Genomic DNA, 103,539 nt, shown 5'->3' on the forward strand with positions numbered 1-103,539 from the left:
TTCTCACCACTCAACAGATCGTCGAACTCTGCTACCCGACTATGCGCGCGGCCAACCACCGCCTGCTCGACCTGTTCAAGTGGCGCGTCGTCGACCGCTTCCAGCCATTCGTCAGCTCCGGCACCGCGCCGATGCACTACGTGCTCGACATCGCCGGCTCGGTCGCTCTGGCCTATGAAGACGGTCTCGATCCCAAACAATTGGGTTACCGACACGAAGACGCCATCGGTATCGCGCACTCCTTGCGCTTGGCGCACGCCGTGGGTGTCAACGGGTTCTTCACCGCTCTCGTGGCGCTCAGCCAGCGTCCCGGTGCTCGCGGACGGCTGACCGCGTGGTGGTCCGAGCTGCGCTGCGGGCGACTCTTCGGCGACATGGTCCGCCCCGACGCCTACGGCCGCTGGCGCGAGGACGGCCACCAGATCGAGTTCTTCCTCGAATTCGACTTCGGCACCGAGGACCTCGGCAAGCTCGGCCGCAAGCTCCACGGCTACGAAAAGCTCGCCACCGCAACCGGAATCACCACACCCGTCCTGGTTTGGCTGCCCACCAACCGACGGGAAACCACCGCGCGCAGGGCGCTTGCTGACGCGCTGTCCGAGTTGGACCGACCCGCGCTCGTACCGGTGGCCACCAGCGCCTCGGACGTCGCGGGCGTAGCGGGCGTGGCGGGCGAGAACAACCCCGCCGTCGGCCGGTGGCTGCCGGTCTCCGGCCCGTCATCGCGACAGCCGGGCCGTCTGCGACTCGCCGAGCTCGCCCACCTCTGGCCTCACGCCGACCCGCCCGCCGCGGCGCCTTCCTCGACGTCGCTCCCGGCACAGCAGGCCCCCGCGGAACTGGCCGCGCCGGACCCTCTCCCGCCATCCCCGTCCACCAGCCGGTTCCGGAGGTGACCCCATGAAAATCGCCATTGCCGCTGTCGCGGCCATCATCGCCATCCCCATTCTCATCGGTGGTGTCGGCAAAGCCATCGTCAGTGCGCTGTTCGGCACCGGTGGTACAGAGCCGAGTCAAGCCGCGATCGCCGAGATCCCCAGCGACTACCTGTCCCTCTATCGAGCTGCGGCCTCAGTGTGTCCGGGGCTGGACTGGACGATCCTGGCCGCTATCGGCGACGCCGAGTCCAAGCACGGGCGCGGCTCCGGCGAAGGCATCAAGGACGGCGAGAACTACATGGGCGCCGGTGGTCCCATGCAGTTCCTCAAGCCCACCTTCGACGGCGTCATCGCGCGCCACACGATCCCACCCGGAGGTGCCAACCCGCCCTCGCGCTACAACGAGCACGACGCCATCTACGCGGCGGCTTTCTACCTCTGCGATTCCGGAGCACAGAAGGACATTCGCAAGGCGTTGTTCGCCTACAACCACTCCGAGGAGTACGTCAACGGCGTTCTGGCACAGGCAAAGCGCTACGGCACAGCCACTGTCGGAACCGGCGACTGCAACAAGATCCAGGCACCCACCCCTGCCTCGATCATGGCGATCAACTTCGCCTGCGGCCAACTCGGACTGCCGTATGTGTGGGGCGGCAACGGACCAGCCGGCGGTGACAGCGGCTTTGACTGCTCCGGCCTCACCAAAGCTGCCTACAACGCCGCCGGACTCAATCTGCCCCGCACAGCACAGACACAGTACAACGCCGGTCCACTCGTGCCCGCTGGCCAGCCATTGCTCCCCGGCGACCTGGTCTTCTACGGCACGCCTGGCAACGTTCACCACGTTGGTCTGTACATCGGCGCCGGGAAGATGGTGCACGCTCCGACGTTCGGTAAGCCGGTCCAGGTCAGTGGGTACCGCTGGAATGGGGACGACTATCTCGCGGCGTCGCGCCCAGCTGTCGATCGGCGGGTGTAGCTTCCGCGCACACTTGACCACTTCCGTGTGCAGATGACCACCACATGCTCACCCGATCACCTACTGCGGAAGGAAGGGCTGCGGCACGGGCCCCTGTTCGCAGGTCGCAGAGTCGCTCGGCGGATCAGTTGCTGCGTGGCGAGCGCGAACCGCAGTGATCGCGCCGGTACCGTGAGTTCAAGCAGAGCAGAGGGAGTCATGGAGCAGGAGACCGATCTGTCGTCCGAGGAGCTTGACGTACTCGGCGACTTCCGCGCCTTGCTAGAGGAAGTGGTCCGGCTTGACCACGAGTACTACGGCAGCGCGAACCTTCATCCAGACGACACTGGTTCAGAGCGGGAAGCGGCACTGCTCGAACTACTTCAGTCTCGTTTTCGTGAGTATCCGATCATCCAGCGCGCAACCGTGCAGAATCTGGGTGGTACGTCGTACAAACAGCACGACATTGTGTTCGCTGACCCAGAAGTGCCGCCGCACCGTGTTTTACGGAGAGGCCGAGCTCTGATCACCCCCCCCCCCGTAGCGTGCACGCAGCGGTCGAGGTAAAAAGCACCTTGGGCTCGAAGAACCTGGTTGCTTCCCTGGACCACCTCGCGCAGCTCAAGCGCGCTGCGCGCTGCGATGTCGACGGCACGTTCAAGGTGACCATCGGGGATCGCGAGTTCCCGTATGTACCGATCAGCGGAGGCATCTTCGCCTACCGCAGTGATCTGCGATTGAGCGTCGTCGCTGAGCGGATTCATGATTGGGCCAAGCGAAACCCTCACGAGCTGTGGCCCAACTTCGTCACGATCTTGAACCGAGGCCACCTTGGGTGGATAGATCCTTCGAGCGGCGACGTGCGTACTACGCCGCACCGTAATGACGTACCGATGTGGTATGAACCCACTGCCCCATGCGGTCCCCTCATTGGGCTTGTGCACACGCTGGAGGGACTCAGTCGTTGGTGGCGCGCACCCGGTACGCCATGGCGGCCTCTTCCAAAGCCGTTCCCGCCAACCAATGTGGGGATGAAGGTCGGCCGAGCTGTGAGGCCCGTCGGCGTGCCTGATCGGGAAGACTGCGACTGCCTGTGCGTCAACTGCCACTACTACGGGCGCATGAGCTTCGACCAGCAACGGCAGGCTTGAACTGACCCAGATTGGCCAGTAGCACGGAAGTCATCTGCAAACCGCCAATTACCGTTTGTGGACTGTTCCGCGATCGTAAACGACCAAGGTCGGACGGGGCGACCAGGCAAACTCTGGGTGCCGGTCGATTAGCGATACCAAGAACCTGGCGCAGCGAACCATTCCCTTTGTCAACTCAACACCGAGTCGCAGTTCGATTTCGCGAGTTGCCACCATGTAGTCCTCATGACCTTCGACGATCAGACGAACGCCAGCTCGTACCAATTGGTCAAGGGTGGTCATTCGTTGAGCAACAAGCCAGGTGTTCCGAGATCCCGCCCGCTTAAGGGCGCACCAAAGGTCGGCCGCGATGCGTCCGTCCGCGCGGGCATCGACGAGGCATCTGCCGACATCATCGACCAGTGAGTCAGTGTCGGCAGTAACACCCTGGATCCACAGGGAAGGAACGGGCAGCGGGGCGAACCCGAAGTATGCGCGCGGACGATACACACCGAGCTTGCCTCCATCACTGCCGTGGAGAAACTGGAGAAATGTGTCCGAGGTCAACACAGACGCATCTGCACTACGGACTGCATGGTCGACCCACGCGTTCCCGCGCTTTGTGAACAACACCGTCGGATCAACGACGAGAATCACATGCACCTCGGCTTCGCTTCACTTGCTCACTCGATTCCAAATTCAATTATCAGAGGCGTAATAATCGTCAATTGCGTCAGCGGTGTTCGCAAGGTTGACCGCTCTGTCCTTGAACTTGAAGTAGATCATGAACCCAATGACTGCACCGGTCAGCGCAATAATTAACGCGGCCACCCAAAGCAATGCTGAACCTTCCGCTCCAGCGGCAACGAGGCTCGCGGCAACAATCGAACCAGTCAGAGCACTCGCTTGAAGAGTGGCATGTATGCGACGGTTCCGTCGTGCCGCTGTCCTATAAGAGCGAATTTCGCCAGCCATGCGCCGGACGTAGTCCGGCGTGTGGTGGCCGAGCTTGCGGTCAAGAACGAGCCTCAAATTTGCCGCCGCGACCTGCTCTTCCGTCGTTTCATCTACTGGTTTGCTTTCCAGCTCGTCCAGAACGCGCCCAGGGAAGGCGTCCAATATGAGGTACTCGTCGCGCTGGGCAAGATCCGAGTGGGCCAGCTGTGTCAGCGTTCGTAACCCGGCTGCCCGCTTGGCAGGCGAGTTGTCGAGGGCGAGTTCAGCAGCCCAAGTGAAGCGGCGCCACCACTCCTCCCGGCGAGCTGCTACCTCTCGTTGCAACGTCGCACGGTCGGCACCCCGAACGGACAAGCGCACACCCAAGAACGCTCCAACCGCCGCGACCAATGCGGTCAGCGAGCTGAATGCTGCCTGTAGCCACGGATTCAGCATGCTCACTCCTCGTCTCGGCCGGCCACTGTCGTCGCGGTTGTCAAACCCGCCTTGCAGTGTCACTCAGGTGGGAGGCGTTCGTCCTCGGGGCACCGCGGCACGACTCCGTGATCATCCCGGCGTCGGCTGAGACAGCGGTCACGTGTCAGCGCTGTCGCCTTTCCCATCGAGCAGCTTGTACAGGTTGGTCCGGTCCATCCCCAGTGCGCGGGCGACTTGTGCTTTGGGGACGTTGTCATCGATTGCGGCAGTCATGAGTGCGAACCGCTCGTCGCGGGCCTTTTTGAGCTCTTCGAGCTTCGTGACTCGCTGGGCTTGTAGCGCCGCCTCCTGGTCACGAATCTTCTGGAGTTCCTCCTGGAGTCCCTCGACCTTGGCACCGCTCGCCTGAAGCAGCTCGATGTGCTCGTCCTTGTTCACTTGGCTGCCTCCTTCCGGGTCGCTATCTGGTACCGATCCTGCCGACCGGCGGCCTCTGTTGTATCAGACTGTGGACGACAACACCTCTGCTCTACACCTGCTGGGTTCGCGTCGGACAGCGCTGACGGGCTCAGGCCGACACGAACCCAGCGGCACGACCGCCATGTTTGGACGTCATGACCTGGGCTTCCAGTCACCTAGCCAGGCATGACGGCCGACTTCGGCCAGCTCGGTCTTGCGCTGTCGCCAGTCGGGCATCCATGCGTTCATGCGCTGCTGCCAACCGCGACCGTGCGGTTGACCCGGTGGCCTGGCGGCGTGGGCCTGCTCGTGCACGAGCACGTACTCGACGAGGTGCATTGGCAGGCCGAACACGGCCCAGTGCAGACCGGTGATGTGCTTGGGCGCCCCGCGGTAGACGCCCCAGCGGCGCCTGCCGAGGTCGCGCACCTCGTAGCGGAGGCCCTCGATCCGGCCGTCCCGCTCGTATTGGCGTCCCTCGCGCCTCGTCCAGCCGAGCCCGACCTGCCGGTACAGCCCGATGATGGCCCGGCGAACCTGTTCCGGCCGCTGCCTCCGTGCACACAGGATGTGATCCCCCGTCGCGGCGGGCAGTTGCTCGACGCCCGTGGGCAGGGCATCGACGAGGTGGAGCTGGTAGCGCTGCCCGAGCAGGTCGAACTCTTCGCCGTCGACGAACTCCTTGACTGGGTGGTCAGGGGCCAGGCGGGTGGCCGTCTCCACCTTCTCGATGATCCAACGGCGGTGGCTGCGGACGAACCACGCGACCTGCTCCGGGTCGGCCGTCGGTGGGATCAAGACCGCGACGGCACCGCCGGGCAGTACCTCGATGCCGACGCTGCGGCGCCGCGGTCGGATCGCCACGTCAACCTGCATTCGGCCGGGAGCTGGAGCCCAGCCAGAGCCGTTTTGAACTCGTCCGGGCCGCTCATCGTAGTCGCTCCTGATAGTTGATGTGCTGGACGGATGTCACGGCCGTGGCCGCTCCGGTGCGGAGGAGTTCGTTGACGCCCTTCGAGTTGGTGGAGTGGATTGATCCGGGCACGCCGTAGACACGCCGGCCCAGTGCGGTGGCGGCGCGGGCGGTGGCCAGCGCGAAGCTGCGTTGCCCGGCCTCGACGATCACCGTCGCCGAGGTGAGGGCGGCGAGCAGCCGGCAGCGCGCGGCGAGCCGGGCCTGGACGGCCAGCGCGCCGGTCGGGTGCTCGCTGACCAGCAGGCCGCCGCGCTCGATGACGTCGCCGTAGAGACGGGCGTGCTCCTGTGGGTATGTCTGGTCGACACCGCAGGGCAGCACGACGACGGTCCTGCCTTCGCCGGTTAGCGCTGCCCGGTGGGCCGACTCGTCCACCCCGGCGCTGCCGCCGCCCACGACGGTCACTCCGGCGCGGGCCAGGTCGTAGCCGAAGTCGGCGGCGACCGTGTTGCCGTACCCGGTCGCCCAGCGCGTGCCGGTGAGCGCTACGGCGGTGTCGGTGAGCTGCGTCAGTGATGCGTCACCGCGCACCCAGAGCGCCAGGGGCGTGCCGAGGCTGCCCATGGCGCCCAGGCGTCCCAGCGGCCAGTCCTCGTCTTCGGGAGTCAACAGCCGGGCGTCTCCGTCCTCGATTGCCCGGAGGTCGTGCTCGATCCTCGCCTGGGGCCGGGTGATCTCGGCCAGGACGGCGGGTGGGGCGGTGGCGCCGCGGATTCGGGCTGTCGCGTCGACGGGTCCATGGACCGCGACGTAGGCGTAGACGGCCGGGGCCGGGGGTTCTGTCGCGCGCAGCAGGAACAGGCGGGCGCGCAGCTCGTCGGTGATGGTCATGGTCAACTCCTTGCTTCGGAAGGTGTGCATGCCGAAGCGCCGCGCAAGGGGCATGACGTCGTTCCTGCGCGGCGCTTCGGTCCTTGTGGGATTGGCCCGTGATGTGGGCTAACTGGGTGTTCTCGACCACCAGGAGGGGCGGTGCGCCTATGACGCGGTGTTGTTGGCTCCGCGACTGATCGCCTGGCGCACGACGGCGATGGCGGCGTCTGTGCGGCGTTCCATATAGGACAGGAGCTTGTCTGTGTTGTCCGTCCAGGTGGTGTCGAAGCTGTCGAGGGCCTTGTCGACGGCCTCGGCGGGCGCGGTGACGTAGAACTCCTCCATGGCGGGGTACGCCCCGTCGGTTCGCTTGCGCAGCCACAAACGGCGGTGCGTGTCGCGGTCGCCTTGGCGGACAGGCGCTCCGGTGATCTCGGCGTTCTTGACGAGTTTCACGCCGACGAGGTCGCTGATCTCCTCCAGTGCCGCCTGAACTAGAAGCCGGTCGGCGACCAGGACTCGTTCGAGCGACCGGATGGCGGACGCAGGTGCGGAGAAGTATCGCCGGACGCGGTACACCGCCCACGGCATCGCCCTCATGCGCTGCGCGGCCAGCGTGATCACCTCGGTCGCGTGGTCGCGCTGCAACCGAGTGATTAACGACTTGCCGGGACCGAACAATCCGGATCGCGGGTTGAGCGCGAGACACGCGTACTCGTCGATGACGTGCTGGACAGCTTCGTTTGGCAGCGCGATGAAACGCGCGAGCTGCTCCGGCCAACCCGCCGTGTTGCAGCCGGCGAATGGGCACTGCCGGCAACAGCTCTTGGGCCATTCCCAGTCCACATTGAGCTCGCGCTTCAGGTAGGCGATGCAGTCCTGTCTGGTCCACCGCCACTCATGGATTGGGTATGTCGGGATGCGCCGCCCGCCCATCGAGTACGCCTTGTCCCGCTTGATCCTGGTGTACTCGTCGCGGTTGAACCCGATCGCGTGGAAGTACTGCCGGTCGCCGAACTCGTTGGCGCGCCACATATCTAGCGGTGCGCCTTTGGCTTTCTGGCTGCATTTTCTGACGCCGCCGAGCTGGGGCAGCGTCCCGGTGGCGCGGTTCTCGTCGGAGAGTTTGAACACGCCGTCGAGGTGCAGGTGTCGAGGCTGGCGGGTGTCCTGCAGGACGGTAATACCGTCCTTTTTGGTCGGTCCGTTGCGAGCGACTTCGACCAGTCGAACGTTGTGCTTGCGCAGCAGCGGAAGCATGTGCTGTTCGACGAGTTCGCCGGTGGTGCTCCATTCGTCGCCGGTCTGCGCGATCACGATCACCAGGTTGGCGAAGTCTCGTGCAACGGTGGCTGGCCGCACGTCGGGATGAGTCAGCATCCGATGGATTGCGGCCGTTGACTCGGCGCCCATGCCGTACGACCACACGTAGGGCAGTGGAACGGTTTCCTTGGCCGAGCTGAAGGTCAGTGTGGTGTCGACGTGCGGAGAGGCGTCGTGTGCGCTCCCTTCCATATCGTCCTCCGTGCTTGCTTGGTGTGTCGTGGACAGAGAGTCGGCTCCCCCAGAAGAGCGAGATGCCGCACGTTGAACGGCCGTCGCAGCCATGTCCCGCGGGGAGTCAGTTGTCGGAGAGATCCGAAGCGGCGCCGGCCTGGCGTGCAATCACGGCTCACTGGGCGCAAGGAGCACGCCGTCCCACCGCCCAGAACGGTCTGGTCTGGCCGGCGGGACGGCAAACGCGGTTCGTTCAAGGGCCCACGGGGATCGCTTCGTTTCGCCCGATGCGGCCTGGCGACGGACTGGTTTGTCAGGCGCCGGCGTACTTGCACTGGACCATCTCGCCGTCGTGTTCGCCGGTGCAGGTGACGTCGGTGAGCGCACGGCTCTTGACGGTCAGCTTGCGGCGCACGGTTGCTTCGAGTTCGTCGATTGTTGATCCTTCCAACGCTTCGTGGTGCTCGCTGGGCTCGGCGAACATCGGTTGCCCTGGGAATGCTGCGGCCCACATGCGGAGGTACAGGCCGGCGGCTTCTGACCTCAGTGGAGTACGGAGGCTTATGTCGCAGCACATGCAGCACACTTCTGCGGCGGTGCCCTGTCGTGTGTCCGCGCCATTGGCGAGGCGTTCCAGGAGCTCACGGCAGTGGGATCGGTACACGAATTCTGTCTCCATGAGCTTGTGTGTCGCCTGGAGCAGAGGGAAGCTGTGGTACAGGACGTCACGCTCCGAGGGGTGTCGCTCCATCGCCTGGCGGACTTCGTCCGCGGTCCATTCCATTCCTCGTGAGATGCCTTCGACGAGACGCTGCACATCGCGCCACAGGTCCAGCACCGTGTCGTTGTTGGTTTTTTCGGGCATGACAAGGCCCCTTTCGTTTCCATGGTTGAACGTGAGCGTCAGGTTCCGTTCCAGTGGAGGGAGATCCACGGCCGCCATTTCCGTTCGGCGTTGCCGCTTCGGGCCGCCACGCTGAGCGGAGTTTCAGGCAATGCGCGGTGCGGCGCGGCGTTCGGTCTGGCTGTCCTCGCGAAGTTCGAGCCACACGGTTTGGTTGTGGCAGCGGTACAAGGCGCGCGGATCCAGCCAATCCGTGGTGCGGCCGTCGTCCGGCTTCACGCCGACGGCGGTCGACGCGCCAGTGTCGGAATCGTCCTCGGTGAACAACGTCCCGGTGCCGAGCGTGATCTCCTCGCCTACTTCCGGCGTGCTGGGAGCCAGGCCCCGGTAGAGATCTCCGCAGTGGCCAGAGCGGCGGGTGCGCAGTACGACCGCGACCAGCCGACCGCGTCGCCCGACCGGAGCGGACTCAAACGAGACGTAGTCTTCGTCGTCCGGCCCGGCGAGCAGGAAAACGCTGCCGTACCGGTCACTCTGCCGCTCGAACCTCGCCCACCACAGTTGACCTTCTCCTAGCGTGACGGTGCCGGTAGGTCCTGGCGCGGGCCCTACTGGGCTGGTCTGTTTCGCGGCGGTGATGATGTCCGCCATGGACAGGTCGTTGCGGAACCGGTGGCCGATCTCGGCTTCCAGTTCGGCGTACTCGGCGGCCAGTTCTGGGCGCAGTTGGGCAGCGCGCACGAGGTCCTTGCGGCTCGCGAGCACGCACAGCGAGCACGACAGCCGGCTCATGCCCTGGTCATATGCCGGGTGGTATGGAACGCCCGACGAGCGGATACGCTGCCATACCTGGGTTTCTGTCCAGTCGTGGATCGGCAGCCAGGTGTCGATGGTGCGCCGGCCGCTGCTGGCGGCCTCGTCGCGGCTCAGTTGCGCCTTCTTCAGTCGTGCTCGCGATTCCTCGGCGCGTAGGCCCATACAGTTGAGCACGCGTGCCGGCCGGGCCAGGTCGCCGAGTTCGGCGACGAGTTGCGTGATCAGTTTCCTTGCTGGGCCACGCTTCTGGTCCGAGGAGCAGTAGCGGGCTGAGGAGGACGGCCAACGGCCTCGGTGGCGGACCTGGTCGAGGAGCAGACCTTGCTCGCGGTGGCGTTCTTCGTAGCGGACCCCGTAGTGCTCGGCCTGCTTGCGTGCGAGTTCGCTGGTACCGGGCCACTCGACGTGGCCCAGTGCGCAGTGCAGAACGGTGATCCGGTCGAGCACTCCGGCGGTCTCGGCCAGGGTGCAGACTTCGTCGAGCATCGCTTGGGAGTCCTTACCGCCGCTGCTGTTGACGAGAATGACGTCATAGGCGGCGAGGTTCGGTAGTTCGGTGGTTGACGCGTGCATGAGTCACCCCTTCATCAACGTGACGACGGAAAAGGGTCCTGAGTGGACCGTGAGTTGCACCGGCGCGCCTATGCGCGGAGGTGAGAGCCGGGGCCAACGGCTCGCAATGAGGGTTGTCAGCCTTCGAAGGTGACGACGCCCTGCACGCAGATCCGCATTGGGACGGTGCTGTCCTTGTCGGTGCGCAAGAGCCATGGCTCGGTGTCGTCGAGATCGACGGAGACTCGGACCTGGCGACTGGCCGGGTCGACATAGAGCGCGACATGGACACCGGCGACCGTGATCGTCGGCCGTTCGTCCTCGTTCGTCATCGGCTCGAAGGTGGCTGCGCGGTTCGCGGTATCGGCTAGGGCACGCGGATCGACGTGGCTGCTGCTGTTCATGACGTTGTCCTCAGGGTGGATGAGCGGCACGTCGCTGCCGGTCCGCGCGGACGAGCAGCGACGTGCCGTGCGGGTGGTGGACGGTTCGGCCGCGGGTATAGCCGGGGAAGGCACAGGGGCTTAGCCGGCCGTGCCCTGGTCGCGCTGCGCCGTGGTGATGTCCTGGTGGTCCGTGCTGCGGTAGGTGGTGTCTCGGTCGGTCTCGGGCGTCCAGCCCAGTGCGGCGAGCAGGGGCCGGATGCCGGCCCACCAACCGCCAGGGAACCTCCGGTACACCCACTCGTCGGCGGTGTAGCGCTCTTCGTCGTCGGTGGGCCGCGGGATCACGATGGAGATGGGTCGGGCGCTGAACATGTCGATCGTGATCACGAGGGCGCGGAAAGTGCCGCCGGGCGCGGTGCCGATCGTGTTGGCGCTGGGTGCCGCATTGATCAGAGTGGTGTGGTACCGGGTGGCGTCACCGGGGGTCCACCATGCCCAGCGCGGGCGCTCTGTGGGGACGTCGATTTCGGCGATGAGTTGCCGAGCGTCGTGAATGTCGTTGGTAGCCATGGCAGTTCGAGGTCCTTCGAATGTGTTCAGCGCAAGACCGGCGCGAAGCCCTCCCGCACAGGTTTCTGGTACAGGAGAGGGCATCGCGCCGGTCTGGGTTGGCTGGCGGTGTGGTCAGGTATGGCGGTGTCGCCGGATCGCGTGGTCGACGGCGCTGGTGATTGCGTTGCCGTTGGTCTGCGGACTCGCGTGGTGGTAGAGCGGCCAGGACCAAAAGCAGTCGCGGCCGTCGCAGTAGATGCGGACGTGTCCGTCGTCGTTTTCTTGGAGTACCAGGGGAAGTCGGTGCCGTTTGGGCTCTGACGTCCGGTGCTTGCAGTCCCGCACGGTAAGGCGGGATCCATCCTGGAAACCCACGTCGACCCCGCGCTCGGCGAGATGCTGCACGACGTGGCCAACCAGGTCTTGCGCGTTGACCTTGCCAACGGCCGAGCCGGGCCGGGCAGGGTTTTCGAGGTAGGTGTAGATCAGGTCTTCCAACGTCTCGACCAGAATCATCGGTGTAGCCCCGTTCCTGAGTGTGCTCGGTTAGCGCCAGTTGCTGTATTCGCGGTTCCACCGGGATTCGACCTTGGGCGCCAGCTCGGCGCGGAGGTCGTCCTCAGTGCGGCCGTGCTTCGCGGCGAGAGCGGCCAGGATGAGCCGTGCGTCCTCGTGGTGTTCGGCGATGCTGTCCCGGTGGTACGCGACGTTGACCCTGGCCAGGTGCCGGGCATAGGACAACGCGTCGGCGTAGTTGCGGCGCGCGGTGAACTCGGTGTCGATCTGCCCGTATTTCGTGGTGCGCAAGGGTGTTCCATCCGGCGCGGTGATCGCTTTCGCGGCCTTGGCCTTCGCGCGTTCGGCCTTCTCCGCTTCCCGCGCGAGCTGCTCCGGAGTCTTGATCCGGCTGGGCCGGTTGCGGACTTCGACCGGCGCGCTGGGGTAGCACTCGGTGCACGCGGCCTTGCCAGCCAGGTCGACGATCTCGGTCTCGTCGTGTCCAGAAAGCTGGGTGAGCCACGCGAACTGGGTGGTGGCGAAGCAGGTTCGGCACTGCGGTGTGCGGTGTACGTGGCCGCCGGTGTTGAGGACCAGCCAGGCGCGGGTCCAGCCGCCCCGGCGTTCGAACTCCGCTTCGAGCGGACGCGCTGCTGTCTCACACTCGGCGATGGTCTGGCGGGCCTGCTCGATTCGAGGCTCCAGCTCGGCCGCGTACTCGGTCATGCCGTCTTCCAGCAGGCTCCGGTGGCGCTTCCTGAGTCCGCGGAGCGTGCTTTCGGCCTTGCCGTTCTCGATGTCGAGCCGAGCGAGTTCGACGTCGATGTCGCTGGGGGTCGCGGTGGTGGGGTCGTCGATGGGCATGGGTGTTCACCTCGCAGTGGGTACGGGTTCGGGCCAGGTCGTGTCGGCCAGGCGCGGTTGGGGGAAGGTGTTGCCGGTGCGCCAGGCCCGGATGGCTGGCGCGAATTCGCTGGTCACGGCGCGGTCGAGATCGCGGATGTCGATCGTGGGTCGGCCGTTGCGGCGGGCGTCGGCCCACAGGTCGAGGACCTTGGTGAGGCTGTCGGCCAGCACGGCAGTCAGCGCGGTGGCCGGATAGTCTTCGGCGACCGCGGCCAGCAGGCCGGTCACTTCGGTCAGCGGCATGCCGGGTGTGGAGTAGCTGTCGAGCTGGCGGACCGGCAGGGTGACGAGGTGCTCGGGTCCGGACTGCGCGCCGGCCAGGGTGACGGTGCCGAGGTGGACGTCAGCGCCGAGTTGGAAGACGTAGACCCAGAACCCCTCGCGGGTGGTCGCGCGGGTGAGCGACTGACGCGGTAGCCGGCGTTCCCGTGCGAGGTCCAGTGCCTTCGCCCGGTTCGCGGGCGCGATCAGTACGTCGTCGAGGTCGGCCCGTGACAGGTCCAGCCGGTCGAAGAATTTCACGAACATCGCGGCACTCCTTTCCTTGTGGTGGCGTGGTTTCACGCGGTGAGCGAGGCCAGCGCGCGGGGTGGCAGCGCGGTGGTGGTCCAGCCGTAGAGGTCGAAGACCTGGCGGGCGTGGGTGCGGCAGTAGAGGTCGAAGGCGCCGCCCTGGCCGGCGTGGGTGGCGCGGCGGTGGCAGTAGCGGGGGCCGCGGCCGTTGCCGAACTCGGTTTGCCAGGTGCACACCCGCAGCCGGTGCACGCCGATCACCAGGCCGGGGCCGCCGTTAACGCCGATCCAGCGGCCTCCGTCGAGGTCGGTGGCGTGCCAGACGTACCGGGTCCACATCCCGCCGGACGGGGTGTAGGTGCGCCGGCCGGTCTGCCGGGTATCGGCGGGGTCGATTGTGGCCAGGTGTCCGCCGGGCCAGGTGGTCAGCGCGTCACCGTCGGTGGACACGTAGGCGACGAACGTGGTCGCGCGGGTCATCGCCACGCGTTCGCGTTCGTCAGAGCACGGGTAGCAACTCGTGGCGCCGGTGCGCGGGTCGATCACACTGCCGGTGCCAACCGTGTCCGGGGTGGCGGTGTGGCCGCAGTCGAGAACATCCGCCTTGTCGGCGGTTGAGGAGGTGGTGGTCATGGCGGCGTCGGTCCTTTCCAGCCGGAGGTGATGCAACGGAGGCGCGCAAGGTCGACTCGCCCGGTCGGTTTGGCGAGCACGCCGGACCGGATCAAGGCGAGGTCGACCGTCGCGATGGCGTTATGCGATGAGGTGATGCGGTTAGGCGAGCAGCCACCGGCGAGACGCAGGCGACTCCTGGCAGGGGTCGAGGTGGCGCGGGTCGGCGCCTTCACGGGTACGGCGGGCGACTACGAACCACCAGCGCAGCAACGCGCGGACTGCGCGGACTCGGCTTGGCGCGTTCGGCAGGAAGTAGACGAGTCCGCCACCGTCGAGGAGGTGAGCGCGGTCGCGGTAGGCGGTGGGTGCCCATCGGCCGCGTGTTCGGACGAGTCCACCTGTGACGCTGACGGGCTGGCGAATGCCGTAGTACTCGGCGGCGCGTTCGTCGATGGTGACGATGTGGACGGTGTGGCCGCCGGTGGCGTCCACGATCTGAGTCAGGGTCGCCGTGCCGTCGCGGGAGTCGCGTCCGTTGACCGGCAGCGTCACGACGGCGGTGGTGTGGGCGTTCGTGGTGTTAGTCATGGGAAGGCGTCTCCTTCGGGACGTGAGCAACGCGCCGGTGGGTGGCGGGTGTCGGCCGGCGCGCAGCCGACACCCGTCGTGGGACCTCGTGCGTGGGGGTGGATCCAGTGATCACTTGTCAGCGGTACTGACCGGTGATCTGGACGAGGTGCGCCATGTCGACGACCGGACCGGCCCAGTAGCGGACGTGGGCGGGTTCGTTGCCGATTCCCCAGACGTAGAGCCGGAAATCGGGGTCGCTCGGGCATGTCCACACGGAGGTGTTGCCGGTTCCGTTGGGCGTGCGGACTCCGAATTCGTCGCACCGGTCGATGTCGCTCGCGGACCACGGACCGGCCTGGAGGTGTGCGAACACCCGGACATACGGGGCGTCGAACGGCACGGTGTGCGCTTCCTGCCGGGCCGTGACCCACTCGGCCAGCGCCGAAGCGGACAACGATCGGGCGGAGGTGATCACGGCGCGCATGGCGTCGACGCTGGTGAGCCGGCCGTGATCGCTGCTGTCTCCGTATGCCAGGGCAGTCGGTCCGGTGAACCACAAGGTGATCCATTGCGGGCCCCGGTGCCAGCCGCGGGCGTAGCCCCGACGGTCGCCCATCTCGCTGATCGGGATGGGCGGCAACGTGCCGTCCAGGCCCCGGTCGGGGCGAGGCGTCCACTTGTGCGCGCGGAGATCGTCGTCCACGGTCGGGTACAGCATGTCCGTGGTGCGTGCGCCCGCGTAGCCGTGTGCCGACCTGCTTAGGCTCTCCGCCAAGCCGTTCATCCGGCCGGTGACGTTGCGCAGGCCATGTACCGGCATGGGTTTCGAGCTCAGAGCGTCGTCGGCCAGGTCGGCAACCTGGCACCGGAGTTCGCCCGCGCGCGCGGCCAGCTCGGCGAGGCTGGCGGCCTGCACGCGGTTGATCGCTTCGAAGGAATCGGCACGTGCGCGTTCCCGCACGAGCTCGGCGCGCAGCGCGTCGACGGTGATCGAGTGGTCGTCGGTCATGGTGGTACTCGCTTTCGTCGGTCGGTAAGGGCGAATTCCGGAGGTGATGAAACGGCGGTCAGTGTTCGGCGAGCACGCGGTCAAGTTCGTACAGGAAGTAGTCGACGTCGGTGTCCGGGCGCATGGCGTCGCTGGTCGGTGCCGAGTCAAAGTCGTCGACGTAGTCGGTGTGGTCGCATTCGCAGCAGTCCGGCGCGGTGGCCGGAAACAATTCGCTCCCGACGTTCAGGTAGGAGGTTTCGAGCGCGCGATCACGGAACGTCGATGCGGTGTAGGTGGCGATCTTGGTCACGACACGCGCGGCCGGGAATCGGGCGAATAGCTCGGCCAGCACGTCGTAGTGCGTGTGCCAGCACGCGGAAATGGTGCGGCGCCTGCCTTTCGGGCCGGTGCCCTTGCCGAACGCGGACGAGCTTCCCTTGGCGCCCAATCCGGTCGTGTCGTTCGCCCGGAGCGTGAATGTCGCGCGGGGGCCGGCGCCGTTGGTGCGGTCTTCCCCCGTGCGGACGGTGATGTTTCCGTCGTACAGAGCGTCGGACACGTCGCGCACGACGCGGTGAATATCGATGAAAGACACGCCGTACACGAACATGGTGATCTCCTTTGCTCATTCGGGAAGTGGTGTCGATTGCGTGCGCGCGGATGAGTCGAACAATCCGCAACGGGACCCCCGTTGCAACCATTGCGCGCTGTCAGAGCTGCGCGACGCCAGCTACCCAGTGGGCGCCGAACGTGCTGCTGACCGATACGGAATTTCCGGCGCGCGGACCGGAACGGGTGGTGTCAGATCCATGAATCCACGCGACGGACCGTGGTTCCGCACTTCGCAGCGACATAGTCAGCCGCATCCGCAAGCGTCGAGAATCGGTAGCGGTATGCGGACAGTGGTACGGGTGCCCATGCACCGCCGGTCGATTCAATGCGCCACCGTCCACGTGGTGCACGTTCGCAGGCGACGAACGCACACCCGTCACGCGTGAAAGCAGCCGCGCTGTCAGCGTCCTGTTCGCCGTAGGTGTCGTCACTCATGACGTAGCCGTCCTGGGCGTACTGAAAGTGGAGCTCGACGTCCGTGGCGACGTCTGTCGTGGTTGGCATGTTCTCTCCCGTGATCGTGACCAGAATTGGTTGAAAGGGGTTAGTCCCAGGCCCAGCCGGGTTGAAATTCGTCCGGTAGTTCGGCGAACGTCCATGCGCCGAAGATGCGGTAGTGCCCGGATCGCACGCGAACGTGCGCACGCGGCACGCAACCCGACGGCCTGAACGTCGTGCGCTCACCACGGCGGTAGGCGCCGCGCTCCGCCGTGACCACCACCGTGATGTGTCCCCATGACGTGTAGCCGGTCACTTTTGCCGGCACGAGTCCCGAAAAGCTGTCCAGGAAAACGAGGTCACCGGGTTTAATCACGGTGACGCGGATACCGTTGGTTTGTGTTGCGTTCATTGGTGAACCCTCGCTAATCGCGTGTAGGTGTCGGATCGGGTGGTTACCGCGTGCGGCTGTTACCAGTCGCCGAATGTGCAGACAGGCGCGCATTTACCGGTGGCATGGGGTCCGTCCGGTGCGAAATGCGCGCGGCGCGCGAGTCGGTCTTGCTGTTCGTCGCGCTCGCGGTCTTCCCTGCTGCGCATTCCTGCCCATACCACGGGTGCCGCACCGGCGAGAAGCTGATCACAGCGGGGGCAGCCGGGAGTTTTGCGCCCGAAGACGGGCCCGCCGCACGTGTGTTTCACAACGGTTTCCATGATCGCGCCTTTCACTGCGAGGCGAGCCGTTAGGCAGCCGATTGGTAGCCAGTTCCGGGGCATGTCGCCAGTTCCGGAAAGTGGTTGGCTCGGAAGTCTTGCCAGGCGTGTTCCGAATTTGCGCGCGCCCGGTTGCGGCCCTTGTCAAGGCGGTTGGGGCCGCGCTGCTGTTCGGCTTGCTGGTTCAGCCGTTGGCGGACAAGCCACGTCACGGCCTGAACCTGGTGTGCCGACACCCGGTCACCCGAGGGACCGGAGATCATTTCCGCGGCACGGTGGTACTGACTGACCACGTGGTCGTAGTGCCGACGGCTGATCGAACCGTCACGACGCTTGAACCCTTTGAGGGGTGCAGAGTCGTATTCGTCTGAACTGAGTGCGCGACCGTGCGCGACGGACAGCGCGTGCCGATCGATGACAACTCGCGGGTCATCCGGGTCTTTGTCTCCGCCGTGCTCAATCAGGTGTGCGAAGTCGCGGATCTTCGGGCCGGCGAGGATGTCTTCGTATCGTTCGCCGGACAGCAACCGGTTGGCCGCGTGTTTCTGGGCGGCAGATGCGAATATCCCGGAGCCCGGTCCGCCGATCCCTTGTCCCTCTCGGAGCACGCGAGCGGCATTGAGTACGTTCCCGATCCAACCTTGCTGGGGCGAGTAAATCGCGAGCATTCCGGCGCCGAGATGAGCGTCACCGTTGGCGATAACCATTGCCACATGGTGTGCATCGAAATACCAGCGCATGCCCTGGGCTATTTCGTCGGGTGCGGCCTGTTCCCAGTGCCACACGATGTTTTCGTGGCTCACAGGGTGAGCCTGGAAAAATGGGTGATCACTGGGGGTAAGCATGGCTATCAGATCCTTACGTTTGGTTCACGCTCACCGGCGAGTCGTCCCACAAGCGGAACCATTCCGCTACGGCGGTACGCTCGCCGGCCGCCCGTACGTATTTGTCCAGCGCGAGCAATTCGCGTCGCACCTTTCCGACGTCCAACTTCAGCAACTCGCGCGAGATCTCGTCTCGCACGCGGTCAAGGTCAACCGCACCCGATGAGGTCAGGGAATACAGAGCGGATGACATACCGCCGTGCCATTCGGACGCGACGCGTCGCGCTTGCCCATCACTGATCAATGCGACTGTTGCACTCATGGTGTCCACCCCTTTTTGGAGTTACGCGGCAACCGCAACGGACACGGATTCCATTGCGGAGAAATCGAAAATGGCGAGCTGATGGGTTTCCCGCGCGAGGGTCATTGCTTCGGACAAGTTCGCTGTCACGACGGAAACGTCAAGGTAGACACGGCCGGTGTCAGGGTCACACCAACCGCCGAGAACGCGACCGGACAGCGTGAGAGCGTCTTTTGCGCGTGCGATGTACTCGTGAAGGTCATTGCTGGTCACGCGACGGTCGAAAACGTGTTCGTGTTCCGGGTGCACGGCTACCGCGTAGCCGGTGCGAACGTCCGAACCGTCGCTAGGGTCGACAGAAAAACCGCCGTCCGGAACGGACAGAGCGTCCGCCATAGCGCTAATTCGGGCGGACCAATCAATCAGAGTCATAGTCATGTCGGCACTCCGTTTCGTGTGTGAAAAGTGGTTGACTGGCAGCGATTCAGGCCAGTTGTGAACTGGTATCAAAACGCGCAACCCTCACCGTGGTGAGATCTCCGCAAAGGGGACACATCCTGTATCCGGGCAATACGGCACTACTCACGGGGTGAGGGTTGCGAGTTTCGATAGCACATTCCCTGAATCTTTAATCTCTGTTGGGATAAGCCGTTATGTCTAGTGCGCAATGCAGGGAACCATGCCCGTACGGGTTTAGCGTGCTATGGGCAGGCGAGAGCGACGCTCTCAAGCCAGAGAAGCCCAATTTCGGCAACCGCCTAAAACAACCCCGAACGCCCACGCATTGTGACGTTTTTCGGTGCTAGACCACCATTGACTTATCTTGGGGACACACCTGTGGCAGGCATGCCATTTATGCGCGCTTCTCCGCTTTATAGCAAGAGCTTTACGTAGTGAAGCTGCAAGCGCAGTTACTACACATTCCAGACTAGAAATGCGCGTTTGGCTACGCGTCGTTCTTCACGCTGCTCTGCACGGTTTCGCTGCTGTCCGCACGGCCCAAGCCGTTGCCCGCGCTTTACGGGACTACCGTCTTCTGAACACCCGGAAGGAGGTACTCACCGAATCGGAGAACTCGCAGGGACACCGTGCCCCGGTCTTCGCCCTCTCGATCCGATGTGTTGACTTCCTGATGTGGAGTCGACATGTAGAAGTACACACCTTGAGTCCACACTTTTCAAGACGTAGAGCTCCTGTCGTTACCGTTCCGTGACCTTCTGGGGAGAAACCCGCTGGTCAGAGCTGCGCAGGGTCGCCGGCCCCGTCTGTACTGACTGCCAAAAGAAGGCAGGGAAGAGCCACAGCGACCGGCACGGCGGAGCCCGGCGACGCGACCAGCGACCGGGCAGCTCGTTTGATGCCAAAGTTTTCGGATTTCAGGCGGCAGAATTGCCCAGATCGGGAATTGCAGGAGATTCGATACTTTGAATCTCGGCCAATGCAATTCAACCGGGAAGAAATCTCAACACATGAGATTGGTTGACGGGCATTGAACTCGCACTTGTCAAGAGGTAAGCAATAATTGAAAGCAAATTGACGCACGAGTCGCATTTCGGGCGCCGTTGATCACAGGCCGAGCAACGGCCGGGAACACGACTGGGGGAAGTGTGTGGGAGGCGGCCTGGCAGCGCTCGGCCGGCGGAAAGTGGGGTACGGGGAGATGGTGACCATCGCAGTCAAGGCGACCACGGAGTCAAGAGGAACGGCAGGCGACCACCCACCCAAGTCGACTGTTCATATGCCTGCCGGCGACCGAGTCGGGCGTTGCATCGGTAGGGTCTGCGGGCCGTGTGACCAGGCGCTTCGCGACACAGAGGGGCTACTGCTCTAACAGGCATGTGGATCGGACTGTCGAGCGGTAGGTTGCCAGGACCCTACAAGTCACTCACTGAGAGTGCTGTTGATCTACCAGTCCGTCACTCGATGTGGTGACGCTCGCTCGTCCTAAGTAGAAATACGCTGCATCGGGTACCCCGTCTGGCGTAGCGTTGACAACCTTGACACTGATCACGCGAGGTACCGATGACGAGTAAAAATTGTACGCCCTCTGGCCAGAAAGGAGGCGATTCGAATCTTTGAATCTTTTGGCTCACCTGCGCTGCGGGGGCGGGGTGGAGGTGAGCCTTCACGAACGAATGTGGAGTGTGTGCATGGTAACGGGGGACGCTAGGTATCTACAGCGGTCGCGGGATATCCGCCACCTGCTAGCTGGGGACTGGATCACGCACATTATGGTGGCGTTGAGTGCGGGGCCGCTGCATTACAACGAGCTTCATGCCGCCATTCAAGATATGACCACGTATGACCCATGGACGGGGACCGAGCGTCGGATCCAGAGCCGGGCGTTGAGCCGGACCTTGCGGCGCATGGAGACCTCCGGCCTGGTCGACCGGTTCGAGGAGCAGATGTTTCCGCGGTCGGTGGTGTACTCGCTGACGCCGGCGGCGGCGGACCTGCTGACCAGGGCGCGACCGCTGATCGACTGGGCGGACGAGCACATCGAGCTGATCGAGCGCTTGCAGAAGTCGCAGTCGAAAAGCCAGGAGCCTCCGGCGCAGATGCTGGACGGCGAGCCTCCGCACGACGATTTGCCAGGCTGACGGGCTGTTTCGGCATGCCGGGCGTTCCGCTCAGCTGGCGGCGGCGTTGTCAGTCGGGAGCGGCCGGCGGGTGCTTCCTCGGCGTTGAAGGAAGTCGGCCAGGTTGAGCGTGTCTCCGCTCGGGGGTTGGCCGATTTCGTCGAGTGTGGCGGTCAGGAGTGCGAGGGTGCGTGGGATGGCGGCGTACTGGCCGAGGCGCGCCTGGGTGCGGATGATGTCGCGGTAGACGCCTTCGTTGTATCGGTCGAGCTTGCGGGTGCGTTCCAGCAGCGTGAGCATCGTTTCCGGGTCGGTGTCGCCGTGGGCGCGGATCAGGGCGCCGAGCGCGTCGAGGACGTCGCGGCGGATGGACTCGCGGAAGGGCTCGGCCCAAGGGACGAGCAGGTCTTCGGCGAGGTCGCCCTTGTAGAGCTCGATGGCGTCGTGCAGCTGCAGGAGGGCGTCGCCGCCGGTCGGGCGGGGTGCCTGCAGGGCGTGCTGGAGGTGCCAGAAGTCGACGGTGACCAGGTCAGGGTTGAGCTGGTAGCGGCCGTCGTCGTTGAGGACGACGTTGTCGAGGGCGCCGTCGGTGGCGTCGCTGAGTGCGCGACGCAGCATCGAGAGCGTGTTGTGGAAGCTGTTGTACGGCCGCGGTGGCCGGCTGTCGGGCCAAACCGCTTCGTTGAGGACTTCGCGGCGGACGCCTTGGGGATGCAGCGCGAGGTAGACGAGCACTTCGCGCTGCTTCGGTGTGAGTGTGCCACCGAGCTCGCGTTCGCCGCTGTCGTCGTAAAGGGCCAGGTAGACGCGACCGAGTACCCGCACGGCCAGCGGTCGCCGCGGCGCCAGTTGATCCTCCACCACCGGCTTCGACCGGTTCTTGGTCCGTGTTGACGAGTCGTCGGCAAGCTCCACGTCGTCGGCGGCGGTGCCGGGCTCATCGCCGCCGCCTGCGGGTGAGACCGGTACCGGGTCAGGCGGCGGTTGGACGTCCACGGGGACGGCGTGGACATCCAGCACCTGCAAGCTCGGCGTCGGCGCGACCGGCTGGTTGTTGTGCGGGTCCGGCGGACGGGTCGATTCGAGCTGCGTCATCTCCTCCACCGAGCGCTGCTCAGGCACCGGAGCCTGCACGATCCCGTGGTCGTCCTCGGCGACGTCCGCGAGCGGCCCGTCGTCATCACCGGCAGCGCGGGGTTCGAGGTCGAGGCCCGGTATGTCGGGGGGGTCTTCGGCGTCGTGGAGCAGGGTGAGCAACGCGGTGGTGTCGGCGGCGGGCAGGGTGAACAAGCGAGTGCCGATGAGTACGTCGCCGAGGCCGGGGCTGGTGGCGCTGACGGTGCCGTCGGGGCGGACACGGACGGTCGCGCCGGGCCGCCACTGACCGAGCAGGATGCCGGCCAGGCCGAGGGTGGAGCCATTGTCGAGGACGGCCTGCAAGCGGCGTTCAGCGTGCGGCGCCGGGCTGGCGAGCAGCACGAGCGAGGCCGGAGTGGGCTGGGATTCGGTCTCCTCGATGGCATGGCGGGTGCGGGTCAGCAGGGCCGCTTCCATCTCGTCGAGGGCAGCGTCGAGGGAATCGACCACCAGGACGGTGGATGGCAGATGCTCGACCTGCGCGCCGTCGAAGACCAGGTGCAGGTCCTCGGCGGGGATGATCACGCAGATGCTGCCGCCGGGCTGCTGCTCGGCGAGCAGGTGCAGCAGGAGCGCGCGGGCGGCGTCCGTGGCGCCGGGCCCGGCCAGACCAAGCCCGCGGGTGCTGGTGAGGTTCAGTGCGAGTTCGCTTCCACCTCGAACGCCGACTCGCGCTGGAACGGGTACTGGTTCGTCGTCGGGTTCGAGCGCGCCGCCCGCGGTGATGTGGATCCGCGGTGGAGCGGGCGCGAGGTCGACGAACTCCACGTCGTCGGCGCGCAGGTCGTCGTCGTGGTCGTCGTGTGCGGTGCGCAGTGCGCGGACCACGGGCGCGATCGGACGCTGCAGGTCAGCGCGGTCGCCGCTGCCGACGCGGTAGCGACGGCGCCGCCACATCCTCGCCGACACCGAGGCTGCAGTGACCAGGCCGGCCAGGCCGAGGCTGACGAACACCCCCGTCATCAGGTCCAGCCCTGGTTCGGCCTGGTCTGTGCCGTGCTGGTCGGCTTGATCAGTCGCGGCCGGAGCCTGCGTGGTCGGTGCCGGCTGCGTCGAGGGCGGCGTGGTAGGCGCCGTGCTGGTCGGAGGGGCCGATTGCTCGGGCGGGACCTGTGGCGGTTGCTGGCCCGGCGCTGGCTCGTCGACCGGGGCGGGGATGTAGGCGGTGATCTTCCAGCCGGGCCGCACCAGATTGGGGTCGGTGAGTGCGCGGCCGTCGGGCTGCTCGACGCCGCGGTTGAGTTGGAACAGCTCGGGCCACCGGCTACCGCCGCCGGGGCCGTAGACGCGTTCGGCGACCCGCCACAGGCTGTCGTAGATCCCGTCCTGCGGGAGCCGGACTTCCTCGGTGGCCTGCACCGTCCCCGGCGGGGCGGGCGCCGCTCGATCGATCACCAGGGCGGTGTGCTGCACGAGCGGGGCCTGCCGGGCCAGCGTGTGCACGGTGGGACCGGGTGTCAGGGGCGCGGTCACCGCGACCGGCGCGAAGTCGCTCGTCAAGGCCGCGGCGGCCGACGTGGGCACCGTGTACAGGGTGCGGCTGCCGAGCAGGGTCAGCACGATGGTGCCGATCAAGGCCGCAGCGAGCCCGTGAAGCGGGCCGGGCGGGCGGACCTGCGGCCAGGTGATCCCGCGCGCTGCGTCGAGGGTGCAGCGCAGGACGTCGATGGCGAAGAAGAACCAGACGATCCAGCACAATACGGCCAGCGTGTTGAGCAGGAACTGCGGGTTCATCGGGTTGAGCAGCGTCGCCTGGATCTCGTCCCAGGTCGGCACGTGTCCGGGCAGGGGCCAGCCGACGAAGTGCACCAAGGCCCAGGGCAGGCCGGCCACGAGCGCGAGCAGGACGACGGCGGCGAGCAGGCCGCGCAGGACTCGGCCGACGAACCGGAACGTGCCGGCTGGCGTCCACGAGGTGTGGCGGCTCGTGGCCGGTGCCAATTTCCTGCGTGTGTGGTGTGAATGTGCGGTCACGACGTGCTCAATTCCTTGGCAGTACCGGGTTTCGGCTCGATGTGCGCCTGCCTGGCGAGAAACGACCAAGCGAGGTCAGGTCACTTCCGCAGGAACACGCGCATCCGCGCCCGCGGGCGCGGACCGAGGTTCGGCGGGCTCCGGCACCGTCGCTGTCGGTCCGGACGTCTTTGCCGTCGCCGTCGGCGGACCTTGGCCCGTCTCGGTCTTCGCAGCGGCCGACGCGGGCGCGGACTTCTTGCGTTTGGTGCGCGTGGTCTTCCGGCCGTTGAGCCACCGGTCCAGGTCAGCAACGGGTACGTCGGTGAACTTCGCCAGTTCGTCGGTGCCGATCACGTCGTTGGACTCGGCGAGTACGTCACCGAGTTCTCGCTCGACATCACTGAGTTGCTCGGCGATGGCGGCCCGGCGTTGCGCGAGTTCGCCGACCCGCTTCGCCGCGGCGGATCGCTTCGCGGTCGTGGTGCTGTCGTTCTCTTCGACGCGATGTTCGATCTCTTCAGGTGTGGCCATCCTGGTCTCCTTCGTCGTTGGCCTGCGTTGAGGGCGGGGCGTGGTCATGGCAGGACCCCAGAGATTCCGCGCTGTGGCTGGGCTTGGCCGGTCGCGGTGACCGTGATCGAGCCGATGCCGATCAGCGGGAGCAGCTGCGTCGATTGGCTGACGGTGACGGTGACGTTGACCGTGTTGCCGGCGACGGAGACGGTGCCGGTGTGGCCTGCGGCGGCGAGGTAGTTGCGTGCGGCGGTACTGGCTTGCTGCGGTTCCAGGCGCAGGGCGCCGTTGGCGCGGTAGGCGGTCAGATCGATTTCCTGGGCGCCGGCCCGAGCGGCTTCCTGGGCCTCACCGAGAGCACGCACCTTGGCGGCCAGCGCGAGTCCGCCGTCGAGCACGAGGCCGGCGAACAGCAGGACCGCGGTCACGATGATGACGACGAACGCGGTGACCCTGCCGCTCTGGTCCTCACGAAGTCGGCGCAGTGCGAGGCGGCGAGACGGTGTTGTGGAGCTCATCCGGTGCCTCCTGCCTGCGCCACGGTGCTGCCGCGCCACACGTCTACTGGCGAGGAGAAGCTGGATTCGAACGTTCGGGAGCCTGGGACGCCGAGCATGGTCAGGTCACCCAGACCGACACTGCACGAGACGGTGACGGTGACCGTCGAGCCGGGCTTGAGCCCTTGGGTGTCGGTGGAAACCGTGAGCGACTGGCAGGTGATCCCGGCAGAAGCCAAAGCGGCGCTGGCTGTCGTCTGGGCGTTCGCGGTGGCCTGCGACGGCGTGCGGGCCAGGGTGGCTGCACGAGCGGCTTGGTGCGCGACGTCGTTGATCCGCAGTTTCGTGTCGGCGAGCCGGCCGCACAGCACCACGAACAACAGCAGCAGAATGAGCAGCGGGGTGAGTAGGGTGAGCTCGGCCGCGGCGGAGCCACGTTCATCGCGGCGCAGCATGCTGAGCCGTGCACGCACGGGGTGGACGAGCCTGCGGGGCTTGAAAGTCGCGTTCATGGCGCGGTCCCCGCAGCGGTCGGCGGGGTAAATTTCTCAATGGGCCCAACGGCTTCGGCGTGAACCGTGAGGGTCATGAACGGGATGACGCTGGTCGCCGTTCCCGTGATGGTGACCGATGCTTGGGTGTTTCCCCGCTGGGCGTTGACCGCACCTCCCTGCAGTGGGCCGCTTCCCAGTTGCGCCAGGATGCGTTGCCCTTCGGTGTTGCCTGCGGTGGCGCTGCCACCGGACACCCGCGCTGCGGAGAGCGCCTCGGATGCAGCAGCTTGGGCGATGTGGGTGGCGTGCATGTACAAAGCGAACTGGGCGATGAGCAGAATCAGCAGGAGCAGCAAGGGCGTGGCGATGACGAGTTCGACCGTTCCAGCACCCCGCTGATCGTGTCGTAGCCGACGCAGCGCGGCGCGCACGCGCGTCCTGTGTGGACGCTCGCCGGTCGTCAGCGCTCCGTTTCGAGGCATTGTCGTCACCGGCCTACAAGTTGATACCGTTGGCTTTTTGGGTGACCTTGATGACGATGATCGCGATCACTGCGATCGCGAGCGCCGCCAGCAGAGCGGTGACCACGACAGCCTCGGTCGAGTAGCCGCCCTGGTCGTGACGCAGTCGCTCCAGCTCGGCACGAACTCGGGCGATGAGGATCTGGACTTCGGTAAACATCAGCTTCTCCCCTGTGGTTCGGGGTCCGTTATGGACTGTTCTTGTGGAACTCAGAGACCTCCCAGCACCTGTGCGAGTGCGGGAAATCCAATGAAGACAAGGAATCCACCGAATAGCATCACCACGGGTAGGCTCATGCGTTCGGTGGCCGCTTGGGCATCGCCTTCGGCGTCGGTGAGTTCGCGAGTGCGCAACGCGGCGGCTTTGGCCGCGAGGCTGGCGCGCACGCGGGCGCCTTCGGTGCCGGCCAGGCTGACCGAGGCAGCCAGCTCGGACAGCTGGTGCACATCGAGTTCGGTGCCGAGTTGGCCTAGGGTGGACCAAGGCGTGTTGCGGGTGAGCTTGGCGGTCACCAATGCGCGGCGAATCTGCTGGAACGCCCAGCCTTTGCCGATACCGACCGCGTCAGAGAGTGCTCCGTCGACTCCGGCTCCGCCGGCCAGCAGTACCCGGATCAGGTTGAGGTAGGCCGACAGCGCGTGCCGGAAGGTGGAGCGTCGCCGCTCGGCTTCCTGCCGGACGCTGATGTCCGGGAGCAGGAAGCCGCCGAGGGCGAAGATGAGGCTGGCGATGGCCGGAACTTCCCACCCCAGACTGACATCGGCGACCACGAGCAGGAGCTCCATCAGGATCGGCAGCAGCAACCCGGTCAGCGCCAACGTGGCCTGCTCGGCCAGGTGGTGCTCGATGCTCTTGCCGGTGACGGCGAGGTCGTTGCGCAACTTGCGGTTGGGCAGCCCGAGTGCGGCCAGCGGCTTGATGAACGGCTTGCCCACACGCAGGGCCCAGCCGTCGGAGTCCGCGGCGAGGATCGGCGGCGGTGCCGGTGTCGCGTGCAGCCGGTCGACCAGAGTTCGAAACGGTGGCCGGGGCGGGAAGATGTAGACCACCAGCGCCCACAACCCGACGCCGAGCCCAGCGCCCCACAGCAACGCACTGATCATGACGACGCCCCCTTTCCGGTGAACAGGTCATCGACGTCGAGATCGGCGTCGTGCGGCCGGATCGTGCCCAGCTCGGTCAGGAACCTTTCTGGCTCCCGCATGCGCGCAATCCCTGCCAGCCAAGCAAAAGCTGCGACGAAGAGCACTCCGACGATCAGGAGCATGATCTGACCGAACGCGGTGTTGTACGGGGCGAGGTAGCCACGGTTGAGCAGCACCAGGCCGACAGCGAAGGACAGCGTGGTGATCACGATGACCCGCACGCTGGTCTTGGTGCGGGCGCGGCCGGCTTCGACGCGCATCCGCATCGACGCCTGCTCGCGCGCCTCGCTGGCCAGTTCCCCGAGCAGGTCCGCCAGCTGCCGGGCTTGGTGCTCGGCGGCCAGCACGAGCGCGGAGATCACCAGGTCCGCTGTTGGGTCGCGCAGCTGCTCGGCGAGGTTGCGCAGCGAGGGTGCGAGGCGTTCGCCGCGTTCCAGCCGGACGGCCAGCTCGGTGATCTCCTCGCGGATCGCGGCTGGGCAGGCCGGGGCGGTGGCGAGGATGGCCTGTTCCAGGCCAGCCGCGGCGACGAGCGTGTCGCGCAGCATCTCCGTCCACCCGGCGATCGCCTCGATGCGTTCGAGGTGGTGCTTGTGGTCGGTGTTCGAGCCGAGGATCCGCGGCAGACCCACCACGGCCACGACAGTCAGGATGGCGCCGACCACCCAGCCGGTGATCGCGCCGACGGCCAGGCCGGCGAGCACGGCCACCACCAGCCAGCCGACCTGCTTGCGGTCGTGGTGGGCGGCCAGCCAGGCGCTCAGTCGCGACGGCGTCGTGGGGCGGGCGGGCCGGCCACGCAGGCCGGCCCAGACGAGCAGGATGCCGACGGCGAGGCCCGCGCCAAGCAGTCCGAACAGGGCGGCGGTCGTGGTCATGGCGTCCACCACCCTTCGCGCCGCTCGAACAGGTCTGGGTCGTAACCGGCATCCATGAGCAGGTCCACGGTGTCGGTGCGCAGCGGCGCGCCAGGCACAGCACGCAGGTCCGGGCCGGGCCGCCACACCTCATTGCTGATGATCTGAGCGCCGTCGGCGCCGACGACTTCGCGGATGGAGGACACCACGCGTTTACTGTTTTCGCCGCGGGGCTTGTCCAGGTGCACCACGAAGTGCAACGCCGCGGCCACCAACAAGTTGGTAGCTTCCATCGGCAGCCGCTCGGGGCCTTGCACGGCGTAGGCGGCGAGCTTGGTGAACGCGCCCTGGCTGCTGGAGGAGTGCAGGGTGCCCATGCTGCCGTCGTTGCCCATGGACATCGCGTTGCACATCGGGATGACCTCGGGACCGCGGACCTCGCCCACGATGACCCGGTCCGGGCTTTGGCGCAGTGACTGCCACACCAGGTCCGACAGGGAGACCGCGCCCACGCCTTCCAGATTGGGTTCGCGGGCCTGCATCGCGACCACGTCCGGGTGTGCTTCGCCGTCCTCGCCGAGGCCGAGCTCGAAAACGTCCTCGATCGTCAGGATCCGTTCCCACGACGGGATGGCTGAGGCGAGACCACGCAGCAGGGTCGTCTTGCCGATCGCCGTGCCGCCGGTGACCAGGACGTTGCGCCGGGCACGCACCAGCGCTTTGAGGAACGACTCCAGCGCGAGATCGATGGTGCCGTTCTCACGCAGCTCCGCCAGAGTGACACTGGTGAAGCGGTGTCGCCGAATCGACACCGACGGGCGCGCGGTGACGGCCATGACTGCGGAGACCCGCTCGCCGCCGGGCAGTTGGAAGTTGACGATCGGCGAGCCGCGATCGAAGCGGCGTTCTTCCACGCCGGATCGGGTTGCCAGATCTCGGATGAGCTCGATGAGCTCCGTGTCCGAACCCACCACGGGCGGCACCCGGCGTCGGCGGCCGTCGGCGTAGCGAACGAAGACGCGGTCGTAGCCGTTGATGTTGATGTTCTCGATCTCGGTGTCGGCCAGCAGCGGTTCCAGACCGGCCAGCCCGAAGACCTCGTCGAGCACGGCCGTGATCACCCGCTGCTCGACCTCGGGTCGCACCAGGTCGTGGGCTTGCCGCATCTCCGCCTGGGCATGTGCCTCGGCGGCGTCCTGCAGGATCGCCTCGGCCATCTGACGGCGAGCCACAGTCCCCATCGGGGCACGGCCGCTGCTTTCGTCGTCCCGAATGCGTTGGCTGAGCTGCGTGGACAGCTGGTCACGCAGGTACTGCCGCAGCCGGTCCACGGCGGCGGCCTCCCCGGCGGGTCGATGTGGAAGTTCTGCCGGGCCGGGCAGGTTCGTCGGGCCAGGTTGTGGGCCGGCTCCGTTCGAGGTAGTCGTCAGGTGCGGCTCGCCGAGTCCGGGTCGGGTCATGACGTCGCGCCGTTCCGGGTTTGCGGCCCGAGGGGTTGCAGGGCCGCGCCGGAGATCTGCTCTCCGGGCACCGCCAGCCGCAGGTGCGGGGCATGGGTGCCGCCGTTGTTGGTGGCGTGCCAGTGCGCGAAGGCGTTCAGCGCGATCTTGGCGGCGGCGCGCCCGAGCGCGGACTTCGCCGGGCTGTGCCGGCCGTTGCCGTGCCCGCACAACACGGCGGCGCCCTTGTCATCGCGGGGAACGCGGCCCATCACCGGGATACCCATGACCTGGGCGACCTCAGCGGTCGGGTAGCCGTCGCCGACGAGCACGAAGCACGGCTTCGCCGACCACCGCTGGGCGGCCTGCAGTTTGAGCGCGACGTGCGCGAGTTCGTCGTCGTGTGGTCGGGCGACCAGCAGCATCGCGTCGGCGCCGCGGATGATCGGGAACGCGGGCGAGTCGGGATCCACCCGGCCGCAGTCGACGATGACCGTGGTCTCCGGCTGGTCGGCTGCCCTGCGCATCGGCGACGATGCGCCCGGAGCCAGCACCGACAACGCGGCGCGGGCTTGTTCCGCGCCGACCGGCCCGAGCACCACGCGCAGGCCACCTGGCAGGAGCTGCGTGTGCTGGGCGAGCAGGTTCGGCTCGGAGCCGCCGCGGCCCCGTGCCGCGGCGGCAAGGCTGACCAGCCCTGGTGACTCGGGCAGCCGGAAGCGGGCCATCAGGTCGCCGCCGGCTGGGTCGGCCTCGACGACAATCGGGTTCTCCTGTCCTGGCCACCTGGCGCCGAGGGCGGTGGCCAACGTGGTGACGCCGGGCGAGCCCTTGAGTGAACAGACTGCGATGAGCATCAGCGGCCACCTCCCGCGATCGCCACCAGGCTGAGTTGCCCGGCCGGAGCGGAGGCCAACGCCCGAGCGTCCGTTTCGGACAGTTGCAGAGAGACCACGGTGGTCTGCTCGGTTTCGCGCGTGGCGATTCCGGTCACCACCGCGGTCCAGGACGAGGTCTGTCCGTTCGAGGTTCCGGTCGTCGTGCCCTGGCCCGGCGTGGTGAGCACTGCAACTGTGGTGCCGGGTGCCAGGTCGGGCGGGAACTGTCCGGGCTTCAGCCCGACAGCTGCGATTGCCTTGCCCTGCAAGGGAATTTGTGGGGCACCGAGGACCGATCGGGTCACCAACGAACCGGCGGGCAGACTGAACGCGACCGGTTGTCCCACCACGGTGGACGCCGCCGATGCAGACATCACGTCCATTCCGGAATCAGACGCCATGCTGACCTGCTTGAGGTCCTGCGCGGTGAGGATTTGGCCCACCGCAACGGGACGAGCCAACGCCAGCACGCTTTCCCTGTCTCCCAACTGCATTCCGGCGAACACGCCGCCCGCGGCGCACACCACGACCAGCAGGACACCGAGCAGCAGGTAAGGCACGCTGCGCCGCCGGCCTCCGCCGCTCAGGCGTGAAGGAGCCTTGCCGTCACGGCCAGCCCACGCGTTCGCCGACGTTCGATCCTTCGCCGTCGTGTCCGTGCTAGTCGAACCTGCGGTAGTGGTCACCACCGACCTCCTTCAGGCATGACGCCATAGCGACGCGTCGATCTGGGTGGTCGACGTGCCTTCCGTAACAGGGTGTTTCGTTGTGGACACCCGCCCTCGTGGGGCGGGAGGTTTAGTTCAGCCGGTGGCGATGCCCTGGCTCTCCGCCACGCGGAACGCGGCATTGCCGGTCGTGGTCATGCTCGGGAACGTGCCGCCTTGGCCTGCACCCGACCAGGTCACGATCCAGTTCACCGTGGCGGACACGGGGAACGCCTCAGCGCGCTGCCCGGCCGAAGAGGTGCGGTAGGTGTAGCCGCAGTCCGGCGACGCGCTCTTCGGATTGCCCCCGGCGGGGAACTGAGAACCCGGACCGGTACAGGTCACCGAACCGCCGTCACCCATCGACCAGGTCACCGAGGTCGGCTTCGCGACCGCGGTCACCGAGACACCCGGCACCGCCGCGGTTGCCGACACATCGCCCCAACTGCTGGGGTCCAGCCACATCCAGGTCGGCAAGCTGACCAGCTGATCGCCTGCCGGGTTCGCCTTGATCTTCGGAGTCGGCAGCCGCAACTGATTGCGCGCCTGCGCCGCGAGTTCAGCAGGGGACGGCAGCGGCGCCGGACCGGGTTGGCCATCGGCAATCCAGACCGGCGGACGGTACAGCGCATCCGCGAATCCGGGCCCCGTGCACTTGTAGACGTACCAAGCGCCCGAGGGCGGCTGGGCCTGCGCGGGCCGTGGCTGCGCTACCGCGAACTGCGCGGTGGCTGGCGCGCTCTGCGGCCGGTACACCGCGGGCACCGCGGGCACCGCGGGGACCGCACCCGACTTCGGCGGAACGTGGAAGGCCGCCGGCTGCGCACCGCCAGGCGCCGGGCCCTGATAGCCGCTGCGCTCGTATCCGCATTGGGCCAGGTTGTTTTTCCCACCGATGATCGTGTCGCCGTTGGCGTTGGCCTGCCCGGTACCGGGATTGTTCTTCCCAGGGTTGCCCGGCTTGCTGTTTCCGTTGCCCTGGTTACCGTTTCCATTGGTGCCGCCCTTGCCCGCGCCGAGCTCGCAGCCGGGGTTGGGATACTGGCTGCAGTCGGTGAATCCCCAGCCCCCATCAGCGAATGCGGGTACCGCGGTCACCACGAGCACGGCCGCGGACAGGCCGACCACGACTCCTAAACGTTTCAACACGAGCCCACCCCCTCCACTGCGAAGCGGGTGACCCTCCACGTACCGTCCTGCTGCTTCTTGACTTCCGCGGTGATCGAGCGTCGCCCGCCCGGTGTGTCGTTGACCAACTGGCCGTTCTTGTACTTCAGCCAGCCGCTGTCGTCACCACAGTCCGAGATCATGACTGTGGTCGGGTTGTCTTCCGGATCCACTTTGGACACTTGGGGATTGGTCTTCGGCGCACCCTTGGTCACGACACCGTTGAGGTTGTCGGTATACAGGCTGCGATTGACCACCCCGAGCGCATCGCCCGTCGCGTACTTCGCGAGCTCTGGCGACTGCCAGTCCCCGGTCTCGCCGGCCTTGGCCATCTGCCGCCACATTCCCGTGTAGGCAGCCGTCGCCTGCTGACGCGCGCTGTCCGCCGGAGAAACCGGCGACGGCGAAGCGCTGCTCGGCGACGAAGAAGTTGTCGCCCCAGTCGTGCCCCCAGGCGTTGGCGACGAGTTCGAACTGCAGGCCGTCAACGTCAGCGCCGCGAGTCCGATGACAACCAGTCCCGCCCTGCGCCGGCCGTTGCGGCCGTGTACGTTGCCGTCGACCACGTGCACCCCCTCGGATCTGCGAAAATTCCTTTCGATCTACTGTGGTACACCTCACGTCTACCTGGCGCCCCCTAGGAGACCGCAATGTCCCTATGAAGGGACACAAGTGTCGGAACAGGGAAAATAGGATCAGGTTCACCCAAATGGGCCAACCTTGGCGTGTCCAAATGTCGCTCAGTAGTAGTTTCGCTACACCGGAAAGTTCTAACCAGAGGGCCGCAGGGGGTACATCGTGACCAGCAATGTCACTCTCGCGAGCCGACGAACGGCGCGAGCTCCGCAGTGACTGCGGTCAGCATCGCTGGTTGGGGCCTGGCTGGGCTCGTACTCGCCTTTGTTCTGCGTATCGCAGTGCAGCGAAGCTCGGCCCTCCCTGCGGAGAGCGAGCGGATGGCGCCACCGGTCGTCCTCGAAGTGGCCACCGGCGTCCTGTTCTCGGCACTGGCCTGGCGCATCAGCGCAGAACCTGACCTGTTCGCCTACTCCTGGCTGGCCGCTGCCGGCGTCCAACTCGCCGCGATCGACTTCAAGACCCACACCCTGCCCACCAAGCTCATCTGGCCGACCGGAATCCTCCTGGCCTCGCTCTTCGGCCTAGCCGCCGTGCTCCACCATGACGCCTACCCGCTCATCCGCTCCGCGGCCGGCATGCTCGCGCTCCTCACGTTCTACGGAGCGCTGTACTTTCTTCGTCCTGCCGGGCTCGGCGGGGGCGACCTCCGGCTCAGCGGCCTGCTGGGGCTCGCACTGGGCTGGGCCGGCTGGACGGCCGTCCTGACAGGAACCCTGCTCGGCTGGCTAACGGCGGCAATCGCACTTCTCGTCCTACGTATCGGTCGAGGATCTGAGGCGAGCCGTGACATCCCGCTCGGCCCCTTTTTGATCACCGGAACGCTCACTGCGGTGCTGGCCAGTTCGATGCGCTGAATGAAGCCGCCGACCGGTCCGCGACTGGGGGTATCGCGCCGGTCGGCGGCGGTTCCGGACGGTGTCACAAGGGGGAGGTGGACGCCGCCGGAAGAACCCAACGGTACGCCGGTGCCCGGTCTCCACAGCAGGCCGCGCGTGAAGTAGCCCGATCGGGGGAGTTGCGCCCGACCGATTGCCGATCAGCTCGCCAGCTTCATGCTGAGGAGACTGTGTCCGACCTCAATCGCGAGGCACTGTTGCCGAGCGCCGGAGTGGCGCACATTCTTACGCTGATCAGAAGGCTTCACAGGCGCCTTCGTGGCGATGCGGAAGGAACTGTTGATCTCGGCAAGTTCTGCGGACAGCGCTCGGCAGGAAGCGCACTCGTCGAGATGCGCTTCAACCTCTCGGGCCTGCCGCTTCGGCAGACCGCTTCGTGTCCACGAGCCGAGGACCTCGATCGTCGGTCCGCACTGCTTTGCTTGAGCGGCAGCCAAATGAGCTTGCAGATATCCCTGGCGGAGCGCTTCCCGTGCTCGATATGCCAACGCCGACACTCCGTTGGGTGTAAGTCCGAGGCTCGGCGCGACTTCCGCTGGCGTCTGTCCCTCGACCTCGGTCAGCCAGAGTACCTTCCGCCAACGATCGGGTAGCCCGACGAACGCCTTCTTCGCCAGTGCCCTTTCAGCGCTTGTCGTCACGGTGTCATCGAAGGGGACGCTGACGAGCGCAGGATCGACCGTTTCCGTGATGTCCTCACACAGCTCGACGCGTCGTTCCTTGCGGGTCCTGTCGTACGCGGTGTGCCGCAACGCTGTGAGGAGATATGCGCGGACTGCTGAGTCGGGGCCACCTCCCGCGCAGAGCACCTGGAGGACCCTGATGAACGCTTCCGAGACGAGTTCGTCGGCTTCTGTAACTGTCCGGGAAAGCTGGCGAGCAAGGTTGCGAGCGGAGTCGACGTGGCGTGCGTAAAGGTCACCGTAGGCCGCAATGTCGCCACGGCGTACAGCTTCGATCAATCGAGCGTCGTCACGATCACGAACGTCGCGGATCGGCGGGACAGCTTCGATGGAAGTGCTCGGGCTGGGAACTGGTGCCTTGGATGGTTGTGGTTGGGCCAGAGCGAGGAGCTCAGGTGCTCGCGTTCCGCGCCGGGGAGCGCGCGCTCGGCTGGCCCCGCAGTTGCGTCGCGGACTGTCAAGGAAGTCGGGCTGACCTCCCCGTTCGCTTCGGCCGTCGACGAGACTGGTGGCCATAACCGCACTCCAATTCCTGATCACGTTCATGAGCGCGCGGACTTTCCTCCGCGTTCAACGAGGTTTGGTTTCAGGCAAACGAATCCTCGGACTTGATCGCCGGGATCAACATGGTCTGCTCTGCCGGACGTTCCGGAGGGACCTGCTGATCCTGAGCGGCAAGCTCGTGTCTCCCCGTTCCTGGCGGCAGAGTCAAGAGCGACTCAGAGAAGGCCGGGAACAGGGCAACCATGGCACGGACGCAGCACAGTGGACAGAGGTTGTCCGGCACCGGGGGTCGCTGCTCCCAGATCTCTTCGATTGGCAGGCCACACAGGCCGTAAAACTCGTTGTCCGGCCAGACGACGTGCACGCGTCCGGCATAGTGATTCGCTGTTCCGCCCTGCTGGTTGGTTCCCCAGTACAGCAGCGGTTCAGGTGCTTGCTGTGGTTCGGCCATGGCTCACCGGACCGACCTAATCGGACAGTTTCGGCAGCGATCAATGGTCGCTCGGAGCCTGCCTTGGCCGACAAGATCTTGACGCAAGCTCGAAACGCAAACGCGCCGCATCGGCACGAAAACCACTGCTGTCACAGGAACCCCGCCCAGTCTCGTCCGTGCATGAGTTCGGCGATCATCTTGCACTCGGAGCAGACATCGGCTCCGACGCCGAGAGGTGACCGAAGCGAATGATCTGCAAGCAAAGCGCGGCAAGGTGCTGGCGCGATGCGCGCCACCTGGTTGTTGACGGTGACTCGCCTCGGCTGTCCGTCTTCGGTTTCCTGAAGGTGCAACATGTTGGCGCGCAGGATCGCTCGTGACCACCGCGGTACAGCAACCGGAAGGATGCGCAGCCTCCCGGTGTCGAAAGCGTTGCCTCGCAGGGTGATCGTCGAAAGGGCCAGCGGGGACGGGGAGAGCAAGATCGTTGGGCTCATCATCGATGTCCTTTCGTCGCTTGCTCGATGCAGGCCGAGTCGTTTTGGGAACCGGTGCGCCGATCCGGGTCGGAGCCGGATCGGTACACCGGCGTTCTAGGTTTGACCGTGGCGTCGCTGCCGTGGATCGGTCACCCTCCTGCGGAGGCCATGGCCCTCGTGGTCGCAATCACTGCCGACTGCGGCGGGAAGTCCTTCAGCGCCTTCGGAGCGCATTCCCAACACCAGAGGCCCAGGTGCTCGTCCTCCGGAGACGGCAAGACGATGTTGTCGCCTTCCGGAGCGACTGACGCTCCCAGTCGAAGGACTTCCGCATGGACCGCGTCGTCGAGCGTGTGGCCGGGGCCGGTGATGAACGTCCATCGCTGGGTCTGCGCGCGTTCGATGACCGGACCGGCGAGCATCCGGATCCGGAGGCCGGCCTGGACACGCTGGCCAAGTTCGAGAGGCATGGTGATGGCGCCGACGAGCCCACCGACGGGCATGAGGATGCGCTGCATTGAGCGGTCGACGGTCGCTGGCAATCCGTACTCGCTGCGGTAGAAGCCACAGCGTTCTTCGGAGGTCGCGCCTGAGAGTGTGACTGGAGTGCGAGTGGTCGACGTTGTCACGACGAACCACCTCCTTCGACAGAGCAGGGTGTCAGGCAGCGCGAGTCGCGCTGCGCCGCGGAGATGCGCTAGGCCGAGCCGGTTGTGGGCGCCACGTGCCGGGGGCTGCGTGGCCGGGCGACGGGTTGATTAACACCCTGGGAGGCGAGGGTGGGACCCGTCGTCAGCGGTGCCTCGGGGGACGGACTCGGCGGTACGTGCCCACGGCAACGTCGGACTCGACGCCGCTCGCCGACGTACCACCAGCCGGCACCGACTCCGGCCACGCAGCCCGCCATGAGAAGGAGCGCCACTGCGATCGCCAACCCAGACCCCCACGACGTCTCAGCAGGGGCTTGTACGGCACTGGGGGCGACCGCGGCCATCGCAGCGGCGATGTTAACTTGTGTACTCATCGCTCTGCGCTCCTTGCGGCCTGGGGCTTTGTTGTGCCTACCCTTGGACCGTAACTTGTGTACTCAGATTAACTACGCGACCGATCGGGTGAATTGCGGCTACGTTCCGCAACCAGCCACGCTGTGAAGGTGAGGGAGTCTGTGACCGAGCCGCTTCGAAAACTGCCGGCTGCCGTGATGAAGGTGGTTCTCGGCACTCAGCTTGCCCGCCTTCGGGATGCGGCCGGCGCAAAGCAGGAAGACGCTGCGGGCGTCCTCGGATGCACGCAGCAGAAGATCGCCCACATCGAGAGCGGCAGCGGCATCCGGTTGATCGAGCTGAACGCGCTGCTCGACCTCTATGCAGCCAACGACGCAGATCGGGCCTACACGCGTGACCTGCAGGCCGAGAGCAACCACCGCACGAAACGCGGCGCCTTCAGCACCCGGTTCCGGCAGTACCTTCGGCTACTGGTCGACATGGAGCCAAGCTGCAATCGGTACTTCTCCTACCAGGCGCTGGTCGTGCCGGGACTCCTGCAGACCGAGAGCTACATGCGCGAGAACGCGCGGGCCTGGCGGCCCCCGCTGTCGTCCGACGAGATCGACAAGTACGCGACTGATCGCTTGGCTCGGCAGGGCGTTCTCGACGACTTCGACCAGGAGTTCTGGTTCATCATCGACCAGGCTGCCTTGCACAGGATCAAGGATGGCCGGGTGATGAAGCCCCAGATCATGAAGCTCGTCGAGATCACCGAGCGGCCGAACGTGCATGTCCGAATCGTTCCGTTCTCTGCTGGCTTCTACATGGGCCAAGGGCATGACTACACGATCTTCGGCTTTGATACGACGCCAGCGGTTGACATCATCTACGTGGAGGAGCACGACGGTGGGGAGTACGTCGACAACGCCAAGCGAACCGCTCAGTACCTGACCTTGTGGGACCAGCAAAAGGCGGCAGCCGATGGACTGAAGCAGACACGGCAGACTCTGCTGGAAGTCGCTGAGTCGATGTGATTGACCTGCGGCGTGGGATCGGGAAGGTACAAGGACGCAGATGAGGATCCAGGACACCAACAAGCGCCACCTCGACACCAACTTCACCGAGTGGCACAAGTCGCCCTTCAGCAATCCCCCGGACAACCAGTGCGTCGAGGTGTCCTTCAGCACTGACGCAGTCGGCTTGCGGGACAGCCGGAACCCGGACGGCCACGTGCTGGTCTTTGACCATGGAGAGTGGGAGGCGTTTCTCGGCGGCGCCGCGAGCGGAAGCTTCAACCTGCCGAAGATCCCGTAGTGCGCACGGGCGGCGATCTCCTCGCCGCCCGCAAGCCAGCACCGGTGGTCTTCAGTCACTGTCTTCCCTATTTGCGCTGGTAGCGGTCCACTGTTGATCGAACCCCCGCTCGCGGCCAAGGACTACCGCCCAGGAGCCGTCCGCTGCCCGTCCGTATCCCGGCCAGCGTCGCGCCCGGCTACGTCAACTCCTACCCTCGGGTAAGGCGAGCTCACCAGGTCGACCAGAGGAGGACGCAGTGGGAACACGTCGAACGTCGACGTCGAAACACCCTCCGAACACGCGGCTGAGGTGGCAACGGCTCCAGCGCGGCTGGAGCCATCAAGAAGTCGTCGAACAGATCAAGCGGAGCATTGAGCAGGCCGGCGAAGGTGAGGCCGGTCTGAACGCTGACATGGTCGGACGATGGGAAACGGGCGGTCGCAAGCCGGACCCGCGGTACAAGAAGCACCTCGTGCTGGTCTTCGACCTTCCGGCCAGCGAGCTCGGTCTGCTCTCCTCTGAGGAGCTGGCGCTGCGTCCGGCCGATCTGGTCGTACCTGCGTCTACGACCAACGTCCTCCTGGACGAGCAACTCATCGACGTCGTGGTGAAGAAGGTGATGCTGGTGCTGGGCGGCAATGCTGAGTTCAGCCGGCCCGTGTTCTTAAAGGGCCTGCTCGGGGCGAGTCTCGCAGCGCTGTTCTCGAATGGCATCGCGATCCCCGATGGCGCCGAAGCACTGGCTGCCGAACAGCGGACGCGGTTGGACCGGCAGTCCGTCGACGCCTTCGCCGCGATCACCGCCTCCCATCGCGACCTGTACTGGACGACTGCAGCGGCCGAACTCCTGCCGTCCGTGACCGCGCACGTCCACCTCGGCACGGGCATGCTCAAGTCGACCTCGGACGCTGAAGCGCCACAGTCACGACAGCTGGCATCCGCCGTCGCCGAGTCCGCGCTCCTCGCTTCGCGGCTGTTGTTCTTCGACCTGGCTCAAGGGGATGCAGCCGAACAGTTCTTCCAGCTTGCGGACGATGCGGCGAGCACGTCGCAAGATCACGCTCTGGCCGCCGCGTTGCTGGGCCATCGCGCGTTCGTGCCAGGCTTCGCGGGGCAGATACAGCCGGCTCGCGACTACCTCTCGGCAGCGCACGCGCACGCGCGCTACGCGGCGAGCCCACTGCTGCGCTCGTGGCTGCACTGCGTCGACGCCGAGGTGTCCGCCCGCGTTGGACAGTCGAGTGCGAGCCTTACTCGTATCCGCTCTGCCGAGGATGCGCTCGTGACAGCTGGAACCGACCCCAAGTGGCTCGACTTCTTCGACGCCTCGCGGCTCGACGGCTTCGCCGGCAACGCCCTGCTGCTGGCTGGCCGAAACCGCGAGGCGGCAGGCCGGCTTCAGAGCTCGCTGGACAACCTCGCCGAAACCGCGACGAAGCAGAAGGCCGTCCTGCTGTTCGACCTCGCCGCAGCACAGGCACCCACCGATGCCGAACATGCTGCCGCCACCGTTCGACAGGCATGCGACCTGGTCAGTAAGGCCCCGTACAACATCGCACTCCAACGCGTGCCCGAAGTTCGTGCGGCTCTGAGCGCCACGCCCTACGTCGGCGAGCTGGACGAACGAGTACGAGCGTTGACCGGCCCGGCTGCTGAGGCTTGATCAGCTGTACTCGGCGTTGTGACCGGCAACGCGCGCAGGTAGTTCGGCGAGGCTCGTCAGCTGGAACAGGCAGCGCTCCTCAACCTCGGGCATGTGAAGGATGTGTCCCCACGGCCCGCGGCGAACGAGCGCAGTCGAGATGCCGGCCTGCTGGGCCGGCCGGACGTCGTTGTCCAACCGATCGCCGACGTACAGGACCGAACTCGCTGCGACCCCGGCCTCCTCGATGACCCGATCGAAGAATCCGGGCGATGGCTTCTCGACGCCCCAGCCGTCGGAAGTACCGATGACGTCGACCGGTAGTTCCAGCGCCTTAAGGATCTCCTCCGCCCGTGCAGTCTGGTTCCCTGCCAGGCCGACCCGAAGGCCAGAATCTTGGAGTTCCCGGAGGCATGGCCGCACATCGCTGTACAGGTTCTCCTCGGTGAAGGTCTCCGGCTGGCCGGCGGCGGTTCGCCGCTCGCGTTCCACCGCGAGGTCGAAGCCCGGCTTGAAGACCTGGAAGGTCTCCCGGTAGTCCTTACCTTGAGCGATCACGGCGCCGAAGACGGCGGAGAACGTGTGGCGCGGAATTCCGAGCCAATCGGCCCAGGTCCCGTACTCGCGGGTCTCGTCGACCAGTATCTCGCCCACGTCGAAGAAAACCGCTTCGATCCTTACCACGTGAAGATCCTCCCTGCCTGCATGACGGTCACCGTCATGGTGCCCGACGTAGGTGTCCCGATGCTCCGGAGGCCGGTCCGCGGACGCCCAGCGAACGGGTCGTGGACGGTACCTCGTCACGATCTTGGCGTGTTGACTATGCGTCTCGGTTCATGCACGCATCGTTATCGGGGGTGTTCACATGTCGGACACGCACTGCGCTCGGCCTCCGCGGTCCCCGCGGCTGGCAGCTGTGCGTGCCGAGCACGTCGATCGCGTTGATCCTGGTCAGCGCCCAATCAGGGTGTCGTGAATATGATCATCGAGCTCGGCCAGAAAGTCTTCGGTTCGCCATGGCCGAAGGTCACGCCGAGCCAACCGAATCCTCTGTGCGGCGACCCTGCCGCCCGTGGCCGCGGTGATGTCGACGGCCTCGTGCAGGAGCTCGACGCAGGCGGCTGGATCGCCGAGGCGCAGCCGCGCGAGCGCGAGATCGGTGCTGACGATGCCGCGTTGGACAGCGTCTCGCGACAACTGCAAGGCGGCGACCGACCGGTCGAGGCTGTCGTGTGCGTGACCTGCGTCGCCCGCGTGGAGGGCACACAGGCCGTCGAATCCGTTCAAGCGGTCAGCATTGAACCCGCCGTGCGGATCATCGACGGTCAGCTGCTCGACGGTCTTCCAGGCTCGTTCCAGGGCAGTAGCCGCGTCATTGGGTTGACCAGCGCGAGCGCAGATTTCAGCGTGCACCGCGTGGGCGCGAGCTCGAATCGCGTAACTGGCGCCACGGTGAGCGTCGACGGTCGCGGCGCGGGCGATCGTCCGCGCCGCCTCCAGGTCGTCGGTCGCATGCAAGGTCACCATGGTGTGGCTCGTCTGGACGGCGGCTCGATGGCTTCGGTCCGCGAGGTGCCCAGCCGCCCTTGTTGCATCGGCGTACAGGGCCATCGCTGCCTCGTCGTCACGGGTCTCGAAGGCCAAGCGGCCGGCGAGAGAGTACGCGGCCGTGGCGAGCAGGATCAACTCCTGCCGCGGACCGACCTGGTCAAGCTCCAGGAGCCGTCGGCAGGACTCGACGATGGGCGCGAGCTGGAGCTGGAGGCGGACGAACGGGGTCGCGCCGACTTCTCCGTTGATCTTCTTGACCGAGTCGTGGAGCCGGCTGACGACCTCGTGGTCGAGCTTCGAGGGATCACGCTGGATCGCGGCGATGGTCGACTGGGTCCCAGGCGACAGCAGCATGAGCAGGCCGTCGTTGTCGCGTCGTCCGCTGTGGCCGACCAGCTCGATGAGCTGTCGTACTCGCTGAGGCGGCGTTCCGAAGTGTCGAAGGGCGTCCAGCAGGGTGTCGAAATCGGATCCGGGGCCAATCGCCAGGTCGCCGGCTGGGGTTCGGGCGTAGAGGTGCGCCAGAAGGAACTGGTATCGGTCGCCGGGGCTGGTTCGGTAGGAGACGCTTTCCCACCGGGCGACGGTGCGCTGGATGCTGGCGACCTGCCGGTTCATCAGGGATGCGACCGCGAGCTGGCGAGCGGTGTCCCGCAGCGCTCGGGCCAGCTCAGCCCAGGACCAGCCGCGCCCCTCGCGCAGCTGGCGCAGCAGGCGCGCCCCGGACTCCCGATCGGTCGTGGTCACGGTGTTCAGTACACCATCCGGACGAGGTCACACGGGAACGACCAGCCGGGGTTTGCCCTGCTCGGCTGCATAGTTCACGGTGTACCAGGTGCCGCTGGCCTGGTCGGTGCCTCGTGGGAAGCCGATCACGAAGCCGCTCCGATCGACCATCCACCGGTTACGGGCGTGGTAGGCCGCAGTGCCCAACCGGTCAGCTCCCAACTCCACGACCTGGACGAGTCGGCTCGCGTCCTGCCATCGGCGGATCGACGCCGCCGCCGCTGCCGGTTGGTCCGCCACCGCGCAGGGCACCACGACGGTCAACGACGCTTGACTGCGGTCGGCCAGCCAGTCCAGTGCGGCCGTGTCGATGCCAGCAGCGCCTCCGAGGTAGAAGTGAGCATCCGGGGCAGCGAACGGCCGGAGGTAGTCGTCGAACAGGCCGGGAAGCTCAGACTTGACAGGGATCGAGCGGGTACCGGTGATCGTCACGTGTCGAGCCACGCTCGCCTGCTCCTCCGCGAATGTCATCGAATGTCATCTGCCCCCGTCGTGCCTGGTCACGATCTCATGAACGCACCGGCTGCGGCGAGGGTCGCCCCCCGACCTCGCCGCGGCCGGTTGCCCATCCCAAAGACGACCACGGTGATCACGATGAGCCTGCTGACCACGATGAACCGCCTGACGATCAAGAACGGCTGGTCCAACGCGGTTGACGAGCTGCTCCGCCAGTTGGTCGACGACGGCTTCGCCTTTCATCTCTGCGGCGAACGACTGGATCCGGTGGCCCTGGTCGCTTCCTATCGCTGGAGTAGCCACGTCGACTTGCTCACCATCACGGAGTCTGACCGCGTGACCGCGGCGCGAGCCGTCCGGGAGCCAGTCTTCGACGTCTTCAACCCCGGCAAGGTTGTCTGGGCCTTCGGCAACGAGGCTGAGCCAACCCTCCGGGCTTTCCTGGACTTGAAACACCCTGACCACCCGGACCACCCGAGTGCAACGACGGAGCCACCGCGGCTCATGATCGTCCCGGCTCGCCTTCGGCGCCCGATGACGTTCAGGTCTCCCGAGTCGTGGAAGGTCGATAACCGTGCACGCAGACTGGAGTCCGCACTCGCGAGCGAACTTATCGCCATGGACGCCGCTGGACTGCTGGACCACGAGGTAGGTCGCGAAGGTTCTCACGAACCGGCCGAGCACTCCGCATCTGGATCTGCCACGTGACCATCACCTTGCACGACGCGTTGACGTCCACCTCAGAACGAATGCCGGATCCTTGGGCCACCGGCCAGGTCGATCTGTACGAGAGGGAGCTGTCTCAACACTTCGGCACCACCGAAGCGATCGCCGTGGCGAGCGGTACCGCCGCCTTACACTGTGCCCTGATCGCACTTGGCGTGGGGAAGGATGACGAGGTACTCGTCTCGGCCGCCGCATCGCCAAGTTCGGTCGCTCCGATCCTCTACTTGGGTGCCGCGCCGGTCTTCGTCGACAGCGGTATCGGCGGGATCAGCCTCGACCTTCAGGACGTCGCATCCAAGATCACCGAGCGAACCCGCGCGATCATCGCCGTGCACCTCTGGGGTCGCACGGGCGACGTTGTCAGGCTCGTCGAGTTCGCGGGATCGCATGGACTCAATGTTGTCGAGGACGCGCGCGACGCAGTTGGCAGCCGTTTCGACGACCAGTACGCCGGCACCTTTGGCGATCTGGTCTGTATGTCCACAAGCGACAGACAGATCCTCTGGTCTGGTCAAGGCGGCTTTTTCCTCACTGATGACGAAAACCTGGCACACCGTTGCCGTGCAGCCCGCAGCCACTGGCAAACTCCGCCACCTGGCCATCAGCAACACGCTGAACTAGGCCACAACTACTCGCTCGCTGAACCCCTTGCTGCGATCGCCCGCTTCAACTTGGTCAGGTTCGACAAGCTGCTGAGTGACCGCGCCCGCCAAGCAGGGCTGCTGGCCGAGTTGTTGGTTGGTACGCCACGCATACGACTAACCGAGAGCGTTCGCTTCGAGGATCCGAACCACCAGTATCCGCTGTTTCGACTCGAACTACCCCGGCCTAGGGAGTTCAGCGCACGCCTTGCGGCGCTGGGTGTGCTCAATTGTGTCGGCAGCTTCCTGACGGTCGCGGCTGACAAGGTACCGCTGTTCGGACGTTATGCCGACGACGGTTGCTTGCGAGCACAAAACTACGTCGACTCAAGCCTCGCCATCATCCTCACGCAGCAAGACACGGACGACCGAATCCGTCAGATCGCCTCGGTCATCGACAGGGAGGCGCAGACGTGGGCGCCGGAATGAGTACCAACAGGGCGACAACAGGAACGACATCCCCAAGGGCGATTCTCCTTTGCGGCGGTGGCATCGACAGCTTCGTCGCGTGGCACTACCTCGGCAAGCCGCAGGCGCTTTACTTCGACCTCGGCGACCGGAACCGCGACCAGGAGTACCGAGCCCTCGACACCCTCGCGCGTCGACATAGCATCAGGTTGGCTGTGAGCCGCGAGCTCGACTTGGGGTCGTGGGAGTTGCAGGACGGCGTGATCCCCTTGCGGTACCTGCATCTCGTAGCTCTTGCGTGCCATCGCGCGGACACTGTCTGGTGTGTCGCAGTTAAGGGGAACCTCGGCACCGACAAGAACGCCGCGATGTTTGAGGGCCTCTCTGAGCTCATCTCCCTGGCAGTCGGGCGTGACGTTCGAGTCGACAGCCCATTCCGAGACATGACTAAGACCGAGGTGGTGCGCTGGTATGTCGACCAGTCGCTGCCTGTCGACGATCTCATCTGCACGCACTCCTGCATGAAGCCTAAAAACACGCTGCTCCACTGTGGACGTTGTGCGGGTTGCGTTCGTCGCTGGGTCGCGCTGGCCAATAACGGCATCGAAGCACCGTTCGCCGAAGACCCCTGGCGGTGGGGCCAGGTTCAGGAGAATGACGGCCTCCAGAACGGCCAACTCGGGAGCCTGTACGGACTCTGCGCTGAAGAGCTCCAGTTGGCACGGAGTTCAGTCGGAGTCCGAGCCTCGTCACCAGAAGGACACTTGGGATCTCGATGAGCACTCTCGACACTACGCGCCTGCTCGTCGTTGCGCACGAGGCCATGGACAAGGCAGTCGATCTCCTCATGCGCGGCCAGGCCGGCGAAGTTCAGACCAAGGGCGATCGCGATCTGGTGACGGAGGTTGAGGTGGCTATCGAACATCTCGTACGAGACCACCTCGCGGAGCACGTTCCAGATGTCGGCTTCCTCGGCGAGGAGACCGGCGCGACCGGTGACCCGAGCGTCTACTGGGTGCTCGATCCTGTTGACGGTACGGCCAATTTTGTCCACGGAGTTCCGCTCTGCGCGGTGGCTCTCGGACTCGTTCACGACGGTCAACCTGCTCTCGGTGTCATCGAAACCCCGTTCCTCGGCCACCGTTACTGGGCGACAAAAGGAAGCGGGGCATTCCGAGACGGTGATCCCATTGTCGTGTCACAGGAGACAGCCCTTGAGAACTCGCTGATCGCGCTCAGCGACTACGGGTCAGGAGAAGGCGGCGCCGCCCGGACAAGAGCGTCAGCGACGTTGGACCGAGCACTTTCCCTACGAGCGCAACGAGTTCGGCGAATTGGGTCATCGGCGGTCGAGCTGGCCTGGGTCGCTGACGGCACGCTCGATGCCAGTCTCACCCTGGGCAACCGCAGTTGGGATACAGCGGCGGGAGCGATCATCGCTCTTGAAGCCGGCGCGCTCGTTGTTGACGCGGACGGTAGCCAGCACAGCACGAGTTCTCGTTGCGCCATCGCGATGACGCCCGGCTTGCGCGATGCTCTGCTGCCGCTTCTGCATATCGTCCGCGGAACACGCTACTGGCCGATCTCCACGGCCGACGGCGATGCGCTCCCAGTCGTTGAGCCTGCACACGAACGCGTTGCCGACGCCACAGCGTTCCTCGCCACAATCGGTGTCGGCATCGGTGACGACGACACCGCAGACACGGTCGCGGAAAGGGTGTTCCCGTCGTCCCGCGATGCCCGATCGTGGCTAGAACAAGAACGGGTCTGCTGCACGAGTAGGTGACATCTGAGTTGGCTTGCCGTGATGGTGAGCTGGGAGGATGTTGCTGTGCCCAAGCCCTACCCTCAGGAGTTCCGCGACGATGTCGTGCGGGTTGCGCGTGACCGCGAGCCCGGTGTGACCGTCGAGCAGATCGCGAAGGACTTCGGGGTCCACCCGATGACGTTGTTCAAGTGGCTGCGTCAGGCCGACACCGACGAAGGCGCCAAACCGGGTGTGAGCCGCAGCGATTCGGCCGAGCTGCGTGAGGCGCGCAAGCGGATCAAGCTGCTGGAGCAGGAGAACGAGGTTCTGCGCCGGGCGACGGCGTATCTGTCGCAGGCGAACCTGCCGGGAAAAGGCTCTACCCGCTCGTGACCGAGCTGGCCGCCGACGGTGTCCCCGTCGCGGTGACGTGCCGGGTCTTGAACATCGCTCGGCAGCCCTACTACCGGTGGCGTGCCCGCCCGGTCACCGATGCCGAACTGGTCATGGCGTACCGGGCGGATGCCTTGTTCAACGCCCACCGCGACGACCCGGAGTTCGGTTACCGGTTCCTGGCCGACGAGGCCCATGCCGCCGACGAGCCGATGACCGAGCGCACCGCCTGGAAGATCTGTTCAGGTATGGGTTGGTGGAGCGTGTTCAGCAAGAACAAGCGTCGGGGCAAGGGCAGAAGGCCTGGTCCGCCGGTGCACGACGACCTGGTGCGTCGCGCTTTCAGTGCCGAGGGCCCGAACCGGTTGTGGCTGGCCGACATCACCGAACACCGCACTGGCGAGGGCAAGCTCTACCTGTGCGCAATCAAGGACGTGTGGTCGAACCGGATCGTCGGCTACTCCATCGACTCGCGAATGAAGTCTCGGCTGGCGGTCAATGCCCTGCGCAACGCTGTCGCCCGGCGCGGTGACGTGGCCGGCTGCGTGATCCACACCGACCGCGGATCGCAATTCCGGTCAAGAAAGTTCGTCCGCGCTCTTCAACAGCACCACATGATCGGGTCGATGGGCAGAGTCGGCGCCGCAGGCGACAACGCCGCCATGGAATCCTTCTTCGGCCTGCTGCAGAACAACGTCCTCGACCGTCGAATCTGGCCCACCCGCCAGCAGTTGAGAAACGCGATCGTGACCTGGATCGAACGCACCTACCACCGTCGGCGACGCCAACGATCCCTGAACCGATTGACCCCGATCGAGTACGAGACCATCATGACCTCACCGGCCAGTCAGGCCGCGTGACTGAACTGTCACCTATCGGTGCAGCAGACCCAACTTCCGGCTGCGGAGTTCCCAATTTGGGTGGCTAAGCGCTCACGGGGAACAGCGGGTGCGTTCCTGTTCGGCGCGATCCAGCGCGGACGGTACGTACAGGCGGCCGGAGGCAGAATCGCTTGGCAGGCAGGAGAAAGCTCGACAGATGACGCGGAGGCGTACCTGGTCGATGGGCAGGTGCAATGGCGCGGTGCTCCAGACGCGGTGGTGTGACAGGTGGGGCGTGTCCGCGAGGATCTCGCCGTGATCGTCGCGGCTGACAGCCCACTCGGTCGAGTGAGTCAAGCCGTCAACGACGTGGCAGCGCATCTGCCCCCGCCGGATCAGCCGTGGGTGTGTCCCTTGTGTTCGGCGCAGTCTTGGCCCTGCGCCAGGTTCGATGACGCCGCCCAGCATGTGATGACCGCCGGCCTGCGCCTTAGAGACCTAGTGCCGTTCGACTTGCACGAACGCCTATGGCCGCCGAAGAGGCCGCGAACGCCGCCGTCCTCTACCCAGAACCTTGGCGGTTGGCCCGGTCAGGAGGAGCTGGAGCGATGACAACGACGAGTCGCCGCGTAAAGACACATAGCTGAGGGGTGAGTGTTGGTGAGACCGCCCTCCACTTCGGTGGGACTCGACTCGCGGGTGTGCTTGCGGGAGCACTCGGCCCACCGCGGTCGATGAGCGCCACGCCCCGGCCCAACCTCGCCTTGACCCGCCTGGTCGAGGCATCTGGTGCGGCGAAGAAGTCGTTGGCCTTTCGGCTCAACCAGCTTGCGGAGACCGCTGGCCTGGAGACGCACTACACCCACACCAGTTGGACGAACTGGATGAAGAGGGGAACGCGGCCAGCGCAAGCGGTACGCCCGCTTATCGCCCAGGTCCTGGAAGAACGACTTGGGCGGCCGGTCAGCCTGGCAGAGATCGACCTTGATCACGACCCTGGCGTCGACTCGGGCATCGGTTTGGAGTTCCCACGCGAGCTCGGCACTGCCGTGCAAATCGCGACCAGGTTTTGGAGCCAGGTGGATCGCCGCGACATCCGCGGCCCCGGCGTGGCTGTCGCCAACTACAACACCCCGGTTCGTCGCTGGCTGGCGCTGCCCGCTGACGACAGTGCCGCCTCGCGGTCACCTGGGGCCTTCCGGCGCGTTGGGAAAGCCGATGTCGTCGAACTGCTCGAAACAGCTGAACAGGCACGGCAGTGGGATTCCCGCTACGGGGGCGGGAACTGGCGAACGTCGCAGCTCACCGTTTGCCTGAAGGAGCGGGCAGCCCCGTTGCTACACGGCTCCTACAGCGACGCCGTCGGGCGCCGACTGTTCACCGCCACGGCGCAACTCGCCCGGCTCGCCGGATGGACCGCGTTCGACAACGGCGACCACGCCAACGCCCAACGGCACTACATCCAGGCGCTGCGCCAAGCCCGCGCCGCGGGGGATGTCCAACTCGGCGGCTACGTGCTGACCTGCATGGCCCTGCAGTGCAGCCTCGGCGGATTCCACGACGACGCGATTGACATGGCCGACAGTGCGTTCCACCGCGTAGGCGGCAACGCCACGCCGCGCGTGAAAGGCTTCTTCAAGCTGATCGAATCCCGCATCTGGGCACGCAGTGGCAACGCCCGCATGGCTGACGGTGCCCTCGCCACGGCCGAACGCCTGCTCGACGCCGCGAGCTCCTACACTGGTGACGACCCGGCCTGGATCGACTTCTTCGACGAGCACCGACTGGCCTCCGACGCGATCGAGATCCACCGCGATCTCGGCCGGCCGCGCGAGGCACAGCGCTGGAACGAGTTGGCCGCCATGCCGACCGACACCTTCGCCAGGGCGTACGCCCTCCGTCAAAGCGTCCTCGGCAGCACCTACCTGCAGGGATACCAGCCCGAGCCCCTCGACAAGCGGCTGGTCGACACCCTGCTCGTGCCGCACACCCACGCGGTCCTGCGAGCCTGCCCCGACCTCATCCCCGGCGCGCACAGCGCTGGCAAGGGCGACCGGGACATGGCCACCGACGTCGACCTCGCCATCGAACGGATCCTGCGCGACGAGCTGACCCGCGCTACTCCCGGAATCGGTGTCCAAGGCGAAGAAGAAGGCGGCCCGACCAGCGGCACCCGCTGGGTCATCGACCCAGTCGACGGCACCGCCAACCTCACCCACGACATCCCGCTGACCGGCATCTCCCTTGCGCTGGTCGTCGACGAGGACCCCCTGCTCGGGGTCATCGCCCTGCCCCAGCTTGGCCGCACGTACTCGGCGGCGGACGGTCTCGGCGCCTGCCGGGACGGCCACCCAATCCGCATCGCCGGCCCGGCCCGGCTGGATGAGGCGATCGTCGCGGTCGGCGACTACGGCACCGGACCCGACGCCGCCGCACGCAACGCGGCGATGCTGGCGATCCACGCTGCCCTAGCGCCCCGAGCGCAACGCATCCGGATGCTCGGATCCGCCGCGGCCGACCTCGCGCTGCTGGCCGACTCCGCCCTCGGCGCGTCGATCACCCTCGGCAACCGCACCTGGGACATGGCTGCCGGAGCCGTCATCGCCCGCGAAGCCGGCGCCAACGTGACCGATCTCGACGGCACCGACCACACCACCGCCTCACGCTGCACCATCGCCGCCGCACCCGCCCTGATCGAAGACATTCTCGACATCGTCCAGCGCGCGAGCGCGATCAACAGCTTCACCGGCGAGGAGGTCGTGGCGTGCTGATCACGTTCGAGGGCCTGCCCGGAGCGGGCAAGAGCACCCAGAGCCGGATGCTCGCGAGGTGCCTGGAAGCCAACGGCCACCCCGTCACCGTCTTGCCCGACCTGGCCACCCTGGACACCGACCCCGTCGCGGCTACCCTCGTCGACCTGCTGTGCACCAGCGGCGACTCCTTCCTGCGCACCGGCGACGCCGTCACCGACACCATGATCACCGCCGCTGTCCGGGCTGACCTCGTCGCCACCGTCCTCGATCCGGCGCTGGCCGAGAACCCTGCCGCCGTCGTGATCGAGGACCGCGGCATCCACACGATGGCCTCCTACGCGATCGCCGCCCTGCTCCGCCAGCACCGCGCCCCGACCGACGTCGCCCTTGACTGGCTGGACGCCCTAACGGCTCTGGCCGGGCCGCGCCCCACCCGAGCGCTATGGCTGCAGGTACCCCCGCACGTCGCCGCACGCCGCGCCGACGAACGTGGCGGAGACCGCCACTCCGCACTCACCGGCGAGCAGCGCGCTCACCTCACCTGGGTCGACCACGCCTACGCACTGCTTGCCGAACGAGACCCCCAGCTCAGCGCCCTCGATGTCACCGAGCTCGACCCGGTCGACACCCACCACGCTATTCACGCCGCCTTGCGTCAGATCAGCCAGACGGGCGACATCGACCTGAGCCCGTGTGCGGGGCACCGCGAAACCGCCGAGCCCGTCTCCTACGCTGGCCCCGCCAGACTTCGTCCATCCGTGCCGAGCCGAAACCGAGAGTCCGAAACGATGACCACGTTGGCCAGCCACCGCGAGAACACCGCTCCCACCGACCTGCTCAGCGCCCTGCGCACCGCACGTGCGGCCGGAGCCGACGCACTGGCCGCCACACTCGACGAACACGGGTTGCAGGCACTCGACGGTGGTCGCAACAACGACGTCTTCGCCTGGACCACGGCCCCCACGCCGATCTGCATCAAGCTCTACAAGAAGACGGACCGGCAGCGCGTCGAGCGCGAGTGGCACGGCCTCACCCACGCCGCCGGCCTGGGCAGCGCACCAGAACCGCTGTGGCTCGACGAGGACCCCGAACAGCCGGCCCTCGGCATGACACTGCTGCCCGGCTCCCCGATCCTCGACGTTCTCGACCCGGCGTCGGCCATCAAGTCGCTGGCCAACATCACCCGCGCTCTGCAGAGCGTTCCGCTGAAAGAGCCGCTTGCCGGCCTGGAGCGCGTCGACTCCATCGGCCACTACATCGCCCGGCTCACCGATGTCTGGCCCGGCCAGCTCGCCGACGCCGCCGACAATCCCCAGACCCCGGACATGCTGGCTCTCCTGCGCCGATGGGAGAACAGCGGCGATGCCGAACTGCTCGCGCAGTCCGCTACGCGCGTCTACTCCCGCGGCGACGCGAATCTGCTCAACTGGCTCCACGATGGCGAGTCCACCTACGTCGCGGACTTCGAGTTCAGCGGCTTCTCCGACATCGCAGTCGACGCTGCCGACCACATCGAGCACATCAGCGCCCGTGTCATTCCCGACGACGTCTGGACCGGCGCCGAAGCCGACCTTGGCGTCACACCGGACAACCGGGCCCGGTTCGAGGCCGCGCGGCGCACCATCGCGCTGCGCTGGCTCGCCGTGCTGTGGAAGCAGCGGACCAAGCGGGTCGAGGAGTTCACCGCTCTGCACGAGCGGGTCCGCGCCCTCCAAGGCTGATCACCGCTGGCCGTCACCCGCCAGCGACGTCAGCACGGAAACCGCGTCGACATCGCTGGCGCCGAGCATCGGCACGACAGCGAACAGGCCAGCGGCGAGCAGCCGAGTGTCGGCGAACATCGCGAGGCCGTCGAGCTCTCCCTGCCCGACCCAACGAAACGGGTGCTCCGGCTCCCCGATCACCTCGTCAGGTTCGGTGACGAGGGCGACGTACTGGTGATCGACATGGACATGACGTTCCGGGCAGTGCGCATCCGGCGGCACCGGCTGCTCGGTGATCCACCACGGCATCGTCAGCACGGTGCGCGGAAACGCGGGTGGGACTGCCGGACCAGGGGGCCGCACCAACCGAACCCGTCGGCCAGTTTCCTCTTCGACCTCGCGAAGGGCGGCATCAACCTGCGACTCGCCCGGTTCGACGTGGCCACCGGCGATCATCCAGCGCCGCAGGCGAGGATGCTCGATCAGCCCCAGACTCCACACTCCACCAACCAGCCCGAATACGAACACGCTCGATGTGAAGTGCTTGATCACTCGATGAGTTTGCCAGCCCGGCCTGCACAGGATGGTCGATGATGCGCCAAGGGCGCCACGGACGTTTACCCCCTTGGATTCGCCGGTGATCTCTGGTCCTGGAGCGGGTTTTCCGGCGGCCTTCGCCCCGCTGAGCCCGATGTGGACACGCCCACAGTGACGTGATCAGTCATGGTTCACCGTTTGCCCCTCGGTCGACAGGCTGTTCTCCGACCTCACCGCCACGACGGGACGCGGGACATCTCGGATGGCTGTTCTCCGACGTAGCATTTCGTCGCTGAGCCCAGCGTGGCTGAAGGCCGTCGACGCGGGCTAGGGAGAATGCATCGCATGTCAGCGACCAGCCTGGACGACGTTCGGCACGCCCTGCGCATCAACGACCCAGCCGCTGTTATCGGTCTGCGGGAGTGCGCCTGGCTCGACGTCAAGAGCGGCCCATATCGGCTGGATAGCGCAACCGGGAAGGAGGAGTTGGTCAAGGACGTCGCGGCGTTCGCGAACGCCGCGACCGGCGGCCTGCTCCTGATCGGGTTCAAGACGCAGGTCGAGGACGGCGAAGAGGTCGTCTCTGAACTGGGCCCGATTCCCAGGGACAAGGTGGACCTCGACCAGCACCGCAAGCTCATCAGGACCCGCGTGATGCCGCCTCCGCGCGGCTTCACCGTCGAGTGGATCGACTGCGGCGATGCACGAGGTGTCCTGATGATCGACATCCCCGCCCAATCGCAAACACAACGCCCGTTCGTCGTACCAGGGCCGTCGGGCAACGACAAGGCGAGTGAGCGCTCGGTGGCGGTTCCGGTGCGGGAGGCCGATGGTACCCACTGGTTGCCGCAATCTGAGATCCGCCGGCTGTTGGCGCTCGGCTGGGCGGAGGCCGGCGGCCCCAGTGAGGAAGTGCTCTCTGCGCTGGTCACCGAGGCGGTCTCCGCCGCCAGTCGTGCCGCGGACGCAGCTCGACCTGCACACGAGGTCGGGGTCGGCGAGCCGGGCTGGAGACGGCCGTTTCGGGAGGCGTACGAGCGGGCGCGTCAGCTAATTCAGCTGGGTCGGCCAACGACCGAGGTCTACCGGATCAGCCCAGGTGTCGCCCAGGAGTTCGAATCGGGCGGACCGGCTGAGGGGTGGATCATTTGTGCCTTACCTGACCAGCTGCCCGTCACGATCGCAGAATCGGTATGGGACGCGCTGCACGCTGCAGGGAGCGGAGTACCGGACGGCGATGTGCTCGGCGCCCTCGGGCTTCCGTTCATCGAGCAGGACAGCATGCGGTCCGGACGGGTCGTCAACGAACTGGCCACCGTGGTCGAGCTGCGCGGAGGACGCTGGGGAACTGGCCTGCTGGTCCGCGCCGACTCCGGTCGGACCTGGACGTGGGAGCCCAGCCCCGGCTTCAGCCTCACCACGACCCGCTACGCCGGGAACTGGACCGGCGGGGGCGCGCCGCCGCTGCTACGTGTTCGGGCGATCGCAACGCTACCCTCGGTTGGGAATGGAGAACGAGAGATACCGACCGCTCGGCGGCGCGAATTCGCCATGACCTTGCCGATCAGCGAGCTGGCCGGCGCCGTGACCATCCTGTCGCAGCGGCGTGGTGCCGACTTGCGTGCCGCTCAGTGGAAGTCGGGCCCCAACCGGAACGCTCGTGATGCTGCCAGTTTCTCGACCACGATCGAGACCTCCGACCACCGCTCGGCGCTGTCTGGCGAGGTGATGGCCGCGCTGCCGAACGCGACGTCCTCGGCTGTCGTGACCTGCGCCGAGCTGCGGATATACGATCTCGCGGCTTGGGCAGACGTGCTGGGGTTGTCAGGTGAGGTAGCAGGCAGCGCCGATCTCCGGCTCTCGCTGGAGGAGTTGACCGAGTTCCTCTCCGTTGCATGGCAGACCGCGACCGAGGTCCTGCCAGCAATCATCACCCCTGATCCGCGCGGCGGCCGGTGGGCCGGCCCTCCGACCGTAGAGCTGCGGTTGAGCGCCGAGCAGAAGCACGATGTTCCGGGACCACCGCCGCTACTGACCGACCTGGTCGACTTCGCGGCATTCGGCGAGCGCGTCGATACCCAGCTCACGAGCATGGCCGTGACGATCACCGCGCCACCGCAGCTTCCACGGGAACTCCGGCGGGCGCTGACTCGCCAGGCGTTCGTGTACATGGGACAAGCGTTCGGCTTCACGGACGCATCCGAAGATCAACTGTAGAGATCGCCCAGGTTTCTCGAACGTATGTGCGACTCGGGTGTATGTTGCCGGTCATGGACCTGCAGATGCGTTCAAATATCCGGTCAGACGGCGCACTGCGCTGCCGGGTTGACGGAACTGGCACGCAGGTCGCCGTCTTGCCCGCCACGTGCAAGCTCGGCCTTCACGTCCTACGTCCGGCGGAGTGCAGGGCGATCGTGGTTGACGACGAGGTCCACGTCAGCTGTCCGGCCTGCGCTGCTACGCCAGGCGCAGACCATTGCTGGAGGCTAACCGTCAACGGCACGAGCCCGATGCGCGCCGAACTTGATGACGAGCCTTACGTTGACCTGCGCCTACCGCGCCCTCCGGCTCCGCGGTAGGCAGGTGAGCCAGTTGCTCGACAGCCCGTTCACGGCATGGGAAGGCGACGACCTCCACGGACGCAGGCCGGTGCTCACCGCAATTTGGGTCCGACTGGACGCGCTGTTCGTTCGTGCCTCGGATGCCCCTCGTCACGTCATCGAGACCGGCCTCGACCTGACTGGCGAGGTCCAAGGACGACTCCATGGTCGCTTCCCAAGCGTCGAAGGGGACTGGCTCGGCGTCGTCAACTATGAGATCCCGTTCGCAGACGGCCGACGCAGCAAGCTGCAGCTAGTCGACCAACTCGTTCCGTTCTCCGCATTACGGAAGCGTGAGTAGGCAGGGCTGTAGCCAGAAGTCGGCACTCTGGAGGTGAGTCTCGCCGTGCCGCACTAGGCCGTTTGGGCGCCCTGTCGGCGAGCTTCCCCAGGTCAGAGGTGACATCGGCGTAGGGTCCACCGGATGGAGAGCGTCGTCGGAAGCGCGTCCGAGGAGGACGGTTCACGAGGTGACCACCCCATTGCAACCGTCGCGCCGCCGACGAGCCCGGCCGAGGCTGCCCGACTCGCGGCTCAGCATGACAACCAGGTCAGTCGCCTCTTGGTGAGTGAGTTCAGAGGTCAGCATGCACCCGGTAAGTGCGCATGGGACCTCGTGGCGATGGTTGGCCTCTCCGCCGACCGCCGCAGCGCAGTCGCGTGGATCCTTGCAGAGGCGATCATGAGGTTTCGATGCGGAAAATCACGAGCGTTCCCTTGTTGGCAAGCTGCAGCCCTGTCCGGGAACGCCGTAGCCGACGACGACCGAGAACTTGTCTCATCGTTTGTCACCTCTGTCTTTGGCCAGCCCAACGCTGTCCAGTCCGGCGACACCAAGGCAAAAAAGGGAAAGGGCAACCATCTGGAGGGATTCGTCGCCGAGTGGTTGTGGCATCTCATCATGAAAGGACAGCAAGCCGCACATCGTGTGCGCCAATACCTTAGCGAACCGAGCTACTCTGTTACAGAACAAGGTGAAGACGGTTTCGTGGTGTATGCACCGCCAGGAACGAACACCTCGCTGTTCTTTAGACTGTGGGAAATAAAGAAACACAATACCGAAAATTCGGTAGTCACTGCGACCGTGCAGCGCGCCTCAGATCAGCTCAATATCAGGGGCCTGCAGTATCTGGCTAAGCTCACCAGCGCTCATCGCCAGACAGACGGTGATCTCGGGAGCCTCTTTGCTGAGCTAGGTGATCTGTGGATCAACGCAGACCCACGAGCAGGAGCAGGAGTCGGGGTTGCCACGAACACCGTAACACCTCCCGCGACGTGCTTCTCCCCGCTGGAGAGCACCTTGGATCAGTTCGCCGATGCGGGGCAACTTGAAGGACTGCTCTGCGTGATCGAAAACTTCACTGAGTTCGCCAACGAAGTCAGGAGGATGGTATGGAGCGCGCTCTGAACCTGCCGGACCTCGTCGAGGCACTTGGTGTCCACCAGACGGGCGTCCTGCCATCGCCACAAGAACTGGCGAGCCTGATCGCCGACGTCGAAATAAGGGCCTTCCGCGGAGACTTCGCCGTTGACGAGAACCTCGAACGTGCTGCGTGGTACCTCCACGCTGTTGCGTCGGCATCGGAAGCCGCCGAGTTGTATACGCCGGCACGACAACGTCGAGCTTTTGCAGTAAGCGCACACGTCTTCGACTTGACCTTGGCGGACCCCCGCCATGATGCACGCCAACGCCTGAACCTTGCCTTCGGCGCACAAGTCGGCTACCGACGCGCTGACCTCGACCCGAACGCCACGGCGGTATACCGCCGTGTCTCGGACCTCCTCGTCGACACCACACCACTAGTCGATCACGCTGACACACTGGCGGTCGAGGCCGGCGTTGCCTTCCTCGGCCTCGATACGAGGTTCCTGTTCCCCCTACTTCGCAGTTGGCGACGCCAACTCACCGAACTCGCCACAACAGTCGAGCTCGACGACCTCCAGTCGACGATGTTTGGTCCAGCGCAACAGATCGTGCGCGCTGTGTGGTCGCTGCTCCGGTTCTTAGCATTCGGCACCGGCCGCCAGCTGCCAGTAGCGCGAGCGGCACTGGTGTCCGTCCTGGACGGTACTGCGGGAACCGGAGACCTCGACGCCCGCTGGGTAGCCGCACACCTCTTGTCGATCGCCGATGGCCTTGAATCTGGCAGCCTCTACTCGATCCTTCCCCCTGGAACTCCGAACGCCGTGGCGCAGGCGTTTTGCCTTGCTGACCCGCCGGTCTTGACTCTATGGCCACCTCAAAGAGAACTGCTTGAGCGGCCAGGAATGAACCCTTTGGATCCAACCACGCGCCGGCTGCTCTTGTCAGTACCTACCAGTGCAGGGAAGACGTTGCTCGCGCAGCTGATCATCTGCACTCACATCGCGACGCAGCCGGGGGGAGTCTGCTATGTCACCCCGTTGCGCAGCCTTGGACGGGAGATGCGAAAGGCGCTGTCGGGACGGCTTCGGGTACTCAACCGCGAGTTGAGTGACGACAGCGACCTGTTCGACATCTTGTCGTTCTCGCAAGACCCCGCCGACGTCGAGGTTACGACACCCGAACGACTGATGCACCTGCTGCGTCATGACGCCGACGCTGTCATGCAACGCTTTTCCTTGTTCGTCATCGACGAAGCGCACCTACTGGCGCAACCAGGGAGGGGGTTCACGGTAGAAGGACTGCTCGCTTACCTCATGGCGGCGGACGAGAACCCGCGGATTGTGCTTCTCTCCGGCGTACTCGGAAACGCTGCCTCGCTCGCGTCCTGGCTTGACTCCGAGCGTCCAGAAGTATTGTTTACGTCTGATTGGCGGGGACCCCGCCGTCTCCATGCGCTACTCAACACTTTGCCAGTCTGGGACTCCGCGGTACGGAGTCTTCGGAAATCGGCGCAGTACCCAACGCGGGTCACTGTGCCACAGGTGGCGCAGCTACGTCTCCGTCCTGCCGAGGCGGGGCCGGTCACGACACTTACTACAAGCCCTCAACAGCCGCTGGGCGAGTTGATTCTCAAGGAAACACCGACTGGAGTCAGGAGTAAGGATGGCGGCACGCCTGGGTACAAGATCTTCGCCGCAGCAGCCTCCATACTGACACACGCGGGCAGTCTACTGATGATCGTGTCGTCGCGAACCATGGCTCGTGACGCTGCTAAATCCTTGGCAGATCACCTATCGCTGCGTGAAGCCACGCGTGAACTTGTCGAATTTCTCCGTGAGCGGCTCGGCGACCAGCACCCGCTGATTGCGTGTGCCGAACACGGCGTCGCATACCACCATGCCGGCCTGCCCGTAGACGTCCTCGACGCGATCGAGGAGGCAGTCCGAACTGAGGTCATATTGGCGATCGTTTCTACGAGCACGCTGACCGACGGGGTGAACCTGCCGGTTCGGACAGTCGTGATCGCCGAAACCCGGTTTGAAGGTCAACACCCTGGCGCTCAACTCGGAGCCGCGCGGCTCATGAACGCAATCGGGCGGGCTGGACGGGCCGGCCGTGAGTCCGAAGGCTGGATCGTGCTCGCGCTGCAGAAGCGCTCCGAACTCAAGGACTTTGATGAGCTTCGCCCCAATGACGAGGCGCTCGAAGCCCGCTCCACTCTTTTGGCAGACGAGTCGCTGGCAGCCCTTGCCGATGCCGAGGAGCTCATCGCCACCACGGCCGACGCGGTCTTCCAACTCGCGCCGGACACAGTCGCGTCCGACTTCGTCTCGTATACATGGTTTGTCCTGACGACACTGCAGCCACTGTGGACGATCTTCGACGATCCCATCCAGATGGACATCGTTCTCGACAAACTCCTGGCATTTCAGCAGATGGACCCGGCGCTTCGGCAACGCTGGCTCCGGCTGGCTGAACAGGTTCGAGCCACTTATGAACGTGCAAGCCCGGCGCAGCGACTGCGTTGGACAGCCGCCGGCACCTCGCTCGGTACCGCGGCGCGGCTAGATGCGATAGCCGGTCGCGTAGTTGGTACTGTTGCCACGCGGGAGCATGAGCTTCGCCAACAAGGCTTTGCTATCCCTGATGACGCATGGCACTGGCCACTCAACGACACTATTCTGCTGTTGTCGGAACAACAAGTACTCACGCTACTGTTGGCGCAACCAGAAGCCGACAACTGCTGGAAGTTCTGGTCGACGAGAGCCAAGGGAAACAAGAATCTAATCGATGTATCCATTGTAGATGGATTGACCGGTTGGATAGACGGCCTTGACGTTCCCGCTCTTGCCGAACGGATTCTTCCCGGTCTGGCCGTCGAGTGGCAGCTGGAACAGACTGTCGACGCCATCAGCTCAACATTCGAACACTACTTGGCTTGGACTGTCGGCGTGCTCGTCGAGCAAGTCAACGCCGGCCTTGAGGAAGCCGGCCTTGTAAGCCGCCTTCGGCCCGACACCGCTTGGTGTATCCGACACGGGGTCAACACGCCGCACGCCCTGGCGTTGCTCAACGAAGGAGTGCGTTCTCGTCGATTGGCACATGTCATCGGGAGCGAGGCGCAGCGCCAAGGTGTCGAGGTTGAAGACGTCCGGTCCTGGCTCGCGAGCCTGCATATCCGAGGCTGGCGGAGCACATTTGACGCGGTGGCACGCGAGGTGCTCGATCTCTTGCAGTTCATCCGGGCTCGCCGAAACAATGTGCTGCGATCTCTGCTTGAGACAGGACGCGCCCAAGTGACGCTTCGCAGTGAACTTGCAATTGCCTATCAGGTGCCGGAGATCGTCTATATTTCGACAACGACCGACGCGCCCTCCGAACTACAGATCGTCAGCGACTCCGGCCTAGTGGTCGCAGTTGTCGATGTCGATCTACATGCAGATGTCGATGCTGTCCTAGCGAGCGGGCTTGACATCGTCATAACCATGCAAGGCCACGACCTAAACTTCGTGGCTCCTGAAATCGTCGCGTCCGACTAGTGGGTGAGGAGGTCGATCGTTGGATCCTGAAGAACTCGGCGAAGACCAACTAGTTCCTGCTGGGCCACCGAAGACTGCCGGCCGCGGCGGCGACTGCAGGTCGACGGTCGATACGGTGTCGAAGTACACGGCATTGGGCATGGTGAATTCCTCCGCCTGCCTGTCCGGTCGGGCGGAGTTGGCACCTTCCACCGAGGGCGGCTCACGCTCGACGCTTGCCACAGTGCACGATGAGGTCATGGTGAAGACGGCGCACTTGTCGAGTCAGGCGAAATCGACCGTATTGATGCCACCTTCTGGGCCCTATGCCGTATTCACTCGCCGGTGTGGTGATGGGGCCTGAGATGGCAGCCGAGCCGACCGAGGTGGACATCGACGCCCGCGACCTGGTCAGAGATCTCGTGTCAGGTCTGCACCATCTCCGGCACGTCGACCTGAACACGGTGGGTACGGCGTTGAGTCTGGTCATACCACCCCAGTATCCGGACCCGTCGCAGGCCGGCGAGGTGGAGCCGTTGTCCAAACAGCAACGGCTCGACCGGGCATTCGACGCCATCGCACCGAGTGATTACGAGGGCGTGTGTGCTGCCTTCCTCCAGCACGGCGACCTGACGACCGAGCTGAGTCACCGAGTCGAGGATCTGCTCTGGTCACGAGAGAACTGGCCGCAGGTCACCGCCCGGACACGTCGTGAAGTCGCCGAGGCGCTGGACGCGTTTGATGCGATCTGGCTGGAGGCCGATGGGCTTCTCAATCTGGTCAAGCGGTACTGGATGCTGACCTCGCCCGAGTGGTCGTTCGAGTTCAAGGACCCGTATGAGCCGATCGTGCGGCACATGTTCCGTTTCCCCGGCGACTGGACGACTCTGGAGTTCTTCAAGGAGGTCGGTGCGCTCGACGGTGGAGATCGCCGGTTCGTGCTGTTCCTGGAGGGGTTGCTGTCCGGCTCAGTGAACCCGAGGGAGGCGCGACAGCGAGAGATGGCCGCGGCCCTCTCCCAGATCCTTGCCCGTGCGGGTCTGAAGATTATGGAGTCCGGCACGAATGACGGCTACCCGGCCTTCACGATCGTTGCCCTTGGAACCCGACCTCGTCCAGCCCAACTCATCCTCTTTGCCAGCCGACACGGCAAGCCTGCGCTGCGGCTGCGCGACGTGCTCGATCAGAGCATCGAAGTGTTGACCGGGGATGACACAGTGCTCGCCTACGACGTCCCCGTCAGCGACCACGGCCTGACCTGGCAGGACGTCGAGTTGTGGTGGTCGCACCGCAAGGGCATCTCCGCTGACCAGGCCAAACTTGATCTTTGGCGACGGCTAGTGACAGTTTGCGCCGATGCGTCACCAGCTCAGCACGCATTTCTTGTTGCGTACTACGACTACGCGAAGGGCCACGACCCGCTGTTCGCACTGTTGCCGGAGGTTTGGCTGCATTGGGACCCAGCCTCGCGGAGACAGCGAGGAGAGGACGCCTTCCTGAACCAACGCATGGACTTCCTGATGCTGTTGCCTGGGCTCAGGCGAGTCGTGCTTGAGGTCGATGGGGAACAGCACTACGCGACACCCTCGCACCAACCGAGTCCCCGCATCTACAGCGAGACCACCCGCGGCGATCGCGACCTTCGCCTGACTGGATACGAGGTCTACCGCTTCAGTGGCTACGAACTCAGCGAAGATCGCGCCACCAACACTGTCTCGGAGTTCTTCGACCGGCTCCTGCATAGGTTGTGACTTGAACGCGAACGATCAAGTCTCCAGATACTCTAAACCGGCTCATCAACGGCGATAGTTGCATCATCTCGCAGGCTGGATTCTAACAGTCCCACAGTCTTTCTTAGTAGGTCTGTCGCGCCTCCAGTTGAGCCAATCCAGCTATCTTGAACCAGCTTCACAAACGTTGTTCCGTCGATATGACGATAACGTTCGACGTAGTGTACTTTGCCGCCACTCGGACCCTTGCTTGGACTACTCAGCATAGATTTGACGATCTCCGACGGAACATAGAACCCAGACGATAGCTCGTCGTCCGCCAATCCAGTTGATCCACCGTCGAAAATAAATTTCACAAACGTAAACCCGCGACCTATTCGATATTCAAGAGGGTCAACGTCGGCGATGTCCTCCTGCATTACGCGATACGCCAGCATGCGGTCGACTTGACTGCCCAGCCTTCCGTCTGGTCGAAAAATAAGCTCCCCAGTCTTCTCCAGCTTCTGTAGGACCTTGTATTGCACTAGTACAACAGAATCGGGTGCGCGTCGCACGTAGATCAAGTCGGCGCCGGTGCGCGTTTCGGCAGGAGAAACGTTAATGTTCTTGATCAGCAGGCGGCGCTCCTTGCTTCGAAACTCCCACCACCCGGATCGGCTACGCGCGGATCTCTCCCATCCCGGAAAAACTGCGGCGTCGTCTTGAATGTAATCATTCTCAACTCCTCGAACAGTTTGATCGATTTCCTCGGCGAAACCGGTTGGCTCCGCCACGGGGACAGGTTCTGCGGAACGCCATCTTTGTCGGAAGATTCTCAAAGCGGTCGCAACAGCGTCTCTGCGTTGCAGTTCTCGTGAGCTGCGAGGTCTGCGAGTGTCGGCATCGGCCAGCAGGCTAGAACGCAGTCGACTGTAATCTGGAAGAATTTCCTTCAGTCGCTCAACTACTTTCTGGCCAGCGGCCTTCGGCAGTTCCCGAACTGGGCCGCTCGCCATCTCCAGCGTATTGCGGTGTTGTGCGCCTTGCATGCTGCTCAAGAGATCTAGCAGGGGAAATGGTGCAACAGTAATCCAGGGTCCTATGGTCATGCGCCGCGTGCCGGGAGCACCTGCCCTCGGGCCTCCGTGTACGCGCGCTAAGCCTACGACGGTCAGGCTGTCGCTGTCTGACTCCGGTTCGCGACTCTCGGCAGCCAAGCCGCGTGCGACGAGTAAGAGCACGCTCGATGAACTCCGCCGCCAGTGTTTAGCGGCGACCACTCGTTCGAGAAACGTGTGATGCATGACAGGTGCGGCGCTTGGTCGCTCCTCATCACTCTCATCGAAGTAGTCGTCCTCTTCCTCTTCGCGCTCTCGGCGGCTGCCGGGAAACGGACGATATCCGGGCTCTTCGATGCCGCCACCGAGGACGATCTCTGTTTCTTCGGCAGAGAGAAGAAGGAAGCCGACCACCTTGCAAACCTCCAAACAGACTCTGCTTACGTCATTTGCTCGAATGTTTGACGGCAACGAACTGGCGGTCCGCCGTGGGGAGTCCTCGGGGAAAATCCGTGGCGATTATCAACACGCGGCCTCAGTCCGCTCGTCATCCTTCGGATGAACGAGTTCCAGCCGGCGGTTGGCCGTGGCGTTGTTCAACTCGACGGGCACGACGACGTCCCGAGCGATCGGTTCCGGATCGCGGATGACGACGATGCCGGCGACCGATTCGGTAACCCAGCGGGGCGGTGTCCTTCCTGCGAGTAGGTCCCGGACGTAGCCGGGTGGTTGGTGACGCAGCCCGCCGAGGACGTGCGCGAGGTAAGGCACGCTGAAGTGGCCCCGGTCGGTCGGGAGGGGGCTGAACACAGCGTCCTCGATGTGGTCTGTCTCGTCAGAGAGTGCGGCGGAGTACTGCCCCAAACGGATGCCGTGGACCGGGTCCAGCATGATCTTGGCGATGCGCCGGGCACCCACTTGCGGGTTCCGCATGAAGTCGGCGATGTCCGGGTGGACCGGGGCCAGTGGCTGCAGCGTCGGCTGCGGCCTGCTGGGATCGGCGATGTCCTCCAGCGGCGAAGCCCAGTGAAACGCTTCGGCCGCCGCGTTCCGGCCAGCCGACGGCATGAGTTCCTGCGCGACGATGCTCAGCACGATTGACACCCCCGCCCGTTCGCGATCGCGGCAATTCGCGCCATCGGGGTGGGCCAGTCCGCATTCGAGACCGCGGCGGTAGGCGGGTGTGCCGCAGTACAGGACGTGCGCAGCCGGAACGTCAAACGTGCTGGACGAGGCGAGAAGCTTGTCAATCTGCGTGGGTTCGGTTTTCCTGCTTCGGTAGCCGAAGTCGATGTGCCAGCCCGGACCTTGGCGCCTGAGAACTTTGGCTTGAGTTAACAATCCGAAGCTGGTGCCGGTGGTGTCTATCCACCACCACAACCAGTCGGCGCCCACGGACTTCTCCTGGTGCTGCGTGAACGGGTAGTACCGCACATCAGGAGAGGCTTCGGTGAGCAGAAGGCCGGTGGCTGGAATCTCAGCAAACTTGCCCTCGGCCTGCAGCCTTCGACATGTAGTTGTCGACTGCAAGGCGACCTCGCTGAAACGCTCGGTACGGATCTGGCTTCCTGTCATCGCCGGTCACCCCGCTCACCACCCACTCGCCGGGACCATGCAGGCGTCCACCCACGCCCACGTCGGACCGGCGATTCTCCCATGAAGAAGTCCGGCCGATGCTCTGACGCGCGGCAGAGGCGCTCAGCTCAAGCCGCCAAGGTGACAGTGGAGCCGCGCGCGCCGTGTTCGGCATCTCCAGAGGTCTGCGCCTGAAACTCGGCACGAATGATCTTGACTAGCCGCCGTGCCGGCGCCGCGCCGATGCCCAGGCGACTACGCAGCGTATCGGCCGATATCGGCTTCTGATGAGCCATGCGATGAGCAGCGTCTTCCCGCCGGGCTTGGTCCAATAGCGCCTCCGGGGCGCGCTTGTGAGGTGCTTGTCGGCCAGGTTCCGGTGTGCCGAGCTCTCGCTGCTCGACCTGCCGAGGCGCCGAACTGTCTTCGTCTGGTCCTTCGGGAGCCAGCATGTTGGCTTGGTCGATCCTGGCGTCGACCTCGATATCGGCTGATTGCCTGGTTTCGCCGATTGCCTGCAGGAAGCCAGGACCGACTTCGGCCCAGCCGATCAAGAGGAGCGGTCCAACCGCATCAAACGCTGCCTTGCCGTACTCGCCTGCGACAACGGGGTCGGCCACGTTCAACGCCAAGGTGACCACGCTCGCGAAGATCAGCAGCCGGCGGGCCGGGCGCAGCAAGTCCGCGGAGGCCCCCTTGAGTGCCAGGTGACGAGTGCCGAGGAGGAGTCCGAGGATCGACAAGTCGACTGCAGGTGCGACGAGTGGAGCAACCCAGACGGGTACGCCGAGCCGGAGTGCGAGGTTGAGGACGTTGCCGAAGCCGAACAAGAAAGTGAGACCGACGACGACGCCCATGATCACGGTGACGGTCTGAACGACCGTGGCCGCGTCCGAACCTGACTGAGTCGACTTAGCTGCAGGCCGGCTCATCGGGTACCACCTGCTTCGACGCGCGGGCGTCCGTGGGTGTCTCGGGTGGGGATGCCGCATTCACGCAGCTTGTTCAGCACGGTGGTGTGGTTGACGCCCAGGTGGTCGCCGACTCGCGCCAGGGACCACCCGAGTTTGTAGAGGTGGATGGCGTCGTCGACCTGGTCTGGCGAGAGGCCCCGGCGACGCATGGGCACGCCTTGCCTGTGGAGGATGTTGCTGACCGTCCGCCGCTCGACGCCGAACCGGTCACCGAGTTCATACACTGTCGCGCCGGCCCGGTAGTCGGCGATCAGCTGCTCGACTTGCGCCGTGCCGAGTTGCCGGGCACGGCCAGGGCGGTCGCGCTTGATCAACGGCGGCTCGGGCGTGTCGAGGCTGGGAAGCTTCTCGCGGAGCTCTTCCAGGGCCCTGACCTGGTCTTTTGTGTTCGAGTAAGCTCCCCTAACCTCCACCGGGACCGAAGCATCGGTAGCCCCTTCACTATCTCTGACCTGCATTTTTGCCAGGTTGGGGGGCTACCGATCGGGTGTTGTCGATTTTGGTCCAACTAGAACTCGTTTTGCGACGAGCGGATGCGCGGCCAAGGTCGGCCACGATGAACGGAAGCCCGCGTGTCGCTACCCTCGGCGCGCTTTGTCCCAACGCAGTCGCACCTAGAGTTGTGCTGCTTCCTGCCGGTCGGCGGTGAGGCGGTTACGAACAGATGGTGGATGGTTGTCGTGGTCGGACAGGAACAGCCAGGCAAGCCGCGGCTCACCGTGGTCGGATCCGCCGAGCCCGCGAAGAGTCAGGGCTCGCAGGCGGTGCTCGACGGCACCGCAGCCGTTGCGATCGGCGGCATCGTCTCGGGTGGGTTCGGGGTCGAAGCGTTGAAGTCCTTCGTCACCGGCGAGACGGCGGGTCGGTGGTGGTTTGTTGTCGGCCTCGCGGTGGGTCTTGCGCTGGTAGGTATCGGACTCTTGCTGCGCGAACGGGCTCGTCGACGCGTTCGCGTCGGGATTGTCGTGACCGCGAGCGACGCTCGCCGAGGTCAAGCGCGGGCACTTCAACTCGACCAGCAAGCAGAGATGTTCTGCCGGCGCACGTGCACGGTAACGCTGAAGACGAGCATCCAACTGCCAGGCGACGGTCGATGGGACCAGGAACTGGTCAACGCCTTGGCCGACGAAACGCTCTCCGCGACCACCATGGCAGAGCGGTTGACCCCGGATGCGGCTCGGATCAACCTGGTCCCGACGATGCCACTGCACGTCGCGTTCTGGTTCGGCGCCCGCCTGGGCTACACCCACGCGCGGGAGGTCGCAGTGCACGCCATTCGGCAGGCTGACGGCGCACCGGCCTACTTCCCGGCGACGGCGTTGCGTGCCGTGGAGTCCATCGATCAACCGTTGATCGTCGATCGACCCGAAGCCATCGATGAGGGAGAGCCGACCGTGGTCGCATTGGCGCTGGACCTGCAGGGACGCGGCGATCAGTTCTTCGACCATGTCAAGACGGCGTGTCGTCAGCATGGTGTCGGCCTGCTCCTCGGGCTGCGGACGACATCGTCGAGGCTCGCTGAGAACCAGGACACCTTCACCGCGGTGGTCGAGCAGACCTGCAAAGCGTGGCGTGACGCCCCGCTGGCGGCATCCGCGAGGACCGGTCGCCACGTCATCTTCCTCAGCGGCCCAGTCGCCATTGCAGTCGCGTTGGGTGCTCGCTTGGCCTCACCGGAGCACGGTCGGTGGACCGCGTTCACCTTCGACGCCGCCACAAACACCTACGAGCCGTTCCCCGCCCTGGCTCCTACCTGACGCACCGCGCGATGCGGATCGCGTCGACACGTCGAGGGCCACGCCCCTGGACGCACGGAATTGTCGGTGGTGACGCTTACGCTGTCGAGAAGGACTCCGCTCAGCGGGACCAGCAGGTCACGGCAGCGCTGTGACCTGCTGCTTCGTAGCGGCGCGGTTGTCCGAGGCGATAAGGAGAGCCCGATGAGCCTGAACGAGGCGTTCGACGAATACCAGAAGACGGTCGATGCTGACCCGACCCAGGTCAAGGAAGCACGGGACCGCCGCGACACGTTCAAGGCGGCCCTCGGCGCCGAGGCCGACGTTGTCGAGGTGTGGGGATCGGGCTCCCTGCGCCGCAGCACGCACACTGGACCGCTGATCCACGACGTCGACCTCGTGGTCGTGTTCGACCGTGACGACCACCCCGGCTGGGGCGAGCCGGGCAACAACACCGCCGCCGACTCGCTCGATGTGCTGCACGACAAGATCACCAAGTTGCTCGGCAACAGCGGCACGGTCGAGAAGCTAGTCCGACGTGCCGACCCGCGCCGGCACGCGGTGAAGTGCTTCATCGACCTCCCGGGCGCCCCCGAGGGGTTCACCGTGGACGCCATGCCTGCGCTGGACGACAACGGCGCGCTCCTCATCCCCGAGAAAACCGACGGCGACACCTCGCTGTGGGTTCCTTCCAACCCTCAATACCTGGTGCGGGAGATCGCCCAGCGCAGCGCGGACTGGGACTACTTCCTCCGTCTGGTGCGCGTGGTCAAGAAGTGGCGCAAACGCGCCGAGGTGGAGGGCAAGGTCAAGTCGTTGGTGATGGAGGTTCTCGCCCTGCACCACCTCCCCGTCGACACCCGGCCCAACGCACTTCGCCGGTTCTTCACCGCGGCGGCGACCGCGGTCGGCAACGGGCCGGTCACTGATCCTGCCGACGTCTGCGGGGAAATCCAGCCCGATCTCGACCGTGTGGGATTGCGCGAGTCGCTGCTCAATGCCGCTGACCTCGCCGATCAAGCGTGCGACGCCGCGGCCAACGGCTACACCGATGACGCGAAGAAGCTCTGGCGGGACGTCTTCGGCAGCGACTTCCCCGCGCCGCAGGGCAAAGCCAACACCGGTCCCGTACTGATCGTTCCCGCAGTCACCAAGCGGCCGATCAAGGACGCGCCCCAAGGCTGACTACCGACATGATCGATCGACCGGAGTTCGCGGCAATTCCTTGGTGGGAGGCCGAACCCTCGCGGTTCGCCCGGGATCAACGCGAGATCGCCGACTCCTTTCCTGAGCTGGACTGGCACGGTGCCGGGGCCGGCGTGTGGAGCGGCCGGCTGTCCATGTGGCCGCTGCAGCGGCCCGAACCAGCCGGGCTGACGTTCCTCCTCGGCGGGCATGGCATGCAAATCGAGATCGCCTATCGCCAGGCGTACCCGATGGTGCCGCCGCGGATCTTTCCCGTCGATCCACGACCGGAACCCGTGGAGTGCACCCAGCACCGATGGCACGTGAACGGCGACGGCAGCTTGTGCCAGTTCCAAACCGACACCGCCTGGGATCCCCGCGACTCGGTCTGCGACCTCATCGTCAAGGCGGCGGCGTGGCGCATCGAGTACGCGCTCATGAAGGCCGGTGCGCTAGATCAAATGACCCTGCACGGAATCGTGAGCGACTCGTCCCTGGACGACTTGATCACGATCACCGGCCAGCATCTCGATAGCCCCGACGCGCACCCGAAGAGTGCCGAATCCGCGCAGAGCGTCGACGCTGGGGAGGAACGATGACAAGTACCGTCCTCCTGCTTCCGCGCAACGGACTCCGGCGCCTCATGGCCCCGAACGCTGGGACGTCGGGGGCAATCAAGTTCAAGCGCTCGTCAACCGACGATCTGATGTTGCTGAGCTACGTCAAGATCGGTGAGGTCGGCTACCAGGTCACTTTGGCTCCCAAGACGCACCGAATCAATCAGGGCGATGCCGGCGGTGACGGGCTTTGGTTCCAGGCACCGGTGGAACTGCACGGCTGGTGGTGCGAGCTCGTCCGGCGTGGCGATCAGTTCGGCGTGCCGCGCGACGAGTTCGCCAAGCGACTTCCCAAACCCCTGACCGATCCGGGTGCACTCGGCTACGTCGTCCTCACGTACGCCCCCGGCGCCGAGTTCCCACCGTACGACGTCACACCCATTCCGACGTTCGCGGCGTGGTGGGTCACGCGCGACGGCGTTTTCGGCGTCAGCGTGGCCGTGGAACCCGCAGAAGTCGGCACGGGACAACTCGCGGCCCACTGGCCGATAGATGATCTCGCCAAGACGACGGTCATGGTTGTCGGCGTCGGCAGTATCGGCGGCGCAGCCGTTACGGCGCTCGCAGGTTACGGCGTCGGTCGACTCTTGCTGGTCGACCCAGATCGACTGATGTGGCACAACCTGATCCGCCACGTACTTCCCGACCGCCATGTAGGCCATTTCAAAGTCGATGCGCTCCGCGAGCACCTCGCAGACCAGCGCAGCGACACGAGGATCGTTCCGTACCGCTACGACGTCGTCGATGACGCGCACGAAATCCGCGGCCTACTGTCCGCAACAGACATCGTCCTCTGCTGCGCCGATGGCGTTGCTCCGCGACGAACAGTCAGCCACCTCGCACGCCGCGCCGGAAAGCCCACAGTCCTAGCCTGTGTCCTCGCCGATGGCGGCGTCGGAGAGATCATCCGACTGCGCCCGTTCCCAGACCACGGCTGCCTCCTATGCCGGCGTCAGGCGCTCATCGACGACGGCACCCTCGATCCCGAACCCGCGCTCGAAGCCGGTTACGGCACGGGAACCTTGCATCAACCGATGACGGCCGTAGGCTCTGACCTCTCCCTCGTGGGCGATCTCGCCGCCAAGATCACTGCCGCAACTGCGCTGGAAACGGCCGGTCACTACGCCCATCGCCTTCCCGGCGAGCAGCTCACTATCGCCCTCCAAGCACGTCGCGGATGGACCGGTCCTTTCGACCTCGGCTACACCGGCAACGCTCGTTGGGAACCCGCCATCGCACCGCCGCGTGAGGACTGCCCTACGTGTGGCAAGCCGTGACAGACACCGTCCCCGCCGCCATTGTTGTCACCAGGGCCGCCGTCGAGGCCATCGCTCACGAGGCACGTGCCTCTGGCGACGGCACCGAAACCGGCGGGATTTTACTTGGTACGGCGGAGAGCGACAGCCTCGTCATCCGTCACGCCGGAGGCCCCGGTCGACATGCGACTCGCCGAACGACATTCTTTCAACGCGATCTCAACCACGCCCAAGCACTTGGCGATTGGGCCTTCGAAAAAGACCGAAGCGTGTGGATCGGAGAATGGCACACCCACCTCCGAGCCCCAGCCGTCCCGAGCTCCCGAGATCTTGCCACGTATCGGGGCCTGCTCGCAGACCCCGAGCTTGCCTTCGACTTCTTCGTCGCGATCATCCTCGCTGAACCAACAAACGAGTGGACGCAACCACAAATCGCAACCTGGCTCGTCACACCCACGCAAACCCAAGCGGTAATAACAAACTACGGCGGTGTAGCTAACGCCGATCCGCCTGACCGGTGAGCGATGTTCGAGGTGGTCTGCAGATCAAGCTGCAAGGGGATTGCCCTTCTTTGCGTCTCGTGGTGAGCGGCTCAGCCTTGGTGAGGTAGTCCACCACATGGCTGGCCAGCAGGTGCCACTCACCTCGTTAAGGCGGTCGGACGGTCGGGGCAGCGAGCCGAACCGCAGTGATTCCTAGCCGTGCAGCTCAGCCACCGGCCAAGGCTGGGTCTGGCCATCGAGGATGACGAGGTCGAGCCCGGTGCGGCGGAAGTAGTAGCTGGCGGCAATGCCACTCAACCCCCGAGGTCGCCCGTGTTCGCCTACGACCGTGGCGGCGCCGCGACCGGCCGCTCGCACCACCGGTCGGCCTAGGGTGCAGCGAGGGGTCGTATTTTAGGTGTAATATGGAGCCTATACGGAAGGGGTATCTGAGTATGCTTGACGGGTTGCAGCCCGGCGACCAGCTGACTCGCCGCGAAGTTCATGGGCGCTACGGCGGCCGGCAGCAAGGCGGCATCGGGCCATCGAGCAAGGCGGACGTCGTCTTGTTCTTCACTGACCCGGAGAAGGGGCAGCAGCACGGCTACTACGACGGCTGGGGTGCCGACGGCTTCTTCCACTACGTCGGCGAAGGACAACGGGGTGATCAGCAGCTCACCCAGGGCAACAAGTCCATCCTCAACCACCGCGCCGACGGCAGAACATTGGAAGGTTTCCGTAGTCGTGGCTCGCAGGTGACGTACCTTGGTGAGTTCGATCTGGACGGCTACTACTTCACCGACGCACACGAAACTGGGGATCCTGACACGCTCCGGCAGGTCGTGGTGTTCAAGCTGCGCCCGCTCAACAAGGTGCCGATCGAACTCCCTCCACTACCCGTAAGCCCGCCGTCGGATCCGCAAGTAGAGGTAGTGCCGGTCGAAGAGCAGCACACCGAGCGGGCGTTCGTGAGTCCTGACCGCGAGCCTTACGAAGTCGAGCGCCGTGAAGCAACGCTCGTCAACCGGTATCGACAGCATCTACAGCGGGACGGTCACACCGTTAGCCGCCTGCGTGTCGTCCCGCCTGGTGAAGCCCAACCGCTCTACAGCGACCTCTGGGACGAAACGACGCGTGAGCTCATCGAGGCAAAAGGAAGCGTCACACGCGACCGCCTCCGCCTCGCGGTGGGCCAACTGCTCGACTACGGCCGCTTCGCCGGCGCCGAAAACCATGCAGTGCTCGTACCGTCTCGGCCTCGCCCGGACCTCGTCGCCTATCTCCACCACGCCGGCATCACGGTCATCTTCCCCGAGAACGATCAGTGGGTCCGTCTGGCGCCGAGCCCGTCGAATCGCCCCTCCCATTAGCCACCACACATCTGCCCGGGTTCAGCCAAGGAGACCGCGTTGACCGTGAATAAGACCCACGTCGATGCTTCTTTGGCACCCGATACGGCCACGCCTCTCCCCGAACTGGAGTCGTTGGCCACCATTGCGGCAGGCGAACCGACTGCGCCGGCAACGAACTCCGTCACCGACTTTTTCGACGGTCTCCTCAGTGACTCGAACAAGACCAGCAACGCTCAAAAGCTACTGAAGTCGGGTGCCGCCGCCATCAGTCGCATAGTTCTCAGTATCGGATTGATCATCCTGCTGGGCATCGCAGCCGCGGCCGTCGCCTCCCGACTGGCTGGATTCGGAGCTCTCGCTACCGGAGCAGCGGTCGCGACAACCAGTGGCGTTGGCCTGCTCGGATGGGCTATCCGAGCAGGCTGGAAGCGCAGAGCAACGAAACGGTGCCACCGCTCCGACAGCTAGCTGTTCACTAGTTGAGCAGGCGACGCCCAAGCCTCAACGGCAAGCGCGTGGGCAGGCAGTGAGGTTTTGTGGCGATGTCTGCCGCTCGCGACCGCGCGGCAGGTAGCGATGCACGATGGCAGCCCACGCCGACGCGGCCAAGGCTGTGTCGGCGTTCTGGACTTCGCGTGTGTGCTGCTTGCTTCCTTGATCAGGAACACCATTGGGTTCGAATTCTGCGCGAACGATCTTAACGAGTCATCGAGCGGCGTGGCGTCAATCCCCAGCCGATCGCGCAGCGTGTTAGCCGATATCGACAAAATGATCACTGGGCGCCGATGTCGGTAATCCGCTGTTTGTCTCCGGTGAGGTAGTCGACGCGACGGCGTCGAACCTGACCGTTCGGCTCACGGAAGCCCACTGTGACGACGTCTTGGTGGCCGCAGCACTCGCAGGAACCCTGGATCAGCGCGCGTTTCCGGTGGTACAACGGGGCTTCCTGAATAGCGAAGGCGACCACGCCGTCTGCCTGGTCCTTCTCCGGCACCTCGAACCGCTGCTCGCTGCTGTGCTGCTCCTGCTGGGTGACGGTCATTCGGCCACGCTCACGGATCGCCGACTTCAGGCTGGTGGTCAGCTGGGCGATTACCACGTTCCGGAACATGCCGGTTGCCTCCAATTGGCGGGTGCTCTCCTCCTCGATCTCGATCTCGTGGCCGAACGTGCCGGTCTCCGCTTCGGTGACGGACTGACCCGCGTTGACGTGCACCAGCGTCTTGAAGTCCTTGTCGTCGGCCTCCGGCGTGGTGGAGACGTACTCCTCGACGAGCTTCTTGAAGACCACCGATGGACCGCGCACGAGCGTCCACGACCGGTATCGGCCGATGACCTCGGCGTGTGCCTCGGCGTTGCGCTCCAGGTCAAGCAGGTACTGCTGCCGTGCTAGCCGGATCTCTCGCAGCAGTGCTTCGTCGTCGCCCTTCACCAGGTGCCGCAGCCGCAGCTCGTTCGACTTCTGGTAGTCCCGCACATCGGACTCGCCGCTGAGGATGATGACGCGAATTCGCTCGTCGATGCTCTGAATTTCGGCGGCTAACTCGGTGCCGTCGACACCGAGCTTGCGCCGCATGCGCTGATCCAGAATTGCCACCCGCACATAGGTGGACTTGACCAGCTCGATCGTCTCGTCCTTGCGGTCGGTGTGGGCGACCCCCTGCGGCATCCGGTTTTGTAGCCACTCGGCCAGATTCTTGGCGTACACGCCGTCGTCGTCTACGACGAGGATCTCCGCGTGCATGACTACCTCCTCGGCAACACGACGCGCATGCGCACGCCGGTGTCGGTGATGTCGGCGGTTAGGTCACCCCGCTCGAATTCCGCGAGTCGCGACACGATGGACACCCCGAGGCCCGGGTGCCCATCCTTGGTCGTCCGCCGCGGCGCGAACAGGATGTCCTTGTCAACCGGGTGGTCGACAGGGTTGAACACGGTGAACTCGACAGCGTCGCCGTGGTCGGCGTAGGTGATCTCGACGGCGCCGGCGGGGATGCAGCCCTCGATCGCGTTCTCGACCAGGGGCTGCAGCATGGTGAGTAGGTAGTGGTTGGAGAACCCCTCGACCCGGTCCGGCAGTCCTACGAAGTCGATCGCCACTGGCTCGTCGGCCAGGTATGGGATCGAGCCGGCGAGGCCCCGGACCGCCTCGTCGAGGGATGGCTGCCGCGTCGGCACTGACGCGACCGTGTCGACCAGGCCCCGGAACGTCGCGAGCGCCGAGGTGCAGCTGTCCAGCATTGCCGCCATGTCGGCCAGGCGCTTCGCCCGCTCCTCGATCAGCACATCGTCCGGGAGGTTCTCTAGGTTCCGGAACGCGTAGCCCAGCCCCCGGAGCGGCGTCTGAAGGGCGTGATTCAACTCGGCGACCATACGAGAGTCGCTGACCTCGGCCGGACCGCTCGGTACGCCTGGCTCCACCCAGCGGGGGAGGTTGTGATCGCTTATGGGCTGCATGTCGGCCAGCAGTGCAACGCTGTGCTCGAACCCCCTCATGCCAGAGCTGACGTCTTCGAGCATGTAAACGCTACGCTCGAACCGCTCGACGGTCTCCCGCGCTCCGCCGAGCACATCAGCGAGTTGCATTGCTGCATCATCCGAGCGATAGCCAGCCCCGATGGCGTTCTGCGGCTTCGCAGCCGTCGAGCCACGCACAGCCCGCAACACTATCCAGGTCGCCACAACGAGGGCGACCAGGATCAACCCGGCACTGATGACAACGGCTATCACAACACCAGCATTCACTCCTGTGATCCTGCCAGCGATACTGCTGGGCCGGGTGATTCACCTCGTTCTCGTAATGCTGTTCGGCCGCCGGCCCGCTAACCAGTCCTCAGGACGTTGGGTCACCGATGCGGCGTTCGATGAGGACGATGTCCTGCCGGGGCCCGTTGAGTTGGGCGATGCGTTCGCGGATACCGTCGGTGCGGTACATCAAGCGGCAACAGGCTCGTCCCGCTCTGCGTCTTGTGGAACGCGGCTCAGCCGCTGATCCCCTTCGATCCGAGCTTGAAACTCGGAACGCACGGCCTTGACCAGCCGCCGCGCCTGAGCCGCGCCTATGCCCAGCTGAACACGAAGCGTGTCTGCCGAAATCGGCTTCTGGTGCGCAGCCCGATGCGCTGTGTCCACTTCCCGCGCCAACTCTAAGAGCCTCTCCGGCGAACGCTGCCTCGTCAACCGGGGCTCATCCCGGTGTGCTGCCTCGTCCCGCTCGGTCTTGTTGCCCGCCGGGCTGGCGTTCGGCTTCTCCTCAACGAGCACCTCCCGCTGCTCTTTTGCGACCGCACCGCGCGTGGCCGTCGAAGAGCTGCATTCACCGATCGCCTGCAGGAAGCTCGGGCCCACTTCAGCCCAGCCGATCAAGAGGAGCGGCCCGACGGCGTCGAAGGCTGCCTTTCCGTACTCATCTGCCACTACAGGGTCGGCCACGTTCAGCGCCAACGTGACCACGCTCGCGAAGATCAGGAGTCGACGAGCTGGTCGCAATACGTCCGCCGACGCGCCTGCGAGCGCGAGATGCCGAGTACCCAGCAGCAGGCCAAGGATCGACAGATCGACCGCGGGTGCGACGAGCGGCGCGACCCAGATCGGGACTCCGAGCCGGAGGGCGAGGTTGAGGACGTTGCCGAAGCCGAACATGAAGGTGAGGCCGACGACCACGCCCATGATCACGGTGACCGCCTGAACAACAGCAGCCCCGTCCGAACCTGATCGAGTCGACATAGCTGTACGCCGTGTCATCGAGCATCACCTGCTTCGACGCGCGGGCGCCCGTGGCTGTCTCGCGTGGGGATGCCGCGTTCGCGCAGCTTGTTCAGCACGGTCGTGTGGTTGACGCCCAGGTGATCGCCGACGCGCGCCAGGGACCAGCCGAGCTTGTAGAGGTGGATGGCGTCGTCGACCTGGTCAGGCGAGAGGCCGCGGCGACGCATCGGCACTCCGTGCCGATGGAGGATGTTGCTTACCGTTCGCCGTTCGATGCCGAACCGGTCGCCGAGTTCGTACACTGTCGCGCCGGACTGGTAGTCGGCGATCAGCTGCTCGGTTTGATCGGCGTCGAGTTGCCGGGCGCGGCCGGGGCGGTCCCGCTTGATCGACGGCGGCTCGGGTGTATCGAGGCTGGGAAGCTTCTCGCGGAGCTCCACCAGGGCTCTGACCTGGTCTTTTGTGTTCGAGTAAGGTCCCCTAACCTCCACGCTTTGGTGGCCCGTGCCCGCGGAGGGCGCGGGCCTTTTTGCGTGGAGCTTCCCTGTTTTGTGGGGGTGCAACCCCCACGCCCCGCCCGGCGGGCTTCGCCCCCGGACCCCCGGTTGGGTCACCTTGTCCGCGTGGGTCCCGGTCAAGGGTGCATCATTTCCTGGCTCCAGTCGGGTCGCTGTTGAGTGTGCAGGTGCCAGTAGTGCTCCGCGATGTCTTCGGGGTCGAACGCTGTGCCCGGGGCGATCGGGCCGTTCACGGTGACGGATGCGATGTGGACGCCGGCTGGTCCGTACTGCTTGTCCAGCAAGGTCACCAGTGCTCGTACTCCCGCCTTGCCGAGGGAGAGGCTCACGTACTCGGGGTTCGGGTCGGGCATTCCGCCGGTGATGAGGAACGAACCGCTGCCGCGCCGGGACATTGCCGGGGCGATGTGCGCCGCGGCCGTGATCGCTCCCAGCACGTTGACCGCCCAGGCCTGCTGGTGCGCCGCCACTGACAGCTCGCCGGGGCGGTCCGGCTGGATGATCGCCGCGTTGTACACCACGGCCTCCGGTAGGCCGAATTTTGCCGTTGCCGTGTCGAGTGCGATTCGCAGTTCTGTCTCGTCGGTGCTGTCCGCCGTCAGCGTGATCACCGGGACTCCGGTCGGAGTCAGGGCGTCGGCCAGGGTCTTCAGCTTGTCCTTGGACCGGGCCACTAGGGCAACGGGCAGCCCTTCCCGTGCGAATCTGCGGGCCACCGAGAGACCGAGGCCTGGTCCCGCTCCGATGATCACCATGCCTGGCATCGCTGGCTCCTTCGTCTTCCTCCGTCACCGATGACAAAAGGCTAAAGTCTCACATCGGTGAGAAGGTCAAGGGGGAACGAGGGGTCCACGTGCGGATCGGCGCTTTGGCCCGGAGAACCGGGGTAAACCAACGGCTGCTGCGCTACTACGAGGAACAGGGCCTGCTCCGGCCGGCGCGGCGGGCGAACGGCTACCGCGAGTACAGCGAGCCCGACATCGTCACGGTCGTGTGCATCCGCGCTCTGCTCGCCGCGGGGCTGCCCACCACCGTCATCGGGCAGATCCTGCACTGCGTGCACACCGACGGCGGACAGCTCGTGCCCGAACCTTGCCCGGACATGGTCACGCACCTCCAACGAGAACACGCGCGGATCGACGAGGCGATCGGGCAGCTCCGGGCCTCCCAGCGCGCCCTCGGCGCCCTTCTCGCGGCTGCACAAGAGCAGCACGAAAAGAGGTAGAACGCGAGTTACCCGTGAGTAACTTATTCTCGGTGTATCGAAAAGCGCATACGTGCCGGCAACGCCGCGTTCCCTTGACTGAACGGCATGAGCGAACCGGCACCCGGGATGACGATCTACGGGTGTGAACCCGACGAGGCCCTGCTGTTCCGGGAGCTGGCGCCGTGCTTCGGCGTGACGCCGACCATCACGGACGCTCCCGTGTCCGAGGCCAACGTCGGACTCGCGTCCGGCAACCGGTGCGTCAGCGTCGGTCACAAGACTCCGGTCACGAATGCGACTCTTCTTGCGCTCAGCCAGGTTGGCGTCGCGTACGTCTCCACCAGGAGCGTCGGCTACGACCACATCGATGTCGGGTACGCCGAGCGTGTCGGCATTTCCGTGGGCAACGTCGCCTATTCGCCGGACAGCGTGGCCGATTACACGCTGATGCTGATGTTGATGCTCGTGCGGGACGCCAAGTCCGTCCTCCGCCGGGCGGATGAGCACGATTACCGGTTGAACGACGTGCGCGGGAAAGAGCTGCGTGACCTGACCGTCGGAGTGGTCGGGACCGGGCGGATCGGGGCCGCGGTCGTCGATCGGTTGCGGGGCTTCGGTTCCCGCGTGGTCGGCTACGACAGCCGGCCTCGGGCCGGGATCGACTACGTCGAACTTGACGAACTGCTGCGGTCGAGCGACATCGTCACGCTCCACACGCCACTCGACGCCGGCACGTACCACCTGCTGGATCGACGGCGGCTCGAGCTGATGAAGGCCGGGGCGTTCGTCGTCAACACCGGGCGCGGGCCGCTTCTCGATACCGAGGCGCTCGTCGCGGCGCTGGAAAACGGCGGGCTGGGCGGGGCCGCGCTGGATGTCCTCGAAGGGGAAGAGGGCGTCTTCTACGCCGACTGCCGGGGTGGGCCCGTCCGGAGCGAACTGCTGGTGCGGCTGCAAAAACTGCCGAACGTGCTGATCAGTCCGCACACCGCCTACTACACCGGCCACGCGCTCGGCGACACCGTCGAAAACTCCATCGTCAACTGCCTGAACTTCGAAAGCGGGAAGCGGCATGAATAGGCTCAAGGCCGGGATCCTCTTCGGGGGCGTCTCCGAGGAACACCCCGTCTCCGTGAAGTCCGCGCAAGAGGTCGCGCGGCACCTCGACACCGGCAAGTACGAACCGTTCTGGATCGGGATCACGAAGGACGGCGCCTGGAAACTCTGCGACGGCCCGGAAGCGGGCTGGGAAGCCGGGAGAACGGTCGTCCTGTCGCCGGACCGGAGTGTGCCCGGCCTGCTGGTCCTCGACGACGGGAAGTACGAGACGATCGGACTGGACGTCGTCCTGCCCGTGCTGCACGGGAAGTTCGGCGAAGACGGCGTGGTGCAGGGCCTGCTGGAGCTCTCCGGGATTCCGTACGCGGGCTGTGACGTCCCGAGTTCCGCGCTGTGCATGGACAAATCGCTCGCTTACGTCGTCGCCGGGAACGCGGGCATCGCCACGCCGAACTTCCGGATCGTGCGGGCGGGTGAGGAAGTCGAGGGACTCACCTATCCCGTCTTCGTGAAGCCGGCCCGTTCGGGTTCGTCTTTCGGCGTCAGCAAGGTGTCCGGCCGAGAAGAGCTGGCGGCCGCGATCGAGACCGCCGCGCAGTACGACTCGAAGGTGCTGATCGAAGAGGCCGTCGACGGCAGCGAGGTCGGGTGCGCGATCTTGGGCAGCGGCCCGGAGCTGTTCGCCGGCGAGGTCGACCGGGTCGCCCTCTCCCACGGCTTCTTCCGGATCCACCAGGAAGACAACCCCGAAAGCGGCTCCGAGAACTCGACGTTCATCGTGCCCGCCGACATCCCGGCCGAAACCCGCGCACGCGTCCAGGAGACGGCGAAAGCCATCTACCGCGCGCTGGGCTGCGGGGGATTGGCCCGCGTCGACATGTTCCTCACCGGCGACGGCACGGTGGTCCTCAACGAGGTCAACACCTTGCCCGGTCTGACGTCGTACAGCCGCTACCCGAGGATGATGGCGGCCGCCGGCTTGCCGCTGCCGGATCTGATCGACCGGATCGTGGCCGGGACGGCCCGGTGAACGACGACTTCGCCTTCGTGGACGAACTGGTGCCCGGCATCCGCTGGGACGCCAAGTACGCCACCTGGGACAACTTCACCGGCAAGCCGGTGGACGGCTACCTCGCCAACCGGATAATCGGCACGAGGACCTTGTGCGCCGCCTTGGCGGAAGCCCAGGAGAAGGCCGCGTCGCTCGGCTTCGGGCTGCTGCTGTGGGACGGCTACCGCCCGCAACGCGCTGTCGACTGCTTCCTGCGCTGGGTGGACGAGCCGGAGGACGGCCGCACGAAGCTGTGGCACTACCCGAACATCGACCGGGCCACGATGTTCGCCAAGGGGTACGTGGCGGCCAAATCGGGGCACAGCCGGGGCAGCACCGTCGACCTGACCCTCTACCACCTCGTCACCGGTGAGCTCGCGTCCATGGGCGGTGGCCACGATCTGATGGATGCGATCTCGCACCACGACGCACGGGGGATTTCGCCTCTCGAAGCGGGGAACCGCCGCTACCTCCGGTCCATCATGGAGGATTGCGGGTTCGCCGCGTACGAGCGCGAATGGTGGCACTACGGCCTCAAGGACGAGCCCTACCCGGACACGTACTTCGACTTCCCCGTCGCGTAGCCGAGCGAGATGGGCAGCCGGACGGTGACGCGGAGGCCGCCCGCCGGACGCGGGGTCAGGCTGAGCGTCCCGTCGTGGGCCTGGGTGATGCTCTTGACGATGGCCAGGCCGAGGCCGACCCCCGCCTGGTCGGTGCGGATGCGCTCGGTGCCGCGCTGGAAGGGCTCGGCGAGGGTGGCGACCAAGGACTGCGGGAGGTGTTCACCGGTGTTCTCGACGGTGAGCACCACGGTCCCGGGTTCGATGCCGGTCGTCACCCACACCGCGCCCTGTTCGGGCAGGTTGTGGACGATCGCGTTGTGCACCAGGTTCGTCGTCAGCTGCAGCAGGAGCGCCGGCGAGCCGAAGGTCGGCGCGGCCTCGCCGGACGTCTCGACGGTGACCCCCCGCTTCTCGGCGAGGAGCAGGAGCGTTTCGGCGGCTTCCTCCGCGACCAGGGACAGGTCGACGCTGTCGCGGCTGAAGGCCCGCTGCTCGGCGCGGCTGAGCAGGAGCAGGGCTTCGGTGAGTTCGATCGCCCGGGTGTTGACGACGCGGAGGCGTTCGTCGAGTTCGCCGGTGGTGCGCTCGGGGTCGTTGCGGGCGACGTCGAGGAGGCTCTGCGTGATCGCCAGCGGGGTGCGCAGTTCGTGGGACGCGTTGGCGGCGAACCTCCGCTGCTCGGTGACGTGCGCCTCGAGCCGCGCGAGCATGGTGTCGAAGGCGTCGGCGAGTTCGCGGAACTCGTCCGTGCGGCCGGGCAGCCGGATGCGGTGGGACAGCGAGCCGGTCGCGGCGACGCGGGTGGCGTCGGTGATGCGGGTCAGCGGTGCGAGCATCCGGCCGGCCAGGACCCACCCGCCCAGGAACCCGAACACCAGCAGGAAGACGATCACGGCGGCCATGAACGGGACGAAGGCGCGGACCAGGACCGCGCGGTTGATCCAGAAGTTGCCCTCGGTGGTGATCCAGCCGTTCGGCAGGAAGTACAGGTAGAAGGCCAGCACGGCCACGAGCAGCAAGATGCCCGCGAGCATGACGAAGCCGGCGTAGCTGAGGGTGAGTTTGAGGCGGGCGCTCAACCCCGGTTCCCTAGGCACGGTCTTCGCCCCCGGTTTCGATGCGGTAGCCGACGCCGGGGACGGTCGCGATGATCCCGGGTTCGCCGAGTCGCTTGCGCAGCACGGAAACCGTGATGCGCACGGCGTTGGTGAACGGGTCCGCGTTCTCGTCCCACGCCCGCTCCAGCAGTTCTTCGGCGCTGATCACCCCGCCTCCGGCCGCGACGAGGACTTCGAGCACGGCGAACTGCTTCCGCGTCAGGGCCACGTACCGGCCGTCGCGGTAGACCTCGCGGCGGAACGGATCCAGGCGCAGGCCGGCGAGTTCGTGCACCGGCGGCCGGTTGTGCGCGCGCCGCCGGTCGAGGGCCCGGAGCCGGAGCACGAGCTCCCGGAGTTCGAACGGCTTCGTGAGGTAGTCGTCGGCGCCGAGGCCGAACCCGGTGGCCTTGTCGTCGAGCCGGTCGGCGGCGGTGAGCATGAGGATCGGCATCCCGCTGCCGGAAGCGACGATGTGCCGGGCCACTTCGTCACCGGACGGGCCGGGGATGTCGCGGTCCAGGACGGCGATGTCGTAGGTGTTGACGCTCAGCAGTTCCAGCGCGGTGTCCCCGTCGCCGGCGGTGTCCGCCGCGATAGCCTCCAGCCGCAGGCCGTCGCGGATGGCGTCGGCCAGGTAGGGCTCGTCCTCGACGATCAAGACACGCACCCTCCCGATGCTACGAGCGGGCGCCTATCGGGCGCATATCGGAAACCGCGTACGTGCCGGCAACACCGCGCTGCCTTGACTGAAGGCCATGACCTCCAGTCAACGCACGTCCCTCGGCCGGGGACACGGCGCCGTCCCGGCCGGCCTGCCGGTCTTCGACGACGAATCCCCGGCGGTGGCCAACCTCGATCCCGAACTGCTCGACGCCCTGCGCCGGGCCGCGGCGGATGCCGCGGCCGACGGCGTGGCGTTCGTCGTCAACGGCGGCTGGCGTTCCTGGGCGTACCAGGAACAGCTCCGGCGTCAGGGGATCGCGAAGCACGGCTCGGAAGCGGCCGCGGACCGCTGGGTGACGACCCCGGACCGATCGGCGCACGTGCGGGGACAGGCGGTCGACGTCGGCCCGCCGGCGGCCCGGAAGTGGCTGGCCGAGCACGGCGCCCGGTACGGGCTGTGCCAGGTCTACCGCAACGAACCGTGGCACTACGAACTGCGGTCCGAAGCCGTCGAACACGGCTGCCCGCCGATGTACGCCGATCCGTCGCAGGACCCGCGGATGCGGTGATCACGCGAAGTCCGCCGCGTGGTCACGCGCCCATTCCGCGAGCGTGCGGGCGGGCCGGCCGGTCAGCCGGTGCACGGTCGGCCGCACGACGTCGGGCGTCTCGACCGTGTCCGACCAGTAGTGCAGCAGCATCGAGATGATGTCGTCGCCGACGCCGTAGGAGCGCATTTCGGTGCGGAACTCGTCCGGCGTGGTCTCGGTGAAGCGCAGCTCCCGGCCGATGGCCGTGCCGATCGCGGCGAGCTGCTCGATCCTGGTCAGCGCCTGCGGGCCGGTCATCGGGTAGTGCCGGCCGGCGTGGCCCGGCTCGGTCAGCACCACCGCGGCGACGGCGGCGATGTCGGCCTCGTGGATCGGGGCCTGCGCGGACGTCGGATACGGCCCGCGGACGCCACCGGTGAACCGGATCGGCTGAGCCCAGGACAGCAGGTTGCCGGCGAAGGTGCCGGGCCGCAGGATCGTCCAGTCCGCCCCGCTGTCGCGGACGGCGTCCTCGATCGCGCCGTGGTGCACCTGGCTGGCCGACCCGTGGTCGCGCTCGTGCTCGAGGGCGGCGGCGAGCGAGGAGAGCAGCACCAGGTGCGCCACGCCGGCGGCCGCTTTGACGAAGCCGGCCACCTCCGCGGCCGGGAAGACGAAGGCGCTGTCGACGCCGTCGAACAAGCCCTCCGGCGGCGCCGCGGCCAGGTCACCCGCGACCAGCTCGACCTCCGCGGGCAGGCCGGCCGCTTCGGGGGAGCGGGTCAGCGCTCGCACGCGGTGCCCGCCGGCGAGCAGTTCGCGGACCAGGTGGCGCCCGACGGTGCCGGTGGCGCCGGTGACGAGGACGGTCTTGGTGTTGGTGGTCATGATGGCGATGGTGCAGGCTATTGCGGCAACATCCTTGCCTCGATCCGGCGCAGTGTGGAGACATGCCGAACCCGACCTCGCGCCTGCTGGCGTTGCTGACCCTGTTGCAGACCCGCCCGTCGTGGACCGGCGCGGAACTGGTCGAGCGGCTCGAAGTCAGTCCCCGGACCGTGCGCTACGACATCCGGAAGCTGCGTGACCTCGGCTATCCCGTCGAGGCGATTCCCGGGGTCGCCGGCGGCTATCGGCTGAGTGCCGGGACGTCCATGCCGCCGCTGCAGCTCGACGACGACGAAGCCGTGGCCATCGTGATCGCGCTGCGCACGGCCACCGGCACTGCTTCGCTGGGCGAGGCCGCGGGGACCGCCCTGGTGAAGCTCGAACAGGTCCTGCCGCGGCGGCTGCGGGGACGGGTCTCGGCCATGCGCCGGTACACGGAGGCCGCGCGAGCCCCGGGCGGCGTCGACCCCGACCTGCTGATCTTCCTCGCCGGCGCCTGCCGCGACCACCGCCGGATCCGGTTCGGCTACCGGACGCGGGACGACACGGAGTCCCGGCGCGAGGTGGAGCCGCACCGCGTCGTCCAGGTGGGACGGCGGTGGTACCTCGTCGCCTTCGACCCGGCCCGCGACGGCTGGCGGCAGTTCCGGCTCGACCGGATGACGGTGCGGCGCCCGGAAGGGGCGAGGTTCGTCCCGCGCGAGGCGCCTTCCGCGGCCGAAGTGGTGCACGGCCTCGACGCCGTCTTCGCCCGCCACCGTGCCGTTGTCCTGGTCCACGCACCGGCCGCGGAGATCACGGCCAGGCTGCCGTCGACCGTGCCCGTCGAGCTGGTGGACGACGAACGCTGCCGCGTGCACGCGACGGGCGAGTCACCGGGCGCGCTCGCGCTCAACCTGCTGATGCTGGACGCGGACTTCGAGCTCGAACAGTCCTCGCCCGGGCTCGACGCCGCGCTCGCCACCCTCCGGCGGCGGCTCGGCTGACCGGTTACGCCGGGGCGCGGTACCGGTGCGCCGGAGCTCGTCCAGGCGGGCTAGCGGGGAACCGCCGTCATCGGGAGGCTGTCGGGATAGGCGGCGGAGGTGAACTTCACCCGGACCGGCTTGCCCGCCACCGGTACCAGCCGCCAGCGCGCGGCCACCGTGGCGACCGTGATGACGATTTCGTTCTGGGCGAAGCGGTTCCCGATGCACTGCCGGGTGCCCGCCCCGAACGGCACGAACGCGCCCTTCGGGATCGCGGCCGCCCGGTCCGGTTCCCAGCGGTCCGGGTCGAACCGGTCCGGGTCGGCGAACGACGTGGGGTCGTGGTGGAGCGCGTGCGGGCTGACGATCACCTCGGCGCCCTCCGGCAGGCGGGTGCCGCCGAGGTCGACTTCGGTGAGGGTGCGGCGCATCAGCATCCAGAGCGGGTACTGCCGCAGCACTTCGTCGACCACCTGCCGGACGTAGGTCAGCCGGGGGAGGTCGTCGATGGTGACCGGGCGGCCGCCCAGCACCTCGTCGAGCTCGGTGTGCACCCGCGCCTCGATGTCCGGGCGCCGGCCGAGCTCGTGGAACGTCCAGGCCAGCGCCAGCGCCGTCGTCTCGATGCCGGCGGTGAGCAGGGTGAGCACCTCGTCCCGCGCCTGCTCGTCGGTCATACCGGCCAGCAGCAACGTCGAGAGCAGGTCGCCGCGGTCGGTGCCTTCACGCCGCCAGTCGCGGATCACCTCGATGACGATCCCCTGCATCCGGGCGATCGCCTCGTCGAACCGGCGGTTGCCGGGCACCGGGAGCTTCTCGACGAACTTGGGCGACAACGCGCGAATCATTCCCTGCTGGATGATCACGTAAATCGAGCGGCGGGCTTCGGCGATCGCCGCTTTTCCCAGTTCGGTGGAAAACAGTGCTTCACCGACGATCGTCACCGCGAGGCTCTGCAGGTCGTCGTCGATCTCCCGCACTTCGCCGGCTCGCCACGAGCCGCTCATCTCCGCCGCCGCGCGTCGCATGATCTCCGCGTACGCGGTCAGGCGGTCGCGGTGGAACGCCGGTTGCATCAGCCGGCGCTGCCGCAGGTGGAAGTCGCCGTTCGAAAGCACCAAGCCATTTCCGACGAACGGCCGGAACTTGTCGAACATGGCACCCTTGCGAAACTTCGGGCCCTCGTTGACCAGCACTTCGTGCGCCAATCGCGGGCTCGCGACGAAGTAGACGGGCGCCGGACCGAGATAGAGCTTCACGATCTCGCCGTGCGCGGGCAATGCGTCGGTGAATGCGAAGCGTTGCCGGAGGAGTGCCGGAGTGTGCCCGAGAAAAGGCCACCGGCCCGGTGCGACCGGGACGCCCATGCGTACTCCCCGTTGCGCCATTGTGCGGATTTCCCCAGGAGACGGCTTACGGTAGGCGCGCCCGGGCGAACGGGACAGTGCCCGATCGGGTGGTGTGGGCTCACGCGGATGGCCCAGTAGCCGGGCCGCGGGGAATCGCTAAGCTCTTTCCGGTCCGACTGAACTGAGAAGGTGTTGTTCGTGACACGATCACCGGAATGGACCCCACCGGGTAGCGAAATCCCCGGGCCGGTCCGCGCTTGCGCTGCTCAGGGGATCTCGCGAACGCGCGCCGGGGTTTTCGCGCTTTCCGCCGGATTCGATATCGTCGAAGCCGGATCGGCCGGCCGCACCGCGACGAACGCCGGAATCGGCCGCAAGATCTGATGCGAGCCTCTCCCATGCCGATCATCGAACCCCAGCCGGACCAGCCCGCCGCACCCGATGCGGACCGCGGGCGGACCCGGCTCGCCCGGAAATGGGCGTACCTGCTCAGCGGCGTGACCGTCGTGTCGCTGAGCCGGGAGGAGCTCGACGTGGAGCTCGGCGGCCTGCTCGGCCTGCTCTGCGATGCGCTGCACCGCGGTGATTCCGCGCACCGCACGCCCCCGGACCTGAGCCCGGCCGAGCGGATCGGCGCGCGGCTGGTCGCCCTCGGCTACGTCGGCGAGCCCGGGCTGCGATGCACGCTCGAGGTCCTCGGCAAGGGCCTGCCCGCGCTGCCCGAATTCCAGGCCGTGGAGGGCGCCGCCGACCGGGTCGTCGCGGCGCTGGGCGCGCTGTCCTGCGGCTTCCTGCTCGCGCACGAGCGCAGCGTCCTCGACCAGCAGGAGATCATGCACCTGTCGCTGCTCAAAGCGGTGCGGGACGCCCAATGGAACCTGAAGCAGAGCGAAGCGCGTTTCGACGAAGTGGTGACGTCGTCGGCGAGCGGGATCGCCGTCGTCGCCCTCGACGGCCGGATCGTGCGGGCCAACGCGGCGCTGGCCGAGATGCTCGGGCACCCGGTCGGCGAGCTGGCCGGCTCGGTGCTCTACGACGTCGTCCACCCCGAATCCGTCGAGGTCCTCCGCGACGCGATGATGGCGCTCCTGGACGGCGGCAAGGAGCGGATCCGGCAGTCGGAGCGGTTGCTGCGCCGGGACGGCGACGTCGTCCGCATCTCGCTCACCGCCTCGCTGCTGCGCGACGCCGATGATCGGCCCTCCCACTTCGTCGTCGTGATCGAGGACGGCACCGAGCTGATGCTGCTTCAGGGCGAGCTGAGCCGCCAGGCGCTACACGACGTCCTCACCGGGCTGCCGAACCGCCAGTACTTCGGCACCCACCTGGAGACGGTGCTGCGGCGCGCCGACCCGGCTTACGGTGTCACGTTGTTCCACGTCGACCTCGACGCGTTCGGCATGGTCTGCAACAGCCTCGGCCGCCGCGTCGGCGAGCAGCTGCTGGTGCACTTCGCGCAGCGGCTCAAGGCGGTGATGGCCCGCGAAAACGCCATGATCGCGCGGTTCCACAGCGACGAGTTCGGCATCCTGGTCGAGAACACCGAGTCGACGCCGGACATCGACACCATCGTGCGCGCGATCAACGACGAGCTCGCCGAGCCGTTCTTCGTCGACGGGCACGGGCTCGCGCTGTCGGCCAGCGCCGGCGTGGTGCACCGGCCGGCGAAGGGCATCGACCCGGTGGAACTGCTGCGCCAGGCGGACCAGACGCTGCGGCGCGCCAAGGACCGGCGGCGCGGCCAGTGGCGGATGTTCGACCGGGAGGCCGACGCCCACGCCCGGCGGACGCAGGCGCGGGCCGTCGGCATGGCCGGCGCCTGGGAACACGGCGAGATCGGGGTGCGGTACCGGCCGATGGCGCGGCTGGCGGACGGCGAAGCCGCCGGCGTCGAAGCGCGCCTGCACTGGAACCGGCCGGACGACACGGCGCTTTCGCACGAGTGCTGCGTGGAGCTCGCCGAGTCGACCGGGCTCATGCTGCCGCTCGGCGACTGGATGCTGCGCGCCTCGGCCCGTCAGGGCGAGTGGTGGCGGCAGCGCGCGGACTTCGGCCTCTCCGTGGTCGTCGGCCTCACCGGGCACCAGGTGTCGGACGACGCGCTCGGCACGCGCGTGACGCGGTTGCTGGCGGACACCCGCCTGCCGCCCGAGCAGCTGCTGCTCGGGGTCCCGGCCGGGGCGCTCCCGGTGTCCGGCGTGATGGAGAACGTCATCGCACTGACCGACCTCGGCGTGCACGTCATGCTGGACGAGTTCGGGCTGGGTCCGGACGATCTGCGGGCGATCGAGGACCTGCCGGTGGAGATCGTGCGCGTCGACCGGCGGCTGGCGGAGTGGCAGGCGTGGTCGGACTCGACGTTCCTCGGCGCCCTCGTGCCGCTGGTCCGGCAGGTCGGCGCGACGCTCGTCGTCGACGGGATCCACACCGAAGACCAGGCGAACTGGTGGCGCGCGGCCGGCGCGGAGCTGGCGACCGGCGACTACTTCGGGGTGGCCAGGCCGCCGGCCGAGCTCGCCGGGCAGTTCGCCGGCACCTGAGGCTGCCACCGGGTCAGGCCGACGGCGACGAGCACCACCGCCATGCCGCCGATGACCCGGAGCGACAGCGGCTCGCCGAGGAAGAGCGCGCCGAGCGCGACCGACACGACGGGCAGCAGGTAGCCGACCGTCGCCGCGGCGGTCGGGCCTTCGTCGGAGAGGATCCGGTAGTTCAGGTAGAAGGTGATCCCGGTCCCGAAGACGCCGAGGATCGTCACCGCGACGACGGCGGTGAGCGTCAGGTGCGGCGCCGTGCCCGCGACCGGCAGCGCGAGGGCGGTCAGCGCGGTGGCGGTCATCAGCTGCGCGGCCGACAGCGCGAGCGGAGCGCCGTCCGGCGGCAGCTTCCGTGCCATGTAAGCGAACGCGATCGCGTAGCTGAGGCCGGCGCCGAGCAGGGCGAGCGCACCCGTGCTCAGCAGCCCCGACTGCTGCCACGGCGCGAAGATCACCACGATGCCGGCGAAGCCGAGGGCCAGCCCGAGCAACCGCGCGGGGTTGAGCCGCCGTTCCGTCCCGAGCGCGACGCCGATCAGCAGCGACCACAGCGGGGTGGTGGCGTTCATGACGCCGGCGACCCCGGAGTCGACGGTGCGTTCCCCGATACCGAACAGCGCGAACGGCAGGGCGTTGCAGAAGAACGCCGCGACGATCAGCCGGGCCCAGGTCCCGCGGTCCCGGGGCAGCCGCTGCCGGGCCGCGAAGGCCATGACCAAGAGCGTCAGCGCGCCGAGGGCGCACCGGACGAGGGTGAGGTGGACGGGGCTCAGGCCGGTCAGGGCCAGCTTGATCCAGAGGAAACCCGAGCCCCACAGCAGGGCCAGCACCGCCATGCGCGCCGAGGCGCCCCGTCCACCGTTCATGTGATCAACGGTGCCGAAGAAGATCTGTCAGGACAAGCGAAGAGTTCTGGAGGAATCGTTAAGGCCTCCTTCAGTGTCTTGGCGCCAGAGCCGGTCGCCGAACAACGCCAGCGCGGCGGGCAGCAGGACACCGCGGACGATCGTCGCGTCGAGCAGGATCGCGAACGCCATGCCGAGACCGAGCATCTTGTACTCGATCGCGGCGAGGCTGAGGAAGACGCTGAACACCCCGGTCATGATCAGCGCGGCGCTCGTCACCACGCCGGAACTGCTCGCGGTGCCCTCGACGATCGCCTGCCGGGCCGGCACCCCCGGCCGCCGCCGTTCTCGGATCCGGCTGAGGATGAACACGTGGTAGTCCGTGCTCAGGCCGAACAGCAGCACGAAGAGGAACATCGGCAGCCAGCCGAGCACCCCGCCGTAGGGCGTGAAACCCAGTAGCGGCGCCAGAAAACCGCCTTGGAACACCAGGGTGAGCACGCCGTAGGCCGCGCCGGCGGACAGCAGGTTGAGCAGGATCGACACCACCGGCACCGCGACCGACCGGAACACCACGAGCAGCAGCACGAACGCGAGCAGCAGGATGAACCCGAAGGTGTACGGCGCCCGGGCGAGCACCTGCGTGGTGAAGTCGTGGGCTTCGGCGGTCCGGCCGGCCACCGCGTACCCGACTCCGCCGATCCGCCCGACCGTCTGCGGCAGCAGGGTTCCGCGCAACGTCGTGAGCGTGCGGCTCGCCGCTTCGTCGTTGCCGGTGCCACCGAGCGGGATCCGGACGACGAGCGCCTGGTCCACCGGGACGACGACGGCCGGACGCGGTACCGCCGCGGTGAGTTCCCCGATCGCCCGGCGCAGGGCGGGCGTGTCGACCGGGCCGCCGCGGGTGTTCCAGAGGACGACGTGCGCGGGCATGGTGAGGCCGGGAAACGCTTCCTGGACGCGGACGGCCGCGTCGATCACCGGGATGCTGCGCGGCAGGCTCTCGGTCGGGGCCGGGTCCTGCAGCCGCATTCCCAACGCCGGCAAGGTGAGCAGCACGAGCAAGGCGGTCGCGATGCCGCTCCACACCGCGGGCCGCCGGGTGACGACGGTCGCCACGGCGGCCCAGAACCGGGAGCGCGTCTTTCGTCGCCCCAGCCACGGGATCCGGCCGCGGTCGATGCGGGAGCCGAGCAGGGAAAGCGTCGCGGGCAGCACGGTCACCGCCGCCAGCACGGCCAGGCCGACGACGAGGATCGTGCCCATGGTCAGGCCCCGGAGGTTGTCGAGACCGGTGAACAGCAGGCCGGTCACGCACAGCACGACGGTCAGTCCGGACACGACGATGACGTGCCCCGACGTCCGGGCGGCGATCCGGATCGACTCGTCGACGCCGTGGGCGCGTTCCTCCCGGGCGCGGCGCAGGAAGAACAGCGAGTAGTCGACGCCGACCGCCATGCCGATCAGCAGCGTGATCGCGGAAGTCGCGCTGTTGACCGGGATCCAGTTGTCCACAACGGACAGGAAGCCGAAGGTGGCGAACACCGCGGTGCCCGCCAGCAGGACCGGGACCGCGGCCGCGACCAGCGAGCCGAACACGACCAGCAGGATCAGCACGGTGATCGGGAGCGAGCGGGCTTCCGACCGGCCGATGTCCTCCTTGATGCTCTGGTCGACCGCGCCGGACACGGTGAGGTCGCCGGCCTGGGCCAGCCGGACGTCCGAATGCCGGGCGGCGACCGTGTCGACGGCCGCGGTCGCCTTCGCCAGGTTGGACCGGATTTCGGTGCCGGTGCCGGTGATCCGGAACGTGACCAGTTCCGAGCGCCCGTCGGCGGCCACCTGGGCGGGATCGTCGAGCGGGGAGCGGATGTCCGCGACCGCGCCGGACGTGGTCAACGTGGTCACCAGGTCGGCCGTGGCCGCGCGGGACAGGGGCTGGACGAGGACGTTCTCCAAGAAGGGTTCGCGGGTGTGCTGGCGGTCGAGGACGGCTTGGCCGGTACCGGCGTCGCCGGCGGGGCTGGATCGCGCGTCGGTGCCGGGGACGAACGTGCCGACGGCCCAGGCCAGCGCGACGAGCGCCAGCCAGCCGAGGATCGCGGCGGCGCGGTGCCGCAGCGACCAGTTCGTGACGCGTTCGACCGCCGGCCCCCGCCGGTGAAGCCGGGTGGCTGCAGGCAGCATGAACTAAGGTCCTCTCGTGAAGGAGTGATCCGATGAGAGCTCGCCTTCGGGCGAGGTGGTTGCTTCTTCCTCCTGGGCCGTCGAGTTGCCGCTCGGCGGTCCAGGGCCTCAACTGCGTTTCGGGGGTTCCGGGTGGCGGAGCCCCCGGCCCGGGGCGGAGCCCCGGTTGTCACAGTCAGTCGACCTCCTTGAGCACGCGTTCGATGGACCGCAGGCGGTCCTGGACGTCCCGCAGCTGCCGTTCGGTTTCTTCCTGCGTCCGGACGGCCGACTCGGCCAGCGACCGGTATTCGTGCTCCCGCGCCAGTTTCGCCTTGGCTCGCCAGGTCGAGGCCAGCTGCACGATCGCGATCGAGAGCACGACCGTGATCAGGACGAAGACCCCGGTCACGCCGATGATCTCCTGCCACTGGTGCCAGTTCATGTCCGTCCCTCCTCGCCGTCCCCCTGGACGGATTCCGGTGTGGTGAGCGTCGGCACGGCGGCCGCGATCGCCTGCGGTGTCAGCACGGCGGAGAACGGCGTGACCTCGTAGAACCGCAGTGTCTTGCCGTCCTCGCCGACCTCGGAGCTGGCGGAGACCAGGCCCGCGGCTTCCAGCTTGCGCAGGTGGACCTGCAGCAGCGCGCGGCTGATCCGCAGCTCGCGGGCCAGCTTGCTGACGTAGGTGCGTTCGGCGGACAAGGCCGCGATGATCCGCAGCCGGTGCGGGTTGCCGAGGGCGCCCAGCTGCCGCAGGAGCTCGTCGCCGGTCGTCCACATGCAAACAAAAGTTAGCAGGTGGCGGCCGGACGCGCTATCGGGGTGATCCCCGAGATCACATCGGGTGTTCGAGCCAGACGTTCGGCTCGACGTAGGTCGCGGTGTCGTACGCGGTCGACGCGTACACCGGCGCGATGCCGCCCGGGATGAAGTTCTCGCCGTCCTGGAGCTTCACGCCCGTCCAGTCGTGCCAGTCCGCCAGGGAGGCCGCCAGCGTCACCGCGAACGGGCAGACCTTCACCACGCGCGCGCCCAGCCGCTCGTGGGTGCGCAGCCAGCGGTCGGCCAGGAGGCCGTCGGGACGGCGGCGGGCCGCGTACTCCGGCATCGGCACCGCCGGCTCGGCTTCCTTGCCGATCGGGCGGACCGAGACGATCAGCTTGCGCAGCCCCGTTTCCGCCGCGCGCGCCTTCAGCGCCTTCAGCATCGGTGCGGCGAGACCGGTACCCCGCAGGTGCGGGGCGATCACGACTTCCAGTGCGCACAACGCGTTCGGCGCGCGGCCGTCCATGACGTCCTGGGCCGCCCACTCGATCGCCTTGTCCCAGCCGTGGTCCGGCAGCTCGGTGCGGTCCGGGGCCGGGTAGGCCAGCGGGACCGACAGGGCGCGGGCCATCGGCGTGCCGTCGTCGTCCAGCGCGATCAGGAAGTAGCGCGCCCAGTGGCGCAGGAACCGCTCGCCGGTGATCATCCGGCCGCTCGCGCCCTGGTAGATGAACTGGCCACCGACGTCGCCGAGGCTCAGTGCGGCGTCGAGGAGGTCGGGGCGGCCGGCAAGATCGACAACGCGCATGCGCCCAGTGAAGCGAAAAGCCCGGGCCGTGGATAGCGGCAACCGGGCGACGCTCAGCGCAGGGCTTTGCGGCGGCGGGTCAGCGCGGCCGGGTCGAGGTTCGCCCGGGTACCGGCGTCGTGGCCGTCGAGGTAGCCGCTGCCGCTGAGTCTTCTAGGCGAGGCGGCGCGCAGGTCGCCGTACTCGGAGTCGAACGCGTGCTGCACCATCTGCGCGCGGTCGCGGACCACCAGCTCGGCCGACCGCTCGCCGGGCACCGCGGTGCGGACGGCTTCCTGCTCGGCGCGGGAAAGGCGTTCGTGGACCGCGCGGGCGAAGCCGTGCAGCCACGTGCGCCGGTACGCGGCCAGGGATTCGCCGGGGAAGAACCCGCCCGGCCGGACGCGGGTCAGCTGCGTGCTCGCCTGCAGCAGGAGGCTGGTGAACAGCAGCTCCACCCGGCCGAGGTCGGAGCGGAACCCGAACACCGTGACGCTCTCGACCTTCTGGCCGAGGCGGTGCAGCAGCGTCCGGCAGCGCAGCGGGTACGCGACCGAGGTGAGCAGGCTCGCCTTCTCGCGGCTGTACGGGTCCGCGATCGGGATCTTCAGCGTGCCGATCTCGTCGGTGCCGGCCCCGGACGCGGCGAGCATCGCCTGGTCGATGCCGTACCGCGCGACGAGTTCGGCGGCCTTCTGGTTGTACGCCTCGGCTTCCGCCTCGGTGACCGCCGGGTCTTCGGCCTTGGCCAGCAGCTTGCGGATGCGCTCGAGCTGCGGGTCTGACTCGGTCATGGCGAGAGGGTATTCGATCAGGTGTTCGGGCGGGTGGACCGGGTCGGCGTGTCGAGGTACGCGTCGAGCGTGACGGCCAGCGCCGCTTCGGGCGACGGCGCGAAGCTCGCGTCCGCGAGACCGCCCCACAGCCACAGCTGGGCGAGCCCGTGCAGCGCCGCCCACAGCGACGCGGCGACCAGCCGCAGGTCGGCACCGGACCGCGCGACCGGGGTCGGCACCGCCGCCACCAGCACGGCGAAGGTGTCGAACACCGCGCTCGCCGCCGCCGAGAGCGCTGGGTCGTCCGGGTCGACCAGGTCGCGGCGGAACATCAGCTCGAACATCGCCGGGTTGGTCAGCGCGAAGTCGAGGTAGCTGTGGCAGGCCGCGGTGAGCCGCTCCCGCGGGGAAGTCTCCGGCAGCGTCTCCCGGCGGGCGAGCAGGTCGGCGTACCCGCGGGTCGCGACGGCGGACAGCAGCTCCGCGCGGCCGGAGAAGTGCCGCAGCGGCGCGCCGTGCGAAACCCCGGCGGCCTTGGCGATCCCGCGCAGCGTGACCGCGCCGACGCCTTCTTCGGCGAGCAGCTCCGACGCCGTCGTGATCAGGCGTTGCCGGGTGCCCACGCCTCGTCCAAGGTCATCGGGAGCAGGTCCGGGCGCTTCGGGAAGAAGCCGTCGCCGGGCTGGCGGCCGATCAGCCGGTTACGCGTGCGCGTCACCGCGACCGGCAGGACTTCCCGGAGCAGCCAGTGCAGGTCGGCGCGCCGGCTGCCGGTCGCCGCGGTGCCGGGCAGCGGGGCGAGCCACGCGGGGTCGGGGTCGAGGCCGAGCCGGGCGAGGACGTAGGCGGCGAGCCGGCGGTGGCCGTGGGCGGACAGGTGCAGCCGGTCGGTGCCGAAGTAGCGCGAATCGGTGACGGCCTGGTCGGGCCACAGGTCGATGAGCTGGGCGCCGTAGCTGACGGCCGCCTCGCGGATGGCCTCGTTGAGCGCGACGATCCGCGGCCGCATCCGGCTGCCCAGCGGCATCCGCCGGGAGACGTCGCTGAGCGTGAACGTGACGACCACGGGCGAGATCTCGGTGCAGGCGCGGATGGCGGCGTCGACCCGGCGGGCGACGGTCCGGGCGTCCCAGCCGCGGCTCATGACGTCGTTGCCGCCGCCGAAGAGGGCGATGAGGTCGGGTGCCAGCCGGGTGGCTGCCGGGAGCTGCTCGGGCACGATCTGGTCGAGCCGGCGCCCGCGGACGGCGAGGTTGGCGTAGCGGAAGCCGGGCTCGTCCTCGGCCAGGCGGCCGGCGACGAAGTCGGCCCAGCCGCGGTAGTGGCGCTGGTCGGGGTACGGGTCGTCGAGGCCCTCGGCGCAGCTGTCGCCGACGACGACGAATCGGTGGTAACTCATCTCGATCTCCGTAACCCGTGGTTCACCTTGTAGACACTGTCTATCAAACTTCTGTAGACGGTGTCTACTTCGGTGTCGACCCCTCAATCACGCGAGTCGACCTCTCCATCACGGGTGATGTCCGCCGGATCACGTGCCCGGACGGTCGGCTCACGTGCCCGGCCGGTCGGCTCGCGTGCTTGGAGGGTCAGTTCGCGTGATTGGGGAGTCGACACGGCTACTTGCGGACCGTCTCGCCGGTGCCGAGCCAGGGGCCGAGCTTGTCGGGGTTCCGGATGGCCCAGAGGTGCGTGATCCGGTCGTCCGCGACGGCGAAGGCGTAGACGGCGGCCAGTTCGTCGCCGCGGCGCAGGACCAGGCCGGGACGGCCGTTGACCGTGCGCTCTTCGAGCGTCAGCGCCCCGAAGGCGGCCAGTTCGGCCAGGTACCGGGCGACGAGCTCGCCGCCCACGACCGGCGCGATCGTGGCGCGGACCCGGCCGCCGCCGTCCGCGGTCAAGGTCGCGCCGGGGTCGAGCAGCCCGATCAGCGCGCCGATGTCCCCGGCGGCCCAGGCCACCTTGAAGTCCCGCACCAGACCGGCCTGCCGGGCGGCCGGGGCGGCGGGCCGGCCGGCACGGATCCGGCGGCGGGCCGCGGAGGCCAGTTCCCGGCACGCGGCCGGCGTCCGGCCGGTGATTTCGGCGACCTCGGCGAAGGCGTACCCGAAGACGTCGTGCAGGACGAGGGCCACCCGCTGCGGCGGGGTCATCGCTTCGAGCGCGACGAGGAACGCCATGCTGACCGACTCGTCCAGGGTGATCCGGTCGGCCGGGCCGGGCTGGTCGGGCAGCGGCTCGGGCAGCCACTCGCCCACGTACCGCTCCCGCCGCACCCGCGCCGAGCCGAGGACGTCCAGGCAGATCCGGCCGGCCACCGTCGTCAGCCAGGCGCCGGGCGAAGAGATCGCCTCCTGCTGCGCCGGGGACAGCGCGTACCAGCGGGCGTAGGTCTCCTGGACGGCGTCCTCGGCTTCGGTCAGCGAGCCGAGCAGCCGGTAGGCGAGGTTGACCAGGTGCCGTCGTTCGGCGACGACCGGTTCCGATGGCGTTGTCATGACTCCTCCGACGACGCAGCCTGCCCGAACGTCAGGCCTGACATTCCCGCGGCCTGTTTCGTCGTACCGGTCGCAACCATCGACCGAACAGGGGACAACGATGCTCAAGATCGGGATCGTGCTGGCCAGCACCCGCCCGGGCCGCAAGGGGGACCAGGTCGCCCGCTGGGTCCGCGAGCGGGCCGCGAGCCGGGGTGACGCGGAGTTCGCCGTGATCGACCTGCGTGATCACCCGCTGCCCCACCTCGAGGAGCCGCCGGGCTTCTCGGGGCAGTACCAGGACGAGCGCACCCGGGCCTTCGCGGCCGTCGTCGCGGCGTGCGACGGGTTCGTCTTCGTCACGCCGGAGTACAACCACTCCCTGCCCGGGGTGCTCAAGAACGCCATGGACCACATCCACGTCGAGTGGAACAGCAAGGCGGCCGGGTTCGTCTCGTACGGCGGCGTCGGCGGCGCGCGTTCGGTCGAGCAGCTGCGGCTGGTCTGCGGGGCACTGCAGCTGGCCGACGTGGCCCCGCAGGTGACGCTGCCGTTGGCGACGGAGTTCGAGAACCACACCGTGTTCGCGCCGGGTGACCACCAGCTCGCCGCGCTGGAAACCCTGCTCGACCACGTCATCGCCTGGAGCACCGCCCTGGCGTCGCTGCGGGGCGGGGAGGCGGAAGCCGCGATCCGACGCCGGCTCGACGAGGTCGTCGAAGCGCTGCGGGCCAAGGATCTCGAGGCGCTGCGCGGGATCTACGCGCCGGACGTCGTGTCCTTCGACGTCGAACCGCCGCTGCAGCACGCCGGGGTCGAGGCGAAGCTGAAGAACTGGGCGAAGGTGTTCACGATCTTCGAAAAGGTTGACTACGAGCTGCGCGACCTGACGGTCACGGTGAGCGCCGGCTTGGCCGTCGGCCACGGCTTCGGCCGGGTCAGCGGCACGCTGCCGACCGGGGAGGCCGTGACCGGCATGTGGGTTCGCGCCACCTTCGTCTTCCGCCACCGCGGCGACGGCTGGGTGATCGTCCACGACCAGGCGTCCGTGCCGTTCGACATGGCGAGTGGCCGGGGAGTGGTGGACCTCGAGCCCGGAACGCGCTGAACTGTACGAACGGTCGTGCTACCTTCGGGCCCATGAACGTCGAAGGCGTGTTTGTGGGGGAACCGAGCGTCCTGGGTCACCGGCGGGACCGGCCGGTGCTGAGCGCGATCACGAAGGCGCGGGTCGCGGCGCCGGAACTAGCCCTGACCGAACTGAACCTCGACGGTGACCGGCAGGCCGACCTCACCGTGCACGGCGGGGTCGACAAAGCGGTTTACGTCTACCCCGCCGAGCACTACCCGGCCTGGGCGGCCGACGGCCTCGAAGCCGAGCCGGGTGGCTTCGGCGAGAACGTCTCGCTGACCGGCGTCACCGAGGACGACGTCCGGATCGGGGACGTCTGGGCCTGGGGTGACGCGCTGGTCCAGGTCTCGCAGCCGCGGCAGCCATGCTTCAAGCTGGCCATGAAGACCGGCCGCAAGGACGTCACCCCGCTGATGATCGACAGCGGGCGCTGCGGCTGGTACCTGCGCGTGCTGCGGCCTGGCACGGTGCCGACGTCCGGCGCGATCGAGCTGCTCGAACGAGCGGACGGCCCGACGATCACCGAGGTGTACCTGGTCTCCTTCGCCAACTACGGGCAGCTGCCGGAGGACAAGGTCGAGGCGGCGCTGGACCTCGCCGACCGCGTGCTGGCCACGCCCGCGCTCTCGGCCGCCTACCGCGACGGCGTCCAGTCCACTGTGGACCGATGGCGGGCGCGGCGTGCCGGGTGACGGCCGGATCGCGCGCGGCGACGCGACCCGGCGCCTGGTGCTGCGGCGGGCCGTCGACGTCGCTTCGGTCGACGGCCTCGCGGGGCTGTCCCTCGGCCGGCTGGCCACCGAGCTGGAGCTGAGCAAGAGCGGGGTGTTCGCGCTGTTCGGCTCCAAGGAGGAACTTCAGCTCGCCACCATCGAGGCCGCGCTGGACATCTTCCGCTCGCACGTCGTGACGCCTGCGCGGGCGGTGGCGCCCGGCCTGCCGCGGCTGCGCGCGGTGTGCGAAAAGTGGCTGGACTACTCGGAAACCCGGGTCTTCCCGGGCGGCTGCTTCTTCTTCAACGTCGGCGCGGAGTTCGACGCGCGCCCGGGCCGGGTGCACGACGCGGTGGCGGCGGCGAACGGCTCGTTCGCCGCCTTCCTGCGGGAAATCGCGGCGGAAGCGGTCGCGCTCGGCCACGTCGACGCGGATGCCGAGGTCCTGGCGTTCGAACTCCACGCGCTGGGCCGCGCGGCCAACGCCGACGCCGTCTTGAACGGCGGAACCCGGGCCTACGAACTGGCCAGGCGGGCGATTCGCGCCCGCCTGGCCGGTTGACGTCACTTCCAGTCGACCTGCGGGGAGCGGTAGAAGTCGATGCCCTGCGCCACCCAGCGCGGGGCTTGCTTCGCCAGCCGCGCGCGGTAGGCGGTCCAGTTGTGCGTCGACTTCGGGGACCAGCCGATCTCCGCGATCCCCGGCAGCCGCGGGAACGCCATGTACTCGATGTCGTCGCTGGTCCGGATCGTTTCGGTCCACAGCGGCGCTTCGACGCCCGCGACCTGGCTCTCGCCAACCCCGTTGACCAGCGTGGCGGGATCCCAGTTGTACCCATCCCGAACCTCGACCAGCGCGGCCCAGTCCTGGCCGAGCGGCGTCTGCGCGTTGTACTTCATGTCGAGGTACGCGTAGTTCGCCGGCGACATCAGGATCTTGTTGCCGCGCGCCGCGGCCGCCGCGACGTCCGGGTTGTCGCCGCCGAAGTCCCAGTACTGCGGGACCGCCGACACCGGCGGGGCCGACTTGGCGATCTCGTGCCAGCCGGTGACCTTCTTGCCGTACTTGGCGACGATCGGCTGCACCTTGTGCTCGAACGTGAGGTAGTCCGCGGGCGGCGTCGAGTGCGCCTCGTCGCCGCCGATGTGCAGGTACGGGCCGGGCGTGAGGGCCGCCAGTTCGCGCACGACGTCTTCGACGAACTTGTACGTGATCGGCGAGGAGATGCACAGCGAGCTGTAGCCGACCTCGGTGTCCGTGCGCACCGGCACGGCCTTCCCGTCGCAGTTCAGCTCGGCGTACGTCGACTGCGCCGCGTTCGTGTGGCCCGGCATGTCGATCTCCGGGATCACCGTGATGTGCCGCGAAGCCGCGTACGCGACGATGTCCCGGTACTGCGCCTGCGTGTAGTAGCCGCCCGGGTCGCCGTCGACCGCGGTCTTGCCGCCGACCGTCGCCAGCTTCGGCCAGCTCTTGATCTCGATCCGCCAGCCCTGGTCGTCGGCCAGGTGCAGGTGCAGCGTGTTGACCTTGTACTGGGCGATCTGGTCGACGTACAGCTTCACCTGGTCGGGCCGGAAGAAGTGCCGGGCGACGTCGAGCATCGCGCCGCGCTCGGCGAAGCGCGGGTAGTCGAGGATCGTGCCGCCGGCGACGGTCCACGTCCGGTGCTGCACGCGCTGGGCGTCGATCGCCGACGGCAGCAGCTGCCGCAGCGACTGCACGCCTTCGAAGAGCCCGTCCGCGGTGTTGGCCTTCACCGTGACGCCGTCGCGCGCGACCTTCAGCTCGTAACCCTCGGTGCCGATCCGCGGGTCGTGGCCCAGCTTCAGCGAGAGCGCGGGCAGGCCGGCGGCGTGCGGCACGACCGGCAGCGGGAAGCCGGTGGCCGGGCGCAGCAGCCCGCGCAGGTAGTCCGCGACCTGGCCGGCGCCGCGGTCGGCGGCGATCACGGTCGACGGCGTGAGCCGGAATTCACCGCGAGGATCGGCTTTCGCGGAGACGGGCGCCGGGACGACGTCGGTCACGCTCCGTTCGGGAGCGGCCGCGGCGGCCGCCGCGGAAGCGGGCAGGCCGGCGGCCGTGAGACTCACGACGGCCGCGGTCAAGACGGCTCTGGACAAGCGCATCGAAGCACCTCCGGTGGGGGACTCCCTCCCCGCAAAGGTACAGACCAGCCGGAGCATTTGGAACAGTTCTTAACGAAGGGCTTCCCGGATCGCCTCCAGGACGCTCGGGTCCTCGATCGTCGAAGGCACCGCCTCGTCGCGGCCGTCGGCGATCGCGCGCATCGTCTTGCGCAGGATCTTCCCCGACCGCGTCTTCGGCAGCGCGTCCACAATGGACACATCGCGGAACGCGGCGACCGGGCCGATGTCCCGCCGGACCAGTGCCACGAGCTCGTCTCGCAGCCGGTCCGCCGGAACGTCCGCGCCCGCCTTGAGCACCACGAACCCGCGCGGCAGCTGGCCCTTGAGCTGGTCGGCCACGCCGATCACGGCGCACTCGGCGACCGCCGGGTGCGAAGCCAGCACGGCCTCCATCGACCCGGTGGACAGCCGGTGCCCGGCGACGTTGATGACGTCGTCGGTGCGGCCCATGACGAACAGGTAGCCGTCCTCGTCGAAGTAGCCGGAGTCGCCGGTCAGGTAATGGCCTTCGTAGCGCGAGAGGTAGGCCTCGCGGTACCGCTCGTCGTCGCCCCACAGCGTCGGCAGCGAGCCCGGCGGCAGCGGCAGTTTCACGGTGATGGCGCCTTCGCGCCCGGCCGGCAGCTCCTCGCCCGCCTGGTCGAGGATCCGGACGTCCCAGCCGGGGACGGGCTTGGTCGCGGACCCCGCCTTGACGTCCATCGGCTCCAGGCCGCGCGGGTTGGCGGCGATCGGCCAGCCGGTCTCGGTCTGCCACCAGTGGTCGACGACCGGCACCCCGAGCTTCTCGTGCGCCCAGTGGTAGGTCTCCGGGTCGAGCCGCTCGCCGGCCATGAACAGCGTCCGGAACTGCTTCAGCTCGTACTTCTCCAGCTCACGGGCGTCCGGGTCGACCTTCTTGACGGCCCGCAGCGCGGTCGGCGCGGTGAACAGCGCCTGGACGCCGTGCTCGGCGATGACCCGCCAGAACGCGCCCGCGTCGGGCGTGCCGACGGGCTTGCCTTCGTACATGACCGTCGTCGCTCCGACGAGCAGCGGCGCGTACACGATGTAGGAGTGCCCGACGACCCAGCCGACGTCGGACGCCGTCCACCAGACGTCACCGGCGTGGACGTCGTAGACCGCTTCCATCGAGTAGGCGAGCGCGACGGCGTGGCCGCCGGTGTCGCGCACGACACCCTTCGGCTTCCCGGTCGTCCCGGACGTGTAGAGGATGTACAGCGGATCGGTCGCCGCCACCGGCACCGGGCCGGCCGGATCGGCGCCCGCCGCCAGCTCCCGCCAGTCGAGGTCGCGCCCGGTCAGCACGGCCGGCGCCTGCTCGCGCTGCAGCACGACGACGTGGTCGGGCTGGTGCTCGGTCATCCCCAGCGCGGCTTCGATGATCGGCTGGTACTCGACCACCCGCGTCGGCTCGATGCCGCAGGACGCCGCCAGGATGACCTTCGGCTTCGCGTCCTCGATCCGCGCGGCCAGCTCCTTCGGCGCGAACCCGCCGAAGACCACCGAGTGCACGGCGCCGATCCGCGCGCAGGCCAGCATCGCGATCGCGGCCTCCGGCACCATCGGCAGGTAGACGATCACCCGGTCACCCTTCGTGACCCCGAGCGAGCTCAGCGCGCCGGCGAAGCGCGCGACCGTGTCCCGCAGCTCCTCGTAGGTGTAGGTGCGTTGCCGTCCGGTCACGGGAGAGTCCCAGATCAGTGCGGCCTGGCCGCCGCGGCCGGCTTCGACGTGCCGGTCCAGCGCGTTGTAGGAGGTGTTCAGCTCGGCGTCCGGGAACCACCGGTGGAAGGGCGGGTTCGTGTCGTCCAGCGCCCGCCGCGGTGGCCTGGTCCAGCTGATCGACTCCGCCGCGGCCAGCCAGAACGCGTCCGGCTCGGCCAGGCTGCGCCGGTAGGCTTCGGAGTACGCGCCCATGCTCCGCTCCTTCGGGTCGGAGGTTCCGCCGATCCCCATCATGGCGCGGGAGCGGTGGCCGCGCCGGATTCGGCCGCGGAAAGACCCGGCAACCTCAAGGAGCCCGGGAGCGTCCTAAGCTGGACCGCGGGCAAACGCCGCGTGACGGCCACGAAGTGAACACGGACAGTGAGGGGAGCCCGGCGGTGAACGGACTAGCGAGCGCGTTGCTCTCGCTAGCCCATTCCTTGTTCGGCCCGGGCTTCTGCCCCGGCGAATGGGTCTGGGCCACGAGTGCGGCCGGCGCGCTCGTCGCGCTGCTTCCGCCGATCGGCGCGGTCGCCGTGTCGATCATCCGGAAGGGCACCGGCAACCGCTACGACGCGACGACGCTGGGCGTCTTCGGGGGGATCGGCCTGGTCAGCGCGCTGGTGCTGCCGTGGCTGCTGTCGAACGGCGTGTCGGGGGTCTACCGCGCGGCGTTCGGCGGCGACAAGACCGGCCTGAGCCGGACGGAACTGGGCTCGCTCGGCAGCGACGGCGGCTGCTGGGTGGGCAGCCAGGTGAAGTACCTGGGCGGCGGCCAGAGCGTCTACGACGTGCTGTTCTCCAAGAACGGCAGTGACCTCCCGTTCTTCGTGTACCTGCTGGCCTTCGCCGTGCTGGGCGGCGGCTCGCTGTTCTTCGTCATGCTGCAGGGCCGCACGGCCTTCCGTCGCGGCCCGAAGTGGCCGTCGCGGTTCTTCTGGATCCCGTTCGCCGCGATGCTGGTGTTCAGCGTCGGCATGGAAGCGAACACCGCGCTGCACTTCTTGCTGGGCTTCCTGCCGTTCAGCGTGCTGGGCCTGATCCCGGTCGCGATGGTCGGCCCGCCGCCGTGGTCGGTGATCAACCGGTCGGACCGGTCGGACGAGCCGCCGCCGCGCCGCCAGCAGGAGCCGCAGGGACCGCCGCCGTCGCAGGTCCAGCCGCGCCCCACCCCGCCGCCTCCGCCGCCGCCCCCGGCCAACCGGCCGTACCCGAAGACGGCGCTGGCTTCCGCGCCCGAGCCGCCGTCGCCACCGCTCGGCGCGCTGGCCGCGGCGCCGGGCCCGATCCCGCCGCCGCCCGGCTCCCGCAACGCCGGTGGCAGCCGCTACCGCCGTGTCAAGCAGCTCGGCGCGGGTGGCTTCGGCACGGTCTGGCAGGCCGTCGACACCCAGCTGAACCGCACGGTCGCGCTGAAGATCGCGCACGCGCCGGACCGCGACACGGCCGAGCGCATGCAGCGCGAGGCCCGCGCGCTGGCCGTGGTGAGCCACCCGAACTGCGTCAAGGTGTACGACCTGGCCGAAGAGCCGGACGGCCTCGCGCTGGTGATGGAGTACCTCGAAGGCCGTCCGCTGGCCGAGCTGGTCGACGGCCAGGGCCCGCTCGACGACGTCGCGGCGGGCCGCCTGTGGGCGACGATGGCGGGTGCCTTGGCGGCGGCGCACGAGAAGGGCGTCCTGCACCGCGACATCAAGCCGTCGAACATCGTCCTCGACCGCAGCGGCCTGGCCCACCTGATCGACTTCGGCATCGCCCGCAGCCAGGGCGATTCGAAGATGACGGCCACCGGGATGATGATCGGCACGCCCGACTTCGTCGCCCCGGAGCAGGCCATGGGGGCGACGGCGTCCCCGGCGTCCGACGCGTGGCAGCTGGCGGCGACGGTCAGCTACGCGCTGTCCGGCCAGCCGCCGCGCGGAACGCGGGAGACGCCGATGGCGGCGCTGATGGCGGCCGCCCGCGCCGAGCCGGTGTCGCGGTTGCCGCAGCGCAGCGCGCACGCCCGGTTGCTGGCGGCCTCACTGGACCCGGAGCCGCGGCGGCGTCCGACGCTGAACGCGGTGCGCCGCGAGGTCGAGGGCTGGCTGTCACGGGCGGGCAAGTCCGCGGACGGCCCGGTGACGCGGGTCGTGCCGCGTCAGCCCGGGAGCGGGCTGCCCCGCCGCTAGTGTCGCGCGTCGCAAGTTGTTTGACGTCCGGGAAGAGCGCCCCAATGTGGCCTTCGGTGCGTTGAACGCACCGAAGGCCGCCTTGGGTGC

The 103,539-nt window shown here is 66.9% G+C and carries 106 protein-coding genes (1 of these 106 cut by a window edge); 42 read left to right on the top strand and 64 right to left on the bottom strand.

The features are described 5' to 3' along the window. From AB0M30_RS22085 to AB0M30_RS22105, 5 genes are all read left to right on the top strand, one after another. On the top strand, nt 1-896 hold the 3' portion of the coding sequence (locus AB0M30_RS22085) for a replication-relaxation family protein (RefSeq protein WP_364586282.1). The gene continues 19 nt to the left of window position 1, outside the view; the window shows 896 of its 915 coding nt (coding positions 20-915); the start codon falls outside the window, past its left edge; the stop codon is at nt 894-896. A gap of 4 nt (nt 897-900) precedes the next feature. Next, on the top strand, nt 901-1,857 hold the full coding sequence (locus AB0M30_RS22090; RefSeq protein ID WP_364586284.1) for a C40 family peptidase: 957 nt from the start codon (nt 901-903) through the stop codon (nt 1,855-1,857). A 198-nt stretch (nt 1,858-2,055) separates the two neighbouring features. Next, a complete protein-coding gene (locus AB0M30_RS22095) occupies nt 2,056-2,403 on the top strand; it encodes a hypothetical protein (protein WP_364586287.1) in 348 nt (115 codons plus the stop codon). 8 nt (nt 2,404-2,411) lie between these two features. Then, nucleotides 2,412-2,987 (top strand): hypothetical protein, encoded by a 576-nt coding sequence (locus AB0M30_RS22100; RefSeq protein WP_364586290.1) that lies wholly within the window; start codon nt 2,412-2,414, stop codon nt 2,985-2,987. A 225-nt stretch (nt 2,988-3,212) separates the two neighbouring features. Further along, nucleotides 3,213-3,392 (top strand): hypothetical protein, encoded by a 180-nt coding sequence (locus AB0M30_RS22105; protein ID WP_364586293.1) that lies wholly within the window; start codon nt 3,213-3,215, stop codon nt 3,390-3,392. Nucleotides 3,393-3,665: 273 nt separating this feature from the next. On the opposite strand, the gene AB0M30_RS22110 is transcribed toward AB0M30_RS22105, so the two are convergent. The 20 genes from AB0M30_RS22110 to AB0M30_RS22205 form a co-directional block, all read right to left on the bottom strand. Beyond that, complete coding sequence (locus AB0M30_RS22110) at nt 3,666-4,358, bottom strand: SLATT domain-containing protein (RefSeq protein WP_364586296.1); 693 nt, start codon at nt 4,356-4,358, stop codon at nt 3,666-3,668. Nucleotides 4,359-4,496: 138 nt separating this feature from the next. Then, nucleotides 4,497-4,778 carry a hypothetical protein gene (locus AB0M30_RS22115; RefSeq protein ID WP_364586299.1) on the bottom strand — a complete coding sequence of 94 codons (282 nt, stop codon included), beginning with the start codon at nt 4,776-4,778 and terminating at the stop codon, nt 4,497-4,499. A gap of 174 nt (nt 4,779-4,952) precedes the next feature. After that, complete coding sequence (locus AB0M30_RS22120; RefSeq protein ID WP_364586302.1) at nt 4,953-5,663, bottom strand: YgjP-like metallopeptidase domain-containing protein; 711 nt, start codon at nt 5,661-5,663, stop codon at nt 4,953-4,955. 64 nt (nt 5,664-5,727) lie between these two features. Beyond that, nucleotides 5,728-6,606, bottom strand: coding sequence for a DNA-processing protein DprA (locus tag AB0M30_RS22125; RefSeq protein ID WP_364586305.1), 879 nt, complete (start codon nt 6,604-6,606; stop codon nt 5,728-5,730). A 147-nt stretch (nt 6,607-6,753) separates the two neighbouring features. Continuing rightward, nucleotides 6,754-8,103: a hypothetical protein gene (locus AB0M30_RS22130; protein WP_364586307.1), complete on the bottom strand. Its 1,350-nt coding sequence runs from the start codon at nt 8,101-8,103 to the stop codon at nt 6,754-6,756. A 295-nt stretch (nt 8,104-8,398) separates the two neighbouring features. Beyond that, the gene (locus AB0M30_RS22135; RefSeq protein WP_364586310.1) at nt 8,399-8,950 is read right to left on the bottom strand and encodes a hypothetical protein; all 552 of its coding nucleotides are present in this window, start codon (nt 8,948-8,950) and stop codon (nt 8,399-8,401) included. A 123-nt stretch (nt 8,951-9,073) separates the two neighbouring features. After that, the gene (locus tag AB0M30_RS22140; protein ID WP_364586313.1) at nt 9,074-10,318 is read right to left on the bottom strand and encodes a phosphoadenosine phosphosulfate reductase family protein; all 1,245 of its coding nucleotides are present in this window, start codon (nt 10,316-10,318) and stop codon (nt 9,074-9,076) included. A gap of 116 nt (nt 10,319-10,434) precedes the next feature. Next, a complete protein-coding gene (locus AB0M30_RS22145; protein WP_364586316.1) occupies nt 10,435-10,701 on the bottom strand; it encodes a hypothetical protein in 267 nt (88 codons plus the stop codon). Between the two features lie 120 nt (nt 10,702-10,821). Beyond that, nucleotides 10,822-11,253 (bottom strand): hypothetical protein, encoded by a 432-nt coding sequence (locus tag AB0M30_RS22150; RefSeq protein ID WP_364586319.1) that lies wholly within the window; start codon nt 11,251-11,253, stop codon nt 10,822-10,824. A 114-nt stretch (nt 11,254-11,367) separates the two neighbouring features. Then, nucleotides 11,368-11,751 carry a hypothetical protein gene (locus AB0M30_RS22155; RefSeq protein ID WP_364586322.1) on the bottom strand — a complete coding sequence of 128 codons (384 nt, stop codon included), beginning with the start codon at nt 11,749-11,751 and terminating at the stop codon, nt 11,368-11,370. Nucleotides 11,752-11,781: 30 nt separating this feature from the next. Then, nucleotides 11,782-12,597, bottom strand: coding sequence for a hypothetical protein (locus AB0M30_RS22160; RefSeq protein WP_364586325.1), 816 nt, complete (start codon nt 12,595-12,597; stop codon nt 11,782-11,784). 6 nt (nt 12,598-12,603) lie between these two features. After that, on the bottom strand, nt 12,604-13,167 hold the full coding sequence (locus AB0M30_RS22165; protein WP_364586328.1) for a hypothetical protein: 564 nt from the start codon (nt 13,165-13,167) through the stop codon (nt 12,604-12,606). A gap of 32 nt (nt 13,168-13,199) precedes the next feature. Continuing rightward, nucleotides 13,200-13,784, bottom strand: coding sequence for a hypothetical protein (locus AB0M30_RS22170; protein ID WP_364586331.1), 585 nt, complete (start codon nt 13,782-13,784; stop codon nt 13,200-13,202). Nucleotides 13,785-13,925: 141 nt separating this feature from the next. Beyond that, nucleotides 13,926-14,354 carry a hypothetical protein gene (locus AB0M30_RS22175; RefSeq protein WP_364586334.1) on the bottom strand — a complete coding sequence of 143 codons (429 nt, stop codon included), beginning with the start codon at nt 14,352-14,354 and terminating at the stop codon, nt 13,926-13,928. A gap of 118 nt (nt 14,355-14,472) precedes the next feature. Continuing rightward, nucleotides 14,473-15,429, bottom strand: coding sequence for a hypothetical protein (locus tag AB0M30_RS22180; RefSeq protein WP_364586337.1), 957 nt, complete (start codon nt 15,427-15,429; stop codon nt 14,473-14,475). Further along, nucleotides 15,404-15,937, bottom strand: a complete 534-nt coding sequence (locus tag AB0M30_RS22185; protein ID WP_364586339.1) for a hypothetical protein — start codon at nt 15,935-15,937, stop codon at nt 15,404-15,406. Before AB0M30_RS22185 ends, AB0M30_RS22180 begins: the two co-directional genes overlap by 26 nt. Nucleotides 15,938-16,483: 546 nt before the next feature. Next, nucleotides 16,484-16,789 (bottom strand): hypothetical protein, encoded by a 306-nt coding sequence (locus tag AB0M30_RS22190; protein WP_364586341.1) that lies wholly within the window; start codon nt 16,787-16,789, stop codon nt 16,484-16,486. A 331-nt stretch (nt 16,790-17,120) separates the two neighbouring features. Then, entirely contained in the window at nt 17,121-17,894 is a 774-nt protein-coding gene (locus AB0M30_RS22195) for a hypothetical protein (RefSeq protein ID WP_364586343.1), read from the bottom strand. 55 nt (nt 17,895-17,949) lie between these two features. Continuing rightward, nucleotides 17,950-18,237 (bottom strand): hypothetical protein, encoded by a 288-nt coding sequence (locus AB0M30_RS22200; protein ID WP_364586345.1) that lies wholly within the window; start codon nt 18,235-18,237, stop codon nt 17,950-17,952. 21 nt (nt 18,238-18,258) lie between these two features. After that, nucleotides 18,259-18,612: a hypothetical protein gene (locus tag AB0M30_RS22205; protein WP_364586347.1), complete on the bottom strand. Its 354-nt coding sequence runs from the start codon at nt 18,610-18,612 to the stop codon at nt 18,259-18,261. Between the two features lie 1,895 nt (nt 18,613-20,507). Between AB0M30_RS22205 and AB0M30_RS22210 the strand changes: the two genes are divergently transcribed. After that, nucleotides 20,508-20,816 (top strand): winged helix-turn-helix transcriptional regulator, encoded by a 309-nt coding sequence (locus tag AB0M30_RS22210; protein ID WP_364586575.1) that lies wholly within the window; start codon nt 20,508-20,510, stop codon nt 20,814-20,816. A gap of 30 nt (nt 20,817-20,846) precedes the next feature. Here the strand turns inward: AB0M30_RS22210 and AB0M30_RS22215 are convergent, their stop codons facing one another. The 13 genes from AB0M30_RS22215 to AB0M30_RS22275 all read right to left on the bottom strand — a co-directional run bounded on the left by AB0M30_RS22215 (nt 20,847) and on the right by AB0M30_RS22275 (nt 32,673). Then, nucleotides 20,847-23,873 (bottom strand): BTAD domain-containing putative transcriptional regulator, encoded by a 3,027-nt coding sequence (locus AB0M30_RS22215; protein WP_364586350.1) that lies wholly within the window; start codon nt 23,871-23,873, stop codon nt 20,847-20,849. A gap of 108 nt (nt 23,874-23,981) precedes the next feature. Beyond that, nucleotides 23,982-24,419: a hypothetical protein gene (locus AB0M30_RS22220; protein ID WP_364586353.1), complete on the bottom strand. Its 438-nt coding sequence runs from the start codon at nt 24,417-24,419 to the stop codon at nt 23,982-23,984. A gap of 44 nt (nt 24,420-24,463) precedes the next feature. After that, on the bottom strand, nt 24,464-24,919 hold the full coding sequence (locus AB0M30_RS22225) for a pilus assembly protein TadG-related protein (protein WP_364586356.1): 456 nt from the start codon (nt 24,917-24,919) through the stop codon (nt 24,464-24,466). After that, nucleotides 24,916-25,410 (bottom strand): TadE/TadG family type IV pilus assembly protein, encoded by a 495-nt coding sequence (locus AB0M30_RS22230; RefSeq protein WP_364586359.1) that lies wholly within the window; start codon nt 25,408-25,410, stop codon nt 24,916-24,918. The genes AB0M30_RS22225 and AB0M30_RS22230 overlap by 4 nt, the downstream gene beginning before the upstream one ends. After that, nucleotides 25,407-25,823, bottom strand: a complete 417-nt coding sequence (locus AB0M30_RS22235) for a TadE/TadG family type IV pilus assembly protein (protein ID WP_364586362.1) — start codon at nt 25,821-25,823, stop codon at nt 25,407-25,409. The genes AB0M30_RS22230 and AB0M30_RS22235 overlap by 4 nt, the downstream gene beginning before the upstream one ends. A gap of 64 nt (nt 25,824-25,887) precedes the next feature. Continuing rightward, nucleotides 25,888-26,073 (bottom strand): hypothetical protein, encoded by a 186-nt coding sequence (locus AB0M30_RS22240; RefSeq protein ID WP_364586365.1) that lies wholly within the window; start codon nt 26,071-26,073, stop codon nt 25,888-25,890. Between the two features lie 50 nt (nt 26,074-26,123). Next, nucleotides 26,124-27,017: a type II secretion system F family protein gene (locus AB0M30_RS22245; protein WP_364586368.1), complete on the bottom strand. Its 894-nt coding sequence runs from the start codon at nt 27,015-27,017 to the stop codon at nt 26,124-26,126. Continuing rightward, entirely contained in the window at nt 27,014-27,937 is a 924-nt protein-coding gene (locus AB0M30_RS22250) for a type II secretion system F family protein (RefSeq protein WP_364586371.1), read from the bottom strand. Before AB0M30_RS22250 ends, AB0M30_RS22245 begins: the two co-directional genes overlap by 4 nt. After that, nucleotides 27,934-29,247, bottom strand: a complete 1,314-nt coding sequence (locus AB0M30_RS22255; protein WP_364586374.1) for an ATPase, T2SS/T4P/T4SS family — start codon at nt 29,245-29,247, stop codon at nt 27,934-27,936. The genes AB0M30_RS22250 and AB0M30_RS22255 overlap by 4 nt, the downstream gene beginning before the upstream one ends. Before the next feature lie 125 nt (nt 29,248-29,372). Then, nucleotides 29,373-30,212 carry a chromosome partitioning protein gene (locus AB0M30_RS22260; RefSeq protein ID WP_364586377.1) on the bottom strand — a complete coding sequence of 280 codons (840 nt, stop codon included), beginning with the start codon at nt 30,210-30,212 and terminating at the stop codon, nt 29,373-29,375. Beyond that, nucleotides 30,212-30,919, bottom strand: a complete 708-nt coding sequence (locus AB0M30_RS22265) for an SAF domain-containing protein (RefSeq protein WP_364586380.1) — start codon at nt 30,917-30,919, stop codon at nt 30,212-30,214. Before AB0M30_RS22265 ends, AB0M30_RS22260 begins: the two co-directional genes overlap by 1 nt. A 117-nt stretch (nt 30,920-31,036) precedes the next feature. Then, entirely contained in the window at nt 31,037-32,089 is a 1,053-nt protein-coding gene (locus tag AB0M30_RS22270; protein WP_364586383.1) for a hypothetical protein, read from the bottom strand. Further along, nucleotides 32,083-32,673, bottom strand: coding sequence for a hypothetical protein (locus AB0M30_RS22275; protein WP_364586386.1), 591 nt, complete (start codon nt 32,671-32,673; stop codon nt 32,083-32,085). The genes AB0M30_RS22270 and AB0M30_RS22275 overlap by 7 nt, the downstream gene beginning before the upstream one ends. 282 nt (nt 32,674-32,955) lie before the next feature. On the opposite strand from AB0M30_RS22275, the gene AB0M30_RS22280 reads away from it, so the two are divergent. Next, entirely contained in the window at nt 32,956-33,600 is a 645-nt protein-coding gene (locus AB0M30_RS22280) for a prepilin peptidase (protein WP_364586389.1), read from the top strand. A gap of 182 nt (nt 33,601-33,782) precedes the next feature. On the opposite strand, the gene AB0M30_RS22285 is transcribed toward AB0M30_RS22280, so the two are convergent. From AB0M30_RS22285 to AB0M30_RS22295, 3 genes are all read right to left on the bottom strand, one after another. Continuing rightward, on the bottom strand, nt 33,783-34,604 hold the full coding sequence (locus AB0M30_RS22285; protein ID WP_364586392.1) for a sigma-70 family RNA polymerase sigma factor: 822 nt from the start codon (nt 34,602-34,604) through the stop codon (nt 33,783-33,785). Between the two features lie 307 nt (nt 34,605-34,911). Further along, nucleotides 34,912-35,280, bottom strand: coding sequence for a hypothetical protein (locus tag AB0M30_RS22290; protein WP_364586395.1), 369 nt, complete (start codon nt 35,278-35,280; stop codon nt 34,912-34,914). Nucleotides 35,281-35,411: 131 nt separating this feature from the next. Continuing rightward, nucleotides 35,412-35,759 (bottom strand): hypothetical protein, encoded by a 348-nt coding sequence (locus tag AB0M30_RS22295; protein WP_364586397.1) that lies wholly within the window; start codon nt 35,757-35,759, stop codon nt 35,412-35,414. Nucleotides 35,760-36,073: 314 nt separating this feature from the next. Between AB0M30_RS22295 and AB0M30_RS22300 the strand changes: the two genes are divergently transcribed. The 4 genes from AB0M30_RS22300 to AB0M30_RS22315 all read left to right on the top strand — a co-directional run bounded on the left by AB0M30_RS22300 (nt 36,074) and on the right by AB0M30_RS22315 (nt 39,686). Next, nucleotides 36,074-36,262 carry a hypothetical protein gene (locus tag AB0M30_RS22300; RefSeq protein WP_364586400.1) on the top strand — a complete coding sequence of 63 codons (189 nt, stop codon included), beginning with the start codon at nt 36,074-36,076 and terminating at the stop codon, nt 36,260-36,262. A 644-nt stretch (nt 36,263-36,906) separates the two neighbouring features. Beyond that, nucleotides 36,907-37,761 carry a helix-turn-helix transcriptional regulator gene (locus AB0M30_RS22305; RefSeq protein ID WP_364586403.1) on the top strand — a complete coding sequence of 285 codons (855 nt, stop codon included), beginning with the start codon at nt 36,907-36,909 and terminating at the stop codon, nt 37,759-37,761. 40 nt (nt 37,762-37,801) lie between these two features. Then, complete coding sequence (locus tag AB0M30_RS22310) at nt 37,802-38,041, top strand: DUF397 domain-containing protein (RefSeq protein ID WP_364586406.1); 240 nt, start codon at nt 37,802-37,804, stop codon at nt 38,039-38,041. 238 nt (nt 38,042-38,279) lie between these two features. Continuing rightward, nucleotides 38,280-39,686: a helix-turn-helix transcriptional regulator gene (locus AB0M30_RS22315; RefSeq protein WP_364586409.1), complete on the top strand. Its 1,407-nt coding sequence runs from the start codon at nt 38,280-38,282 to the stop codon at nt 39,684-39,686. Here the strand turns inward: AB0M30_RS22315 and AB0M30_RS22320 are convergent, their stop codons facing one another. From AB0M30_RS22320 to AB0M30_RS22330, 3 genes are all read right to left on the bottom strand, one after another. Next, nucleotides 39,687-40,349 carry an HAD family hydrolase gene (locus tag AB0M30_RS22320; protein ID WP_364586412.1) on the bottom strand — a complete coding sequence of 221 codons (663 nt, stop codon included), beginning with the start codon at nt 40,347-40,349 and terminating at the stop codon, nt 39,687-39,689. It abuts the gene before it with no gap. Between the two features lie 267 nt (nt 40,350-40,616). Then, nucleotides 40,617-41,963 carry a hypothetical protein gene (locus tag AB0M30_RS22325; protein ID WP_364586415.1) on the bottom strand — a complete coding sequence of 449 codons (1,347 nt, stop codon included), beginning with the start codon at nt 41,961-41,963 and terminating at the stop codon, nt 40,617-40,619. A 27-nt stretch (nt 41,964-41,990) separates the two neighbouring features. Next, the gene (locus AB0M30_RS22330) at nt 41,991-42,473 is read right to left on the bottom strand and encodes a hypothetical protein (RefSeq protein WP_364586418.1); all 483 of its coding nucleotides are present in this window, start codon (nt 42,471-42,473) and stop codon (nt 41,991-41,993) included. Nucleotides 42,474-42,596: 123 nt separating this feature from the next. Between AB0M30_RS22330 and AB0M30_RS22335 the strand changes: the two genes are divergently transcribed. The 7 genes from AB0M30_RS22335 to AB0M30_RS22365 all read left to right on the top strand — a co-directional run bounded on the left by AB0M30_RS22335 (nt 42,597) and on the right by AB0M30_RS22365 (nt 51,668). After that, nucleotides 42,597-43,166 carry a hypothetical protein gene (locus AB0M30_RS22335; protein ID WP_364586421.1) on the top strand — a complete coding sequence of 190 codons (570 nt, stop codon included), beginning with the start codon at nt 42,597-42,599 and terminating at the stop codon, nt 43,164-43,166. Continuing rightward, the gene (locus AB0M30_RS22340) at nt 43,163-44,254 is read left to right on the top strand and encodes a DegT/DnrJ/EryC1/StrS family aminotransferase (protein ID WP_364586424.1); all 1,092 of its coding nucleotides are present in this window, start codon (nt 43,163-43,165) and stop codon (nt 44,252-44,254) included. The genes AB0M30_RS22335 and AB0M30_RS22340 overlap by 4 nt, the downstream gene beginning before the upstream one ends. Next, nucleotides 44,239-45,012: a 7-cyano-7-deazaguanine synthase gene (locus AB0M30_RS22345; protein ID WP_364586427.1), complete on the top strand. Its 774-nt coding sequence runs from the start codon at nt 44,239-44,241 to the stop codon at nt 45,010-45,012. The genes AB0M30_RS22340 and AB0M30_RS22345 overlap by 16 nt, the downstream gene beginning before the upstream one ends. Next, the gene (locus AB0M30_RS22350; RefSeq protein WP_364586430.1) at nt 45,009-46,019 is read left to right on the top strand and encodes an inositol monophosphatase family protein; all 1,011 of its coding nucleotides are present in this window, start codon (nt 45,009-45,011) and stop codon (nt 46,017-46,019) included. Before AB0M30_RS22345 ends, AB0M30_RS22350 begins: the two co-directional genes overlap by 4 nt. Nucleotides 46,020-46,064: 45 nt before the next feature. Beyond that, nucleotides 46,065-47,233 (top strand): IS3 family transposase gene (locus AB0M30_RS22355; RefSeq protein ID WP_364586433.1). Its coding sequence is split into 2 segments (ribosomal slippage): nt 46,065-46,349 and nt 46,352-47,233, totalling 1,167 coding nucleotides; the frame shifts between segments, so codons are not numbered across the junction. Nucleotides 47,234-47,958: 725 nt separating this feature from the next. Next, complete coding sequence (locus tag AB0M30_RS22360; RefSeq protein ID WP_364586436.1) at nt 47,959-49,965, top strand: inositol monophosphatase family protein; 2,007 nt, start codon at nt 47,959-47,961, stop codon at nt 49,963-49,965. Continuing rightward, nucleotides 49,959-51,668, top strand: a complete 1,710-nt coding sequence (locus tag AB0M30_RS22365) for a thymidylate kinase (protein ID WP_364586439.1) — start codon at nt 49,959-49,961, stop codon at nt 51,666-51,668. Before AB0M30_RS22360 ends, AB0M30_RS22365 begins: the two co-directional genes overlap by 7 nt. Here the strand turns inward: AB0M30_RS22365 and AB0M30_RS22370 are convergent, their stop codons facing one another. Beyond that, nucleotides 51,669-52,202: an NUDIX domain-containing protein gene (locus AB0M30_RS22370; RefSeq protein WP_364586442.1), complete on the bottom strand. Its 534-nt coding sequence runs from the start codon at nt 52,200-52,202 to the stop codon at nt 51,669-51,671. It abuts the gene before it with no gap. Between the two features lie 330 nt (nt 52,203-52,532). Between AB0M30_RS22370 and AB0M30_RS22375 the strand changes: the two genes are divergently transcribed. The 5 genes from AB0M30_RS22375 to AB0M30_RS22395 all read left to right on the top strand — a co-directional run bounded on the left by AB0M30_RS22375 (nt 52,533) and on the right by AB0M30_RS22395 (nt 61,422). After that, the gene (locus AB0M30_RS22375) at nt 52,533-54,404 is read left to right on the top strand and encodes an ATP-binding protein (protein ID WP_364586445.1); all 1,872 of its coding nucleotides are present in this window, start codon (nt 52,533-52,535) and stop codon (nt 54,402-54,404) included. Between the two features lie 366 nt (nt 54,405-54,770). Continuing rightward, nucleotides 54,771-55,088: a hypothetical protein gene (locus tag AB0M30_RS22380; protein WP_364586448.1), complete on the top strand. Its 318-nt coding sequence runs from the start codon at nt 54,771-54,773 to the stop codon at nt 55,086-55,088. Nucleotides 55,089-55,211: 123 nt separating this feature from the next. Then, nucleotides 55,212-56,195: a hypothetical protein gene (locus AB0M30_RS22385; RefSeq protein ID WP_364586451.1), complete on the top strand. Its 984-nt coding sequence runs from the start codon at nt 55,212-55,214 to the stop codon at nt 56,193-56,195. Next, nucleotides 56,180-59,692: a DEAD/DEAH box helicase gene (locus tag AB0M30_RS22390; RefSeq protein ID WP_364586452.1), complete on the top strand. Its 3,513-nt coding sequence runs from the start codon at nt 56,180-56,182 to the stop codon at nt 59,690-59,692. Before AB0M30_RS22385 ends, AB0M30_RS22390 begins: the two co-directional genes overlap by 16 nt. Before the next feature lie 344 nt (nt 59,693-60,036). Next, nucleotides 60,037-61,422 carry a hypothetical protein gene (locus tag AB0M30_RS22395; RefSeq protein ID WP_364586455.1) on the top strand — a complete coding sequence of 462 codons (1,386 nt, stop codon included), beginning with the start codon at nt 60,037-60,039 and terminating at the stop codon, nt 61,420-61,422. 32 nt (nt 61,423-61,454) lie between these two features. Here AB0M30_RS22395 and AB0M30_RS22400 read toward each other — a convergent pair whose 3' ends face one another. The 4 genes from AB0M30_RS22400 to AB0M30_RS22415 form a co-directional block, all read right to left on the bottom strand. Further along, nucleotides 61,455-62,852 carry a hypothetical protein gene (locus AB0M30_RS22400; protein ID WP_364586457.1) on the bottom strand — a complete coding sequence of 466 codons (1,398 nt, stop codon included), beginning with the start codon at nt 62,850-62,852 and terminating at the stop codon, nt 61,455-61,457. A gap of 108 nt (nt 62,853-62,960) precedes the next feature. Beyond that, on the bottom strand, nt 62,961-64,013 hold the full coding sequence (locus tag AB0M30_RS22405) for a hypothetical protein (RefSeq protein WP_364586460.1): 1,053 nt from the start codon (nt 64,011-64,013) through the stop codon (nt 62,961-62,963). Nucleotides 64,014-64,141: 128 nt separating this feature from the next. Further along, nucleotides 64,142-64,945 (bottom strand): hypothetical protein, encoded by an 804-nt coding sequence (locus AB0M30_RS22410; protein ID WP_364586463.1) that lies wholly within the window; start codon nt 64,943-64,945, stop codon nt 64,142-64,144. Further along, entirely contained in the window at nt 64,942-65,445 is a 504-nt protein-coding gene (locus tag AB0M30_RS22415) for a hypothetical protein (RefSeq protein WP_364586466.1), read from the bottom strand. Before AB0M30_RS22415 ends, AB0M30_RS22410 begins: the two co-directional genes overlap by 4 nt. A 213-nt stretch (nt 65,446-65,658) precedes the next feature. Here AB0M30_RS22415 and AB0M30_RS22420 point away from each other — a divergent pair, with 213 nt between their 5' ends. The 7 genes from AB0M30_RS22420 to AB0M30_RS22450 all read left to right on the top strand — a co-directional run bounded on the left by AB0M30_RS22420 (nt 65,659) and on the right by AB0M30_RS22450 (nt 72,083). Next, on the top strand, nt 65,659-66,744 hold the full coding sequence (locus tag AB0M30_RS22420) for an SAVED domain-containing protein (protein WP_364586468.1): 1,086 nt from the start codon (nt 65,659-65,661) through the stop codon (nt 66,742-66,744). A gap of 183 nt (nt 66,745-66,927) precedes the next feature. Beyond that, on the top strand, nt 66,928-67,908 hold the full coding sequence (locus tag AB0M30_RS22425) for a hypothetical protein (RefSeq protein WP_364586470.1): 981 nt from the start codon (nt 66,928-66,930) through the stop codon (nt 67,906-67,908). 8 nt (nt 67,909-67,916) lie between these two features. Beyond that, nucleotides 67,917-68,507, top strand: a complete 591-nt coding sequence (locus AB0M30_RS22430) for a hypothetical protein (protein ID WP_364586472.1) — start codon at nt 67,917-67,919, stop codon at nt 68,505-68,507. Beyond that, nucleotides 68,504-69,802 carry a ThiF family adenylyltransferase gene (locus AB0M30_RS22435; RefSeq protein WP_364586474.1) on the top strand — a complete coding sequence of 433 codons (1,299 nt, stop codon included), beginning with the start codon at nt 68,504-68,506 and terminating at the stop codon, nt 69,800-69,802. The genes AB0M30_RS22430 and AB0M30_RS22435 overlap by 4 nt, the downstream gene beginning before the upstream one ends. Continuing rightward, nucleotides 69,799-70,302 (top strand): Mov34/MPN/PAD-1 family protein, encoded by a 504-nt coding sequence (locus AB0M30_RS22440; protein ID WP_364586475.1) that lies wholly within the window; start codon nt 69,799-69,801, stop codon nt 70,300-70,302. The genes AB0M30_RS22435 and AB0M30_RS22440 overlap by 4 nt, the downstream gene beginning before the upstream one ends. Before the next feature lie 416 nt (nt 70,303-70,718). Then, nucleotides 70,719-71,633: a hypothetical protein gene (locus AB0M30_RS22445; protein ID WP_364586477.1), complete on the top strand. Its 915-nt coding sequence runs from the start codon at nt 70,719-70,721 to the stop codon at nt 71,631-71,633. Between the two features lie 39 nt (nt 71,634-71,672). After that, on the top strand, nt 71,673-72,083 hold the full coding sequence (locus AB0M30_RS22450; RefSeq protein ID WP_364586478.1) for a hypothetical protein: 411 nt from the start codon (nt 71,673-71,675) through the stop codon (nt 72,081-72,083). 304 nt (nt 72,084-72,387) lie between these two features. On the opposite strand, the gene AB0M30_RS22455 is transcribed toward AB0M30_RS22450, so the two are convergent. From AB0M30_RS22455 to AB0M30_RS22475, 5 genes are all read right to left on the bottom strand, one after another. After that, nucleotides 72,388-73,359, bottom strand: a complete 972-nt coding sequence (locus AB0M30_RS22455; protein WP_364586481.1) for a response regulator — start codon at nt 73,357-73,359, stop codon at nt 72,388-72,390. 2 nt (nt 73,360-73,361) lie between these two features. Next, on the bottom strand, nt 73,362-74,360 hold the full coding sequence (locus tag AB0M30_RS22460) for a GHKL domain-containing protein (protein ID WP_364586484.1): 999 nt from the start codon (nt 74,358-74,360) through the stop codon (nt 73,362-73,364). A gap of 189 nt (nt 74,361-74,549) precedes the next feature. Continuing rightward, nucleotides 74,550-75,341: a hypothetical protein gene (locus AB0M30_RS22465; protein WP_364586485.1), complete on the bottom strand. Its 792-nt coding sequence runs from the start codon at nt 75,339-75,341 to the stop codon at nt 74,550-74,552. Nucleotides 75,342-75,355: 14 nt separating this feature from the next. Continuing rightward, on the bottom strand, nt 75,356-75,763 hold the full coding sequence (locus AB0M30_RS22470; RefSeq protein WP_364586488.1) for a hypothetical protein: 408 nt from the start codon (nt 75,761-75,763) through the stop codon (nt 75,356-75,358). Between the two features lie 194 nt (nt 75,764-75,957). After that, nucleotides 75,958-76,605 (bottom strand): SDR family NAD(P)-dependent oxidoreductase, encoded by a 648-nt coding sequence (locus AB0M30_RS22475; protein WP_364586491.1) that lies wholly within the window; start codon nt 76,603-76,605, stop codon nt 75,958-75,960. Nucleotides 76,606-76,694: 89 nt separating this feature from the next. Here AB0M30_RS22475 and AB0M30_RS22480 point away from each other — a divergent pair, with 89 nt between their 5' ends. The 4 genes from AB0M30_RS22480 (at nt 76,695) to vanX (ending at nt 79,742) form a co-directional block, all read left to right on the top strand. After that, on the top strand, nt 76,695-77,066 hold the full coding sequence (locus AB0M30_RS22480) for a MerR family transcriptional regulator (protein WP_364586494.1): 372 nt from the start codon (nt 76,695-76,697) through the stop codon (nt 77,064-77,066). 108 nt (nt 77,067-77,174) lie between these two features. Beyond that, on the top strand, nt 77,175-78,128 hold the full coding sequence (locus AB0M30_RS22485) for a D-isomer specific 2-hydroxyacid dehydrogenase family protein (protein WP_364586578.1): 954 nt from the start codon (nt 77,175-77,177) through the stop codon (nt 78,126-78,128). Next, nucleotides 78,121-79,137, top strand: a complete 1,017-nt coding sequence (gene vanA, locus AB0M30_RS22490; protein ID WP_364586497.1) for a D-alanine--(R)-lactate ligase — start codon at nt 78,121-78,123, stop codon at nt 79,135-79,137. Before AB0M30_RS22485 ends, vanA begins: the two co-directional genes overlap by 8 nt. Further along, nucleotides 79,134-79,742 carry a D-Ala-D-Ala dipeptidase VanX gene (gene vanX / locus AB0M30_RS22495; RefSeq protein WP_364586499.1) on the top strand — a complete coding sequence of 203 codons (609 nt, stop codon included), beginning with the start codon at nt 79,134-79,136 and terminating at the stop codon, nt 79,740-79,742. The genes vanA and vanX overlap by 4 nt, the downstream gene beginning before the upstream one ends. Here the strand turns inward: vanX and AB0M30_RS22500 are convergent. Both AB0M30_RS22500 and AB0M30_RS22505 read right to left on the bottom strand, forming a co-directional pair. After that, nucleotides 79,706-80,803, bottom strand: a complete 1,098-nt coding sequence (locus AB0M30_RS22500) for a HAMP domain-containing sensor histidine kinase (protein WP_364586502.1) — start codon at nt 80,801-80,803, stop codon at nt 79,706-79,708. The genes vanX and AB0M30_RS22500 overlap by 37 nt on opposite strands. Before the next feature lie 10 nt (nt 80,804-80,813). Next, nucleotides 80,814-81,491 (bottom strand): response regulator transcription factor, encoded by a 678-nt coding sequence (locus AB0M30_RS22505; protein WP_199191152.1) that lies wholly within the window; start codon nt 81,489-81,491, stop codon nt 80,814-80,816. A gap of 88 nt (nt 81,492-81,579) precedes the next feature. Between AB0M30_RS22505 and AB0M30_RS22510 the strand changes: the two genes are divergently transcribed. Further along, a complete protein-coding gene (locus tag AB0M30_RS22510; RefSeq protein WP_364586505.1) occupies nt 81,580-82,056 on the top strand; it encodes a D-alanyl-D-alanine carboxypeptidase family protein in 477 nt (158 codons plus the stop codon). Here the strand turns inward: AB0M30_RS22510 and AB0M30_RS22515 are convergent, their stop codons facing one another. Beyond that, complete coding sequence (locus AB0M30_RS22515) at nt 82,057-82,905, bottom strand: NAD(P)H-binding protein (protein ID WP_364586508.1); 849 nt, start codon at nt 82,903-82,905, stop codon at nt 82,057-82,059. Nucleotides 82,906-82,967: 62 nt separating this feature from the next. Between AB0M30_RS22515 and AB0M30_RS22520 the strand changes: the two genes are divergently transcribed. Beyond that, entirely contained in the window at nt 82,968-83,891 is a 924-nt protein-coding gene (locus AB0M30_RS22520) for a WYL domain-containing protein (RefSeq protein ID WP_364586511.1), read from the top strand. 50 nt (nt 83,892-83,941) lie between these two features. On the opposite strand, the gene AB0M30_RS22525 is transcribed toward AB0M30_RS22520, so the two are convergent. Then, nucleotides 83,942-85,240 carry a cytochrome P450 gene (locus tag AB0M30_RS22525; protein WP_364586514.1) on the bottom strand — a complete coding sequence of 433 codons (1,299 nt, stop codon included), beginning with the start codon at nt 85,238-85,240 and terminating at the stop codon, nt 83,942-83,944. 180 nt (nt 85,241-85,420) lie between these two features. Between AB0M30_RS22525 and AB0M30_RS22530 the strand changes: the two genes are divergently transcribed. Next, nucleotides 85,421-85,606 (top strand): hypothetical protein, encoded by a 186-nt coding sequence (locus AB0M30_RS22530; protein WP_364586517.1) that lies wholly within the window; start codon nt 85,421-85,423, stop codon nt 85,604-85,606. Nucleotides 85,607-85,620: 14 nt separating this feature from the next. Next, nucleotides 85,621-87,762 carry an EAL domain-containing protein gene (locus tag AB0M30_RS22535; RefSeq protein WP_364586520.1) on the top strand — a complete coding sequence of 714 codons (2,142 nt, stop codon included), beginning with the start codon at nt 85,621-85,623 and terminating at the stop codon, nt 87,760-87,762. Here the strand turns inward: AB0M30_RS22535 and AB0M30_RS22540 are convergent. From AB0M30_RS22540 to sigJ, 9 genes are all read right to left on the bottom strand, one after another. Next, nucleotides 87,705-88,625 (bottom strand): DMT family transporter, encoded by a 921-nt coding sequence (locus AB0M30_RS22540; protein WP_364586523.1) that lies wholly within the window; start codon nt 88,623-88,625, stop codon nt 87,705-87,707. The two genes, AB0M30_RS22535 and AB0M30_RS22540, sit on opposite strands and share 58 nt — an antisense overlap. Nucleotides 88,626-88,652: 27 nt before the next feature. Continuing rightward, nucleotides 88,653-90,791: an MMPL family transporter gene (locus AB0M30_RS22545; RefSeq protein WP_364586526.1), complete on the bottom strand. Its 2,139-nt coding sequence runs from the start codon at nt 90,789-90,791 to the stop codon at nt 88,653-88,655. 175 nt (nt 90,792-90,966) lie between these two features. Next, on the bottom strand, nt 90,967-91,215 hold the full coding sequence (locus tag AB0M30_RS22550; RefSeq protein ID WP_364586529.1) for a hypothetical protein: 249 nt from the start codon (nt 91,213-91,215) through the stop codon (nt 90,967-90,969). Further along, nucleotides 91,212-91,553, bottom strand: coding sequence for a winged helix-turn-helix domain-containing protein (locus AB0M30_RS22555; protein WP_103336859.1), 342 nt, complete (start codon nt 91,551-91,553; stop codon nt 91,212-91,214). The genes AB0M30_RS22550 and AB0M30_RS22555 overlap by 4 nt, the downstream gene beginning before the upstream one ends. Nucleotides 91,554-91,608: 55 nt before the next feature. Further along, nucleotides 91,609-92,346 carry a Long-chain-fatty-acid--CoA ligase gene (locus AB0M30_RS22560; RefSeq protein WP_364586532.1) on the bottom strand — a complete coding sequence of 246 codons (738 nt, stop codon included), beginning with the start codon at nt 92,344-92,346 and terminating at the stop codon, nt 91,609-91,611. A gap of 53 nt (nt 92,347-92,399) precedes the next feature. Further along, nucleotides 92,400-93,119 (bottom strand): DUF2786 domain-containing protein, encoded by a 720-nt coding sequence (locus AB0M30_RS22565; RefSeq protein WP_364586534.1) that lies wholly within the window; start codon nt 93,117-93,119, stop codon nt 92,400-92,402. 17 nt (nt 93,120-93,136) lie between these two features. Then, entirely contained in the window at nt 93,137-93,724 is a 588-nt protein-coding gene (locus AB0M30_RS22570; protein WP_103336861.1) for a TetR/AcrR family transcriptional regulator, read from the bottom strand. Next, nucleotides 93,703-94,500, bottom strand: a complete 798-nt coding sequence (locus AB0M30_RS22575) for an SGNH/GDSL hydrolase family protein (RefSeq protein ID WP_364586538.1) — start codon at nt 94,498-94,500, stop codon at nt 93,703-93,705. The genes AB0M30_RS22570 and AB0M30_RS22575 overlap by 22 nt, the downstream gene beginning before the upstream one ends. A 217-nt stretch (nt 94,501-94,717) precedes the next feature. Beyond that, nucleotides 94,718-95,596, bottom strand: coding sequence for an RNA polymerase sigma factor SigJ (gene sigJ, locus AB0M30_RS22580; protein ID WP_364586541.1), 879 nt, complete (start codon nt 95,594-95,596; stop codon nt 94,718-94,720). A gap of 100 nt (nt 95,597-95,696) precedes the next feature. Here sigJ and AB0M30_RS22585 point away from each other — a divergent pair, with 100 nt between their 5' ends. The 3 genes from AB0M30_RS22585 to AB0M30_RS22595 are packed head-to-tail and all read left to right on the top strand — an operon-like array spanning nt 95,697 to nt 97,982. Beyond that, a complete protein-coding gene (locus AB0M30_RS22585) occupies nt 95,697-96,683 on the top strand; it encodes an NAD(P)H-dependent oxidoreductase (protein WP_364586544.1) in 987 nt (328 codons plus the stop codon). 32 nt (nt 96,684-96,715) lie between these two features. Next, nucleotides 96,716-97,399 carry an MOSC domain-containing protein gene (locus AB0M30_RS22590; RefSeq protein ID WP_364586547.1) on the top strand — a complete coding sequence of 228 codons (684 nt, stop codon included), beginning with the start codon at nt 96,716-96,718 and terminating at the stop codon, nt 97,397-97,399. Next, nucleotides 97,389-97,982: a TetR/AcrR family transcriptional regulator gene (locus AB0M30_RS22595; protein ID WP_364586549.1), complete on the top strand. Its 594-nt coding sequence runs from the start codon at nt 97,389-97,391 to the stop codon at nt 97,980-97,982. The genes AB0M30_RS22590 and AB0M30_RS22595 overlap by 11 nt, the downstream gene beginning before the upstream one ends. Nucleotides 97,983-97,984: 2 nt before the next feature. Here the strand turns inward: AB0M30_RS22595 and AB0M30_RS22600 are convergent, their stop codons facing one another. Together AB0M30_RS22600 and AB0M30_RS22605 are read right to left on the bottom strand one after the other, a co-directional pair. After that, entirely contained in the window at nt 97,985-99,550 is a 1,566-nt protein-coding gene (locus tag AB0M30_RS22600; protein WP_364586552.1) for a beta-N-acetylhexosaminidase, read from the bottom strand. A 69-nt stretch (nt 99,551-99,619) separates the two neighbouring features. Next, nucleotides 99,620-101,491, bottom strand: coding sequence for a propionyl-CoA synthetase (locus AB0M30_RS22605; protein WP_364586555.1), 1,872 nt, complete (start codon nt 101,489-101,491; stop codon nt 99,620-99,622). A gap of 185 nt (nt 101,492-101,676) precedes the next feature. On the opposite strand from AB0M30_RS22605, the gene AB0M30_RS22610 reads away from it, so the two are divergent. Beyond that, on the top strand, nt 101,677-103,449 hold the full coding sequence (locus tag AB0M30_RS22610) for a serine/threonine-protein kinase (protein WP_364586558.1): 1,773 nt from the start codon (nt 101,677-101,679) through the stop codon (nt 103,447-103,449). Nucleotides 103,450-103,539: the final 90 nt, after the last annotated feature.

The sequence above is a fragment of the Amycolatopsis sp. NPDC051716 genome, from assembly GCF_040681595.1.
Lineage (GTDB): Bacteria > Actinomycetota > Actinomycetes > Mycobacteriales > Pseudonocardiaceae > Amycolatopsis.

What these genes read in the sequence shown, in the direction of transcription:
- AB0M30_RS22535 (WP_364586520.1), top strand. Translation starts at nt 85,621, where the DNA reads ATGCCGATCATCGAACCCCAGCCGGACCAGCCCGCCGCACCCGATGCG.
- AB0M30_RS22420 (WP_364586468.1), top strand. Translation starts at nt 65,659, where the DNA reads ATGGTTGTCGTGGTCGGACAGGAACAGCCAGGCAAGCCGCGGCTCACC.
- AB0M30_RS22485 (WP_364586578.1), top strand. Translation starts at nt 77,175, where the DNA reads ATGACGATCTACGGGTGTGAACCCGACGAGGCCCTGCTGTTCCGGGAG.
- AB0M30_RS22260 (WP_364586377.1), bottom strand. Translation starts at nt 30,212, where the DNA reads ATGCTCATCGCAGTCTGTTCACTCAAGGGCTCGCCCGGCGTCACCACG.
- AB0M30_RS22130 (WP_364586307.1), bottom strand. Translation starts at nt 8,103, where the DNA reads ATGGAAGGGAGCGCACACGACGCCTCTCCGCACGTCGACACCACACTG.
- AB0M30_RS22515 (WP_364586508.1), bottom strand. Translation starts at nt 82,905, where the DNA reads ATGACCACCAACACCAAGACCGTCCTCGTCACCGGCGCCACCGGCACC.
- AB0M30_RS22230 (WP_364586359.1), bottom strand. Translation starts at nt 25,410, where the DNA reads ATGAACGCGACTTTCAAGCCCCGCAGGCTCGTCCACCCCGTGCGTGCA.
- AB0M30_RS22220 (WP_364586353.1), bottom strand. Translation starts at nt 24,419, where the DNA reads ATGGCCACACCTGAAGAGATCGAACATCGCGTCGAAGAGAACGACAGC.
- AB0M30_RS22290 (WP_364586395.1), bottom strand. Translation starts at nt 35,280, where the DNA reads ATGGCCGAACCACAGCAAGCACCTGAACCGCTGCTGTACTGGGGAACC.
- AB0M30_RS22335 (WP_364586421.1), top strand. Translation starts at nt 42,597, where the DNA reads ATGAGCCTGCTGACCACGATGAACCGCCTGACGATCAAGAACGGCTGG.
- AB0M30_RS22390 (WP_364586452.1), top strand. Translation starts at nt 56,180, where the DNA reads ATGGAGCGCGCTCTGAACCTGCCGGACCTCGTCGAGGCACTTGGTGTC.
- vanA (WP_364586497.1), top strand. Translation starts at nt 78,121, where the DNA reads ATGAATAGGCTCAAGGCCGGGATCCTCTTCGGGGGCGTCTCCGAGGAA.
- AB0M30_RS22605 (WP_364586555.1), bottom strand. Translation starts at nt 101,491, where the DNA reads ATGGGCGCGTACTCCGAAGCCTACCGGCGCAGCCTGGCCGAGCCGGAC.
- AB0M30_RS22545 (WP_364586526.1), bottom strand. Translation starts at nt 90,791, where the DNA reads ATGCTGCCTGCAGCCACCCGGCTTCACCGGCGGGGGCCGGCGGTCGAA.
- AB0M30_RS22520 (WP_364586511.1), top strand. Translation starts at nt 82,968, where the DNA reads ATGCCGAACCCGACCTCGCGCCTGCTGGCGTTGCTGACCCTGTTGCAG.
- AB0M30_RS22300 (WP_364586400.1), top strand. Translation starts at nt 36,074, where the DNA reads ATGGACCGCGTCGTCGAGCGTGTGGCCGGGGCCGGTGATGAACGTCCA.
- AB0M30_RS22225 (WP_364586356.1), bottom strand. Translation starts at nt 24,919, where the DNA reads ATGAGCTCCACAACACCGTCTCGCCGCCTCGCACTGCGCCGACTTCGT.
- AB0M30_RS22095 (WP_364586287.1), top strand. Translation starts at nt 2,056, where the DNA reads ATGGAGCAGGAGACCGATCTGTCGTCCGAGGAGCTTGACGTACTCGGC.
- AB0M30_RS22455 (WP_364586481.1), bottom strand. Translation starts at nt 73,359, where the DNA reads ATGCACGCGGAGATCCTCGTCGTAGACGACGACGGCGTGTACGCCAAG.
- AB0M30_RS22090 (WP_364586284.1), top strand. Translation starts at nt 901, where the DNA reads ATGAAAATCGCCATTGCCGCTGTCGCGGCCATCATCGCCATCCCCATT.
- AB0M30_RS22375 (WP_364586445.1), top strand. Translation starts at nt 52,533, where the DNA reads ATGTCAGCGACCAGCCTGGACGACGTTCGGCACGCCCTGCGCATCAAC.
- AB0M30_RS22210 (WP_364586575.1), top strand. Translation starts at nt 20,508, where the DNA reads ATGACCACGTATGACCCATGGACGGGGACCGAGCGTCGGATCCAGAGC.
- AB0M30_RS22510 (WP_364586505.1), top strand. Translation starts at nt 81,580, where the DNA reads ATGACCTCCAGTCAACGCACGTCCCTCGGCCGGGGACACGGCGCCGTC.
- AB0M30_RS22590 (WP_364586547.1), top strand. Translation starts at nt 96,716, where the DNA reads ATGAACGTCGAAGGCGTGTTTGTGGGGGAACCGAGCGTCCTGGGTCAC.
- AB0M30_RS22250 (WP_364586371.1), bottom strand. Translation starts at nt 27,937, where the DNA reads ATGACCACGACCGCCGCCCTGTTCGGACTGCTTGGCGCGGGCCTCGCC.
- AB0M30_RS22560 (WP_364586532.1), bottom strand. Translation starts at nt 92,346, where the DNA reads ATGCGCGTTGTCGATCTTGCCGGCCGCCCCGACCTCCTCGACGCCGCA.
- AB0M30_RS22415 (WP_364586466.1), bottom strand. Translation starts at nt 65,445, where the DNA reads ATGCAGGTCAGAGATAGTGAAGGGGCTACCGATGCTTCGGTCCCGGTG.
- AB0M30_RS22190 (WP_364586341.1), bottom strand. Translation starts at nt 16,789, where the DNA reads ATGAACGCAACACAAACCAACGGTATCCGCGTCACCGTGATTAAACCC.
- AB0M30_RS22110 (WP_364586296.1), bottom strand. Translation starts at nt 4,358, where the DNA reads ATGCTGAATCCGTGGCTACAGGCAGCATTCAGCTCGCTGACCGCATTG.
- AB0M30_RS22155 (WP_364586322.1), bottom strand. Translation starts at nt 11,751, where the DNA reads ATGATTCTGGTCGAGACGTTGGAAGACCTGATCTACACCTACCTCGAA.
- AB0M30_RS22105 (WP_364586293.1), top strand. Translation starts at nt 3,213, where the DNA reads ATGACCTTCGACGATCAGACGAACGCCAGCTCGTACCAATTGGTCAAG.
- AB0M30_RS22410 (WP_364586463.1), bottom strand. Translation starts at nt 64,945, where the DNA reads ATGAGCCGGCCTGCAGCTAAGTCGACTCAGTCAGGTTCGGACGCGGCC.
- AB0M30_RS22445 (WP_364586477.1), top strand. Translation starts at nt 70,719, where the DNA reads ATGCTTGACGGGTTGCAGCCCGGCGACCAGCTGACTCGCCGCGAAGTT.
- AB0M30_RS22295 (WP_364586397.1), bottom strand. Translation starts at nt 35,759, where the DNA reads ATGAGCCCAACGATCTTGCTCTCCCCGTCCCCGCTGGCCCTTTCGACG.
- AB0M30_RS22575 (WP_364586538.1), bottom strand. Translation starts at nt 94,500, where the DNA reads ATGAGTTACCACCGATTCGTCGTCGTCGGCGACAGCTGCGCCGAGGGC.
- AB0M30_RS22185 (WP_364586339.1), bottom strand. Translation starts at nt 15,937, where the DNA reads ATGTTCGTGTACGGCGTGTCTTTCATCGATATTCACCGCGTCGTGCGC.
- AB0M30_RS22555 (WP_103336859.1), bottom strand. Translation starts at nt 91,553, where the DNA reads ATGTGGACGACCGGCGACGAGCTCCTGCGGCAGCTGGGCGCCCTCGGC.
- AB0M30_RS22245 (WP_364586368.1), bottom strand. Translation starts at nt 27,017, where the DNA reads ATGATCAGTGCGTTGCTGTGGGGCGCTGGGCTCGGCGTCGGGTTGTGG.
- sigJ (WP_364586541.1), bottom strand. Translation starts at nt 95,596, where the DNA reads ATGACAACGCCATCGGAACCGGTCGTCGCCGAACGACGGCACCTGGTC.
- AB0M30_RS22165 (WP_364586328.1), bottom strand. Translation starts at nt 13,167, where the DNA reads ATGTTCGTGAAATTCTTCGACCGGCTGGACCTGTCACGGGCCGACCTC.
- AB0M30_RS22350 (WP_364586430.1), top strand. Translation starts at nt 45,009, where the DNA reads ATGAGCACTCTCGACACTACGCGCCTGCTCGTCGTTGCGCACGAGGCC.
- AB0M30_RS22310 (WP_364586406.1), top strand. Translation starts at nt 37,802, where the DNA reads ATGAGGATCCAGGACACCAACAAGCGCCACCTCGACACCAACTTCACC.
- AB0M30_RS22135 (WP_364586310.1), bottom strand. Translation starts at nt 8,950, where the DNA reads ATGCCCGAAAAAACCAACAACGACACGGTGCTGGACCTGTGGCGCGAT.
- AB0M30_RS22150 (WP_364586319.1), bottom strand. Translation starts at nt 11,253, where the DNA reads ATGGCTACCAACGACATTCACGACGCTCGGCAACTCATCGCCGAAATC.
- AB0M30_RS22430 (WP_364586472.1), top strand. Translation starts at nt 67,917, where the DNA reads ATGATCGATCGACCGGAGTTCGCGGCAATTCCTTGGTGGGAGGCCGAA.
- AB0M30_RS22140 (WP_364586313.1), bottom strand. Translation starts at nt 10,318, where the DNA reads ATGCACGCGTCAACCACCGAACTACCGAACCTCGCCGCCTATGACGTC.
- AB0M30_RS22175 (WP_364586334.1), bottom strand. Translation starts at nt 14,354, where the DNA reads ATGACTAACACCACGAACGCCCACACCACCGCCGTCGTGACGCTGCCG.
- AB0M30_RS22125 (WP_364586305.1), bottom strand. Translation starts at nt 6,606, where the DNA reads ATGACCATCACCGACGAGCTGCGCGCCCGCCTGTTCCTGCTGCGCGCG.
- AB0M30_RS22435 (WP_364586474.1), top strand. Translation starts at nt 68,504, where the DNA reads ATGACAAGTACCGTCCTCCTGCTTCCGCGCAACGGACTCCGGCGCCTC.
- AB0M30_RS22465 (WP_364586485.1), bottom strand. Translation starts at nt 75,341, where the DNA reads ATGTCGACTCGATCAGGTTCGGACGGGGCTGCTGTTGTTCAGGCGGTC.
- AB0M30_RS22425 (WP_364586470.1), top strand. Translation starts at nt 66,928, where the DNA reads ATGAGCCTGAACGAGGCGTTCGACGAATACCAGAAGACGGTCGATGCT.
- AB0M30_RS22550 (WP_364586529.1), bottom strand. Translation starts at nt 91,215, where the DNA reads ATGAACTGGCACCAGTGGCAGGAGATCATCGGCGTGACCGGGGTCTTC.
- AB0M30_RS22385 (WP_364586451.1), top strand. Translation starts at nt 55,212, where the DNA reads ATGGAGAGCGTCGTCGGAAGCGCGTCCGAGGAGGACGGTTCACGAGGT.
- AB0M30_RS22600 (WP_364586552.1), bottom strand. Translation starts at nt 99,550, where the DNA reads ATGCGCTTGTCCAGAGCCGTCTTGACCGCGGCCGTCGTGAGTCTCACG.
- AB0M30_RS22405 (WP_364586460.1), bottom strand. Translation starts at nt 64,013, where the DNA reads ATGACAGGAAGCCAGATCCGTACCGAGCGTTTCAGCGAGGTCGCCTTG.
- AB0M30_RS22200 (WP_364586345.1), bottom strand. Translation starts at nt 18,237, where the DNA reads ATGAGTGCAACAGTCGCATTGATCAGTGATGGGCAAGCGCGACGCGTC.
- AB0M30_RS22475 (WP_364586491.1), bottom strand. Translation starts at nt 76,605, where the DNA reads ATGCCAGGCATGGTGATCATCGGAGCGGGACCAGGCCTCGGTCTCTCG.
- AB0M30_RS22395 (WP_364586455.1), top strand. Translation starts at nt 60,037, where the DNA reads ATGGCAGCCGAGCCGACCGAGGTGGACATCGACGCCCGCGACCTGGTC.
- AB0M30_RS22205 (WP_364586347.1), bottom strand. Translation starts at nt 18,612, where the DNA reads ATGGCGGACGCTCTGTCCGTTCCGGACGGCGGTTTTTCTGTCGACCCT.
- AB0M30_RS22540 (WP_364586523.1), bottom strand. Translation starts at nt 88,625, where the DNA reads ATGAACGGTGGACGGGGCGCCTCGGCGCGCATGGCGGTGCTGGCCCTG.
- AB0M30_RS22330 (WP_364586418.1), bottom strand. Translation starts at nt 42,473, where the DNA reads ATGACATTCGCGGAGGAGCAGGCGAGCGTGGCTCGACACGTGACGATC.
- AB0M30_RS22525 (WP_364586514.1), bottom strand. Translation starts at nt 85,240, where the DNA reads ATGGGCGTCCCGGTCGCACCGGGCCGGTGGCCTTTTCTCGGGCACACT.
- AB0M30_RS22145 (WP_364586316.1), bottom strand. Translation starts at nt 10,701, where the DNA reads ATGAACAGCAGCAGCCACGTCGATCCGCGTGCCCTAGCCGATACCGCG.
- AB0M30_RS22170 (WP_364586331.1), bottom strand. Translation starts at nt 13,784, where the DNA reads ATGACCACCACCTCCTCAACCGCCGACAAGGCGGATGTTCTCGACTGC.
- AB0M30_RS22160 (WP_364586325.1), bottom strand. Translation starts at nt 12,597, where the DNA reads ATGCCCATCGACGACCCCACCACCGCGACCCCCAGCGACATCGACGTC.
- AB0M30_RS22240 (WP_364586365.1), bottom strand. Translation starts at nt 26,073, where the DNA reads ATGTTTACCGAAGTCCAGATCCTCATCGCCCGAGTTCGTGCCGAGCTG.
- AB0M30_RS22585 (WP_364586544.1), top strand. Translation starts at nt 95,697, where the DNA reads ATGCTCAAGATCGGGATCGTGCTGGCCAGCACCCGCCCGGGCCGCAAG.
- AB0M30_RS22565 (WP_364586534.1), bottom strand. Translation starts at nt 93,119, where the DNA reads ATGACCGAGTCAGACCCGCAGCTCGAGCGCATCCGCAAGCTGCTGGCC.